This window comes from Bradyrhizobium diazoefficiens (genome assembly GCF_016616235.1).
Classification (GTDB): Bacteria; Pseudomonadota; Alphaproteobacteria; order Rhizobiales; family Xanthobacteraceae; genus Bradyrhizobium; species Bradyrhizobium diazoefficiens_H.
This window is the reverse complement of record NZ_CP067100.1, coordinates 229832-340646: the sequence shown is the minus strand read 5'-3', so window position 1 is coordinate 340646 and position 110815 is coordinate 229832. Positions and strand designations below refer to the sequence as shown.

111 protein-coding genes, 1 tRNA gene and 1 pseudogene (2 of these 113 cut by a window edge) are annotated in these 110815 nt (G+C 64.6%); 60 read left to right on the top strand and 53 right to left on the bottom strand.

What is annotated here, in order from left to right; genetic code table 11:
• Positions 1 to 782: the 5' portion of a ubiquinone biosynthesis hydroxylase gene (locus JJB99_RS01560; protein ID WP_200497073.1), read on the bottom strand. Its footprint begins 439 nt before the window's first position; 782 of the gene's 1221 nt are visible here — the first part of the coding sequence; its start codon is at positions 780 to 782; its stop codon lies beyond the left edge, outside the window.
• A 151-nt stretch (positions 783 to 933) separates the two neighbouring features.
• Between JJB99_RS01560 and tesB the strand changes: the two genes are divergently transcribed.
• Positions 934 to 1797: an acyl-CoA thioesterase II gene (gene tesB, locus JJB99_RS01555; RefSeq protein ID WP_200497072.1), complete on the top strand. Its 864-nt coding sequence runs from the start codon at positions 934 to 936 to the stop codon at positions 1795 to 1797.
• Between the two features lie 40 nt (positions 1798 to 1837).
• Here tesB and JJB99_RS01550 read toward each other — a convergent pair whose 3' ends face one another.
• Positions 1838 to 2737 (bottom strand): DUF4339 domain-containing protein, encoded by a 900-nt coding sequence (locus JJB99_RS01550; RefSeq protein WP_200497071.1) that lies wholly within the window; start codon positions 2735 to 2737, stop codon positions 1838 to 1840.
• Positions 2738 to 2972: 235 nt separating this feature from the next.
• Between JJB99_RS01550 and JJB99_RS01545 the strand changes: the two genes are divergently transcribed.
• The 12 genes from JJB99_RS01545 (at position 2973) to xth (ending at position 14896) form a co-directional block, all read left to right on the top strand.
• The gene (locus JJB99_RS01545; RefSeq protein ID WP_027535359.1) at positions 2973 to 3311 is read left to right on the top strand and encodes a P-II family nitrogen regulator; all 339 of its coding nucleotides are present in this window, start codon (positions 2973 to 2975) and stop codon (positions 3309 to 3311) included.
• Between the two features lie 131 nt (positions 3312 to 3442).
• Positions 3443 to 4744 carry an ammonium transporter gene (locus JJB99_RS01540; protein WP_200497070.1) on the top strand — a complete coding sequence of 434 codons (1302 nt, stop codon included), beginning with the start codon at positions 3443 to 3445 and terminating at the stop codon, positions 4742 to 4744.
• 42 nt (positions 4745 to 4786) lie between these two features.
• Positions 4787 to 5101 carry an ArsR/SmtB family transcription factor gene (locus JJB99_RS01535; RefSeq protein ID WP_200497069.1) on the top strand — a complete coding sequence of 105 codons (315 nt, stop codon included), beginning with the start codon at positions 4787 to 4789 and terminating at the stop codon, positions 5099 to 5101.
• A gap of 29 nt (positions 5102 to 5130) precedes the next feature.
• A complete protein-coding gene (locus JJB99_RS01530) occupies positions 5131 to 5487 on the top strand; it encodes an SRPBCC family protein (RefSeq protein WP_200497068.1) in 357 nt (118 codons plus the stop codon).
• 40 nt (positions 5488 to 5527) lie between these two features.
• Positions 5528 to 6130, top strand: coding sequence for an ATP-dependent Clp protease proteolytic subunit (locus JJB99_RS01525; protein WP_200497067.1), 603 nt, complete (start codon positions 5528 to 5530; stop codon positions 6128 to 6130).
• Positions 6131 to 6499: 369 nt separating this feature from the next.
• Positions 6500 to 6838 (top strand): P-II family nitrogen regulator, encoded by a 339-nt coding sequence (locus JJB99_RS01520; RefSeq protein ID WP_164938363.1) that lies wholly within the window; start codon positions 6500 to 6502, stop codon positions 6836 to 6838.
• 37 nt (positions 6839 to 6875) lie between these two features.
• Positions 6876 to 8324, top strand: coding sequence for an ammonium transporter (locus JJB99_RS01515; RefSeq protein WP_200497066.1), 1449 nt, complete (start codon positions 6876 to 6878; stop codon positions 8322 to 8324).
• A 201-nt stretch (positions 8325 to 8525) separates the two neighbouring features.
• On the top strand, positions 8526 to 8930 hold the full coding sequence (locus JJB99_RS01510; protein ID WP_200497065.1) for a GFA family protein: 405 nt from the start codon (positions 8526 to 8528) through the stop codon (positions 8928 to 8930).
• 338 nt (positions 8931 to 9268) lie between these two features.
• The gene (locus JJB99_RS01505; protein ID WP_200497064.1) at positions 9269 to 10483 is read left to right on the top strand and encodes an aminotransferase class I/II-fold pyridoxal phosphate-dependent enzyme; all 1215 of its coding nucleotides are present in this window, start codon (positions 9269 to 9271) and stop codon (positions 10481 to 10483) included.
• Positions 10484 to 10492: 9 nt separating this feature from the next.
• On the top strand, positions 10493 to 12967 hold the full coding sequence (locus JJB99_RS01500; protein WP_200497063.1) for a DNA translocase FtsK: 2475 nt from the start codon (positions 10493 to 10495) through the stop codon (positions 12965 to 12967).
• Between the two features lie 152 nt (positions 12968 to 13119).
• A complete protein-coding gene (locus JJB99_RS01495) occupies positions 13120 to 13875 on the top strand; it encodes an outer membrane lipoprotein carrier protein LolA (RefSeq protein ID WP_200500010.1) in 756 nt (251 codons plus the stop codon).
• 205 nt (positions 13876 to 14080) lie between these two features.
• Positions 14081 to 14896, top strand: coding sequence for an exodeoxyribonuclease III (gene xth / locus JJB99_RS01490; RefSeq protein WP_200497062.1), 816 nt, complete (start codon positions 14081 to 14083; stop codon positions 14894 to 14896).
• A 127-nt stretch (positions 14897 to 15023) separates the two neighbouring features.
• Here xth and JJB99_RS01485 read toward each other — a convergent pair whose 3' ends face one another.
• Positions 15024 to 15467: a Crp/Fnr family transcriptional regulator gene (locus JJB99_RS01485; protein ID WP_200497061.1), complete on the bottom strand. Its 444-nt coding sequence runs from the start codon at positions 15465 to 15467 to the stop codon at positions 15024 to 15026.
• 58 nt (positions 15468 to 15525) lie between these two features.
• Positions 15526 to 16212 (bottom strand): response regulator transcription factor, encoded by a 687-nt coding sequence (locus JJB99_RS01480; protein ID WP_008142830.1) that lies wholly within the window; start codon positions 16210 to 16212, stop codon positions 15526 to 15528.
• A gap of 202 nt (positions 16213 to 16414) precedes the next feature.
• Between JJB99_RS01480 and JJB99_RS01475 the strand changes: the two genes are divergently transcribed.
• A complete protein-coding gene (locus tag JJB99_RS01475) occupies positions 16415 to 16984 on the top strand; it encodes a L,D-transpeptidase family protein (protein WP_200497060.1) in 570 nt (189 codons plus the stop codon).
• A 154-nt stretch (positions 16985 to 17138) separates the two neighbouring features.
• Here JJB99_RS01475 and JJB99_RS01470 read toward each other — a convergent pair whose 3' ends face one another.
• Complete coding sequence (locus JJB99_RS01470) at positions 17139 to 17828, bottom strand: YggS family pyridoxal phosphate-dependent enzyme (RefSeq protein WP_200497059.1); 690 nt, start codon at positions 17826 to 17828, stop codon at positions 17139 to 17141.
• 107 nt (positions 17829 to 17935) lie between these two features.
• On the opposite strand from JJB99_RS01470, the gene JJB99_RS01465 reads away from it, so the two are divergent.
• Entirely contained in the window at positions 17936 to 19633 is a 1698-nt protein-coding gene (locus JJB99_RS01465; protein ID WP_200497058.1) for a sensor domain-containing diguanylate cyclase, read from the top strand.
• A 13-nt stretch (positions 19634 to 19646) separates the two neighbouring features.
• Here the strand turns inward: JJB99_RS01465 and JJB99_RS01460 are convergent, their stop codons facing one another.
• Positions 19647 to 20627: a GGDEF domain-containing protein gene (locus JJB99_RS01460; protein WP_200500009.1), complete on the bottom strand. Its 981-nt coding sequence runs from the start codon at positions 20625 to 20627 to the stop codon at positions 19647 to 19649.
• A 276-nt stretch (positions 20628 to 20903) separates the two neighbouring features.
• On the opposite strand from JJB99_RS01460, the gene leuS reads away from it, so the two are divergent.
• From leuS to holA, 3 genes are read left to right on the top strand one after another with little or no spacing between them, the layout of a single operon-like run.
• Positions 20904 to 23540: a leucine--tRNA ligase gene (gene leuS / locus JJB99_RS01455; RefSeq protein ID WP_200497057.1), complete on the top strand. Its 2637-nt coding sequence runs from the start codon at positions 20904 to 20906 to the stop codon at positions 23538 to 23540.
• Positions 23527 to 24078 (top strand): LPS assembly lipoprotein LptE, encoded by a 552-nt coding sequence (locus JJB99_RS01450; protein WP_200497056.1) that lies wholly within the window; start codon positions 23527 to 23529, stop codon positions 24076 to 24078. Before leuS ends, JJB99_RS01450 begins: the two co-directional genes overlap by 14 nt.
• A 5-nt stretch (positions 24079 to 24083) precedes the next feature.
• Complete coding sequence (gene holA, locus JJB99_RS01445; RefSeq protein ID WP_200497055.1) at positions 24084 to 25112, top strand: DNA polymerase III subunit delta; 1029 nt, start codon at positions 24084 to 24086, stop codon at positions 25110 to 25112.
• 119 nt (positions 25113 to 25231) lie between these two features.
• On the opposite strand, the gene JJB99_RS01440 is transcribed toward holA, so the two are convergent.
• The 7 genes from JJB99_RS01440 to hemJ all read right to left on the bottom strand — a co-directional run bounded on the left by JJB99_RS01440 (position 25232) and on the right by hemJ (position 33778).
• The gene (locus JJB99_RS01440) at positions 25232 to 26119 is read right to left on the bottom strand and encodes a ParB/RepB/Spo0J family partition protein (RefSeq protein ID WP_200497054.1); all 888 of its coding nucleotides are present in this window, start codon (positions 26117 to 26119) and stop codon (positions 25232 to 25234) included.
• A gap of 135 nt (positions 26120 to 26254) precedes the next feature.
• Positions 26255 to 27121 (bottom strand): ParA family protein, encoded by an 867-nt coding sequence (locus JJB99_RS01435; protein WP_200497053.1) that lies wholly within the window; start codon positions 27119 to 27121, stop codon positions 26255 to 26257.
• 29 nt (positions 27122 to 27150) lie between these two features.
• Entirely contained in the window at positions 27151 to 27783 is a 633-nt protein-coding gene (gene rsmG / locus JJB99_RS01430) for a 16S rRNA (guanine(527)-N(7))-methyltransferase RsmG (RefSeq protein ID WP_200500008.1), read from the bottom strand.
• 150 nt (positions 27784 to 27933) lie between these two features.
• Complete coding sequence (gene mnmG, locus JJB99_RS01425; protein WP_200497052.1) at positions 27934 to 29814, bottom strand: tRNA uridine-5-carboxymethylaminomethyl(34) synthesis enzyme MnmG; 1881 nt, start codon at positions 29812 to 29814, stop codon at positions 27934 to 27936.
• A gap of 346 nt (positions 29815 to 30160) precedes the next feature.
• Positions 30161 to 31516 carry a tRNA uridine-5-carboxymethylaminomethyl(34) synthesis GTPase MnmE gene (gene mnmE / locus JJB99_RS01420; protein ID WP_200497051.1) on the bottom strand — a complete coding sequence of 452 codons (1356 nt, stop codon included), beginning with the start codon at positions 31514 to 31516 and terminating at the stop codon, positions 30161 to 30163.
• Positions 31517 to 31829: 313 nt separating this feature from the next.
• Positions 31830 to 33095 carry a transcription termination factor Rho gene (gene rho, locus JJB99_RS01415; RefSeq protein ID WP_200497050.1) on the bottom strand — a complete coding sequence of 422 codons (1266 nt, stop codon included), beginning with the start codon at positions 33093 to 33095 and terminating at the stop codon, positions 31830 to 31832.
• A gap of 248 nt (positions 33096 to 33343) precedes the next feature.
• Positions 33344 to 33778 carry a protoporphyrinogen oxidase HemJ gene (gene hemJ, locus JJB99_RS01410; RefSeq protein ID WP_200497049.1) on the bottom strand — a complete coding sequence of 145 codons (435 nt, stop codon included), beginning with the start codon at positions 33776 to 33778 and terminating at the stop codon, positions 33344 to 33346.
• A 460-nt stretch (positions 33779 to 34238) separates the two neighbouring features.
• Here hemJ and JJB99_RS01405 point away from each other — a divergent pair, with 460 nt between their 5' ends.
• From JJB99_RS01405 to dnaQ, 4 genes are read left to right on the top strand one after another with little or no spacing between them, the layout of a single operon-like run.
• The gene (locus JJB99_RS01405; RefSeq protein WP_200497048.1) at positions 34239 to 35078 is read left to right on the top strand and encodes a pyruvate, water dikinase regulatory protein; all 840 of its coding nucleotides are present in this window, start codon (positions 34239 to 34241) and stop codon (positions 35076 to 35078) included.
• Positions 35079 to 35085: 7 nt separating this feature from the next.
• Positions 35086 to 35694 carry a Maf family nucleotide pyrophosphatase gene (locus JJB99_RS01400; RefSeq protein WP_200497047.1) on the top strand — a complete coding sequence of 203 codons (609 nt, stop codon included), beginning with the start codon at positions 35086 to 35088 and terminating at the stop codon, positions 35692 to 35694.
• 35 nt (positions 35695 to 35729) lie between these two features.
• Positions 35730 to 36329, top strand: coding sequence for a dephospho-CoA kinase (gene coaE, locus JJB99_RS01395; RefSeq protein WP_200497046.1), 600 nt, complete (start codon positions 35730 to 35732; stop codon positions 36327 to 36329).
• Between the two features lie 40 nt (positions 36330 to 36369).
• A complete protein-coding gene (gene dnaQ / locus JJB99_RS01390; protein WP_200497045.1) occupies positions 36370 to 37086 on the top strand; it encodes a DNA polymerase III subunit epsilon in 717 nt (238 codons plus the stop codon).
• A 10-nt stretch (positions 37087 to 37096) separates the two neighbouring features.
• Here dnaQ and secB read toward each other — a convergent pair whose 3' ends face one another.
• Entirely contained in the window at positions 37097 to 37585 is a 489-nt protein-coding gene (secB, locus tag JJB99_RS01385) for a protein-export chaperone SecB (RefSeq protein WP_200497044.1), read from the bottom strand.
• Positions 37586 to 38004: 419 nt separating this feature from the next.
• Between secB and JJB99_RS01380 the strand changes: the two genes are divergently transcribed.
• Genes JJB99_RS01380 through JJB99_RS01370 form a run of 3 tightly spaced genes read left to right on the top strand, consistent with a single transcriptional unit; the run spans position 38005 to position 40800 of the window.
• Positions 38005 to 38700: a Tim44/TimA family putative adaptor protein gene (locus JJB99_RS01380; protein WP_200497043.1), complete on the top strand. Its 696-nt coding sequence runs from the start codon at positions 38005 to 38007 to the stop codon at positions 38698 to 38700.
• Positions 38678 to 40213, top strand: coding sequence for a murein transglycosylase A (gene mltA / locus JJB99_RS01375; protein ID WP_200497042.1), 1536 nt, complete (start codon positions 38678 to 38680; stop codon positions 40211 to 40213). The genes JJB99_RS01380 and mltA overlap by 23 nt, the downstream gene beginning before the upstream one ends.
• Complete coding sequence (locus JJB99_RS01370) at positions 40210 to 40800, top strand: Smr/MutS family protein (RefSeq protein ID WP_200497041.1); 591 nt, start codon at positions 40210 to 40212, stop codon at positions 40798 to 40800. The genes mltA and JJB99_RS01370 overlap by 4 nt, the downstream gene beginning before the upstream one ends.
• Positions 40801 to 40959: 159 nt before the next feature.
• Here JJB99_RS01370 and JJB99_RS01365 read toward each other — a convergent pair whose 3' ends face one another.
• From JJB99_RS01365 to hslV, 4 genes are all read right to left on the bottom strand, one after another.
• Positions 40960 to 42084, bottom strand: a complete 1125-nt coding sequence (locus JJB99_RS01365; RefSeq protein WP_200497040.1) for a hypothetical protein — start codon at positions 42082 to 42084, stop codon at positions 40960 to 40962.
• 91 nt (positions 42085 to 42175) lie between these two features.
• On the bottom strand, positions 42176 to 43480 hold the full coding sequence (gene hslU / locus JJB99_RS01360) for an ATP-dependent protease ATPase subunit HslU (RefSeq protein ID WP_200497039.1): 1305 nt from the start codon (positions 43478 to 43480) through the stop codon (positions 42176 to 42178).
• Between the two features lie 49 nt (positions 43481 to 43529).
• A complete protein-coding gene (locus JJB99_RS01355; RefSeq protein ID WP_200497038.1) occupies positions 43530 to 44144 on the bottom strand; it encodes a DUF2585 domain-containing protein in 615 nt (204 codons plus the stop codon).
• Between the two features lie 89 nt (positions 44145 to 44233).
• On the bottom strand, positions 44234 to 44794 hold the full coding sequence (gene hslV / locus JJB99_RS01350) for an ATP-dependent protease subunit HslV (protein ID WP_027561674.1): 561 nt from the start codon (positions 44792 to 44794) through the stop codon (positions 44234 to 44236).
• Positions 44795 to 44982: 188 nt separating this feature from the next.
• Here hslV and hisB point away from each other — a divergent pair, with 188 nt between their 5' ends.
• From hisB to coaA, 7 genes are all read left to right on the top strand, one after another.
• Positions 44983 to 45576, top strand: coding sequence for an imidazoleglycerol-phosphate dehydratase HisB (gene hisB / locus JJB99_RS01345; protein ID WP_200497037.1), 594 nt, complete (start codon positions 44983 to 44985; stop codon positions 45574 to 45576).
• A gap of 57 nt (positions 45577 to 45633) precedes the next feature.
• Positions 45634 to 46164 carry a DUF2628 domain-containing protein gene (locus JJB99_RS01340; RefSeq protein WP_200497036.1) on the top strand — a complete coding sequence of 177 codons (531 nt, stop codon included), beginning with the start codon at positions 45634 to 45636 and terminating at the stop codon, positions 46162 to 46164.
• Positions 46161 to 46811 carry an imidazole glycerol phosphate synthase subunit HisH gene (gene hisH, locus JJB99_RS01335; protein WP_200497035.1) on the top strand — a complete coding sequence of 217 codons (651 nt, stop codon included), beginning with the start codon at positions 46161 to 46163 and terminating at the stop codon, positions 46809 to 46811. The genes JJB99_RS01340 and hisH overlap by 4 nt, the downstream gene beginning before the upstream one ends.
• A gap of 172 nt (positions 46812 to 46983) precedes the next feature.
• Positions 46984 to 47727, top strand: coding sequence for a 1-(5-phosphoribosyl)-5-[(5-phosphoribosylamino)methylideneamino]imidazole-4-carboxamide isomerase (gene hisA, locus JJB99_RS01330; RefSeq protein ID WP_200497034.1), 744 nt, complete (start codon positions 46984 to 46986; stop codon positions 47725 to 47727).
• A 3-nt stretch (positions 47728 to 47730) separates the two neighbouring features.
• Positions 47731 to 48504: an imidazole glycerol phosphate synthase subunit HisF gene (hisF, locus tag JJB99_RS01325; protein ID WP_200497033.1), complete on the top strand. Its 774-nt coding sequence runs from the start codon at positions 47731 to 47733 to the stop codon at positions 48502 to 48504.
• Between the two features lie 76 nt (positions 48505 to 48580).
• Positions 48581 to 48907, top strand: a complete 327-nt coding sequence (locus tag JJB99_RS01320) for a phosphoribosyl-ATP diphosphatase (RefSeq protein ID WP_200497032.1) — start codon at positions 48581 to 48583, stop codon at positions 48905 to 48907.
• Positions 48908 to 48928: 21 nt separating this feature from the next.
• Complete coding sequence (gene coaA, locus JJB99_RS01315) at positions 48929 to 49885, top strand: type I pantothenate kinase (protein ID WP_200497031.1); 957 nt, start codon at positions 48929 to 48931, stop codon at positions 49883 to 49885.
• Positions 49886 to 49900: 15 nt separating this feature from the next.
• Here the strand turns inward: coaA and JJB99_RS01310 are convergent, their stop codons facing one another.
• A complete protein-coding gene (locus JJB99_RS01310) occupies positions 49901 to 50131 on the bottom strand; it encodes a hypothetical protein (protein ID WP_200497030.1) in 231 nt (76 codons plus the stop codon).
• 269 nt (positions 50132 to 50400) lie between these two features.
• Here JJB99_RS01310 and JJB99_RS01305 point away from each other — a divergent pair, with 269 nt between their 5' ends.
• Positions 50401 to 50598 carry a hypothetical protein gene (locus tag JJB99_RS01305; RefSeq protein ID WP_200497029.1) on the top strand — a complete coding sequence of 66 codons (198 nt, stop codon included), beginning with the start codon at positions 50401 to 50403 and terminating at the stop codon, positions 50596 to 50598.
• Here JJB99_RS01305 and JJB99_RS01300 read toward each other — a convergent pair.
• From JJB99_RS01300 to JJB99_RS01290, 3 genes are all read right to left on the bottom strand, one after another.
• On the bottom strand, positions 50578 to 52797 hold the full coding sequence (locus JJB99_RS01300) for a hybrid sensor histidine kinase/response regulator (protein WP_200497028.1): 2220 nt from the start codon (positions 52795 to 52797) through the stop codon (positions 50578 to 50580). The genes JJB99_RS01305 and JJB99_RS01300 overlap by 21 nt on opposite strands.
• A 116-nt stretch (positions 52798 to 52913) precedes the next feature.
• Complete coding sequence (locus JJB99_RS01295; protein WP_200497027.1) at positions 52914 to 53381, bottom strand: hypothetical protein; 468 nt, start codon at positions 53379 to 53381, stop codon at positions 52914 to 52916.
• Between the two features lie 111 nt (positions 53382 to 53492).
• Positions 53493 to 55031 (bottom strand): YifB family Mg chelatase-like AAA ATPase, encoded by a 1539-nt coding sequence (locus JJB99_RS01290; protein WP_200497026.1) that lies wholly within the window; start codon positions 55029 to 55031, stop codon positions 53493 to 53495.
• 229 nt (positions 55032 to 55260) lie between these two features.
• On the opposite strand from JJB99_RS01290, the gene JJB99_RS01285 reads away from it, so the two are divergent.
• The gene (locus JJB99_RS01285; RefSeq protein ID WP_011083489.1) at positions 55261 to 55506 is read left to right on the top strand and encodes a PilZ domain-containing protein; all 246 of its coding nucleotides are present in this window, start codon (positions 55261 to 55263) and stop codon (positions 55504 to 55506) included.
• An 80-nt stretch (positions 55507 to 55586) separates the two neighbouring features.
• Positions 55587 to 56360, top strand: a complete 774-nt coding sequence (locus tag JJB99_RS01280) for a tetratricopeptide repeat protein (protein ID WP_200497025.1) — start codon at positions 55587 to 55589, stop codon at positions 56358 to 56360.
• A gap of 21 nt (positions 56361 to 56381) precedes the next feature.
• Here JJB99_RS01280 and JJB99_RS01275 read toward each other — a convergent pair whose 3' ends face one another.
• The 7 genes from JJB99_RS01275 to rsmI all read right to left on the bottom strand — a co-directional run bounded on the left by JJB99_RS01275 (position 56382) and on the right by rsmI (position 63523).
• Positions 56382 to 57671 (bottom strand): AAA family ATPase, encoded by a 1290-nt coding sequence (locus JJB99_RS01275; RefSeq protein ID WP_200497024.1) that lies wholly within the window; start codon positions 57669 to 57671, stop codon positions 56382 to 56384.
• Complete coding sequence (locus JJB99_RS01270; RefSeq protein WP_200497023.1) at positions 57668 to 58402, bottom strand: CpaD family pilus assembly protein; 735 nt, start codon at positions 58400 to 58402, stop codon at positions 57668 to 57670. The genes JJB99_RS01275 and JJB99_RS01270 overlap by 4 nt, the downstream gene beginning before the upstream one ends.
• Before the next feature lie 52 nt (positions 58403 to 58454).
• Complete coding sequence (locus JJB99_RS01265) at positions 58455 to 59972, bottom strand: type II and III secretion system protein family protein (protein WP_200497022.1); 1518 nt, start codon at positions 59970 to 59972, stop codon at positions 58455 to 58457.
• A gap of 13 nt (positions 59973 to 59985) precedes the next feature.
• The gene (gene cpaB / locus JJB99_RS01260) at positions 59986 to 60798 is read right to left on the bottom strand and encodes a Flp pilus assembly protein CpaB (protein WP_200497021.1); all 813 of its coding nucleotides are present in this window, start codon (positions 60796 to 60798) and stop codon (positions 59986 to 59988) included.
• Between the two features lie 434 nt (positions 60799 to 61232).
• Positions 61233 to 62177 (bottom strand): glutathione synthase, encoded by a 945-nt coding sequence (gshB, locus tag JJB99_RS01255; protein WP_200497020.1) that lies wholly within the window; start codon positions 62175 to 62177, stop codon positions 61233 to 61235.
• 10 nt (positions 62178 to 62187) lie between these two features.
• On the bottom strand, positions 62188 to 62586 hold the full coding sequence (locus JJB99_RS01250) for a YraN family protein (protein ID WP_200497019.1): 399 nt from the start codon (positions 62584 to 62586) through the stop codon (positions 62188 to 62190).
• Positions 62573 to 63523: a 16S rRNA (cytidine(1402)-2'-O)-methyltransferase gene (gene rsmI / locus JJB99_RS01245; protein ID WP_200497018.1), complete on the bottom strand. Its 951-nt coding sequence runs from the start codon at positions 63521 to 63523 to the stop codon at positions 62573 to 62575. The genes JJB99_RS01250 and rsmI overlap by 14 nt, the downstream gene beginning before the upstream one ends.
• Positions 63524 to 63862: 339 nt before the next feature.
• Here rsmI and JJB99_RS01240 point away from each other — a divergent pair, with 339 nt between their 5' ends.
• Positions 63863 to 65083, top strand: coding sequence for a penicillin-binding protein activator (locus JJB99_RS01240; RefSeq protein WP_200497017.1), 1221 nt, complete (start codon positions 63863 to 63865; stop codon positions 65081 to 65083).
• A 154-nt stretch (positions 65084 to 65237) separates the two neighbouring features.
• Here the strand turns inward: JJB99_RS01240 and hemW are convergent, their stop codons facing one another.
• The 3 genes from hemW to rph all read right to left on the bottom strand — a co-directional run bounded on the left by hemW (position 65238) and on the right by rph (position 67798).
• Positions 65238 to 66359 (bottom strand): radical SAM family heme chaperone HemW, encoded by a 1122-nt coding sequence (hemW, locus tag JJB99_RS01235; protein ID WP_246775359.1) that lies wholly within the window; start codon positions 66357 to 66359, stop codon positions 65238 to 65240.
• 79 nt (positions 66360 to 66438) lie between these two features.
• Positions 66439 to 67074, bottom strand: coding sequence for an RdgB/HAM1 family non-canonical purine NTP pyrophosphatase (rdgB, locus tag JJB99_RS01230; protein ID WP_200497015.1), 636 nt, complete (start codon positions 67072 to 67074; stop codon positions 66439 to 66441).
• Positions 67075 to 67084: 10 nt separating this feature from the next.
• Positions 67085 to 67798, bottom strand: coding sequence for a ribonuclease PH (gene rph / locus JJB99_RS01225; RefSeq protein ID WP_200497014.1), 714 nt, complete (start codon positions 67796 to 67798; stop codon positions 67085 to 67087).
• A 168-nt stretch (positions 67799 to 67966) separates the two neighbouring features.
• On the opposite strand from rph, the gene hrcA reads away from it, so the two are divergent.
• Positions 67967 to 69055 (top strand): heat-inducible transcriptional repressor HrcA, encoded by a 1089-nt coding sequence (hrcA, locus tag JJB99_RS01220; protein ID WP_200497013.1) that lies wholly within the window; start codon positions 67967 to 67969, stop codon positions 69053 to 69055.
• Between the two features lie 96 nt (positions 69056 to 69151).
• Positions 69152 to 69769 (top strand): nucleotide exchange factor GrpE, encoded by a 618-nt coding sequence (gene grpE / locus JJB99_RS01215; RefSeq protein ID WP_200497012.1) that lies wholly within the window; start codon positions 69152 to 69154, stop codon positions 69767 to 69769.
• 136 nt (positions 69770 to 69905) lie between these two features.
• Here grpE and pncA read toward each other — a convergent pair whose 3' ends face one another.
• Positions 69906 to 70628, bottom strand: coding sequence for a bifunctional nicotinamidase/pyrazinamidase (pncA, locus tag JJB99_RS01210; RefSeq protein ID WP_200497011.1), 723 nt, complete (start codon positions 70626 to 70628; stop codon positions 69906 to 69908).
• Between the two features lie 296 nt (positions 70629 to 70924).
• Positions 70925 to 71866: a hypothetical protein gene (locus JJB99_RS01205; RefSeq protein ID WP_200497010.1), complete on the bottom strand. Its 942-nt coding sequence runs from the start codon at positions 71864 to 71866 to the stop codon at positions 70925 to 70927.
• A 396-nt stretch (positions 71867 to 72262) separates the two neighbouring features.
• Here JJB99_RS01205 and dnaK point away from each other — a divergent pair, with 396 nt between their 5' ends.
• The 8 genes from dnaK to JJB99_RS01165 all read left to right on the top strand — a co-directional run bounded on the left by dnaK (position 72263) and on the right by JJB99_RS01165 (position 79612).
• Complete coding sequence (dnaK, locus tag JJB99_RS01200) at positions 72263 to 74164, top strand: molecular chaperone DnaK (protein WP_008539807.1); 1902 nt, start codon at positions 72263 to 72265, stop codon at positions 74162 to 74164.
• A 245-nt stretch (positions 74165 to 74409) separates the two neighbouring features.
• Positions 74410 to 75537, top strand: coding sequence for a molecular chaperone DnaJ (gene dnaJ, locus JJB99_RS01195; RefSeq protein ID WP_200497009.1), 1128 nt, complete (start codon positions 74410 to 74412; stop codon positions 75535 to 75537).
• Positions 75538 to 75625: 88 nt separating this feature from the next.
• Entirely contained in the window at positions 75626 to 76225 is a 600-nt protein-coding gene (locus JJB99_RS01190) for a class I SAM-dependent methyltransferase (RefSeq protein WP_200497008.1), read from the top strand.
• Between the two features lie 57 nt (positions 76226 to 76282).
• On the top strand, positions 76283 to 76861 hold the full coding sequence (locus JJB99_RS01185) for an NADPH-dependent FMN reductase (protein WP_200497007.1): 579 nt from the start codon (positions 76283 to 76285) through the stop codon (positions 76859 to 76861).
• A 6-nt stretch (positions 76862 to 76867) separates the two neighbouring features.
• The gene (gene pyrF / locus JJB99_RS01180; protein WP_200497006.1) at positions 76868 to 77578 is read left to right on the top strand and encodes an orotidine-5'-phosphate decarboxylase; all 711 of its coding nucleotides are present in this window, start codon (positions 76868 to 76870) and stop codon (positions 77576 to 77578) included.
• Positions 77579 to 77604: 26 nt separating this feature from the next.
• Positions 77605 to 77916 carry a DUF1330 domain-containing protein gene (locus JJB99_RS01175; RefSeq protein WP_200497005.1) on the top strand — a complete coding sequence of 104 codons (312 nt, stop codon included), beginning with the start codon at positions 77605 to 77607 and terminating at the stop codon, positions 77914 to 77916.
• Positions 77917 to 78153: 237 nt separating this feature from the next.
• Entirely contained in the window at positions 78154 to 78969 is an 816-nt protein-coding gene (dapB, locus tag JJB99_RS01170; RefSeq protein WP_200497004.1) for a 4-hydroxy-tetrahydrodipicolinate reductase, read from the top strand.
• Between the two features lie 19 nt (positions 78970 to 78988).
• Positions 78989 to 79612, top strand: a complete 624-nt coding sequence (locus JJB99_RS01165) for a 2,3-bisphosphoglycerate-dependent phosphoglycerate mutase (protein WP_200497003.1) — start codon at positions 78989 to 78991, stop codon at positions 79610 to 79612.
• Positions 79613 to 79824: 212 nt separating this feature from the next.
• Here the strand turns inward: JJB99_RS01165 and JJB99_RS01160 are convergent, their stop codons facing one another.
• Both JJB99_RS01160 and JJB99_RS01155 read right to left on the bottom strand, forming a co-directional pair.
• Positions 79825 to 80721 carry a methylated-DNA--[protein]-cysteine S-methyltransferase gene (locus tag JJB99_RS01160; protein WP_200497002.1) on the bottom strand — a complete coding sequence of 299 codons (897 nt, stop codon included), beginning with the start codon at positions 80719 to 80721 and terminating at the stop codon, positions 79825 to 79827.
• Between the two features lie 55 nt (positions 80722 to 80776).
• Positions 80777 to 81295, bottom strand: coding sequence for a DUF2244 domain-containing protein (locus JJB99_RS01155; protein ID WP_200497001.1), 519 nt, complete (start codon positions 81293 to 81295; stop codon positions 80777 to 80779).
• Positions 81296 to 81317: 22 nt separating this feature from the next.
• Between JJB99_RS01155 and nth the strand changes: the two genes are divergently transcribed.
• The gene (gene nth, locus JJB99_RS01150) at positions 81318 to 82088 is read left to right on the top strand and encodes an endonuclease III (RefSeq protein ID WP_200497000.1); all 771 of its coding nucleotides are present in this window, start codon (positions 81318 to 81320) and stop codon (positions 82086 to 82088) included.
• Between the two features lie 21 nt (positions 82089 to 82109).
• Here nth and JJB99_RS01145 read toward each other — a convergent pair whose 3' ends face one another.
• The 3 genes from JJB99_RS01145 to JJB99_RS01135 form a co-directional block, all read right to left on the bottom strand.
• Positions 82110 to 82850, bottom strand: a complete 741-nt coding sequence (locus JJB99_RS01145) for a sulfate transporter family protein (RefSeq protein ID WP_200496999.1) — start codon at positions 82848 to 82850, stop codon at positions 82110 to 82112.
• A 228-nt stretch (positions 82851 to 83078) separates the two neighbouring features.
• Positions 83079 to 83531 (bottom strand): nickel-responsive transcriptional regulator NikR, encoded by a 453-nt coding sequence (nikR, locus tag JJB99_RS01140; RefSeq protein ID WP_200496998.1) that lies wholly within the window; start codon positions 83529 to 83531, stop codon positions 83079 to 83081.
• 178 nt (positions 83532 to 83709) lie between these two features.
• The gene (locus JJB99_RS01135; protein WP_200496997.1) at positions 83710 to 86166 is read right to left on the bottom strand and encodes a heavy metal translocating P-type ATPase; all 2457 of its coding nucleotides are present in this window, start codon (positions 86164 to 86166) and stop codon (positions 83710 to 83712) included.
• A gap of 50 nt (positions 86167 to 86216) precedes the next feature.
• Here JJB99_RS01135 and JJB99_RS01130 point away from each other — a divergent pair, with 50 nt between their 5' ends.
• Positions 86217 to 86492 (top strand): metal-sensitive transcriptional regulator, encoded by a 276-nt coding sequence (locus tag JJB99_RS01130; protein WP_200496996.1) that lies wholly within the window; start codon positions 86217 to 86219, stop codon positions 86490 to 86492.
• A gap of 229 nt (positions 86493 to 86721) precedes the next feature.
• On the opposite strand, the gene JJB99_RS01125 is transcribed toward JJB99_RS01130, so the two are convergent.
• The gene (locus JJB99_RS01125; protein ID WP_200496995.1) at positions 86722 to 87693 is read right to left on the bottom strand and encodes a YiiX/YebB-like N1pC/P60 family cysteine hydrolase; all 972 of its coding nucleotides are present in this window, start codon (positions 87691 to 87693) and stop codon (positions 86722 to 86724) included.
• Positions 87694 to 87884: 191 nt separating this feature from the next.
• On the opposite strand from JJB99_RS01125, the gene JJB99_RS01120 reads away from it, so the two are divergent.
• Positions 87885 to 89276, top strand: a complete 1392-nt coding sequence (locus tag JJB99_RS01120; protein ID WP_200496994.1) for a flavin monoamine oxidase family protein — start codon at positions 87885 to 87887, stop codon at positions 89274 to 89276.
• Here the strand turns inward: JJB99_RS01120 and JJB99_RS01115 are convergent.
• The 4 genes from JJB99_RS01115 to pheS all read right to left on the bottom strand — a co-directional run bounded on the left by JJB99_RS01115 (position 89273) and on the right by pheS (position 94209).
• The gene (locus tag JJB99_RS01115; protein WP_200496993.1) at positions 89273 to 90043 is read right to left on the bottom strand and encodes a sulfite exporter TauE/SafE family protein; all 771 of its coding nucleotides are present in this window, start codon (positions 90041 to 90043) and stop codon (positions 89273 to 89275) included. The genes JJB99_RS01120 and JJB99_RS01115 overlap by 4 nt on opposite strands.
• A 19-nt stretch (positions 90044 to 90062) precedes the next feature.
• Complete coding sequence (gene pheT / locus JJB99_RS01110; protein ID WP_200496992.1) at positions 90063 to 92471, bottom strand: phenylalanine--tRNA ligase subunit beta; 2409 nt, start codon at positions 92469 to 92471, stop codon at positions 90063 to 90065.
• Positions 92468 to 92914, bottom strand: coding sequence for an endonuclease domain-containing protein (locus tag JJB99_RS01105; RefSeq protein WP_200496991.1), 447 nt, complete (start codon positions 92912 to 92914; stop codon positions 92468 to 92470). Before JJB99_RS01105 ends, pheT begins: the two co-directional genes overlap by 4 nt.
• 212 nt (positions 92915 to 93126) lie before the next feature.
• Positions 93127 to 94209 carry a phenylalanine--tRNA ligase subunit alpha gene (gene pheS / locus JJB99_RS01100; protein WP_200496990.1) on the bottom strand — a complete coding sequence of 361 codons (1083 nt, stop codon included), beginning with the start codon at positions 94207 to 94209 and terminating at the stop codon, positions 93127 to 93129.
• 133 nt (positions 94210 to 94342) lie between these two features.
• Between pheS and JJB99_RS01095 the strand changes: the two genes are divergently transcribed.
• A complete protein-coding gene (locus JJB99_RS01095) occupies positions 94343 to 94750 on the top strand; it encodes a hypothetical protein (protein ID WP_200496989.1) in 408 nt (135 codons plus the stop codon).
• Between the two features lie 29 nt (positions 94751 to 94779).
• On the opposite strand, the gene rplT is transcribed toward JJB99_RS01095, so the two are convergent.
• The 3 genes from rplT to infC all read right to left on the bottom strand — a co-directional run bounded on the left by rplT (position 94780) and on the right by infC (position 96290).
• Entirely contained in the window at positions 94780 to 95139 is a 360-nt protein-coding gene (rplT, locus tag JJB99_RS01090; protein WP_195801407.1) for a 50S ribosomal protein L20, read from the bottom strand.
• A gap of 80 nt (positions 95140 to 95219) precedes the next feature.
• Positions 95220 to 95420: a 50S ribosomal protein L35 gene (gene rpmI, locus JJB99_RS01085; RefSeq protein ID WP_008539890.1), complete on the bottom strand. Its 201-nt coding sequence runs from the start codon at positions 95418 to 95420 to the stop codon at positions 95220 to 95222.
• A gap of 330 nt (positions 95421 to 95750) precedes the next feature.
• Complete coding sequence (infC, locus tag JJB99_RS01080; RefSeq protein WP_085969949.1) at positions 95751 to 96290, bottom strand: translation initiation factor IF-3; 540 nt, start codon at positions 96288 to 96290, stop codon at positions 95751 to 95753.
• 52 nt (positions 96291 to 96342) lie between these two features.
• Between infC and JJB99_RS01075 the strand changes: the two genes are divergently transcribed.
• The 3 genes from JJB99_RS01075 (at position 96343) to JJB99_RS01065 (ending at position 97976) form a co-directional block, all read left to right on the top strand.
• Positions 96343 to 96510: a hypothetical protein gene (locus JJB99_RS01075; protein WP_200496988.1), complete on the top strand. Its 168-nt coding sequence runs from the start codon at positions 96343 to 96345 to the stop codon at positions 96508 to 96510.
• Between the two features lie 27 nt (positions 96511 to 96537).
• Positions 96538 to 97362, top strand: coding sequence for an alpha/beta hydrolase (locus JJB99_RS01070; protein WP_200496987.1), 825 nt, complete (start codon positions 96538 to 96540; stop codon positions 97360 to 97362).
• A 146-nt stretch (positions 97363 to 97508) separates the two neighbouring features.
• Positions 97509 to 97976: a nuclear transport factor 2 family protein gene (locus JJB99_RS01065; protein ID WP_200496986.1), complete on the top strand. Its 468-nt coding sequence runs from the start codon at positions 97509 to 97511 to the stop codon at positions 97974 to 97976.
• Positions 97977 to 98107: 131 nt separating this feature from the next.
• Here the strand turns inward: JJB99_RS01065 and JJB99_RS01060 are convergent, their stop codons facing one another.
• From JJB99_RS01060 to JJB99_RS01050, 3 genes are all read right to left on the bottom strand, one after another.
• Positions 98108 to 98905: an acyl-CoA thioesterase domain-containing protein gene (locus tag JJB99_RS01060; protein ID WP_200496985.1), complete on the bottom strand. Its 798-nt coding sequence runs from the start codon at positions 98903 to 98905 to the stop codon at positions 98108 to 98110.
• 250 nt (positions 98906 to 99155) lie between these two features.
• Entirely contained in the window at positions 99156 to 100334 is a 1179-nt protein-coding gene (gene queG, locus JJB99_RS01055; protein ID WP_200496984.1) for a tRNA epoxyqueuosine(34) reductase QueG, read from the bottom strand.
• Positions 100283 to 100975 carry a glutathione S-transferase family protein gene (locus tag JJB99_RS01050; protein WP_200496983.1) on the bottom strand — a complete coding sequence of 231 codons (693 nt, stop codon included), beginning with the start codon at positions 100973 to 100975 and terminating at the stop codon, positions 100283 to 100285. The genes queG and JJB99_RS01050 overlap by 52 nt, the downstream gene beginning before the upstream one ends.
• Positions 100976 to 101144: 169 nt before the next feature.
• Between JJB99_RS01050 and JJB99_RS01045 the strand changes: the two genes are divergently transcribed.
• From JJB99_RS01045 to JJB99_RS01035, 3 genes are all read left to right on the top strand, one after another.
• Complete coding sequence (locus JJB99_RS01045; RefSeq protein ID WP_200496982.1) at positions 101145 to 101951, top strand: undecaprenyl-diphosphate phosphatase; 807 nt, start codon at positions 101145 to 101147, stop codon at positions 101949 to 101951.
• Positions 101952 to 102100: 149 nt separating this feature from the next.
• Positions 102101 to 103426: an FAD-binding oxidoreductase gene (locus JJB99_RS01040; protein WP_200496981.1), complete on the top strand. Its 1326-nt coding sequence runs from the start codon at positions 102101 to 102103 to the stop codon at positions 103424 to 103426.
• A 3-nt stretch (positions 103427 to 103429) separates the two neighbouring features.
• On the top strand, positions 103430 to 104170 hold the full coding sequence (locus JJB99_RS01035) for an SDR family oxidoreductase (protein ID WP_200496980.1): 741 nt from the start codon (positions 103430 to 103432) through the stop codon (positions 104168 to 104170).
• A 171-nt stretch (positions 104171 to 104341) separates the two neighbouring features.
• Here JJB99_RS01035 and JJB99_RS01030 read toward each other — a convergent pair whose 3' ends face one another.
• Complete coding sequence (locus tag JJB99_RS01030; RefSeq protein WP_200495226.1) at positions 104342 to 105547, bottom strand: IS4 family transposase; 1206 nt, start codon at positions 105545 to 105547, stop codon at positions 104342 to 104344.
• Between the two features lie 178 nt (positions 105548 to 105725).
• Positions 105726 to 106691, bottom strand: a complete 966-nt coding sequence (locus tag JJB99_RS01025; RefSeq protein WP_200496979.1) for a complex I NDUFA9 subunit family protein — start codon at positions 106689 to 106691, stop codon at positions 105726 to 105728.
• A 150-nt stretch (positions 106692 to 106841) separates the two neighbouring features.
• Here JJB99_RS01025 and JJB99_RS01020 point away from each other — a divergent pair.
• Positions 106842 to 106928: transfer RNA gene (locus JJB99_RS01020), tRNA-Leu, on the top strand.
• 164 nt (positions 106929 to 107092) lie between these two features.
• On the top strand, positions 107093 to 108616 hold the full coding sequence (locus JJB99_RS01015) for a tyrosine-type recombinase/integrase (RefSeq protein WP_246775119.1): 1524 nt from the start codon (positions 107093 to 107095) through the stop codon (positions 108614 to 108616).
• Between the two features lie 202 nt (positions 108617 to 108818).
• Here JJB99_RS01015 and JJB99_RS36870 read toward each other — a convergent pair.
• Positions 108819 to 108965, bottom strand: a pseudogene (locus JJB99_RS36870) (Arm DNA-binding domain-containing protein); the annotation flags it as partial.
• 435 nt (positions 108966 to 109400) lie between these two features.
• Here JJB99_RS36870 and JJB99_RS01010 point away from each other — a divergent pair.
• Together JJB99_RS01010 and JJB99_RS01005 are read left to right on the top strand one after the other, a co-directional pair.
• Positions 109401 to 110168, top strand: coding sequence for an aminotransferase (locus JJB99_RS01010; RefSeq protein ID WP_246775118.1), 768 nt, complete (start codon positions 109401 to 109403; stop codon positions 110166 to 110168).
• On the top strand, positions 110168 to 110815 hold the start of the coding sequence (locus tag JJB99_RS01005) for a DEAD/DEAH box helicase (RefSeq protein ID WP_246775117.1). The gene runs 2976 nt beyond the window's last position; only the first 648 of its 3624 coding nucleotides appear in the window; it begins with the start codon at positions 110168 to 110170; the stop codon falls past the right edge of the window. The genes JJB99_RS01010 and JJB99_RS01005 overlap by 1 nt, the downstream gene beginning before the upstream one ends.

Here is a 110815-nt window from a genome sequence, read left to right as displayed (position 1 = left end):
ACCTCGCCGAGATGCAGGCCGAAGCGCTGCTCGAGCTCGGCGTGAAACTCGCCCTCGCTCAGCGCAACGATGCGCGCGGCCTCAGCCCGGCGCTCGGTCCACACCAGCGAGGACCGCTTGCCGGATAGCGGCAGGATCGCGAACGGGCCTGCGGGCAGAAAGTGCTCTTCGGCGCGGCCCTCGTGATCGCGCTCGTGGCCGACGGTGACGACGATGCCGGACTGGTCGTACTCCCAACCATGGGTGACGATGCCGGCGCGCTCGCGCAGCTTCGACTTCGCACCATCGGCGGCGACAAGAAGGCTGGCCGCGACGGCGCTGCCGTCGCCGAGTGTCACCTCGATGCCTTCGGGACGCGCATCGTAAGAGGATACAACGGTCGCGCGGAGATCGATGCCCTCGGCCTCGGCCCGCACCACCAGCGCATCGATCAGGCGGCGGTTCTCGATCATATGCGCGAACGGCTCGCCCGGCGCGACATCGCCGGCAAAGTTCAGGAACACCGGACGGGTGGCGTCCTCCAGCTTCGAATCGGTCACGACCATGTCGAGGATCGGCTGGGCCTCGCCCCTGACGTCGTCCCAGGCGCCGATCGCCTCGAACAGGCGGCGGCAGGCGGCCACGATCGCGGTCGCGCGCGGATCGCGGCTCGGCCGCGTGCCGAGCGCGGGGTCGGCGACGATGACGGGAATCTCGGGCCCGAGCCCCTGGCGTAGCGCCAGAGCCAGCGCCAGGCCCGCAAACGCGCCGCCGCCGATGACAATGCTACCCTGTACCGACATACCAAGCTTCCCGGCCAATTCCTGGTCTTGCTAGCAGACTTGAGCTGGGCGAAACAGTGCGGTGAAACAAGGGCGGAACGGCCCGAATGTGTCATTCCGGGGCGCGCGTCAGCGCAACGCCCCGGAATGACGCGACATTTGAAAGCACCATATGTCCAAAAGCCTGATCGACCTGATCTCGATCCTCGACCTCGAACAGCTCGAGGTGAATCTGTTCCGCGGCAACAGCCCGAAGACGAGCTGGCAGCGGGTGTTCGGCGGCCAGGTGATCGGGCAGGCCATGGTCGCGGCCTGCCGCACGGTCGAGGACCGGCTGCCGCATTCGCTGCACTGCTATTTCATCCTGCCCGGCGATCCGCAGATCCCGATCATCTATCAGGTCGAGCGCCTGCGCGACGGCAAGAGCTATTCGACGCGGCGCGTCACCGCGATCCAGCACGGCAACGCGATCTTCTCGATCATGGTGTCGTTCCACGCCGACGAGGAGACCGCATTCGATCACCAGGACAAGATGCCCGACGTGCCGCCGCCGGAAAAACTCACAGCGGAGGAGGTGGCGAAGCAGCCGATGTTCCGCGAGATGCCGGAGTTCATCCGCCGCTACTATGAATCCGATCGTCCGATCGAGCTGCGGCCGGTCGAGCTCGGCCGCTATTTCGGCCAGAAGATCGACGACGGCCGCATCCACGTCTGGATCAGGACCGCGGCGAAGCTGCCGGACGATCCGGCGCTGCACATGTGTGCGCTGGCCTATGCCTCGGACTTTTCGCTGCTCGATGCGATCATGGCACGCTATGGCCGCACGCTGTTCGACAAGCGCATGATGCCGGCGAGCCTCGACCATGCGATGTGGTTTCACCGCCCGTTTCGCGCCGACGAATGGCTGCTCTACGCCCAGGATTCGCCGAGCGCGCAATCAGGCCGCGGCCTGACCCGCGGCTCGATCTTCAAGCCCGACGGCACGCTGGTGGCCTCGGTCGCGCAGGAAGGCTCGGTGCGCGAGCGCCGGAGCTGATCGCTCCAGGCGCGCTGAAGCGCGCCTGGAGCTTTTCAGATCACGCTCCGAGCGCGCCGCGGGGCGCGAGCTCGGTCTGCGATGCGAACCAGTTCATGATCCAGCGATACACCCATGGGATCGGGATGATGAGGCAGAACAGGATCGCTGCCACGATTCCGCGCCAGAGAATCTCGAGACCGCTGCCCTTGAACACGATCTCGCGGCGCGTGCCTTCGATATTGCGGCAGAACCAGCGCATCTGGGCTGCGGCGACCCAGGCCCAGCCGATGATGGTGATCATGGAGATCGCGAACAGCAGGTTCCAGCCGATATAGGCCCAGACCGAGCCGCTGAAGCTGAGGCCGAGCGGCTGCCCGTTGGAGGCAAGGTTCGCGACCATCCATTTGATCAGGAGCCAGTAGAGCACGATCTGCACGATGAACAGCAGATTGCTGAGCAGCTGGCTGCCGATGAAGCCGATCACGATCGCAAACGCGATGAAGCCGAAAAACCACGGCACCAATGTCATCGCATTGCCGGTGAAGCTGAGATTGGGTCGGCCGGGGACCTTGACGCAGGGTACGATCCAGTTCGTGTACCAGACGAACAGCCACGGCACCGGAATGACGAAGCAAGAGCCGATCACCAACACGAGCGTGCGCCAGGTGAACTCGAGGATGCCGAAATCAACCGCCAGCGATCCTCCGCCGGCGCCACCAGCGTAGCCGCTGCTGGCATAACCACCACCACCCATCGGAGGACCGCTCGCCGGCATCATCGGCGGTGCACCGCCGCCGATCAGGCCGGGGATTTCGGCGGCCTTCTGCCAGCCGGCCATGCCTTCGGACCACACCAGCGTATCGGCGCGCACGACGCCCTGGGCGATGAGCTCGCGGAATTGCCCCTCCGGAAACGGCCCCTGCTGCTTGCCCTCGGATGCGTAGAACCAAGTCGCCATGACGCGTCCCCCAAAATACTTATGTACCGCTCGGCAGGCGCGGGTTCACCGTATCCATGCCAAAATTGCATTGTGACGGATGAACGGCTGCCCTGTACAGAGGCGGCCATTCACATGGCCAAGCGTTTTTCCGCTTCAATCTGCAACTTTTTTATGCCATTTGCCCGGAAAGATGCCAGATTGACGCAGCGCCGGGGACATACGGCGCGGCGCATCCCGGGAAACAGGCCTGACCATGAAACTCGTCGTCGCGATCATCAAACCCTTCAAGCTCGATGAGGTCCGTCAGGCCCTGACGGCGATCGGCGTCCACGGCATGACTGTCACCGAGGTGAAGGGTTACGGCCGCCAGAAGGGCCACACCGAGATCTATCGCGGCGCCGAATATGTCGTGAACTTCCTGCCGAAGCTGCGGATCGAGATCGCGGTCGCCTCCGACATCGCCGACAAGGCGGTTGGCGTGATTACGGCGTCGGCGCGTACGGGTCAGATCGGCGACGGCAAGATTTTCGTCACGCCGATCGACCACGCGCTGCGCATCCGCACCGGCGAAACCGACAGCGACGCGCTCTAGATTTTGTTTTCGACGCGTTTTCTTCACGCGAACCGGTATCCACTTCGCTTGAAAACGCTCTGATCTTCTTCGATCGCACCGGCAACGACGCCACGCGTGCGACGCCATTACTGTGCCCGGGGGAAAATGACATGGCGGGATTGTTGCGCCGCGCAGCTGCTATGGCTGCGCCGATCGGATGTGTGTCCGTGATGGCTTCGCCGGCGCGCGCCGCGGCTTCCGAAATCAACACCGCCGACACCGCCTGGATGATCGTCGCCACCGCGCTGGTGCTGATGATGACGATCCCGGGACTGGCGCTGTTCTACTCCGGCATGGTGCGCAAGAAGAACGTGCTTGCGACTATGGCGCAGAGCCTCGCCGCGGTGACGCTGATCTCCATTCTCTGGGTCGCGTTCGGCTATTCGCTGTGCTTCGTCGGCGATGGCCCGTGGATCGGCTCGCTCGACCGCTGGTTCCTCGCCGGCATGACCATGGACAGCGTCAATCCGGCGGCGAAGACGATCCCGGAATCGCTGTTCATGCTGTACCAGATGACGTTCGCCATCATCACGGTGGCGCTGGTCGCCGGCTCGGTCGCAGACCGGATGCGGTTCTCCGCTTATCTCTTGTTCTCCGTCGCCTGGTTTATCTTCGTCTACATTCCGCTGGCGCATTGGGTCTGGGGCGGCGGCTTCCTCAACAGCATGGGGGTGATGGATTTCGCCGGCGGCCTCGTGGTGCATCTGTCGGCCGGCACCGCCGGTCTCGTCGCCGCCAAGGTGATGGGACGCCGTCACGGCTACGGTAGCGAAAATCTCTCGCCGTTCGATCTGTCGCTCGCGGTGATGGGCACCGGGCTGCTGTGGGTCGGCTGGTTCGGCTTCAACGGCGGCTCGGCGGGCGCGGCCAATTCGCGCGCGGTGATGGCGATCATCGCGACCCATCTGGCCGCCTGCTCCGGCGCACTGACCTGGGGCGCGATCGAATGGTCGACGCGGCGCAAGCCCTCGGTGCTCGGCATGATCTCCGGCGCGGTCGCAGGGCTCGGCACCATCACACCGGCCTCCGGCTTCGTCGCGCCGTGGCACGGCATCGTCATCGGCATCGTTGCCGGCGCGGTCTGCTACTGGGCCTGTACCTGGCTGAAGCATCGCTTCGACTATGACGATTCACTCGACGTGTTCGGCGTCCACGGCATCGGCGGCCTGACCGGCACGCTGCTCGCCGGCGTGTTCGCGACCAGCGCGATCGGCGGCACCGCCGGCCTGCTCGAAGGTCATCCGCAGCAGCTTCTGATCCAGTTCTACGGCGTCGCCGTCACCTTCGTCTGGTCGGCCGGCGTGAGTTTTGTGCTGCTCAAGCTGGTCGGCCTGTTCGTGCCCTTGCGGGTGTCGCGCGAGCAGGAGCTGGAGGGCCTCGATATCACCCAGCACGGCGAGGCGCTTCAGTAATCGGGGCTTGCGCAACACATAAGCACGTGCTTATGTGTCGTCATGATCGAAGCCGACATCTTCAAGGCGCTGGCCGACCCGACCCGCCGCAAGGTCTTTGAGAAACTCGCTGGCGGCAGCCTGAATGCCAGCGCCTTGCGCGACGGATTGGAGATCAGCCAGCCGGCGATGTCGCAGCATCTTTCGGTGCTGCGCGCGGCAGGGCTCGTGCGCGAACAGCGGCAGGGCCGCTTTGTGAATTACGAAGTCGATCCGGACGGAATCGCCGCCATCGGGACATGGCTCGCGCGCTACCGTGCCTATTGGCCGAAGCGCATGGCAGCACTCGCCGACCTCTTGAAGGACATGGACCAATAAAGGACCTGGATCAATAAGGACCTGGATCAATGAGCGACGCCATGAAGCCTGATCGCCCCGATGCAAAGCTGGTGCTCGAATTCGATTTCGATGCACCGCCGCCAAAAGTCTGGCGTGCCGTGACCATCCCTGAATTGCGTCAGCGCTGGTTGCCCGATTGCGACCTGGCAGGCGCCGAGCCGGAATCGTCGATCCCGGGCGAAGAGGTCCGCTACCATATCCGCGATTCCGAACCGCCGTTTCGCGAGAGCCACGTTATCTTCCGGATCGAGCCGAACGAGGACGGCGGCACGCGCTTCCGCATCATCCAGCAGGCCTGCGACGTCAGCGTAAAACTGCCGCAGCCGGCCAATACCAATTGCTGCCTGATGCGCGCAGCGGCCTAGCAAAAAAGAATTTGTCATCTACAGAAATGGGAGGTCGCCGATGCGCGACATGCTTCAGCTCGTCCCTATGGTCGTCGAACAATCCGCGCGCGGCGAACGATCCTTCGACATCTATTCGAGGCTGCTGCGCGAACGCATCATCTTCCTGAACGGCGAGGTCAACGACGCCCTGTCCGGGCTGGTCTGCGCGCAGCTGCTGTTCCTCGAAGCCGAGAATCCCCACAAACCGATCAACCTCTACATCAACTCCTATGGCGGCGTGGTCACCAGCGGATTTGCGATGTACGACACAATGCAGTTCATCAAGGCGCCGGTTCATACGCTGTGCATGGGCACCGCGCGCTCGATGGGTTCGTTCCTGCTGATGGCCGGCGAGCCCGGTCACCGCGCCGCTTTGCCCAATGCAAGCCTTCACGTGCATCAGCCGCTCGGCGGCTTCCAGGGCCAGGCCTCCGACATCCTGATCCACGCCAACGAGATGCAGGAGACCAAACGACGCATCATCCGGCTCTACGCGCAACATTGCCGGCGCTCCGAGGCGGAGGTGGAACGAACCCTGGACCGCGACCACTTCATGACCGCGCAGCAAGGCGTCGAATGGGGACTGATCGACCGGGTGTTTGCCGCGCGCGACGCGGCCTGACGGTCTCGGTCGGCGCGCGTATCCCACGGGCGCGAATCCGGGCTCGAAGCGCGCGAGCGCGTCGCTCCGTAGTTCGATACCTCTCGGTTGCCCGGCGTGTGGGCATCAATTGTGTCGACAGCCTGTCATGCCTGCTTTTTCATCAGCCCTGATCATGGATTGAGCGCGACGTATTAGCACACTCCGGCACAACACCCGTCAAAGGCGAAAACCCCCGTTTTCATAATCCGTTAGGCAACGCGCCCGATCTGGCACGGCATTTGATTCTAGGGGTCGAGGCTGTGCCCGCGTAGTGAACTTCTCCCTCGTGGCGAACCAGTCGAGACACGCCCGGCCATGTCCGGACCGGGCCAAGCGGGGATAGGACCCATGAAAATTGTTATGGCGATCATCAAGCCATTCAAGCTGGAAGAAGTCCGCGACGCCCTGACCGCCATCGGCGTTCACGGTCTCACGGTGACGGAAGTCAAGGGATATGGCCGCCAGAAAGGCCACACGGAAATCTACCGCGGCGCCGAATATGCCGTGAGCTTCCTGCCCAAGATCAAGATCGAGGTCGCGATCGCCTCCGAGCAGGTCGACAAGACCATCGATGCCATCACGTCCGCGGCGAAAACCGGACAGATCGGCGACGGCAAGATCTTCGTCATCAACCTCGACCATGCGGTTCGCATCCGCACCGGCGAGGCCGATGCCGCGGCCCTCTGATTTCGCGCTCAACATTTACCAATCAGGAGTGAATATAATGACGTTCAAGCGTCCCTATGGCGCGGGATTGGCGGCTCTCGCAGTCGGCCTGTTCGCTGCGACCGCAGCCTATGCCGAGCCGACGATCAACAAGGGAGACAACGCCTGGATGCTGACATCGACAGTGCTCGTGCTGTTGATGACCATCCCCGGCCTCGCGCTGTTCTATGGCGGCCTCGTCCGTTCCAAGAACATGCTCTCGGTCCTGATGCAGGTATTCTACACCGTCTGCGTCGTTACCGTGATCTGGGCCGTGTACGGCTACAGCCTCGCCTTCACCGGCGGCTCCGACTTCATCGGCGGCTTCTCCAAGGCCTTCATGATGGGCGTCACCACCGATTCGAAGGCCGCGACCTTCTCGGTCGACGCCAACATCTCGGAGCTCATCTATATGTGCTTCCAGATGACCTTCGCGGCGATCACGCCCGCCCTCATCGTCGGCGCCTTTGCCGAGCGCATGAAGTTCGCGGCGATCGCCCTGTTCATCCCGCTCTGGGTCACGCTGATCTACTTCCCGATCGCGCACATGGTCTGGTACTGGCCCGGCCCGGACGCGATCCAGGATGCGGCCAAGGCGCTCGCCGCTGCGGCTGATGGAGCAGCAAAGACCGCGGCCCAGGCCAAGCTCGACGAGATCAACGCCGACGCCGGCTGGATCTTCAAGGCGGGCGCGATCGACTTCGCAGGCGGCACCGTGGTGCACATCAACGCCGGCATCGCAGGCCTCGTCGGCGCTCTCCTGATCGGCAAGCGCGTCGGTTACGGCAAGGAGTTGATGGCCCCGCACTCGCTGACCATGTCGATGATCGGCGCCTCGCTGCTCTGGGTCGGCTGGTTCGGCTTCAACGCCGGCTCCAACCTCGAAGCCAACGGCGGCGCTGCGCTTGCCATGACCAACTCCTTCGTCGCCACCGCAGCCGCTGCGCTGTCGTGGATGTTCGCGGAGTGGATCATCAAGGGTCACCCGTCGGTGCTCGGCGTCATCTCCGGCGCCGTCGCGGGCCTCGTGGCCGTGACGCCTGCCGCCGGCTTCGCCGGCGTGATGGGCGCGATCGTCCTCGGCCTCGTGGTCGGCGTGGTCTGCCTGTTCTTCTGCACCGTCGTGAAGAACGCGCTCGGCTACGATGACTCGCTCGACGTGTTCGGCGTGCACTGCATCGGCGGCATCGTCGGCGCCCTCGGCACCGGCATCCTGGTGAATCCTGCTCTCGGCGGCGCCGGGATCATGGACTACACCGCGATCCCGCCGAAGGTGGCCGATTACGACTTCGCGGTCCAGATGCTCGCCCAGCTCAAGGCCGTCGGCACCACGCTGGTGTGGTCGGGTGTCGGTTCGGCGATCCTCTACAAGGTCGTTGATGTGATCGTTGGCCTGCGCGCCAACGTCGAGAGCGAGCGTGAAGGCTTGGACATCACCGACCACACCGAGCGCGCCTACAACATGTAAGTCTTCTCCCGGGCGCGGTCTCATCCAGGGACCGCGTCCACACCTACGGTTTGGGCACATACCCGGCAATGCCCCGACCGTTGAGGGGCTCCAGCGCAAGCTGGAGCCCCTTTCTTTTTGATCGGCGCAGAGAAGAAAAGGATTGCCATTCGGCACCACCGGCGCAGAAATACCGGCCACAACAACAATCGGGAGGTCGTCATGCGTTTGGAAGGCGGATGCTATTGCGGCGAGGTGCGCTACGTGGCCGAGGGCGACCCGATGATGCAGGCGCAATGTCATTGCCGCGAGTGCCAGTACATCTCGGGCGGCGCGCCCAACACCTTCATCGCGATGCCGGCGGCCGGCTTCAGCTACATCACCGGACAGCCCAAGCAGTTCACGCGCAAGGACCTCGAACGCGCCGTGACGCGCGAATTCTGCGCCGAATGCGGCACGCATCTGGTGACCAAGGTCCCGGGCTTGCCGGCGGCGGTGGTTAAGGTCGGCACGCTGGATGAACCCAAGCAGTTCCAGCCGCAGATGGCGATCTTCACCTGCGACAAGCAGGAGTTTCATACGATTCCCGCCGGCATGAAGACATTCGAGAAGCTGCCGGGGCATTGAAGGACGAAGCGAGCCAGGAAGACGGTGCTCTCCCGCTCGCGGCGGAGGGCCGGGGTGCATCCGCGGGCGAGAACCCCCAACAGGAGAGAACCCTCACCCGACGCGCGGGACGACGCTTCGCATCGCCCGGACCCGTCGACCTCTCCCGCTTGCAAGCGGGAGAGGTGCCGAACCCACCATGCATCCCGCTGCTATCCGGCCTCATTATTCCCGCTCTGGACGGGCCGGCCGGCCGATGGTTAATCGCGTCTTAACCTCGCCCTATCTATGGTGAACTGAACCGCTTTCCCGCCGGCGTCTCGACGCGTCCGGCAGTTCCAAGAGTGCTGGCGCCCAGAATGGCCATGACCGCTTCATCCCGCGCGCCGCAGAGCGGTGGAAGCTCCGATAACGAACGCTCGCCCTTCGTCCGGCTGAACGAGCTGCTGGCGCCGCATCAACCCGGCAAGCCCTTGATTTCACTCGCGGTCGGCGAACCGCAGCATCCCGTGCCTGATTTCGTCGGCCCGGTGCTGGCCAGGCACATCGCCGATTTCGGCCGTTACCCCGCCAACAAGGGCACCGACCCGTTCCGCAAAGCAGCGGGCGCCTGGCTGTCGTCGCGTTTCAAGCTGCCGCGGCCGCTCGACCCCGAGACCGAGATTCTCGTCCTCAATGGCAGCCGCGAGGGCCTGTTCCTCGCCGCGATCGCAGCGGCGCGCTATGTCGGCCCGAAGCCCGGCAAGCCCGCCATCCTGATGCCGAACCCGTTCTATCCGGTCTATGGTGCCGGTGCCGGCGCGGCAGCCTGCGAGCCGGTCTATCTGCCGACCACCATCGAAAACGGTTTCCTGCCCGATCTCGATGCCATCGACGAGGCGACGCTGGCGCGCACCGTGGCATTCTATCTGGCTTCGCCCGCCAATCCGCAGGGCTCGGTCGCCTCGCGGGATTATTTCACGCGCCTGAAGCAGCTCGCCGACCGCTATGGCTTCGTGATCCTCAGCGACGAATGCTACTCCGAGATCTACACCCGCGAGGCCCCGGGCAGCGCGCTTGAATGTGCCGGCCCCGACTTCACCCGCGTGGTTGCATTCCAGTCGCTGTCGAAGCGCTCCAACCTGCCGGGCCTGCGCGTCGGCTTCGCCGCCGGTGACAAGAAATTCATCGGCATGTTCCTGGAGCTGCGCAACATCGCGGCGCCGCAGGTGCCGGTACCGCTCCAGCACGTCGCGACCGTTGCCTATGGCGACGAGGCGCATGTCGAGGAGAACCGCAGGCTCTATCGGATCAAGTTCGATCTCGCCGACCAGATCATCGGCAATCGCTACGGCTATCGCCGGCCCGATGCCGGCTTCTGCGTCTGGCTCAATACGTCGGAGGTCGGCGACGACGTCTCCGTCACTCTCAAGCTGTTCAAGGACGCCGGCGTGCGCGTGGTGCCCGGCTCCTATCTGGCGCGGCGTCAGCCTGACGGCTTTAATCCCGGTGCCGGCTACATTCGCCTGGCGCTGGTACAGGATAGTGAGACCACGGCGCAGGCGCTGCACCGGCTGGTCGAAACTCTGGGTTAGGCGGGGCCCATGAGCATGTCGGCAATCGAGCGTGTCATTCCACTGGTCGGCCATCTGCCGCCGTCGATCCGCGAGGGTCTGGCGCGGCGCATGCGCGAGCTCACCGGCCTCGGCATGGTCGCGCTGGCGGGCGTGGCCTCGGCCGCGCTGATGACCTGGTCGGTGCAGGACCCCAGCCTCAGCCACGCGACCTCGCGGCCGATCCGCAACATTCTCGGCTATGCCGGCGCGATCGGCGCCGACCTTGCGATGCAGATCCTCGGGCTCGGCGCCATCATGCTGGTCCTGACCGTCGCGGTCTGGGGCTGGCGCATGATGACGCATCGGCCGTTCGACCGCGAAGCGCTGCGGCTCGGCTGCTGGATTCTCTGCACCGTGATCGCGGCGGGCTTTGTCAGTTGCTGGCCGCATGGCGGCGCCTGGCCGCTACCGACCGGACTCGGCGGCGTGGTCGGCGATGCCCTGGTGCGCGCACCCGCGGTGATTTTCGGGCCGGCGGGCATAATCTATCGCCTGGTGCTCGGCACGATCCTGTTCGTGGCGATGGCGGCAACGTTCCTGATCGCCTGCGGTCTCGGCGCACGCGAGCATGACGACGAGCTCGCCGAGATCGAGGATGACGACAAGCCGCTCGACGAGGACGAGGACGGCGACCGCGGCTCGGTGTCGCTGGGCTGGCTGTTTCACGCGCTGATGAGCACCAAGGCTCGCTTGATGTGGCTGTGTGGTGCCGCTTACCGCGCGCTGGTCTCGAGCGGACCGAAGACCAAGGCCGCCAGCTTCAGCCGCCAGGAGCCGAATCTCGGCGGCGGCCGCGCCGCACCGTCGATCTCGCCGCAGGCCGAAGACGAAGATTACGGGGACGATCACGAAGAAGAGGTCGACGAGGAGGAGGAAGAGGAGCCGGTCGCGCGCGCTCCGCGCAAGAAGGCCGCGCCAAAAGCCGCCTCCAGGAAATCCTCCGACAAGTTCGAGCTTCCGTCCGTCTCTGTGCTGGCCGCGCCCAAGGCCGGTGATCGCCAGCCGCTCAGCAAAGCCGAGCTGGAAGCCAATTCGCGCTCGCTCGAAGGCGTGCTGCAGGATTTCGGCGTGCGCGGCGAGATCGTGAAGGCCAATCCGGGCCCCGTCGTCACGCTTTACGAGCTGGAGCCGGCGCCCGGCATCAAGTCATCCCGCGTGATCGGGCTTGCCGACGACATCGCCCGCTCGATGAGCGCTTTGTCGGCGCGCGTCGCCGTCGTGCCCGGCCGCAACGCGATCGGCATCGAGCTGCCGAACGCGCACCGCGAAAAGGTCTATCTGCGCGAGCTGTTGATCGCAAAGGAAGCGACCGACACGGTTGCGAAGCTGCCGCTGTGCCTCGGCAAGACCATCGGTGGCGACCCCGTCATCATCGATCTCGCGCGCACGCCGCACATGCTGATCGCCGGCACCACCGGCTCGGGCAAGTCGGTCGCGATCAACACCATGATCCTCAGCCTGGTCTACCGGCTGCGCCCCGACCAGTGCCGGCTGATCATGGTCGATCCGAAGATGCTCGAACTGTCCGTTTATGACGGCATCCCGCATCTGCTCACGCCCGTCGTGACCGATCCGAAGAAGGCGGTGGTCGCGCTGAAATGGGCCGTGCGCGAGATGGAAGAGCGCTACAAGAACATGGCCAAGCTCGGTGTGCGCAACATCGACGGCTACAACACGCGCCTGCTCGAATTGAAGGCCAAGGGCGAAGAGCCGACGCGCACGGTGCATACCGGCTTCGACAAGGAGACCGGCAAGGCGATCTACGAGGAAGAGAAGCTCTCGCTCGATCCGCTGCCCTACATCGTCATCATCGTCGACGAAATGGCCGACCTGATGATGGTCGCCGGCAAGGACATCGAAGGCGCGGTGCAGCGCCTCGCACAGATGGCGCGCGCCGCCGGTCTGCATGTAATCCTGGCGACGCAGCGACCGTCGGTGGACGTCATCACCGGCACCATCAAGGCGAACTTCCCGACCCGCATCGCCTTCCAGGTGACGTCGAAGATCGACAGCCGCACCATTCTGGGCGAGATGGGCGCCGAGCAGCTGCTCGGCCAGGGCGACATGCTCTACATGGCGGGCGGCGGCCGCATCAGCCGCGTGCACGGACCGTTCGCGTCCGACGAGGAAGTCGAGAAGGTCGTGCGCCACCTCAAGACCCAGGGCCAGCCCGAATATCTCGAAGCTGTTACCGCTGAAGAGCCGGCCGAGGACGAGGACGGCGCGGTGTTCGACGCCACCGGCATGGGCGGGGATGGCGGCGGCGATCTCTTCCAGCAGGCCGTTGCGATCGTCAAACGCGACCGCAAGGCCTCGACCAGCTACATCCAGCGGCGCCTGCAGATCGGCTACAACCGTGCTGCATCGCTGATGGAGCGCATGGAACTGGAAGGCATCGTCGGACCCGCCAACCACGCCGGCAAGCGCGAGATTCTGGTCGAGGAAGAAGACAGCCATATGTGAGGCGGACCGCCTCCAAACGAAATTTCACGCAGAATCGATATCTGCTTTTGCCCGAAATCACGCTAAAAGGCGCCCAGCCACCTTAGGACGACGCGTTGATCAGACATCCGGACATTCGATTCGCTGCCACCATCGCCGCGCGAAGCGTGCGCATGGCCGGCGTGCTTCTCGTCACCGCCGCGCTGGTGACCAGCGCATCGCTCGCGCAGAACGTCCCCGTGCCGAAGCCCGCGCCGAAGGGCCGCGATGGCGCTGCGGCCGGCGGCGGGCCCGCGGTCACCGGCACGACCCAGACGCCGCCGAATCCGGTGATCCCCGATCCGCGGCGCAACGTGCCGAGCAGCATCTTCCAGACCTTCGATGACAAGCAGAAGGCGCAGGCGGCCAAGGTCAGCGCGTATCTGTCGTCGCTGCAGACGCTGGTCGGAAATTTCGTCCAGGTCGGTCCCGACGGCAGCAAGACGCAGGGCGATTTCTACATCCAGAAGCCCGGCAAGGTGCGCTTCGAATATGACGCGCCGAGCCCGATCGACATCATCGCCGACGGATCCTCCCTGGTGGTGCGCGATCGTAAGCTCGCAACCCAGGACGTCTATCCGTTGTCGCAGACGCCGCTGCGTTTCCTCCTGTCGGACCGCATTGACCTGATGAAGGACACCAATGTCGTCAACGTCACGGCCGACGACGTCTTCGTCAGCGTCACCATCGAGGAAAAGCAGGCGCTGGTCGGCACCAGCCGTTTGCTGCTGATGTTCGGCGCCAAGGACGGCCAGCTCAAGCAGTGGACCGTGACCGATCCGCAGGGCTACGACACCACGATCGCGGTCTACAATCTGGACTCGAACAAGAAGCTCGATCCCAGCATGTTCAAGATCGACTTCACCAATTACGGCCCGGCGCCGGGTTGAACGCTTCCGTGTCCCGGACAAGCGTAGCGAAGCGGAGCGCAGCGCCGGGACCCAGAGCGCCGCGAAGTGGGCCCCGGTTCAGCAGCGCATCACTGACGTGCTGCGCTGCGCCCGGGCACGAGAGAATGATGCGGCTGAAAAGACAGTGGGCACGGCGCGTTGCGCCTTTGCCCAGCCTACGGGAGCTTGCTAAGACGCATCTCCCATGCGTCTTTCCCTGACAACCTGGAACATCAATTCGGTGCGGCTGCGCATCGACCTGGTCGCGAAGTTTCTCAAGAGCGCGCGGCCGGACGTGCTGTGCCTGCAGGAGACCAAGTGCATCGACGACGCCTTTCCGCTGAAGCGCTTCAAACGGCTCGGCTATGAGCACGTCGCACTGAACGGGCAGAAGGGCTATCACGGCGTCGCCATCGTCTCGAAGATCCCGTTCGAATCGAAGGACATCCGCACCTTCTGCGACAAGGTGGATTCGCGCCATATCTCGGTGTCGTTCGGCGAGAAGGCGGGCATCGCAAAGCCGCTGGTGCTGCATAATTTCTACGTGCCCGCCGGCGGCGATATTCCCGATCCCGCGCTGAACGAGAAGTTCGATCACAAGCTGCGCTTCCTCGACGAGATGACGGCGTGCGAACCGCTGCATCCGCGCGGCGAAGATCGCCACATCCTGGTCGGCGATCTCAACGTCGCCCCGCACGAGAACGACGTGTGGTCGCACAAGCAGCTGCTCAAGGTGGTTTCGCACACGCCGGTCGAAACCGACAAGCTGAAGGCGGCGCTCGCGGCCGGCGAGTGGGTGGACGTCGCGCGCGAGCGCATTCCGATGTCGGAAAAGGTCTACACGTGGTGGAGCTACCGTTCCGCCGACTGGACCGTCGGCGACCGCGGCCGCCGGCTCGACCATATCTGGGTCTCGCGCGCGCTGAAGGATGCGGTCAGTGACTTCAAGATTCTGCGCGACGCGCGGAGCTGGGAGCGGCCGTCGGACCATGTGCCGGTGACCGTGACGCTGGACATGTAGCGCCGCCTGTCATTCCGGGGCGCGCGCAGCGCGAGCCCGGAATCCATCAAGCGGCAGAGTTGGTGGATCAATGGATTCCGGGCTCGCGACTTCGTCGCGCCCCGGAATGACGGTCGGAGAAACCGACCTACGACGTCAGCTTCGCACCCGCCATCAATATATCGCTGGCAATCTGACTCGAACGCACCGCGAATTCATCGCGCAGGCGCACTGCCGCAGCCGGATCGCTTTCGAGCACGCGCTGGAACAGGCTGCGCGCGACGCGAATGACGGAGGCGTGCTCCAGCGCGATTGCGCTGGACGGCCGCTTCATCGGCACCACCAGCGCGAGCTCGCCGATTAGCGCGCCGGGACCGGCGATCATCTCGGCGCCGGCGCCGTCCTCGACCCGGAAGGCGCCGCGCTGGACCACGTAGCCGGCATCGGCATCGTCGCCGAGATTGAACAGGACGTCACCGCGGACGAAGTCGCGCTGCTCGGAGCCGATCGCCAGCATGCGCAACGAGGCGTCTCCCAACAGGCGCAATGTCGGGACACGCTCGAGAAGCGCTACGTCGTCGTCGATTGACATTCAGGTCCGAGGCTCAAAGGCACGCGATCTCAAACGATTCGCGCACCCCCAAAGCGTATCACGGCACCAGCTTGTAGCCACCGGCTTCCGTCACCAGGATCTCCGGGTTGGCGGCGTCCTTCTCGATCTTCTGGCGCAGGCGGTAGATGTGGGTTTCCAGCGTGTGGGTGGTGACGCCGGAATTGTAGCCCCAGACCTCCTGGAGCAGGGTCTCGCGCGAGACCGGCATCTGGCCGGCGCGGTAGAGGAAGCGCAGGATGGCGGTTTCCTTCTCCGTCAGCCGCACCTTGCGCGCATTGGCTGCGGTCAGCATCTTCGAGCCCGGGCGGAAGGAGTAGGGGCCGACCGAGAACACCGCGTCCTCGCTGGCCTCGTGCTGGCGGAGCTGGGCGCGGATGCGGGCCAGCAGCACGGCGAACCGGAAGGGCTTTGCGACATAGTCGTTGGCGCCGGATTCCAGCCCCAAAATCGTGTCGGAGTCGGTGTCGTGCCCGGTCAGCATGATGATCGGGGCCTTGAAGCCGCCCTTGCGCAGCGAGCGGACCACCTCGCGACCATCGGTGTCGGGCAGGCCGACATCCATCAGGACCAGATCGGGGGAATTGGCCTTTGCGGCGCTCGCGCCCTTGGCGCCGGTGTCGACGGCGGAGGCTTCGAATTCTTCGTGCAGCGATAATTGCTCCACCAACGTATCGCGCAGATCGGTATCGTCATCCACGATCAGGATCTTGCGGGCATTGGCCATGGGGGGTCATCCTTTTGGAGTCCGGCTCGGCGCGCATGCATGCCGCGCCCAGCCGCGAGGGGAAGTTAGGGGTCGCCGTTATTATTGTTGTTCGTGTTGAAGTAGTGGGCTGTTACCGATTCACAAGCCAGAAGCACTCTAACCCACAATAGCAGGGCGATTTGATGAATGTCCTGTAATGAATTCGACATTGCACGTTCACATGAAAAATAAAGCTGCTTCAGTAAGTTACGCCCGAAAACGGAGCTCCGATCCGGTTTCAGCGATCCGCGTCAAGGCTGCCGCCGGGAATCCGCGCCGGGGCTGGCTGACCGCCGGCACGCTGACGATTCCGGTGGCGCTGGGGCGGGGCGGCATCCTCGCCAACAAGCGCGAGGGCGACGGCGGCACGCCGCGGGGCAGTTTTCGTCCCAGGCAATTATGGTGGCGGGGCGACCGGCACCGCCGTCCCAAGACCTTTCTGCCGGTACGGGCCATCCGCGACACCGACGCCTGGTGCGAGGACCCTACAGACCGCCACTACAATCAGGCGATCCGGCGCGGGCCGGGCGAGGGCGGTGACCGGCTCAAGCGGCAGGACCATCTCTATGACTTCATCATCGAGATCGACCACAATACAAGACCGCGGATCGCCGGCCGCGGCAGCGCCGTCTTCCTGCATCTGGCCCGCGACAATTTTGGGCCGACCGCAGGCTGCGTCTCGATGACCAGAGCGGCGATGCTGCAATTGCTGCGGCGGCTGGGACCGAAAACAAAAATCATCATCGGGTGAGGACAGCTGGGGTTTGTGTCGGCAGCCTCAGCCGTCATTGCGAGCGCAGCGAAGCAATCCAGAGTCCCTCTGCGGAAAGCTTCCGGATTGCTTCGCTGCGCTCGCAATGAGAAATGTGAGAGGGTTAGCGGGGCACGGCTGTCGCCAACGTCTGCTACCGGTGCCCGAAGATCGCGCTCCCGACGCGCACGTGGGTGGCACCGAGCATGATGGCTGTGGCAAAATCCGCGCTCATGCCCATCGAGAGGTTTTTCAAGCCATTGCGCGCGGCGATCTTTGCGGTCAGCGCGAAGTGCGCCGCGGGCGGCTCGTCGACCGGCGGGATGCACATCAGCCCGGAGATCGTCAGCCCGTAGCTGTCGCGGCAGCTTGCGAGGAAGGCGTCGGCCTCGCCGGGCGCAACGCCGGCCTTCTGCGGCTCCTCGCCGGTGTTGATCTGGACGAATAGCTGCGGGTGCTTGTTCTGGGATTCGATTTCCTTGGCTAACGCTTGGCAAATGCTCGGGCGGTCAACCGAATGGATGGCGTCGAACAACGCGACCGCCTCTTTCGCCTTGTTGGATTGCAGCGGCCCGATCAGATGCAGCGCGATGTCGGGGTAGACGGACATTAACGCCGGCCACTTGCCTTTGGCCTCCTGCACGCGATTTTCACCGAATACGCGCTGCCCGGCATCGATAACCGGCGTAATTGCATCCGCGGCAAACGTCTTCGACACCGCGACCAGCGTCACCGAGGCGCGATCGCGCTGCGCATCCTTGCAGGCGCGCGCGATTTCGGCCTCGACCGCAGCGAGCCCGTTTGGTGAATGGCCGGTTACCGGCGCTGCGTTGTGTTCTGTCATGACGTCGATTGACCGTAGGCGTGACGGAGGTAAGTCCAATTTTACCGAGTTCAAGAAAGAGTTTTTGAACCCTTCGCTTTACTTTGCCCGCCGGGTGGGCAGCGAAGATGGCAAACGTCAATTTCAACCGCAAACGAGCTAAACTCAAGCAGGTTCTCGGAATCCGGGCGCGGCTCGCCTTGCTCGCGGTGATTCTGGTGACGCCCTTGATGTTCGAGCGCATCCGCTCGCTCGAAGACACGCGAGCGAAGCAGATTGCGCAGGCCGCCACCGAGTTCACCACCATTGCGAGGCACAGCGCCGATGCGCAGCGCGAGGTGATCTCCTCGGTCGAGACCATCCTGAAATCGGAAGCCTTCATCCGCGCCTCCGCCGGCGGCATCGGCAAGAGCTGCGACGTGCTGCGCGCGAGCCTGCCGTCGAACCTGCCCTGGATCCGCACGCTGCTGATCGCCGGTCAGGACGGCCGCATCCAGTGCGCCACCAACAACATGTATGTCGGCCTCGACCTCGGCGACCGCCCTTACTTCCGGCAGGCGCAGGAAACCGGCCGCTTCGTGCTGAGCGACTTCATCCTGTCGCGGCCGGTGCCGACGCCGACCGTGATGGCGGTCTATCCGGTCTCCGCCTTCAGCGGCGTCGCTGACGCCGTCGTGCTCGCCACCGTCAATCTCGACTGGATGTCGAAGGTCATGAGCAATCTCGGCGGCCGCGCCGGCATCACCGCCGTGCTGGTCGACAGCGCCGGCACTGTGCTGGCCGCGCCCGCCGACCAGCACAGCGTGATCGGCCGTCCGCTCGACAACATGCCGCTGATGTCGGCGATCGCCGACAAGGCACTGCGCTCGGACCAGGACGAAGGCTCGCTGTCCTTTCTCGCGGCCGATGGTTCCCGCCGCGCGGTCAGCTACAGCCGCATCGCCGGCACCAATGCCCGCCTGATCGCCAGCATCGACGAGGACAAGGTGTCGGCGGCGGTCAGCCGCGACATCCGCACTGCTTATCTCCAGCTCGCCTTCGTCGTCGTGTTCGTCCTGCTCGGTGCGCTGATCGCCGCCGAGAAGCTGGTGATCAAGCCGATCGAGATGCTGGCCGACATGGCCAAGCGCCTCGGCGAAGGCGATCTGTCGGCGCGCGCGGCGCGCAACCGGCTGCCGGCCGAGTTCGTGCCGCTGGCCCGCGCCTTCAACGCGATGGCCGCGCAGCTCAGCCAGCGCGAGCGCGAGCTGATCGCGAGCAACGACCGCCTGACCGTGATGGCCTCGATCGACATGCTGTCGGGCCTCGCCAACCGCCGCGGCTTCCAGAGCCGGCTCGATTTCGAATGGATGCGCGCGCAGCAATATGGCAGCGACCTCGCGCTGCTGATGATCGACGTCGACCACTTCAAGCTGTTCAACGACACCTACGGCCATCTCGAAGGCGATTCCTGCCTGACCAGGCTCGGCGAGTCGCTGTCAGGCATCGCCGCCGACACGATGGGCTTTGCCGCGCGCTATGGCGGCGAGGAATTCTGTCTGTTGCTGCCGAACACCGACGTGGCTCGCGCCGTCGGAATCGGCGAGCAGGTGCGCGCGGCCGTGCTCAAGCTGTGTCTGCCGCACATCACCTCCGCCCACATGATCGTTACGGTCTCGATCGGCGTTGCCGCGACTAAGCCGAATGAGAGCCTGCGCCCCGGCGATCTCATCGAAGCCGCCGACGCCGCGCTGTACGCCGCAAAGCACCGCGGCCGCAACACCGTCGCCGAGCACGGCATCCTCCCGATCGACAGTCGCACGGCGCACATGATGATGGCGGGTTAGCGCGAATGGCGCTTTAGACCGCAGCGATCTCGCGATCGAGCTCGCTTTCGGCGACCACGCGATTGCGACCACTTCGTTTGGCAAGATAGAGCGCCCGGTCGCAACGTTCGACCAGATCGTTCATGGCTTCCCCGGGCTGAAACTGCGACGCTCCGATCGAGACCGTGATGGACGGAAGAATCTCGCCGGTTGACCGACGGGTGATCTGACACTCGGCAATAGAGCAGCGGATGCGTTCGGCAATTGCCGTCGCCACGGCGAGGTCGGCACCGGGCAGCACGGCGATCAATTCCTCGCCGCCGTAGCGGGCCGGCAGATCGATCTCGCGGACCTTGTCGCGCAGCACCTGCGCCATCAACCGGAGCACCTGGTCGCCGACACCATGACCGAACGTGTCGTTGAATGACTTGAAGTGATCGATGTCGAGCATCAGCAGGCTGAGCGGCTCGCCTTGCTCCATGGCCGCGATCTGCGCCTTGCGGAAGAACTCGTCCAGCGCGCGGCGATTGGGCAGGCCGGTGAGCGTGTCGGTCCTGGCGCGTTCCTCGGACTTGCTCAGCGTTTCCCGGATCGAATCGAGCTCCTGCGTCCTCTCGGCGAAGCCGGCTTCGAGCTTCGCGGCGCGGCTGGCGGCCTTGGCGAGTTCGCTCATCAATTGCTGGATGAGCAGCTTTGGATCGGAGCCGGCCTGGCCCTGATCAGCGACATGGTGGATCGCCCGCATCTGGGCATGATTGTCGGCAATAGCCGTTGCCAGGAAGACCTGGGCGGCGTCCATGACCGCGTGCAGCTGCTGGGAGGCAAGGGCCGCCGCCGAGCCGTCCGGCGCGGCCACATAGGTCGAAAACAGGTCCCGATTGATGGTCGCGTCGAACTTGCGTTTGTTGCCGATCAGAATATCGATGGCGCGCTGCAAATCGCTTGGAACTCCCATCGAATAGGCGAACCAGACGCTGAAATTGTCCGGCGTGGCGGGCACGTGTTCGGCCGCCATGCAGCGCAAGGCCTTCTGCGCGACGGACGCTGCGTAGTCATAGTCGAGCTCGTCGAAGGGGCTGGCGATCATGAGGAAAGATCCCGGTCTCAGGCCCCGATAGCTTGGCAGCCCCCGCCTTAATCAGTTCTTGAAGTCAGGCCTGCCCCGTATTGAACCGGGGGCTTTGAAGCGAGCGGGATTCTGGCTTTGCGGCAACCCATTGACCCCTTGAGGACTTCTATGGCCTAGTCCGCCCTCTTCAGGCGGCCCGAACTCACGAAAACCGACGATTCCATGACCTCCGAACGCTACAACGCCCGCGACGCCGAACCGCGCTGGCAACGCCAATGGGACGACCAGGCGATCTTCGTCTCCAAAAACGACGATTCGCGGCCGAAATACTATGTGCTGGAGATGTTCCCCTACCCGTCCGGGCGCATCCATATCGGCCATGTCCGCAATTACACGCTCGGCGACGTGCTGGCCCGCTTCATGCGTGCCAAGGGCTTCAACGTACTGCACCCGATGGGCTGGGACGCCTTCGGCCTGCCGGCCGAGAACGCCGCCATCGAGCGCAAGGTCGCGCCCAAGGCCTGGACCTACGACAACATCGCATCGATGAAAAAGCAGCTCCGCTCGATCGGGCTGTCGCTGGACTGGTCGAGGGAGATCGCGACCTGCGATCCCTCCTATTACAAGCACCAGCAGAAGATGTTTCTGGACTTTTTGCGCGCGGGCCTCGCCGAGCGCGAGAAGCGCAAGGTGAACTGGGACCCCGTCGACATGACCGTGCTCGCCAACGAGCAGGTGATCGACGGCCGCGGCTGGCGTTCCGGCGCTGTGGTCGAACAGCGCGAGATGAACCAGTGGGTCTTCAAGATCACGAAGTACTCGCAGGAGCTTTTGGACGCGCTGGATACGCTCGACCGCTGGCCCGACAAGGTCCGGCTGATGCAGCGCAACTGGATCGGCCGCTCCGAGGGCCTGCTGATCCGCTTCGCACTGGATCAAGCGACGACGCCGGCCGGCGAAACCGAGCTGAAGGTCTTCACGACCCGTCCCGACACGCTGTTCGGCGCCAAGTTCATGGCGATCGCAGCGGATCATCCGCTGGCGCAGGCAGCCGCCGCGAAGAACCCCGAGCTTGCGGAGTTCATCGCCGGGATCAAGAAGATCGGCACCGCGCAGGAGATCATCGACACCGCGGAGAAGCAGGGCTTTGACACCGGCATCCGCGCGGTGCACCCGTTCGATCCGAGCTGGAAGCTGCCGGTCTATGTCGCGAACTTCGTGCTGATGGAATACGGCACCGGCGCCATCTTCGGCTGCCCCGCGCACGACCAGCGCGACCTCGACTTCGTCAACAAGTACCATCTCGGCAACACGCCAGTGGTGTGCCCGGAAGGCCAGGATCCGAAGACATTCGTGATCACCGACACCGCCTATGACGGCGACGGCCGCATGATCAATTCGCGCTTTCTCGACGGCATGACGATCGATCAGGCCAAGGAAGAGGTGGCAAAGCGTCTCGAGAACGAGCTGCGCGGCAACGCGCCCGTCGGCGAGCGCCAGGTGAATTTCCGCCTGCGCGACTGGGGCATTTCGCGGCAACGCTATTGGGGCTGCCCGATCCCGGTGATCCATTGCCCGAAATGCGATGTCGTGCCGGTGCCGGATGCCGACCTGCCGGTGAAGCTGCCCGATGATGCGACCTTCGACAAACCGGGCAACGCGCTGGATCATCATCCGACCTGGAAGCACGTCACCTGCCCGCGATGCGGCGGCAAGGCGCTGCGCGAGACCGATACCATGGACACCTTCGTGGATTCGTCCTGGTACTTTGCGCGCTTCACCGATCCCTGGAACGAGAACGCGCCGACGACGCCTGGGGTCGCCAACCGGATGCTGCCGGTCGACCAGTATATCGGCGGCGTCGAGCACGCGATCCTGCATCTGCTCTACAGCCGCTTTTTCACCCGCGCGATGAAGGCGACCGGGCACATTGCGCTGGACGAGCCGTTCGCCGGCATGTTCACGCAGGGCATGGTGGTGCATGAGACCTATCAAAAAGCCGACGGCACCTATGTGCAGCCGGCCGAGGTCAAAATCGAGGTCGGCGGCAATGGCCGCCGCGCTGTTCTGATGGCGACTGGCGAAGACATCACGATCGGCCCGATCGAGAAGATGTCGAAGTCGAAGAAGAACACGGTCGATCCCGACGACATCATCGAAACCTATGGCGCCGACGTCGCCCGCTGGTTCATGCTGTCGGACTCCCCGCCCGACCGCGACGTGATCTGGAGCGACGAGCGCGTCCAGGGTGCCTCGCGCTTCGTGCAGCGGCTGTGGCGGCTGGTGAACGATTCCGTCGAACTTGGCAGGGCCGCGCCGGCGGCCCGGCCGGCCTCGTTCGGGGCGGACGCAACCGCCCTGCGCAAGGCCGCCCATAGCGCACTGGACAAGGTCACCACCGGGATCGAGCGGCTGCACTTCAACGTCTGCCTCGCCCATATCCGCGAATTCGCCAACGCGTTCTCGGAGGTGCTGCAGCGCGCCGGCCGGCCCGCGTCTGACCTTGCTCCAGATTTGGCTTGGGCGATCCGGGAGGCGAGCCAAATCCTGGTCCAGCTGTTCTCCCCGATGATGCCGCACCTCGCAGAGGAGTGCTGGCAGGTGCTGGGTCATTCCGGGCTGGTTTCGGAGGCCAATTGGCCGCAAATCGAACGCGATTTGCTGGTTGAAGACACCGTGACCCTGGTGGTCCAGGTCAACGGCAAGAAGCGGGGTGAGGTCACAGTTGCAACAGCGGCCCAGAATCCGGAAATCGAGGCTGCCGTTTTGGCCCTTGATGCGGTAAAACTGGCCCTGGACGGCAAGCCCGTCCGCAAGGTGATCATCGTCCCCAAGAGGATCGTGAATGTTGTCGGCTAGGATCCGCATCGCAGCGCGCTTGCTGGCAGTCGCCGCACTGGCGGCGCTGACGGCTGGCTGCTTCCAGCCGATGTATGCCGAGCGTGGCGACGGCACCCCCGGTCTGCGCGAGAAGCTGATGGGGATCGAACTGCCGCCGATCGCCAAGGCGAATGCCTCCCGCGAGGCCCGCGTCGGCGTCGAGGTCCGCAATGCCCTCGCCTTCAAGCTGTACGGCAGCGCCACGGGCATGCCGCCGACCCACCGCCTGGACATCCGGTTCAACAGCAGCAAATCGTCGCTTCTGGTCGATGCCAACACCGGCCTGCCGACCAGCGAGAACTACGGCATCGACTGCCAGTACAATCTGATCGAGGTCGCGACCGGCAAGTCTGTGATGACCGGCACGACGTTCTCCCGCGTGTCGTTCGACATGCCCGGCTCCTATCAGCGCTTCGCCCGCAACCGCGCGGTGCGCGATGCCGAGGACCGCGCTGCCAACGAGATCGCCGAGAACATCGCGACCCGGCTCGCCGCGTTCTTCACCGCGGGCACCTGACGTTCTTGGTCGCGCTGCGCGGAAAAGACATCGACGCCTTCCTCGCCCGTCCCGATGCGGGCCGGCCAATCATCCTGCTCTATGGTCCCGACGCCGGCCTCGTGCGCGAGCGCGCCGATGCGCTGATCGCCTCCGCCGTCGACGATCCCAACGATCCCTTCTCGCTGGTCAGGCTCGACGGCGACGAGCTCTCCGCCGAGCCGTCGCGCCTCGTCGACGAAGCCATGACGGTGCCGCTATTCGGCGGCCGTCGCGCGATCCGCATCCGTGCCGGCTCGCGCAGCTTCGCCAGCGGCGTCGACACGCTGGCGGAGATGAGCGTGAAGGATTGCCGCATCGTGATCGAGGCCGGCGAGCTGCGCCCGGAATCGCCGCTGCGCAAGGCCTGCGAGAAGGCCAAGACGGCCGTGGCGATCGGTTGCTATCCCGACACCGAGCGCGATCTCGCCAAGCTGATGGAGGATGAGCTCCGCATCGCAAACTTGCGCATCGCGCAGGATGCCCGCGCCGCGCTGATGTCCTTCCTCGGCGGCGACCGTCAGGCCTCGCGCAACGAGCTGCGCAAGCTGACGCTCTATGCCCATGGCAAGGGCGAGATCACGCTGGACGACGTGATGTCCGTGGTCGCCGACGCGTCCGAGCTGAAGCTCGATCCGATCGTCGACGGCGCCTTCGCCGGCCGGCCCGATATCGTCGAGACCGAGTTCGCAAAAGCCATGATCGCCGGCACCTATCCCGGCGTGATCATCTCCGCCGCGCAGCGCCAGGCCGCGTGGCTGCACAAATCGGCACTCGCGATCGCCGACGGCCAGCCGGCCTCAGCCGTGCTCGACGGCGGCTTCCCGCGGCTGCATTTTTCGCGCAAGCCTATGGTCGAAACGGCGCTACGCAATTTCAGCGTGGCGCGGCTTGCAGCCGTGATCGAGCAGCTCGCCACGGCTGCGCTCGACACCCGCAAGCAGTCCGCGTTGGCTGCCTCCATCGCCCAGCGCACGCTGATGGCAATCGCCGCGAATGCGAAGCGGCGGGGATAGTCTCCCGCTCTCACCGCGTCATTGCGAGGAGCCCTTGCGACGAAGCAATGACGGCGCTGGAGCAGAGTCGCATCAAACACGCGGCCGTCGTCCTGGCGAAACAGGACGACATCGATGATCTACAGCGCGCCCTTGGCCAGCCGCTTCATCACCTCGTCGAGCTGGTCGAGGTTGCGGTAGCTGATCTGGACCGAGCCGCCGGGGTCGCGGTGATTGACGGTGACCTTGAGGCCGAGCGCATCGCTGACGCGCTTTTCCAGATCGATCGTGTCGGGGTCCTTGTCCTTGCCGGCGGTGGCGCGCGCCTTCTGCGGCTTGCGCTCCGGCACGCCCTCTTCATGCGCGAGCGCCTCGGCCTGGCGGACGTTGAGGCCTTCCTCGACGATGCGCCTGGCGGATGCGAGCGGATCGGGCACGCCGATCAGCGCGCGGGCGTGGCCGGCGGTCAGATCGCCGCTCGTGATCAGGGCCTGCACCTCGGCCGGCAACTTCGTCAGCCGCATCATATTGGCGATGTGGCTGCGGCTCTTGCCGACGACCTTTGCGATGTCGTCCTGGCTACGTTTGAACTCGTTGGCAAGCGCGTGGTAGCCGAGCGCCTCCTCCATCGGGTTGAGATCTTCGCGCTGCACGTTCTCGACGATCGCGAACTCCAGCGCGTCGCTGTCGCTGATGTCGACCGGCACGATCGGCACCTCGTGCAGGCCGGCCATCTGCGAGGCGCGCCAGCGCCGCTCGCCGGCGATGATCTCGTAGCGATCCTGCGCGCCTTTCACGGGACGCACCACGATCGGCTGGATCACGCCATGCTGCTTGATGGAGTCGCTGAGCTCCCTCAGCTCCGTGTCCGAAAAGGCGCGGCGCGGGTTGCGCGGATTGGGCTTGATGAATTCGATCGGCACCTTGCGCTGCGCGCGCGGACGATCGACATGCTGAGCCTCGCCGCCGACGTCACCGATCAGACTCGCAAGACCCCGGCCCAGTCGCGAACGCGCTTCGTCGGCCATCGCCAGCTCCCTTGGATTCACGGTGCAACACTCCAGAACTGAATTGTCGTAGGGTGGGCAAAGCGAAGCGTGCCCACCAGTTGTGTAGAAGATGGTGGGTACGGCGAAGATGCCTTTGCCCACCCGACTGCCGCGTCAATGCGCGACGCGCAGCTCGCGCTCGCGCTGGATCACTTCGGTGGCGAGCCGCAGATAAGCTTCGCTGCCGACGCATTTGAGATCGTAGACCAGCACCGGCTTGCCGTAGGACGGCGCTTCCGAGATGCGAACGTTGCGCGGGATCATGGTCTTGTAGACCTTCTCGCCCATGAACTGGCGGACGTCGGCGACGACCTGGTTCGACAGGTTGTTGCGCGAGTCGAACATGGTCAGCACGATGCCGTGGATCGACAGGTTCGGGTTGAGCGTCGAGCGCACCTGCTCCACCGTCTGCAACAATTGCGACAGACCTTCGAGCGCGAAGAACTCGCATTGCAGCGGCACCAGGATCGCGTCGGACGCGGCCATGGCGTTCACCGTCAGTAAATTGAGCGAGGGCGGGCAGTCGATCAGCACATAGGTGTAATCGGCGTCGGGCGAGACGTTGTTGTTGAGCGCGCCGATCGCATCGCGCAGCTTGAAGGCGCGGCCGGGCGTGGTGCCGAGCTCGAGCTCGAGGCCGGAGAGGTCCATGGTCGAGGGTGCGATGTGCAGCCGCGGCACCGCCGTCGAGACCACCGCTTCACGCAGAGGCGCTTCACCGATCAGGACGTCATAGGTCGAGCAGCTTCGGTTGCGGCGATCGATGCCGAGACCGGTCGAGGCGTTGCCCTGCGGGTCGAGATCGACGATCAGGACGCGCTCGCCAATCGCCGCGAGCGCCGTGCCGAGATTGATCGCCGTGGTTGTCTTTCCCACGCCGCCCTTCTGATTCGCCAGCGCCAGGATGCGCGGGTGGCCCTGCGGGACCTCGCTGGTCGGTTCTTGGGTCTTCTCCTGCTGCGGCTCGTCAATCACGGTCATCGAAATTCCCCAATCGCCCCCTGAACGCCTCACCCACGCCGTTCAACTGAAGTCAGCTCCACGATCCAACCATCCCCCGTCCGGCTTTGGTGGAGCTGCGGCTGAATATTCCAATATTTAGCGGCTTCGGTCAATTCGACCTCTACATCTTGTCCCTTGAGAAATAACGCCTTTGCGCCCTGGCGCATCAGCGGCTCCGCAAAGCCGATGAGTTGATGTAGCGGAGCCAGCGCACGCGCGGTCACGCAATCGACGGGGCCGGTGATTCTATCCACATTATCCCCGATCTCGGCGAGATGTACGACCCCCGGAGATGTGGTGACGCGAATCGCTTCGCGCAAAAACGCGGCCTTCTTGGCGATTCGCTCGACGAGATGGACATTGGCGCCCGGCGTTCCTGCCATCGCACAGGCCAGGACCACACCCGGAAAGCCGCCGCCGCTGCCCAGATCAGCCCAGCGTTTTGCGATTGGTGCGAGACCGACGAGCTGAAGCGAGTCGGCAATGTGCCGGGTCCAGAGGTTTGGCAGGGTCGATGGCGCGACCAGATTGGTTTTGGCCTGCCACTCTCGAAGCAGCGCGATGTAGCGATCGAGGCGCTCCTCGGTTTGACGTGAAACAGGAGCGAGCTTGAGCGCCTGACGCTTGTCGGCGGCGATCATGGAATCGAGCGCCTGATCGTTCGCGCGGGCTTTGTCGATCTTCGGTCTGTGAGATGCCGGCTCGACCTTGCGACCGGCGCCCTCACCTGCTCCGGCTCGTCGCGTTAACGGTTTATCCCCGCCCGGTCCGCGCTGTTTCACGTGAAACGCCTATGCGATTGCTTTGGACGTCTTCCGCGCCTCGCGGCGAAGGTAGGCGGCGAGGATGCCGAGTGCCGCCGGTGTCATGCCATCGATCCGGCCAGCCTGGCCGACCGTAAACGGCCGTGCCTTTTCCAACTTGGCCCGGACCTCGTTGGAGAGACCGGGGACTTGGCTGTAGTCGATCTCCGACAGAACCATTCCTTCGTCGCGCCGGAAGGCTTCGACGTCAGCGCTCTGGCGCTCCAGATAGACGTCGTACTTGGCGTCGATCTCAAGATGGGTGGCGATGACGGGATCGATGGCAGATAGCTCCGGCCAGATCGCGCGGACCTGGCTCCAGCCGATCTCCGGATAGGCCATCAGCTCGAAGGCCGAACGGCGCTGGCCATCCCGGTTCAGGGACAGCCCGTGCTTGATCGCCTCGTTCGGGGTGATGGTCAGGGACTTCGAAAGCGTTCGGGCGGCGTTGAGGGCGTCCATCTTGGTTCGATGATGCTGCGTCCGGGCAGCGCCGACAGAGCCCAGAGCGATCCCCTTCTCGGTCAGGCGCTGATCGGCATTGTCGGCCCGCAGCGTCAGCCGGTACTCCGCGCGCGAGGTGAACATCCGATAGGGCTCGCTGATCCCGCGGGTGACGAGGTCGTCGATCATGACGCCGAGATAGCCGTCCGCGCGGTCGAACACCGTCAGCGCGGTGCCGCTGGCAGAGAGTGCCGCGTTAAGACCAGCCACTATGCCCTGTCCGGCGGCTTCCTCGTATCCGGTGGTGCCGTTGATCTGTCCGGCCAGAAACAGGCCACGCAGCCGCTTGGTCTGCAGGGTCGGATCGAGCTCGCGCGGATCGACGTGATCGTATTCGATGGCATAGCCCGGGCGGACCATCCTGACCCGCTCCAGACCGGGGATGCTGGCGAGGATCGCGAGTTGAACCTCCTCCGGCAGCGAGGTCGAGATCCCGTTGGGATAGACCGTGCTGTCATCGAGCCCTTCCGGCTCCAGGAAGATCTGGTGGCCGTCACGATCGCCGAAGCGGACGATCTTGTCCTCGATCGAGGGGCAATAGCGCGGTCCGGAGCTCTTGATCTGGCCGGAGTACATCGGGGAGCGATGCACATTGGCCCGGATCACCTCATGGGTCGCGGATGTGGTCCGGGTGATGCCGCACTGGATCTGCGCCGTCGTGATCCGCTCGGTCATTACCGAGAACGGCTCTGGAGGCTCGTCCCCGGGCTGCATTTCAACCGCAGACCAGTCGATCGTGGTGCCGTCCAGACGCGGCGGCGTACCGGTCTTGAGCCGTCCAAGGGTGAAGCCGGCACGCTCAAAGGAGGCGGAAAGACCCATCGCGGGAGCTTCTCCGACACGGCCGGCAGGCCAGTTCTTCTCACCGAGGTGGATCAGACCGCGCAGAAAGGTGCCGGTGGTGACGACGACGGCTCCTGCCCGAAGCTCCCGGCCATCCGCCAAGCGCAGCCCAATGACCCGTCCTTCGACCACAATCAGTTCATCAGCTTCGCCTTCGATGACGGAAAGACCCTCGGTCTCCTGGATCGCGGCCTGCATCGCAGCGGCGTAGAGCTTCCGGTCAGCCTGAGCCCGAGGCCCGCGCACTGCAGGACCCTTGCGGCGATTCAGAACGCGAAACTGGATGCCGCCGGCATCGGCGACGCGGCCCATCAGACCATCGAGCGCATCAACCTCGCGAACCAGATGGCCCTTGCCGAGACCACCGATGGCGGGGTTGCAGGACATCGCACCGACCGTTGCGAAACGATGCGTCACCAGGGCGGTCGCCGCGCCCATTCGGGCGGACGCAGCCGCGGCCTCACAGCCGGCATGGCCGCCGCCAATCACGATGACGTCGAAGCTCTCTCGCTCTGTTCGCATGCGCGGACTTCTAACTCAGAGGCAGAGAACCCGGAAGTAGAAACTGGGTGAGACGGGTTGTTTCACGTGAAACAGGGCAGGACCGGATCGATTTCGTGAAAACAACCCCATGCACAGTAGAAGCTGTCTTGTTCCCGTTCGTGTTTCACGTGAAACAAATGGGCCAAACCCTTCCTTCTTGTGAAGGCACTTGGACCGATTCCCTGACTCGTCGCCGAGGAACTGCAGCACCGGCGTGCGCGATCGTGGTCCAACTGGTCGCACTATTGTTTCACGTGAAACAAAGAGATCCTTCGTGCGAGCGCAAGTCATGGAACACGCCTGGTTCTAGAATGAAGAACCAGGCCTACTTTCCGATGCAGAACTTCTGGAAAATAGCCCCGAGGACGTCCTCGACATCGACCCGGCCCAGCAGCCGGCCCAAGGCATAGGCCGCAGCGCGCAGCTCTTCGGCGGCGAGCTCCTCGCCCTCTTCTACAAGTTCGAGACTTCGGCGCAAGCTGTCCGATGCCCGGCTCAACAGATCTCGTTGCCGGGCCCGGGTCACCACAGCGCCCTCGCTCGATCCGAAGAACTCGGAGGCGAATTTCACGAGCGCATCGATCAGCGCCGGGATGCCATCGCCTCGACGTGCCGAGATCGCGAACTCGCCGGTCGGGCCGGAGCTCCCGGCCTCGCCCAGATCGATTTTGTTGCGCACGATCCAAACCGACCCGGCGGGTCGATCGCCGCCCCCGGATTTCCGAAGCGGCCGCATCGCCTCCGGATCGACGGCCTGCTCAGCCTCGACCAGCCACAGCACGAGATCGGCGTCCTCGGCTCGCGCCCGCGCCCGGCGCACACCCTCCTGCTCGACGGGATCGTTGGTCTCGCGGATGCCGGCGGTGTCGATGACCGTGACCGGATAGCCGTCCAGATCGAGCTGCACCTCGATCACGTCGCGCGTGGTGCCGGCATGCGGCGATACGATCGCGACCTCGCGGCGTGCGAGCTGATTGATCAGCGTGGACTTGCCGACATTCGGCTCGCCTGCGATTGCAACCACCAAGCCCTCACGCAGGCGTTCAGAATGTCCCTGTGCAGCAACGACCTTTGCAATTTCATCGTGCAGGGCCTTGATCGCTTTCACTGCCGGCGCCCTCAATTCCGCGGGCACATCGCCTTCATCGGAAAAATCGATGCCGGCCTCGATCAGCGCCGAGGCCTCGATGATGCGTTCGCGCCAGTCTCGGGCGCGGTCGCCGAGCAGGCCCTGTAGCTGGCGGAGCGCCTGGCGGCGCTGGCGGTCCGTGTCGGCATGGATGAGGTCGTCGAGGCCTTCGGCTTCGGTGAGGTCGAGCTTGCCGTTCTCTAGAGCTCGCCGCGTGAACTCGCCGGGCTCGGCTGCCCGCGTATTCGGAATTGACGAAATAGCGGCAAGAAGTGCCGACAGCACCGCACGGCCGCCATGGATGTGAAATTCGGCGATATCCTCCCCGGTCGCGCTGCCCGGCCCCGGAAACCAGAGCACCACTGCATCGTCGATCGGCTGTCCTGCGCCGTCACAGAGCAACCGCCGGCCGGCCTGCCTTGGCGCCGGCAGCTTGCCCGCGAGCGTGGTCAGCGCCAAGCCGGCCTGCGGACCCGAGACCCGCACCACGGCAATCGCGCTCGGCGGACGGCCGGACGACAGCGCAAAGATGGTTTGGTCTCGCGAATGCATGGCCTATTTGTCCGGCTCACCGGAAAAAGGCAAATGGCCCGTTCTTTGCGATGCCGCGCCCACTTTTGCTGCGCTCCCGCCCGCAGCAATGTCCATATTGCGACGCAACATAGACTGCAGCATTTTGCTGCAACATTGTCCCGGTGCGGAACCAGCCAGTCGCCGGGGGTCAGGGATAGCACAAATATATCAATGGCTTCCAACAGATCCGGATTTCGTCCAGCTGCTCGCCATGCTGCACTTTTCCCGCAGCAAAGCTGCACAAACAAAAGGGCGCCCGGAGGCGCCCTCTGATCTCTTGCTGCACCCAGGTTCAGGTGTTCATGGAGTCGAAGAACTCCGAATTGCTCTTGGTCGAGCGCAGCTTGTCGAGCAGGAAGTCGATCGCGTCCATCGTCCCCATCGGGTTGAGGATACGGCGGAGCACGTACATCTTCTTGAGCACCTGCGTATCCGTGATGAGCTCCTCCTTGCGGGTGCCGGAGCGGGAGATGTCGATCGCCGGGAAGGTGCGCTTGTCCGAGACCTTGCGGTCCAGGATCAGTTCCGAGTTACCGGTGCCCTTGAACTCTTCGAAGATGACTTCGTCCATGCGGCTGCCGGTATCGACCAGCGCGGTCGCGATGATGGTCAGCGAGCCGCCCTCCTCGATGTTGCGGGCGGCACCGAAGAAGCGTTTCGGGCGCTGCAGCGCGTTGGCGTCGACACCGCCGGTCAGCACCTTGCCGGATGACGGCACCACGGTGTTGTAGGCGCGCCCCAGGCGCGTGATCGAATCGAGCAGGATCACGACGTCGCGGCCGTGCTCGACCAAGCGCTTGGCCTTCTCGATCACCATCTCGGCGACCTGGACGTGGCGCACCGCCGGCTCGTCGAAGGTCGAGGACACCACCTCGCCCTTCACCGAGCGCTGCATGTCCGTGACTTCTTCCGGACGCTCGTCGATCAAGAGCACGATCAGATAGCATTCGGGATGATTGTGCGTGATCGAATGCGCGATGTTCTGCATCAGCACGGTTTTACCGGTGCGCGGCGGCGCCACGATCAGTGCGCGCTGGCCCTTGCCGATCGGCGCGACGATATCGATCACCCGTGCAGACAAGTCTTTGCGCGTCGGGTCGTCGATTTCCATACGGAAGCGCTGATTCGGAAACAGCGGCGTGAGGTTGTCGAAATTGACCTTGTGCTTGGCCTTTTCCGGGTCTTCGAAATTGAGCGTATTGACCTTCAGCAGCGCGAAATAGCGCTCGCCCTCTTTCGGGCTGCGAATGTGGCCTTCGATGGTGTCGCCGGTGCGCAAGCCGAAACGGCGGATCTGCGAGGGCGAAACGTAGATGTCGTCAGGGCCCGGCAGATAATTCGCGTCGGGCGAGCGGAGAAAGCCGAAGCCGTCGGAGAGAACCTCGACAACGCCTTCGCCGACGATATCGGTCTCAGCGAGCGAAAGCTGCTTGAGGATGGCGAACAGCAGTTCCTGCTTGCGCATGGTGCTGGCGTTCTCGACCCCGTTCTCTTCCGCGAACGAGACAAGCTCGGCCGGCGTCTTCGACTTGAGGTCCTGGAGTTTAATTTCCCGCATTGGGGTGGTCCTGTGGGGTAACCTTAGGGAGGGGTGCGAGGAGGCTCTGAAATGCGGACGCGAGAAGGTAAGGTCCGCAGGTCTGGCAAGGTTAAGTGCCGGTGAGGCTTCAAACCTGATGCGGTGTCCGGCTTCTGGAAAGCTCGGACACAACCACATCCGCCTGCGTTGGGTGGGATATTGCCAATATAGAAAATCGCTCTCTGCTACGCAAGACGAAGTGCTGAGCTAAACGTCGCCCCGGCCGCCTAGAACGGCTTCACGATCACCATGATGACGATCAAAATCATCAGGACGGTCGGCACCTCATTGATAATCCGATAGAATTTCTGGCTGCGCGGGCGCTTATCGGCGGCGAAATCCTTCACCCAGCGCGAAAAAAAGCCGTGGACCGCGGACATCGCCAGAACCAGTGCCAGTTTTACGTGCAGCCAACCGAAGGTGAACCAATGGCCGGACCAGGCGAGATAGAGCCCGGCGAGCCAGGTCATGCCCATCGCCGGATTGATGATCGCCTTGAGCAGCCGGCGCTCCATGACCTTGAACGTTTCCGACTGCTTCGAGCCGACCTCGGCCTCGCAGTGATAGACGAACAGCCTCGGCAAATAGAGCATGCCCGCCATCCAGGCGATGACAGCGATCACGTGCAGCGCCTTGATCCAGAGATAGACGTCTTCGAACATGTTCTGCGCCCGGATGTCTGCCCAGCTTTGGGAACGCTGGGGATAGTAAGAACCCGTTAAGGTCTCACCCTGCACACATATCCGTCCGGTGCGCCTTCCTCAAATCTAGAATCTTAGATTCTTAAAGGTTTGAGTCTGAGTGACCGTGGATTGGACTCATGCAATGCAGTCCGCCACTTCACGCGCGCTTGTTCACATCCTTCAACATATCCCCGCCAGCCCATGCCGGCTGCGATAAGTCCGTCAGCTTCAAGGGCTTGCAGGTTTCTATCGGCAGCTTATCAAGGCGGTTGTCCGCGCAATCCCGTTTGCCCCTCGGCACGGCGCCGGACTTGTTCTGATGGGCACTGGTGTGAAGAAAATCGGCACTTGTCCCGTCCCTGGTGTCGCACATCCCTTTCCGAGGGGTTAAGGTCCACAGAAATCCACAAACCACACCGTCCTCATACAAAGAGTTTTTGTGCCGACCTCGAACAATTATTTCCATCTGCACCTCGTGTCCGACTCCACCGGCGAGACGCTGATCACCGTCGCGCGCGCCGTTGCCGCGCAGTACGCCAATGTGACCCCGGTCGAGCATGTCTATCCGTTGGTGCGCAGCCAGAAGCAGCTCGATCGCGTGCTCGACGAGATCGAGGAAGCGCCGGGCATCGTGCTGTTCACTTTGCTGGAGAAGGATCTGGTCTCCAGGCTCGAGGACAAGTGCAAGGCGATCAATGTTCCGAGCCTGTCGATCATCGGCCCGGTGATGCAGCTGTTCGAGGCCTATCTTGGCGCTGCGACCACGGGCCGCGTCGGCGCCCAGCACGTCCTTAATGCGGAATATTTCAAGCGCATCGACGCACTGAACTACACGATGATCCATGACGACGGCCAGCATGTCGAAGGGCTCGAGGAGGCCGACGTGGTGCTGGTCGGCGTGTCCCGCACATCGAAGACGCCGACGTCGATTTATCTCGCCAATCGCGGCATCCGCACCGCCAACGTGCCGTTGGTTCCCGGCATTCCGGTGCCGGCGCAACTGGAAACGCTGACGCGGCCGCTGGTGGTGAGCCTGCATGCCACGCCGGAACGCCTGATCCAGATCCGCCAGAACCGTCTGCTCTCGATGGGCGCCGATTCCGGCAGCGACACCTACACCGACAGGCAGTCGGTCACCGAGGAGGTCGCGTTTGCGCGCAAGCTGAGCGCCAAGCATGATTGGCCGCTGCTGGACGTCACGCGGCGCTCGATCGAGGAAACCGCCGCGGCGATCATGAAGCTCTACAGCGATCGCCAGCGCAACCGGCCGTCGGAATAGTTTCGCGATGGGTCTGTGGCTCGGCAAGACTGCGTTGATCCTGGCCTCGCAAAGCAGTGCGAGAAAGATGCTGCTGGCCAATGCCGGGCTTGAATTCAAGGCGGTCACGGCCGACATCGACGAGCGCGGCGTTCAGGCTGCGTCCAAGCTGTCGAACCCGCGCGAGATCGGCCTGCTGCTGGCGCGTGAGAAGGCGAAGGCGGTTTCACTCAATCATGCCGGAAGCTATGTGATCGGCGCCGACCAGACGCTGGCGCTCGGGAATCGTCTCTTCAACAAGCCCGCCGGCCACACTGAGGCGCTGGCGCAGCTGCGTGATCTCGCCGGCAACAGCCATGAGCTGAATTCCGCTGTCGCCGTGGCACGTGATGGCAAGATCGTTTTCGAGGACGTCTCGGTGGCCCGCATGACCATGCGGAAAATGACGGAGGCTGAGCTTTCGGCCTATCTCGACGCTGCCGGCGAGGCCGTCACGACCAGCGTCGGTGCCTACCAGCTCGAAGGTCTCGGCATTCACCTGTTCGAGCGCATCGAGGGCGACCATTTCACCATTCTCGGCCTGCCACTACTGCCGCTGCTTGCGTTCCTGAGGAACGAGCATCTAATTGCAGTGTAGACAATCAATATGGCTTGCAAGTTGGCTTGGCGCTGATGCGGATCCTTGGACTGACCGGCTCGATCGGGATGGGCAAATCCACCACCGCGAAACTGTTCGCGGAGGCCGGCGTGCCCGTCTACGACGCCGATGCCGCGGTCCATCAGCTCTATGAAGGCGAGGCCGCTCCGGCGATCGAGGCCGCCTTCCCCGGCACCACCGTGAACGGCAAGGTCGATCGGTCGAAGCTGTCGACACGCGTGGTGCACGATTCCGCCGCGATCAAGCAACTCGAGCAGATCGTTCACCCGATGCTCGGCGCCTCCCGGCAAAAATTCTTCGCCGACGCGGAAGCGGCCGGGGCGCCGGTCGTGGTGTTGGACATCCCGCTGCTGTTCGAGACCGGCGGCGAAAAGCGCGTCGACGCCGTCGTCGTGGTCTCGACATCGCCGGAACTTCAGCGTGAGCGGGTGCTGGCGCGGGGCACGATGGACGAGGCCAAGCTCGACGCCATCATCGCCAAGCAGACGCCGGACGCCGAGAAACGCAAGCGCGCCGATTTCGTGGTGGATACCTCGCACGGACTTGAACCGGTGCGCGCGCAAATCGCGCACATCCTGGCCGAGGTCGTTAAGATGCCGCAGCGGCGAGCCTGATTCGCCGACTTACAAGGCTTCTTGCACGGCGCCCTCAATCATGCGTGAAATCGTTCTCGACACCGAAACCACCGGCCTCGATCCGCTCCGCGGCGATCGCCTGGTCGAAATCGGCTGCGTCGAGATCTTCAACCGCATGCCGACCGGACAGACGTATCACGTCTACATCAACCCCGAGCGGGACATGCCAGCGGAAGCCTTCGCGGTGCATGGGCTGTCGGCCGAATTTCTCTCGACCAAGCCGCTGTTCCACGAGGTCGCCGACGCGTTTCTGGAATTCATCGGCGATGCGCCGCTGGTGATCCACAACGCCTCGTTCGACATCAGCTTCATCAATGCCGAGCTCGACCGCATCAAGCGCGCCGCGATCCCGCGCGAGCGGCTGGTCGACACGCTGCTGCTGGCGCGGCGCAAGCATCCCGGCGTGTCGAACCGGCTCGACGATCTCTGCTCGCGCTATGCGATCGACAACTCGCACCGCACCAAGCACGGCGCGCTGCTCGATGCCGAACTGCTGGCCGAAGTCTATGTCGATCTGGTCGGCGCGCGGCAGTCGCAGCTGTTGCTGGCTTCGGAAGGCGAAGCGATTAGAGTCAGCGCGACTGGCGATGCACCGCGGCGGCAGCGGCTGGTGCCGCTTGCGCCGCGGATTTCGGAGGCCGAGCGCGAGGCCCACAAGGCCTTTATCGCAACGCTCGGCGACAAGGCGATCTGGAACGAGTACCTCGCCGCTCCACCAGCCATTGCGGCCGGCTAGGCTCGCAGGGTTAAGCCTGGCCGGGCTGAGCGCCCTGGGCGGCCATTTGCCGCTCCATGTTCTGGCGGTAGAGGCCGACGAAGTCGACCGGATCCAGCATCAGCGGCGGGAACCCGCCGTCGCGCACCGCGGTCGCGATGATCTCGCGGGCGAACGGGAACAGCAGCCGCGGGCATTCGATCATGACCAGCGGATGCAGGTTCTCCTGCGGCACGTTGACGATGCGGAACACGCCGGCATAGGCGAGCTCGAACGAGAACATCACCTTGCCGGCGGTCTCGGCCTTGCCCTCGACCGACAGCGTCACCTCGTACTCGTGTTCGCTGAGGTTGTTGGCGCTGACGTTGATCTGGATGTTGATCTGCGGCTGCTGGCCCTGGGACTGGAGCGAGCCAGGGGCGTTCGGATTTTCGAACGAGAGGTCCTTGGTATATTGCGCCAGCACGTTGAGCTGGGGAGCCTGGGCCGCCTCGGGAGGGGTGCCGTTACCGTTGGTCATGAAAGTCTCTCCTTACCCGATTGGGGCTGAATTTCGCGGCGGTTGGCTAACATAGGGCCGCCTCGTTCCACAAGGACGAACGGTCCCGGATGGGGCATCCGGCCCGCGCCCACAACTGTGACGTTCGACCCGGCCTTCCGGCGAAATTGCGCCTTAAACGATTGAAGACGCGCGATTTCCGGGCACGATCGGGTTTCCCCTTAAGCATAAAACGCGCTACACTCTCCGCTGTGCCAAAAGGCGCCATTGGCCGGGCAAGATTTCGTGCCTACATCCCACGGACCTGACGCGGACCCAAAATGGTGATGTGGACTTGCCGTTCCCATATGGAACGGTCTACTGGCCGGATCGATTTTCCCGGCGACGGTCCTTCGGGACGCTCCTTCTAGTTCTAGCGAAGACCAGAAAGCGAATACGACGTGGACATCTACACCATCATCTTCCTGGCGCTGGCGGTCTTTATCTTTCTGAGGCTGCGCAGCGTGCTGGGGCAGCGCACGGGCAACGAGCGGCCGCCGTTCGACCGCAACGCGCTCCAGGGCGCCCAGGACAAGAACGTCGTGACCATGCCGGGCAAGGTGATCGACCAGGCGCCACTGGCGCCGGCGGCCGAGCCGGCCCCGCCTTCTGATCGCTGGAAGGGCCTGACTGAACCGGGCACCGCGCTGGCCCAGGGTCTCGATGCCATCGCCGAGAGGGATTCCACCTTCGACCCGCGCCATTTCATCTCGGGTGCCCGCGGCGCCTATGAGATGATCGTGCTGGCCTTTGCCAATGGCGATCGCCGCGCCCTGCGCGACCTCTTGTCGTCGGAGGTCTATGAGAGCTTCGATGCCGCGATCAAGGAGCGCGAGAAGAACGAGCAGAAGACCGAGACGCGCTTCGTCTCGATCGACAAGGCCGAGCTCGTCGGCGCCGAGTTGCGCGACCGTACCGCCCAGCTCACCGTGCGCTTCGTCTCGCAGATGATCTCGGCGACCCGCGACAAGACCGGCACCATCGTCGACGGCAGCGCCGACACGGTCGCCGACATCACCGACATCTGGACTTTCGCCCGCGACATCACCTCTCGCGATCCGAACTGGAAGCTGGTTGGCACCGGAAGCGCGAATTAAGACCTTTCTGAAGACCAGCGCGACGGCGCTTTGCGCAGGTGTCGTCGTGCTGTCGTCGTTTTCGCTCGGCGCCGAGGCGGCGCGGCGCCACTATCGCAGCCATCACCATCATCTCCCGCAAATGGCCGCCACTCCTGCGCGGGCCTTGCCCTATCCCCAGCTTCCGCTGCCGTTCGAGATTCCCGGTGCGCAATATCTGCCGTTGACGTGGGCCGACGTGAAGGGCTGGAGCGACGACGATCATCTCGCCGCCTACAGGACGTTCCGCGCCAGTTGCCGGTCGATCAATGCGCAGGCGGGCGCGCCTGAGCCGAAGGCGCTCGGCGGCTCGCTGAGCGAGCCGTGCAAGGTCGCCAAATCGCTCGAGCTCAGCGATGACGCGAAGGCAAAGGCGTTCTTCGAGCAGAATTTCGCGCCGCTGCGCATCTCGCGCCTGGGCGAGCCCGACGGTTTCGTTACCGGCTATTACGAGCCGGTGCTGGAGGGATCGCGCACGCAGACCGACGTCTACAACGTGCCGGTCTATCGCCGTCCGTCGAACCTGTTCGTGCGCGGCTACAAGCAGGATTCGGTCAGCCTGCCCAACAAGGGCCCGGTGTACCGCAAGATCGGCCGCCGCAAGCTCGTGCCCTATTACGACCGCGGAGAGATCGAGGACGGCAAGATTGCCGGCCGCGGACTGGAGATCGCCTGGCTGAAGGATCCGACCGATCTGTTGTTCGCCCAGATCCAGGGTTCGGCGCGGATCAAGTTCGATGACGGCGGCACGGTCCGGCTCAACTACGATGCCTATAACGGCTATCCCTACACCGCCGTCGGTCGCATCCTGATCGAGCGCGGCATCATTCCGAAGGAAGAGATGTCGATGCAGAAGATCAGGGAGTGGATGGCGCAGAACCCTGACGGCGCCAGGGAGCTGCGGCGCCAGAACCGCTCCTACATCTTCTTCCGCGAGGTCAATCTCTCCGACAAGGACGAGGCGGTCGGCGCGCAAGGCATCCCGCTGACGGCCGGCCGCTCGATCGCGGTCGACAAGTCGCTGCATGTCTACGGCACGCCGTTCTTCATCGAGGGCGAGCTGCCGATCGAGTCCGAACGCGCGAAAACGCCATTCCACCGGCTGATGATCGCGCAGGACACCGGCTCGGCCATCATCGGTCCCGCGCGCGCCGATCTCTATTTTGGCGCCGGCCAGGAGGCGGGTCGGGTTTCGGGGCGGCTCCGCCATCCCATACATTTTGTCATGTTGGTGCCGAAGGGCCTCGATCCCGCGGCCCGTGCCGCGCGGCTGCCGGTGCCGGATCCCAGGCCCTCGGAGAAGATCGCAAAACTGTTTCCCCAAACCGGGCCCGCGAAAGATGCGGCCACGGTGGCGCCTGCTACGGCCACGGCGGCAAGCAAGAGCGAGACGGTCGCCGCGGCCGGCCCGGTCCCGCTGCCGGTGCCACGTCCCGCGAGCGAGCCCGCTTCCGAGCCGCGGCGGCCAGTGAAAAATCGTTCCCGGCAGCAATGAAGCGATCGTCCCGTCCGCCCGTGCTGGAGCCTCGCCCCTCGCCGCGCCGCCGCGCGCTGAGCGAGGAGGAGCGCGAGCTGTGGGACCTCGTCGCCAAGCAGGTCAAGCCGTTGCGGAAGCGTCGCGCAGCAAAGCCGCTGACGGCGCCGCATGCCGAGCCCTCGCCCGCAGCGCAGGTGACGCGACCTGTGCCATCACCGCGCCCGATGGCTGCTGCGTCCGCGCCTCGCGTGACAAAACCAGCGATGCCGCCGCTGGCGCCGCTCGGCAAGCGCGAGCGCGCAAAACTGTCGCGCGGCCGCAGCGAGATCGAGGCGCGGCTCGATCTGCACGGCATGACCCAGATGCGCGCCCATCGCGCGCTGAGCGTCTTCCTGCACCGCGCCCATCAGGATGGCCTGACCTTCGTGCTCGTCATCACCGGCAAGGGACGGAGCGGCGGCGAAAGCGGCGTGCTGCGCCGCCAGGTGCCGGAATGGCTGAGCCTGCCGGAATTCCGCGCCTTCGTGGTCGGCTTCGAGGAAGCCGCGATCGGCCACGGCGGCGAGGGCGCACTGTATGTACGGATCAGGCGGGCGAGGGGATAGCGATTCTACACCTCTCCCGCTTGCGGGAGAGGTCGCGCCGAAGGCGGGGGTGAGGGCTCTCTCCACATCGGGAGTGTCCCATTGTGGAGACACCCTCTCCCCAGCCCTCCCCCGCAAGCGGGGGAGGGAGCGCACCTGCGATGCGGCCCGAGCAAAGGTTTAGAACGGCCGCACGATTCCGACGCGCGGTATCAGCGTGAGGACCAGGCCGAAGATGTTGGTCCTCTTATCCTCCGCCGGAATCGGCGGGACCTCGCGGGAGGCCGGCAGCACCTTCACCGCGTGCAGGATCAGGAAGATGCAGACCGCCCAGTTCGACATCCAGCGCGAATAGTCGAACACCATCGCGAACATGATGAGATAGGCGAGGCTGATGCCGATCAGCGCAGCAACGATGAGCCGCCGGTGCATCTCGTTCGCGAGTGCCGCGATCAGGTTCGCAAAATAGCGCCACAGCGGCGTGTGCAGCCAGAGCAGCAGCGCGAACACGGGCAGCCCGAGGATGTTGTGCGGCAGCCATGCCCGGGTGTCGGAAACTTCCTTCGAGAGCGGCTGATACCAGATGTAGCTGAACTGCAGCAGGCTGGTGCGGGATGGATCGGCCATCCGGCTCTTCAGATACGCGACAAAATCAGCTTCCGGGATCGGCACCGTTCCCAGGAATTGCGCGGCGAAGAACAGCGCGCTCACGCACAGCAGCGCCACGAGGCCGAACGCGACATTCGTTCTGGTGACGCCGTGGGCGAGATAGTGCCTGATCACGACGATGGTGATGATGGTCGGCACATACATCAACAAATGGATGTGGTGGATCAGCACCAGGATGATGGAGAACAGTGCGGCCGCTGCGACGAACAGCAGCGAGCTCGCCGGCATCAGCAGCAGCATGAGCGCGAACACGCAGCCATAGATGTCGAAATGGCCGAGCGTGTGCATGAAGTTCTTCAGGAAATACGGCGAGCCCGCGATCAGGACGAACAGCGGCAGCGTCTTCTCAGAGAAGCCAAACGTCCTCTGAAACAGCCTTAGGAACAGCATCAATGTCACCAGCCACGCCGCGCCCGAGATCGCGAACACCAGCCATACCGGCACCTTGTCCGTGAACAGTGCGACGATCGCCCCGATCAGCGCGCGCTTGATGAAGCCGAAATGGTAGTCGACCAGGAGGTGGATATAGGGGACGTAAGGCGGCAGCAGGATCTTGTGAATGAAGACGCCGGCGACGACCGCCGCGTTGATCGCGAGCAGGACGCGCCAGGGGTTTTGGAGAACAGGTTTCAACAAGGACCGTCGCGGCTGGTGGGTCCCGGCCTACGTTGCGCATTGCGCACCAGGCCGGGGATGACGACGGCATCAATAGCGCGGCGGCCCGGAATTACAAAATGAACCGGCTCAAATCCGCATTCTTCGCGAGGTCGCCGACGTGCTTCTGCACGAACTCGGCATCGACCTTGACTGTCTCGCCACTGCGGTCGGGAGCAGTGAAGGAGATCTCGTCCAGCACCCGCTCCATCACCGTCTGCAGCCTGCGCGCGCCGATGTTCTCGACGGTGGAATTGACGGCCACCGCGATGTCGGCGAGCGCGTCGACGGCGCTGTCGGAGATGTCGAGCGTGACGCCCTCGGTCTGCATCAGGGCGACATATTGCTTGATCAGCGAGGCCTCGGGCTCGGTCAGGATGCGGCGCATGTCGTCGCGGGTCAGCGCCTGCAGTTCGACACGGATCGGCAGGCGGCCCTGCAATTCCGGCAGCAGGTCGGACGGCTTTGCGACATGGAAAGCACCGGAGGCGATGAACAGGATGTGGTCGGTCTTGACGGCGCCATGCTTGGTCGAGACCGTGGTGCCCTCGATCAACGGCAAGAGGTCGCGCTGCACGCCCTCGCGCGAGACGTCGCCGCCGACGCGGCCGTCACGGGCGCAGATCTTGTCGATCTCGTCCAGGAACACGATGCCGTTGTTCTCGACCGCGCTGATCGCCTCCAGCGTCAGCTGATCGGTGTCCAGCAGCTTGTCGGATTCCTCGTTGACGAGGATCTCGTGCGAACCCTCCACCGTCAGCCGCCGCGTCTTGGGCCGGCCGCCGAGCTTGCCGAAGATGTCGCCGATCGAGATCGCGCCCATCTGCGCGCCCGGCATGCCCGGAATCTCGAACATCGGCATGCCGCCGCCGGACGACTGCGTCTCGATCTCGATCTCCTTGTCGTTGAGCTCGCCGGCGCGCAGCTTCTTGCGGAACGATTCCCGCGTCGCCGAGCTGGAATTGGCGCCGACCAGCGCGTCGAGCACGCGCTCCTCGGCGGCGAGCTGCGCGCGCGCCTGCACGTCCTTGCGCTTCTTTTCGCGGACCTGGGCGATCGCGACCTCGACGAGGTCGCGGATGATCTGCTCGACGTCGCGGCCGACATAGCCGACCTCGGTGAATTTTGTCGCTTCCACCTTCAGGAACGGTGCGTTGGCAAGTTTCGCCAATCGCCGCGCGATCTCGGTCTTGCCGACGCCGGTGGGGCCGATCATCAGGATGTTCTTGGGCAGCACCTCTTCGCGCAACGAGCCTTGGAGCTGCTGCCGCCGCCAGCGGTTGCGCAGCGCGATCGAGACGGCGCGCTTGGCGTCGCCCTGGCCGACGATGAAACGATCGAGTTCGGAAACGATTTCGCGGGGGGAGAAGTCTGTCATGTCTGTTTAGCTAGGGCGGGAGGCGGCCAAGGACAAGCCGCATTTTACATCAGATGAGGGGCGGGCCCGACTGCCATTGTTTCACGGCCTCGATCGGGTGGATCAGCATCAGGATATTGAGCGTCAGATTGTCGCGAATGTGGAGCGCCAGCATGATCTCGAAGGCGAGCCCGAACAGGATGGTCGCGGACACCGGCAGCACACGCGCGGTGAGGAACCCGAGCATCATGAACAGCGTGTCGGAGATCGAATTGACGATGCTGTCGCCATAATAATCCAGCGAGATCGTGCCGGCGCGGTAGCGCTCGATGATGACAGGCGAGTTCTCGACGATCTCCCAGGCGCCCTCGACCAGCATCGCGATGATCAGCCGTGCCGGCCAGGAGAGCGGCACGAACGGCACGCGTGCGAACAGCAGCCAGGTCAAACCATAGAACAGGAAGCCGTGCAGGACGTGCGAGAAGCTGTACCAGTCGGCGATGTGCTGCGAGTTCTCCGAGCTGTTCACGACGCCATGCCAGAGCTTGACATAGCCGCAGGTGCAGATCGGCACGCGTCCCATCGCAAACAGGATCGAGGCCTGCAGCGCCAGCAACAGCGCGATGGCGACCCAATAGGTCGCGGGGCTCGCGCCGTTGATCGTCTTGGCGGGCGCGAGCGTCATGTCCGAACGGCGGTGCGCTTCCTCTCCCGCTTGCAAGCGGGAGAGGTTGGACTGAGCCCGGCGCTACGCTGTTCATTCACAGGTGGCCCCTAACCGGTCGCCAGGCTCTCGATGGTCAAATTGCGGTTGGTGTAGACGCAGATGTCCGCGGCGATGTCGAGGGAGCGGCGGACGATGGTCTCGGCGTCCTTGTCGGTGTCGATCAGGGCCCGGGCGGCCGCCAGGGCATAGTTGCCGCCGGAGCCGATCGCCATCACCCCGGCCTCGGGCTCGAGCACGTCGCCGGTGCCGGTCAGCACCAGGGACACATCCTTGTCGGCCACGATCATCATGGCCTCCAGCCGGCGCAGATAGCGGTCGGTGCGCCAGTCCTTGGCGAGCTCCACCGCGGCCCGGGTCAGCTGCCCCGGATATTGCTCGAGTTTGGATTCCAATCGCTCAAAGAGCGTGAAGGCGTCCGCCGTGGCGCCGGCAAAGCCGCCGATCACGTCGCCCTTGCCGAGCTTGCGGACCTTCTTGGCGTTGGACTTGATCACGGTCTGGCCGATCGAGACCTGGCCGTCGCCGCCGACCACCACCTTGCCGCCCTTGCGGACCGTCAAAATGGTGGTGCCGTGCCAGCCCGGCGAGCTGTTCTGGGAGTCCTGCATGAAATACCTCACTGTCCGGCCTGATTTAGGCGGTCCGGCACGGCGCCACAACGGGCCGTTCCGGCCTCAATTCGCTCACCATAGGCGGAAGTAGAGGCCCGGCCAGCCGTTCCCGCAGTAGCGAAGGCGTCATTTGGCTGTTAAGAGACTGGCGTTTTCGGCCCGAACCAGAGTGAAAGCTCGCTTCAATGCGCACCGCGACGATCAAGCGCAAGACCAAGGAAACCGACATCGAGGTCACCGTGAACCTCGATGGATCAGGCGTCGCCAATATCGCGACCGGCATCGGCTTTTTCGACCATATGCTCGATCTGCTCGCCCGCCATTCCCGCATCGACCTCACGGTCAAGGCGGTCGGCGACCTGCACATTGATCATCATCATACCACCGAAGACACCGGCATCGCGCTCGGCCAAGCGGTCAGGCAGGCGCTCGGCAACATGGCGGGCATCACCCGCTATGCCGGCGTGCACATGCCCATGGACGAGACGCTGTCGCGCGTGGTCATCGACATTTCGGGCCGGCCGTTCCTGGTGTTCAAGGCCGACTTCCCCCGCGACAAGATCGGCGAGTTCGACACCGAGCTGGTGCGCGAGTGGTTCCAGGCCTTTGCCATGAATGCCGGCGTGACTCTCCACGTCGAGACCCTATATGGCGATAACAGCCACCATATCGCCGAGTCCTGCTTCAAGGGCCTGGCGCGGGCGCTGCGCACCGCGGTCGCGATCGATCCGAAGGCGGCGGGGGAAATCCCGTCCACCAAGGGCTCGCTCGGCGGCTGATGTCTCGGCCGGCGGCACGCGCCGCCGATTCCTGAATTCAGAGAACGGGGCATCACCATGCCTGTCTACACAGTTCATGCTCCCTCCCCTGCCGGAGCCGATCTGCGCGCGACCGACAAGTTCGTGTTCGTGCGCGACGGCTTTCATTTCTGGGCGATGGTGTTCGGCCCGCTCTGGCTGCTCTGGCACCGGCTGTGGCTGGCGCTGATCGGCTGGGTGATTTTCGTGGCCGCGTTCAATGCCGGGCTGTCGAGCCTCGGCATCGGTCGCAGCTCGATCTTCTTCGCCGATCTCATCGTCGCGCTCTTGATGGGCTTTGAAGCTTCCAGCCTGCGCCGCTGGACGCTTTCACGCGGCAGCTGGCGTCAGCTCGACGTCGTTGTTGCCGATGACGAAGACACCGCCGAGCACCGCTTCTTCGAGCGCTGGAGCAAGTCACAGCGCGGCATCGCTGGCGATCAATGGGCCGTCGATCGCGGCGGCCCGCCGCCGACCCGCAGCCTGCCGGGCCAGCAATTCTCGAACCCGCCACCGCTTCCGGCCGGCGGTATCATTGGTTTGTTTCCAGAACCGGGAGGGTCAAGATGAGCGTCGCCATCATCGATTACGGTTCCGGTAATCTGCATTCCGCCGCCAAAGCCTTCGAGCGCGCCGCGCGCAGCCTGGAGAACCCGCAAAAGGTTTTCGTTACCAGCGATCCCGATCAGGCCTACGAGGCTGACCGCCTGGTGCTGCCGGGCGTCGGCGCCTTCGCCGATTGCCGGCGCGGGCTCGATGCCGTCAACGGCATGGTCGAGGCGATCACCGAGGCGGTGCGGGTCAAGGCGCGGCCGTTCTTCGGCATCTGCGTCGGCATGCAGCTGATGGCGAGCCGCGGCAAGGAGCATGTCATCACCGAAGGGCTGAACTGGATCGGTGGCGACGTCGAAAAAATCACGCCGCGCGACGAGAGCCTGAAGATCCCGCATATGGGCTGGAACACGCTCGAGGTGCTGCAAGAGCATCCGGTGCTGAACAAGCTGCCGCTCGGCCCCAAGGGCCAGCATGCCTATTTCGTGCACTCCTATCACCTCAACGCCGCCAACGAGGCGGACGTGCTTGCGCGCGCCGACTACGGCGGGCCCGTCACCGCGATCGTCGCCAGGGACACCGCGGTCGGCACCCAATTCCACCCCGAGAAGAGCCAGCGTTTTGGGCTGGCCCTGATCTCGAACTTTTTGCGATGGAAACCGTGATGGTCGCGTCGTTCTCTCTCGTTACCTCCCCCCTTGTGGGGGAGGTCGAATGCGAAGCATTCGGGAGGGGGGTAGCCGCAACGGCGGTGCCTGTGGCTTACCTCTCTCCCCAACCCTCCCCCACAAGGGGGGAGGGAGCGCACCGTGTGTGCGGAAAAATCCTGGCTCAATCATGATTCTCTTTCCCGCCATTGATCTCAAGAACGGCCAGTGCGTGCGCCTCGAGCAGGGCGACATGGCGCGCGCGACCGTGTTCAACCTCAATCCCGCCGCGCAGGCGCAGAGCTTTGCCGAGCAGGGTTTTGAGTATCTCCACGTCGTCGATCTCGATGGCGCCTTCGCCGGCAAGCCGGTGAATGCTGCGGCCGTCGAGGCGATGCTGAAGACGATCAGGATTCCGGTGCAGCTCGGCGGCGGCATTCGCGATCTCAAGACCGTCGAAGCCTGGCTCGACAAGGGCATCACCCGCGTCATCATCGGCACCGCCGCCGTGCGCGATCCTGAGCTGGTGAAGGCGGCGGCGAAGAAATTCGCCGGCCGCGTCGCGGTCGGGCTCGATGCCCGCGACGGCAAGGTTGCGGTCGAAGGCTGGGCCGAGACTTCGCAGGTGACGGTGCTGGAAATCGCGCAGCGGTTCGAGGATGCCGGCGTCGCCGCCATCATCTTCACCGACATCGCGCGCGACGGCCTGCTCAAGGGCCTCAATCTCGATGCGACCATTGCGCTTGCGGAGGCGATCTCCATTCCGGTGATCGCCTCCGGCGGCCTCGCCTCGATCGAGGATGTGAAAGCCATGCTGACGCCGCGCGCCAGAAAGCTCGCCGGAGCGATTGCCGGCCGTGCGCTTTACGATGGCCGGCTCGATCCCGCTGCGGCCCTCGCCCTGATCCGCAACACACGCGCGCCTGGGAGCTGACAGATGTTCAAGGTGCGCGTGATCCCCTGCCTCGACGTCAAGGACGGCCGCGTCGTCAAGGGCGTCAATTTCGTCGATCTGCGCGATGCCGGCGATCCCGTCGAAGCGGCGATTGCCTATGACGCCGCCGGCGCCGACGAGCTGACCTTCCTCGACATCACTGCGACCCACGAGAACCGCGGCATCATGCTGGACGTGGTCCGGCGCACCGCCGAGGCCTGCTTCATGCCGGTCACCGTCGGCGGCGGCGTGCGTGAGGTGGGCGACATCAAGACGCTGCTGCGCGCCGGCGCCGACAAGGTTTCGATCAACAGCGCCGCGGTGTCGCGCCGCGAGTTCGTCAAGGAAGCCGCCGAGAAATTCGGCGAGCAGTGCGTCGTGGTCGCGATCGACGCCAAGCGGGTCAAGCGCCCGGGCGACGACCGCTGGGAGATCTTCACCCATGGCGGCCGCAATTCCACCGGCATCGACGCCATCGAATATGCCCAGGAGGTGGTCGCGCTCGGGGCCGGCGAAATCCTGCTGACCTCGATGGACCGTGACGGCACCAGGCAGGGTTTTGACATCTCGCTGACCCGGGCGATCGCCGACAGCGTTCCCGTTCCCGTGATCGCCTCGGGCGGCGTCGGCAATCTCGACCACCTCGTCGACGGCATCCGCGACGGCCACGCCACCGCGGTGCTGGCCGCCTCGATCTTCCACTTCGGGGAATTCACCATCCGCGAGGCCAAGGAGCACATGGCGCGGCGCGGGCTGCCCATGCGCCTGGATGCCTGACGACTCCCGTTCATAAAAGTGCTACACGAGCCGGTGGGACCGGCTCGTTCAGCCGGACGCCTTTTGAGTGTTCTGTATGCCGCGTTTCACCATCCACGATCTCGCCGAGACCATCGACGCCCGCGCGGCTTCGGGTGGGGAGGCCTCCTATACCCGCAAGCTCCTCGACAAGGGCGCCGAGCATTGCGCCAAGAAGTTCGGTGAGGAAGCAGTCGAAACCGTAATCGCAGCAGTCGAAAACGACCGCGCTCATCTGATCGCTGAAAGCGCCGACCTGCTCTATCACTTCCTTGTGCTGCTCAAGTCCCGCGGCGTAAAACTGGAAGACGTCGAAGCGGCGCTGGACAAGCGTACGAATATGTCAGGGTTGGAAGAAAAGGCGTCGCGCAAGAGCGGCAACTAGCCAAGGTGGAGATGTCGCGTCATGGATATCCGCGCACCCGAGCAGCAGTATAATCCCTACCGCGTCTATACGCGCGAGGAATGGGCGCGGCTGCGTGACGATACGCCGATGACGCTGGAGCCGGGCGAGTTCGACCGGCTGCGCTCCCTGCACGACCGCCTCGACTTGCAGGAGGTCGAGGACATTTACCTGCCGCTGTCGCGCCTGCTCTCGATCTATGTCGATGCGATGCAGCGGCTGTATTACGCCGAGCGCCAGTTCCTCAACATCCGCGACCGCAAGGTGCCCTATATCATCGGCGTCGCCGGCTCGGTCGCGGTCGGGAAATCAACCACGGCCCGCGTGCTCCAGGCGCTGCTGGCGCGCTGGTCGCCGCGGCCGAAGGTCGAGCTGATCACCACCGACGGATTCCTCTATCCCAACGCGGTGCTCGACCGGCAGGGCATCATGCAGAAGAAGGGCTTTCCTGAAAGCTACGATCTGCCGCTGCTGCTGAGCTTCCTTTCCGACATCAAGTCCGGCCGCCGCCATGTGCGTGCGCCGGTCTATTCGCATCTGACCTACGACATCGTGCCGAACCAGTGGGCCGAGATCGACCAGCCCGACATCCTGATCGTCGAGGGCGTCAACGTGCTGCAAACCGGCAAGCTGCCGCGCGACGGCAAGGCGGTGCCTGTCGTCTCCGACTTCTTCGATTTCTCTGTCTATATCGACGCCGACGAGGCGGCGCTGCGGCAATGGTACATCAAGCGCTTCCTGGCGCTGCGCGACACCGCGTTCACCAATCCCAAATCCTACTTCAACCGCTATGCGCTGCTGTCGGACGAGGAAGCCACTGCCACCGCGATCGCGATCTGGGAGCGCACCAACCTCGCCAATCTCGAGGACAACATCCTGCCGACCCGCCCCCGCGCCACGCTGATCCTGAAGAAGGGCGCGGACCACACGGTGGAGAGCGTGGCGCTGCGAAGGCTGTAAGTTTATCGTATCTTGCTATTTGAGCTCTAGCACGCCCTCTTTCTTTTTGGCTTGTACAGTCTCGCTAAGCAAACCAACCACAGCCGCTTCGTTCGTCACGTATGTTGCAACTGTATATTTCACAATCGGTTCGGGGCCGTCCTCTATCCAAGGCTTAAACGTTCCTTCATCGGTCTTTCGTTTGCGGTCTCGTGCAAATAGATCGCGATATCGAAATGGAGAGATGCCGATGAAGGGCTCAAACACCACCCTTTTATCGGATTGAGTACGTCCTACGATGATTGCATCGCTGTGGAGCTGCTGAGCATATAGTCGTACTTCTTCAGAGCTTCGGCGAACAAGGTGTGAACCCTCTTTGTGTCCACTCCGACCGGTGCACAGAAGCCAAAGAAAATTTCGGGAAAGGGAACCGAAGGAAGCACGCTGTTTTATCCCCATAATTTGTTCGCATTTTGTTCGACAATTCAAAATTGTATGATACAATCCACCCGAATCACCAGCGGGAGTTGTGTCTCATGAATTCGCTCGACCCAAGCTGGCTAAGTATTGAATTAGAGGCAATCCAAAAGGAGCAAGAACGCTGGGACCAAGCGTTGAAGAGTTCTTATGCGGTAGCCGTTGCGCGAGTTCTTAGATATCAAGGCCGGACAGCTGAGAAGTCTAACATCGACGAGTTCGCCGAATCTGCGATTCTACACCGCCAGGTGCCGTGACGCCGCCAGCGCTTCCTCCAGCTTCTCCCGATCGAGCGGCTTGATCAGGAACCCGTTCATGCCGGCCTCGAAACAGGCGTAGCGGTCTTCCACCAGCGTGTTGGCAGTCAGCGCGAGGATCGGCGTGTGCTGGCCGCCGGTGGCGGCCTCATGGGCGCGGATGCGTTTGGTTGCCTCGATGCCGTCGAGCTGCGGCATCTGGATGTCCATCAGCACGAGATCATAGGGCGTGCCGGCCGATGCCGCCGCCAGCCAGGATTCCAGCGCGGCCTCGCCATGGACGGCGATGACGGCGCGATGGCCGAGCTTGGTCAGCAGCGAGCGCATCAAAAGCGCGTTGATCTCATTGTCCTCGGCGACGAGGATCGAAAGGCCTTTTGCGGGTGGAGCGCCGATGGCGGCTTCCGCCGGCGGCTCCGGCGCGAGCTCGGGCGAGGCAACCTCCGGCGTCAGCGCGAGCCGCGCGGCGAGCGAAGCTGCGCGCAGCGGCTTGACCAGGAAGCCGGTGAAGGCGGTCGAAATCGTCTCGTGGCGCGAGCTCGATGTCAGCAGCACCAGCCGCTGTGCGGCATGTGCGCGCGCGAGCTCGGCGAGGCGGTCGGCAATGGCAGCACCGATCGCACGATCGACCAGCACTGCGTGCCAGGATCGCTCGGGCAGCAGCGCCTCCGCGACCGATGGGTCGGAGGTCATGCAGGTCTGGCCGCCCCAGCGTTCCAGGCGGCGTGCGATCAGCGAGGCCTCGATACCGTCGGCAATCAGCAGGATCGACTTGCCGGTGAGGTCGGGGCTCGGAAATGCGGTTTGTCCCGCGCCGCCTTGCGATGCCGAAAGCGGGACCGCGACCTCGAAGGTGGCGCCCTTGCCCGGCTCGCTTTCCAGCGTGATGCGTCCGCCCATGCGCTTGACGATGCGCTCGCTGATGGCGAGGCCAAGCCCGGTGCCGCCATAGGTGCGGGCGACGCGCTCGTCGGCCTGCTCGAACTCGCGGAAGATGCGCTGCTGTGCGTCCGGGGCGATGCCGATGCCGGTGTCGCGGACCAGAAAACTGATCTCGTTCGGCCAGATGCCGGGCTCGACGATCAGCGCCACGCCGCCGCTCGCTGTGAACTTGATGGCGTTGCCGGCGAGGTTGAGCAGCACCTGGCGCAGCCGCGCGGCATCGCCGACGACTTCCAGCGGCAGCCGTTCGTCGACATAGGCGGCGATCTCGAGCTGCTTTGCCTGCGCGCGCGGCGCCAGCAGCTCCGTGATCTCCTCGATCAGGGTGGAGAGCGCGAAGGGCCGCTGCTCGAGATCGAGCTTGCCAGCCTCGATCTTGGAATAGTCGAGCAGCTCCTCGATCAGCGCCATCAGCGCTTCGCCGGAGGTTTTCACCGCCCTGGCATAGGTTGCTTGTTCGGGCGTCAGACGGGTGTCGAGCAACAGGCCGCCCATGCCGATGATGCCGTTCAGAGGTGTGCGGATCTCGTGCGAGGCCATCGCGAGGAAGCGCGATTTGGCGCGGTTGGCCGCGTCGGCCTGGTCGCGGGCGTCGGCCAGCGCGCGTTCGGTTTCGGTGCGGTCGGTGACGTCGCGTCCGACGCTCTGCAATTCGGCAGGCTGGCCGGCGTCGAGCCGGACATAGCCCTCGCGCCAGGCGATCCAGCGCGCGCCAAGCGGCGTTGCGATCTTTTGGTCGTGGACACGCGTGCCGCTGCTCTCGCGGGCGCTGTCGCCCTGCTCCAGCACGTCGAAATCGAAACGGGTGCCAACCAGTGCGCCGCGCGGCTGCCCTGCGAGCGCGCAATAGGCGTCATTGGCGAAGGTGATGCGTCGCTGGGTGTCGCGCAGCACGATGAGGTCGCCTTGCGACTCAATGAGACTGCGGGCGCGTTCTTCCGCTTCCTTCAGCTCCCAATTGCGGTCGATCAGCGCCTCGTTGTGCGCGGCGAGCTTGCGCATCCGCTTGTTGACGAAGCGCAAGCGCATGCTCAGCGTGGCAAGGCCGAGGCAGGCGAGCGCAAACAGGAAGCTCGCGCCAATCGCAAAGGCATTGGGATCGTAGCCGGAATTCTCGGCCCGGCTGCCGGTGACGAAACCATAGGCGCCGCCGAAGGTCGCCGAGAAGATCATGAAGGAGCGGATCGCGAACGCGATGCGGGGATGGTTGCGCCTGAAGCGGCGCATGCGCACCTTGATTCGGAACGTCCGACCCATCACCACCGACCCTTACCAGCAACCCCACCGCTGCGAGCGACGATGTCGCGCCGACCTTGCGAACAGTTTGAGGCTTCGGTTCTGCCTCCGAACAGGGTTGACGAGACGTTAATTGATCAAAGCGAGGCGGCCTGGAGATGGCGATGGCCGCCGCGGGCGCCGACGATCAACGCCGCCGCCTCGCGCTGCGAAAACGTCCGCGAGCGCACAAAAATGCGGTAATCCGCCGGTCCGTCGGTGGAGAGATAGATCACCGGACCGCCATCGAGCGGCTGCGCGGCAATCGAGACGAGGCGGCTCGACGACGTGGCCTGGCAGGACTCCGGCTCGGACCCAAGGCCATCGTCGACGACCGCGAAGTCCGCAGCGTCCGCATCGTCGGTGATCTGGACCCGCACCGTCGCCTTCTGGGGATCCTCGGTGAAGGCAACGTGCACGCCGGCGGTCCAGAACAGGGAGGTCAGCTCGACCGACGTTTCGCCGAGGGTGATGCAGGGATGCGAGACCGATCCGATCTCGTTGCGGGCGAAGACCGCTGCCGCCAACAGGGGAACGACCGACGCCAGGATCTTGAAACGCAACATGACAACTCTACTCGCCAGGCCCGAGTGAACTGGTCTCGGGAACTCATTGGGCCTTATGGTTTGCAGAGCGCAAAGGAAACTCGTTACCGCCGGGTTGATGCGCGAAAATGATCACGCCAGCTGCCGCACATCCTCCGCGAGTGCGCGGTAGGACAAAGCTTCGGCGAGATGCAGCCGGCCGATCTTGTCCGCGCCGTCGAGGTCGGCGAGGGTGCGCGCCACCCGCAGCACGCGGTGATAGCCGCGCGCCGACAACCGCATGGTCTCGGCGGCGTCGCGCAGCAGTTTCTGGCCCTGCGCATCGGGCTTTGCGACGTCTTCCAGCACGGAGGCCGGTGCCTCGGCATTGGTGCGGACGTTTGGCAGCCCTGCGGCCTGGTAGCGCGCAAGCTGGATGTCGCGCGCCGCCGCGACGCGCGCGGCGACCTCGGCGGAGCCTTCCGCCGGCGGGGGCAGAATGAGATCGGCTGCGGTCACCGCGGGTACCTCGATGCGCAGATCGATGCGATCCATCAGCGGGCCGGAGATGCGCGCCTGATAGTCGCCGGTGCAGCGGTCGATGCGACCGCGCTTGCAGGCATAGCCGGGCTCGAACGCATTGCCGCAGCGGCACGGATTCATCGCCGCGACCAGCATGAAGCGGGCCGGATAAGTCACGCGGTGATTGGCGCGGGAGACCGCGACCTCGCCGTTCTCCAGCGGCTGGCGCAGCGAATCCAAGACGCGCGGATCGAACTCCGGCAATTCGTCGAGGAACAGCACGCCCTGATGCGCCAGCGAGATCTCGCCGGGCTTGGCCCGCATGCCGCCGCCGGTGAGGGCGGCCATGCTGGCGGAATGATGCGGCGAGCGGAACGGCCGCCGGGCCGTCAGCGCACCACCTTCGATCTCGCCGGCGACGGACGCGATCATGGAGACTTCGAGCAATTCGCCCGGCGACAGCGGCGGCAGGATCGAGGGCAGGCGTGCCGCCAGCATCGACTTGCCGGCGCCGGGCGCGCCGATCATGAGCAGGTGATGGCCGCCGGCGGCCGCGATCTCCAGCGCACGCTTGGCGCTCTCCTGGCCCTTGATGTCGCGCAGGTCGAGCGTGGAGGCGGCGGCCTCGTGCACTTTCGGCAACGGCCGCGACAGCACCTGCGTGCCCTTGAAATGGTTGGCGATCTGGATCAGCGAGTGAGCTGCGATGATCTGGATATCCGGGCTCGCCCAGGCCGCCTCGGAGCCGCAGGATGCCGGGCAGATCAAGCCTTCCTCGCGCATATTGGCGCCGATTGCGGCCGGCAACACGCCGGCCACCGGCGCGATCGAGCCGTCGAGGCCGAGCTCGCCGAGCACGGTAAAACCCGTCAGCGCGTCGGGCGGTATAGCGCCGATCGCCGCCATCAGCCCAAGCGCGATCGGCAGATCGTAATGGCTGCCCTCCTTCGGGAGGTCGGCGGGCGCGAGATTGACGATGATCCGCCGCGCCGGCAGCGCCAGCCCCGAGGCAATCAGCGCCGAGCGGACCCGCTCGCGCGCCTCCGACACCGCCTTGTCCGGCAGCCCGACGATGGCGAAGGCCGGCAGGCCCGGCGCGACCTGCACCTGCACGTCGACCGCGCGGGCCTCGATCCCCTCAAAGGCGACGGTAGAAACCCGCTGAACCATGCCCGAACCAGCCCTGCCCTCTCGCACAATCGAGGGTAGCAGAGCCCACCGTGCTTCGCAAGAACATTACAGGAACATTTCTGACGGCGCGGCAAAGTCTTAACAGACTGTAGATGCGGCCCAGACACTACGCCTCGAATGCGAACGGCTGCGCTCAGCACATTCCAACGAATGTCCGCTACTCCTAGGGCTGCGGGATGGGCCGTGGTCTAACGGGTGAACAAATCAAATGCTTGCAAATCGCCGCAGAAGCGAACGTCGGGTGTGCAGCCGCCTGGCCAAGATTCATTTCGGAGCGGGCTCGCTGCCCAGGGACTGCACGATCACGGATATCTCGGATGGCGGCGTGAAGGTCGTGGCGGAATTTTTGGAAGTGCCGCCGCAATTTACCATCATTTTCGCGCCGGACTATTCCCGCCAATGCCGCCTGCGCTGGCGCATCGGCTGCGAATTCGGCGCCGAATTCACCGACTAGGGTCCAAAGGACCGCGTCCTTAACCGGACTTTAGCGTTAATGGGCAAAGCATCTCTGATCAGTCGCCGAGTGATCAGAGTATGTCCAAGCGTTCGTCCGTTGCCTCTCCCCCGGCGCGATATCTGTTGTCCGCGTTTCTGGTCCTTGCCCTCGGCGGCTGTCAGACCACCAGCCTCGAGGACGTGACCGGCGCGCTTGGCGTCAAATCGGACGCCCCCGTCAGGGCCGGCAGCAGGCCGGACATGGACGCGCTGCGCGAGCGCTATCGCGCCAAGCCGAGCGATCCCAACATCGCCCTCGAATACGGCAAGGCGCTGCGCGAGACCGGCCAGCGCGCCCAGGCGGTCGCGGTGATGGAGCAGGCGGTGCTGGCCCATCCCAGCAACAAGGCGCTGCTCGCCGGCTATGGCCGCGCGCTTGCCGACAGCGGCAATTTCCAGCAGGCGTTCGACGTGCTGAGCCGCGCGCATACGCCCGAAGATCCCGACTGGCGCATCCTGTCGGCGCAGGGCGCCGCGCTCGACCAGCTCGGCCGCAACGAAGAGGCGCAGCAATATTATGCCGCCGCGCTGAAGATCGTGCCCGACGAGCCGACCGTGCTGTCCAATCTCGGCCTGTCCTATATGCTGCAAAACAATCTGCCGAAGGCCGAACAGGTGCTCGGCCGCGCTTATCAGCGCAATCAGAGCGATGCGCGGGTCCGTGCCAATCTTGCGCTCGTGCTGGGATTGCAGGGCCGCGAGGCCGAGGCTGAAATCCTCGTGAAGGCAGACCTGCCGCCGGATCAGGCCGCGGCCAAGGTCGCGGCGCTGCGGCAGCTGCTGGCGAAGAAGCAGCTGCGGGCGGACAAATAATCCACCGCGGCCGTTGTCAGCTTACGACGCCTTGCGATGCGGTGCGGAGCTGCGGCCCGACCTGCCCTTCAGCTTCTTCAGCAGCGGTCCGAGCAGCGAGCGCTTCGGCTTCTTCACCTCGCCGCGGCCCGCGAGGCGGTTGGCCATGGTCTGGAACAGCTCGGTGGTGCGGTGGCTCTTCGAGACCTCCGCGATCATCTGGCCGTTATTGGCTGCGGTCGAGAACAGCTTTGAGTCGAACGGGATCACCGCGAGCGGCTGGCTTTCCATCGTCTTGGCGAACGACTTGACGTCGATCTCGGCGCGCTTGTGCATGCCGACCTGATTGATGCAGTAGAGCGGCGGCCGGTCGTTCGGCCGTGCCGCCTTGAGCACGGTGAGCATGTTCTTGGTGTTGCGCAGATTGGCAAGATCGGGCTCGGCCACGATCACGATGTCGTCGGCATTGACCAGCGCGCGCCGCGTCCAGCCCGACCATTGGTGGGGAACGTCGAGCACGATGCAGGGCGTGGTCATGCGCAGCGTGTCGAACACCGCATCAAAGGCTTCGGCGCCGAAATCGTAGACGCGGTCAAGCGTGGCAGGGGCCGCGAGGAGGCTGAGGCGGTCGGTGCATTTCGAGAGCAGGCGCTCCATCAGCGCCGTGTCGGGACGGTCCTGCGACAGCACCGCGTTGGCGATGCCCTGCGCCGGATCCTGGTTGTAGTCGAGGCCTGCGGTGCCAAAGGCGAGGTCCAGATCGATCACGACGGAATCGAGCGCGAGGTCGCGGGCGATGGTCCAGGCCAGATTGTGCGCGACCGTGGATGCGCCGACGCCGCCCTTGGCGCCGACCACCGCGACGACGCGGCCGGTGATGATGGCTTCGGACGCCGAGAACAGGCTGCAGATCGAGCGGACGACGTCGAGCGTCTCGACCGGCCCGACCACGTAGTCGTTGACGCCGCGGCGGACCAGCTCGCGATAGGGCGCGGTGTCGTTGGGGTTGCCGATCACGACCACGCGGGTGCCGGGATCGCAGACGCCGGCGAGGTCGTCGAGGCCTTCGAGAATGTCGCGCGTGCCGTCGGATTCGATCACGATGACATTCGGCGTCGGCATCGAGTCATAGACCTCGATGGCCGCGGCGAGGCCGCCGCTCTTGGCGGTGAGATGCGCCTTGGCGAGCCGGCGGTCCTGCCCGGCGGCGGTCACCGCCTTGAGCGTCTGCTCGGTCTCGCAGAAGGCCTGCACGGAGATGCGAGGAACCGGCGCAATGTGTTCGTCGGGGTGCTGCGGATCGTCCGCCTCTTCGTCGTGGATGCCCGTCATTTGCCTGTGTCGCTCAGTTTGGCCTTGTCGGCCTCGGGATAGAGGGTCGTGGTCGTCGAGCCCTTGCGGTAGCGCTCGAAGGCGATGTCGCGGCGTGCGGTATAGGCCGGCGTCTCCGCGCGCGGCTGCTCGAGGTCGGCGGGATTATCGATCATTGCCGCGAGGTTGCGCTGGCTGGCGCAGCCCAGATTGAAGTAGGGCTGGTTTTCATTGTAGCCGGGGTCGAGGATGTTCGGACCGACGTCTTCCGGCCACAGCCCGCAGGGACCGGCGACAGCCGTGATCTTCGAATAGCTCAAACGGATGGTCGGCAGCAGGCCGGGATCCTCGGGGCGATAGCGATGCTGGACGATGGCGCGCGACGGCACGCCGCCGGATGTGAGCACGGAGCGAATGTCCTGATAGGTCGCCGCGGCCGCACGCGAATTGGCGGTGTCGACGGGCACGTCGACCACGACGGAGCCGGTGCCTTCGCGCACCCAGTCCCGCGCGATGCCGGCAACGTCGGCGCGCTGCGCGGCCGAGAGGCCGCCTCTGGCGCTGCCGACGAAGATCACGATCGACTTCTTGCCTTCCTGCACCGCGATCGGATGGCGCTGGCGGTAGTCGGTCGGCACTGTCTGGGTGACGATCTCGCCGGTGGTGTTGCAGGCGCCGAGCATGACGGAGAGCCCCGTCAGTGCCAGCGCGATACGCAGGTTGCGACATCGATCGGCTGTCGTCTTCGTCATCGCCTTGTCCCCTCTTGCCCCGTGTCCCGCCCCGGTCCCCAAACCGTTCGTCTCAGTCGATGATGAAGCCGAAATCGCCGCGCACGCCGTCGATCGGATCGACATGGCGGGCGATGCCATAGAGGCGGTTCATCCGGCCGAGCAGCGCCGTCTGCGCGTCCGAGGCCGGCGCAAAACCGTCATCGGGCCGCGACAATTCCTTCTGGGCGACGGCGCGCACCACATAGGGCGTCACGATCACCATCAGCTCGGTCTCGTTGTTGACGAAGTCCTGGCTACGGAACAGCGCGCCGAGGATCGGCACCTGGTCGACACCGGGCAGGCCGTTGATCGCCTGCTTGGTCTGCTGCTGGATCAGGCCGGCCATCGCCATCGAGCCGCCCGAGGGGATTTCCAGCGTCGTCTCGGCGCGCCGGGTTTGGATCGAGGGAATCGTGATCGAGTTGCTTGTGGTCGAGGACAGTTGCTGCGTCAGGGTGATGGCGCTCTGATTCGACAGCTCCGACACCTCGGTCATCACACGCAGGCTGATGCGGCCTTCGCTGAGCACGACCGGCGTGAAGTTCAAGGAGATGCCGAACTTCTTGTAGGTGATCTGGGTGGTACAGACGTGGGTGACCGGATCGCAGGAATAGCCCGCGGGAATTGGGAATTCGCCGCCCGCGATGAAGGTCGCAGATTCGCCCGAGATCGCGGTCAGGCTCGGTTCGGCCAAAGTGCGCATGACGCCGGCGCTTTCCATCGCGCGCATGGTGGCGCTGACGGTGGCGACGCCCTTGGCGAGACCGGCCACGCCGAGCCCGTTGCTCCCGACGATCGGCCCGCCAGAGACCGAGAACGGGTTCGAGTTGTTGAAATTCACCACCGCCGTGCCGGCATTGAGGCTGGCGCTGAGATCGACGCCGAGCTGCTTGACGATGTCGCGCCTGACCTCGCCGACGACGACCTTGAGCATCACCTGGTCACGGCCGCGCACGACGATGTTGTTGACGACCTTTTCGCTGCCGCCGACCAGCTTTGCGGCGACGTCGCCGGCCTGCTGAGCCTCCACCGGGCTCGACACCGAGCCGGTGAGCATCACGCTGTCGCCGATGCCTTCGATCTGCACGCCGGGCAGCGACTGGCGCAGCGCCGTGCGCATGCCGTTGAGGTCGCGCTTCACCGCGATGTCGTAGGAGGCGACCTGCTGGCCGTCGGCGGTGAAGAACACGACATTGGTCTGGCCGACCTGACCGCCGATGATATAGGCGCGCTGCGCCGAGCGGATCACCGCGTTGGCGATCTTGGGATCGGCCACCAGCACGTCCTTGACCTCGCGCGGCAGGTCGATGACGACCGACTTGCCGACGCCGAGCGACAGCGAGCGGGTTCGGGCCGGCGCGATGGTCGCAACCGGCGATACACCGAGATCCGGCGCCTGCAGCGGTGCCTGGTCGCCGACCGGCGCATCCGCAGCGGTAACCAAATCGGGGGCTGCGACCAGCCCCAGGATCAGCATTGCCCCTGCCCAGAACGAGCGCGCGCGCTTCCCCCGAATGCGCAGGCCCGTCCGATCTTCCCCGTCCTTCATGCTGTCCCCATCATCACTTCTGTGACGTCAATTGCCGCGCCTGCACCCCGTAGCGGATCACGTTCACGCCGCCGGGACGCTTGACCGCTTCCTCGGGCGTGCCGTCGACCGCGTTGGCGTCGACGATGCTGCGCAGCGCGAGTGTCAGCGTGCCGCCCTGACGCGCGGCCGAGAGCGTGGCGACCTGGTCGGGCCTGAGCTCGAGCGTGACGGTCTTGCCGATGACGGCGTTCTGGCCGTCCTTCTCTTTCGGCGCCTGGTCGATCGCGAGCACGCGGATATTGGTCAGGATGACCTCGGACAGGATGAGGTCGTTGCCGCCGGTCGGGCCGTTGGGGCCGTCAGGGTTCTTCAGGCGGCGGGTCAGCACGATGTCGACGCGGTCGTTCGGCAGGATGAAGCCGCCGGCGCCGGTCTCGGCGGAAATCTCGGTGGAGACGGCGCGCGTGCCCGACGGCAGGATCGCGGCCATGAAGCCGGAGCCCTCGGCCTTGACCAGCTTCTGCTCGCGGATCGGCTCGCCCTGCATCAAGGGGACGCGCGCAATCGAGCCGGCGAGCTGGGTCTGGGCCTCGGGCCTGTTGTCGCGGCGGATGAAGGCGCCGCTCGCGGTCGCCGCCGGCCAGGTCTGCCATAGCAGGTCCTCGGGCTTCACGGCCTGTCCGAGCTGGATGTCGGCCTTGGCGACCAGAACTTCGATCGTCGGCAGCTTTTCGGCGACGGGGAGAACCGGCGCGGGCTTGTTGTCATAACCGCTCGCCAGATACGCAGCGACGCCGCCGGCGCCCAGCGCGATGACGAGAACGACAATCCGTGCGGTATTCATACGCTTCTACTCTTACGCGGGGGCACTCGAACCGCACCTGGCGGGTTCCCCGTGTCGATGAGTAGGGAGTAAAAGTATAAGGGGTGTTGCGAGGCCGAATGTGATCGCCGGTCACGCTGCTGGTTTTGGGCAGATGGTGAACGCCGCGTTATCTGGTCGACCAGCGGCCCCCGTAGTTTCACGCGGGGGGCCTGTGGGTTCGCATGACGCGCCGGGGCCGTCATGGTGAATGGGTGGTTAGTGGCGTGTGACGTCGTCTGCGGGCGAAGCGTTGGTTGCTCCTCGTCCTGAGGAGCTTGCGCAGCAAGCGTCTCGAAGAATGAAGGGCCGGCCGGTGGCCTCGCCCTTCGAGACGTCGCGCACGCGCGGCTCCTCAGGAGGATCGAAGCTCGCAGCGCAGTATTTCAATTCATGTCCGGGCTACACGCCGGCGGCTACTTCGTCCGCTTCTGCTCGATCACGTCCCAGATTTTCGCCGCGACATCCGGGCCGCCGAGATGCGCGATGGCACGGATGCCGGTGGGCGAGGTCACGTTGATCTCGGTGAGATTGCCGTTGATGACGTCGATGCCGACGAACAGCAGGCCGCGCTCGCGCAGCGCCGGCCCGAGGGTCTCGCAAATCTCGCGCTCGCGCGCCGTGAGCTCGGTCTCCTTGGCCGCGCCGCCGCGGACCATGTTGGAGCGGAGATCGTCGGTGGCCGGCACGCGGTTGACCGCGCCGGCGAACTCGCCGTTGACCAGGATGATGCGTTTGTCGCCGTGCTTCACCTCGGGGATGAACTGCTGGATCACCCAGGGTTCTTTGAAGGTGACCGCAAACATGTCGAACAGCGAGCCGAAATTCATGTCCTGCGGCATCACGCGGAACACTGCGGCGCCACCATGCCCATGCAGCGGCTTCATCACGACGGCGCCGTGCTTGTCGCGGAACGCGTTGATCTCATCCAAGTCGCGCGAGATCAGCGTCGGTGGCATCAGCTGCGGAAAGTTCATCACGAACAGCTTTTCCGGCGCGTTGCGCACGGAGGCGGGATCGTTGACGACCAGCGTCTTCGGATGGATGCGCTCGAGCAGATGCGTCGAGGTGATGTAGGCGAGATCGAACGGCGGATCCTGGCGCAGCAGCACGACGTCAAAACCATTCAGCGCCTGGCGCCTGGGCTCGCCGAGGGTGAAATGGTTGCCGGGCTCGTCGCGCACCGTCAGCAGCTGGACCGGAGCGACGATCTCGTCACCAACCATCGAGAGCTTGTCGGGGGTGTAATAGGACAGGCCGTGGCCGCGCTTCTGCGCCTCCAGGAGCAGCGCAAAGGTGGAATCGCCCTTGATGTTGATGCGGGCGATGGGGTCCATCTGGACGGCGACGTTGAGTTTCATGGTCTGCCTTTCAGGTCGAGGCGTCGAATGCCGCCAACACATGGCGCGGAAGTGAGCGCGGCGCAATCAGCATGGCGTCGAATCGCAATTCGAATTCGGCATGCTCGGGATGCGCCACGAGCCAGCCTTGCGCGGCGTTGATGATGCGTTGCTGCTGGCGCGGCGTCACCGCATAGGCGGCGTCATCGAGGCTGGCGCGGGCCTTGACCTCGACGAAGGCGATGAGATTGCGGCGGCGGGCGACGAGATCGATCTCGCCATACGCCGTGCGGTAGCGCTTTGCCAGGATGCGGTAGCCCTTGGCCATGAGATAGGCGGCGGCGCGGCTTTCGGCGGAGATGCCGGTGCGGAACGCGGCGACGCGCTCGGGCGAGGCGACCCTCGGTTCCGGCCCTTCAGTCTTCGCCATCGCCGCTCCGCAAATCTTTCGCGAGCTCGAGCGCGCGGGCATAGACCTCGCGGCGCGGCCGGCCCGAGAGCGCGACGGCGTGGGCGACGGCATCCTTGACGCTGTGCGCGGCAAGCTGCTCGCGCAGGAGATCGTCCAGCGCATGCGATGTCAGAACTTCGGCGTCGGCCGGTGGCGGAGCGATCACCAGCACGAATTCACCGCGCGTCTCCAGTCCCTCAGCATCGCGCGCCAACTCGGTCAGCTTCGCGCGGGAAATCTCCTCATGCAGCTTGGTCAGCTCGCGGCAGATCGCAGCCTCGCGCGGTCCCATGATCTCGGCGAGCTCGGCCAGCGTGTCCTGCACGCGGTTGCCGGATTCGAACATCACCAGCGTTGCATCGATGCGCGCGAGTTCGGCAAGGCGCGATTTTCGCGCGGCTGATTTGGCCGGCAAGAAACCCTCGAAGAAGAAACGGTCTGTCGGCAGCGCCGCCACCGACAGCGCAGCCAGCACCGAGGACGGGCCGGGCAGCGCATAGACCGCATGGCCGGCGGCGCAGACCTCGCGCACCAGCTTGTAGCCGGGATCGGAGATCAGCGGCGTGCCGGCATCCGACACCAGCGCGACCGAGCCGCCCGCCGCAAGCGCCTCCAGGATCTTTGGGCGCGCGGCTTCGGCGTTGTGCTCGTGATATTGCTTGAGCTGCGCGGAAATATCGTAGCGCTCGGTCAGGCGACGCGTGATGCGCGTGTCCTCGCAAGCGATGACATCGACGCCGGCAAGGGTCTGAAGTGCGCGCAGCGTGATGTCGCCGAGATTGCCGATTGGGGTCGCGACCAGATGAAGGCCCGGCGCCGCTTTTGGCGCGGTGAGGCGGTGGGCGTCGATGGAGAAACCGCGCGGGGCGGCGTCTGTGCCTTCAGGCGTATTTATCGGGGCCGGCTTTGCGCGCATAATGAGACGAACTTAGGCATGATCTCCGGGGCTGGGAACCGGTCCTCCAAAAAAGATCGTGTCTGGGCAAAGGGAGAGGAAGGACTGGAATGTGATCCATCAGGCATCACATTCCAGAGGGAACGGAGTGTCAGTGCCATATTCGCGGCGGAAACGCCGCCTTGATGCTGGGGGACGGACGGTAAACAGCCAGCCGGGATTTGAGGTGCGGCGCGTTAAGCGCTCATTATCCTTTTGTTTTGGTTAACTATTTGCCGACAATATGCCTGAATCCGCGGCTTCTGTCGCGGCAACGAATGTGTGACCGGCTGGCGATCGCCGGTCAGAAGAGAAGCTGCGATGCTGGGCCCGCGTGATCCGAAGTCTCCCGTTGAGGAGCCCCCGATATCCGGGGCAACCCGGCGGGGTGCGCTCGGCCTGTTGCTCGGCGCGCCCCTGCTGTCGGCCTGCGCCGGCGTGCAGCAGAGCCTCAGCCACTTCTCCAGCTCGCCGCCGCCGGCCCAGCCGGCCGGCCCGCCGCAGCAGGCCACCACCGCCGGCACCGGCGGGGTCAAGGTGGCCGTGATCCTGCCGCTCTCGGCCGCCGGCAATGCCGGCCTTGCCGCTCAGTCGATGCGCAATGCCGCCGAGATGGCGCTGGCCGAGTTCCAGAACCCCAACATCCAGCTCCTGATCAAGGACGACAATGGCAGCCCGCAAGGCGCGCAGGCCGGCGCGCAGCAGGCGGTCGAGGAAGGCGCCGAGATTATTTTAGGCCCGCTGTTCGCCCAATCGGTGCCCGCCGTGGCGCAGGTCGCGCGCACGCGCGGCATTTCGGTGATCGCGTTCTCGACCGACTCCAGCATCGCCGGCCGCGGCGTCTATCTCTTGAGCTTCCTTCCGGAGTCCGACGTCAACCGCATCATCGAATATTCCGCCAGCATCGGAAAACGCTCCGTCGCCGTGCTCGTGCCCGACAATGCCTATGGCAATGTCGTCGAGGCCGCGGTGAAGGCGGCGGTGCCGCGGCGCGGCGGGCGCGTCGTCGCGTTCGAGAAATACGGCGCCGATCGCGCCACACCGGCGCGCACCGTGGCGCAGCAGCTCGGCAGCGCGGATGCGCTGTTCATTGCCGATGACGGCGATGCTGTTGTCGCGGTCGCGGATGCGATGACCGCGGCGGGCGCGAATTTGCGCAACATCCAGCTGCTTGGCACCGGCCTGTGGGACAATCCGCGTGTCTATGCCAGCTCGGCGCTGCAAGGCGGCCTCTATGCCGCGCCAGACCCGGCCGGCTTCCGCGCCTTCTCCGGCCGCTATCGCACCAAATACGGCGCCGAGCCGGTGCGCACCGCCACGCTCGCCTATGACGCCGTCGCCCTCGTCGCCGCGCTCGCGCGCACGCAAGGCACCACGCGCTTTTCATCCGACGTGCTCACCAACCCTTCCGGCTTCGCCGGCATCGACGGCCTGTTCCGCTTCCGCGCCGACGGCACCAATGAACGCGGACTTGCGGTGATGAAGGTGACGACCGGCGGCGGCGTTGCGGTCGCGGGCTCGCCGAAGAGTTTTGGGGCGTGATGGTTCACCTCTGCCGCTTGCAAGCGGGAGAGGTCGGCGCGCAGCGCCGGGTGAGGGTTCTTTCCTCTTGGAGATTGCCCCTTTGCAGAGACACCCTCTCCCCAACCCTCTCCCGCAAGCGGGCGAGGGCGCGCACCTCCGATGTCGTTGAGACTTACGCCGCGAGATCCGCGACCACCGCGTCGAGCACCGGGAATCCGCTGCTGGTCACGCGCAGCCGGCCCGTCGCATCCACCGTGATCGCGCCTTCCTCGCGCAAGAGCGCGATGCGCTTGAGATCGAGCGGGCGGCCGGCGAGAATTTTGTAGCGATCGGGATCGATGCCCTCGGCGAGGCGCAATCCCATCAGCAAAAATTCGTCGGCGCGTTCTTCGCTGTTGAGGAGATCGTCGGTGACGACGCCGTGGCCGTCGGTCTCGACGCGCAGCAGCCAGGCCTCGGGACGCTTCTCGGTGGCGGTGGCGTGCCTGATGCCGTCGATGTCGAGGCGACCATGGGCGCCGGGGCCGATGCCGGCATATTCCTCGCCGCGCCAATAGACCAGATTGTGCCGGCACTCGGCGCCGCGCCGCGCGTGATTTGAAATCTCGTAGGCGGGCAGGCCGAGCCTGTCGCAAGTCTCCTGCGTCACGTCGTAGAGCGCGCGCGCCACGGCTTCGTCCGGCGTCTTCAACTTGCCGGCCTGGTGCAGGCCGAAGAACGGCGTGCCTTCCTCGATGGTCAATTGATAGAGCGACAGATGCTCGGCCGCTTCGTCGATGGCGAGACGCAGCTCGTCGGCCCACATCGCCGGCGTCTGATCGGGGCGGGCGTAAATCAAGTCGAACGAATAACGCTCGAACGAGCGGCGCGCGATGGCGACGGCATCGAGCGCCTCACGCGCGCTGTGCATGCGGCCGAGCGCCTTCAGCGAGGCATCGTCGAGTGCCTGCACGCCGAGCGAAACACGGTTGACGCCGGCGGCGCGATAGCCGGCAAAGCGCGTCGCCTCGACGCTGGTCGGGTTGGCCTCCAGCGTGACCTCGACGTCGCCAGCGACGGTCCAATGCTTGCCGATGGCGTCGAGCACGGCGCCGACGGTGGCGGGCTGCATCAGCGACGGCGTGCCGCCGCCGAGAAAGATCGAGGTGACCTCGCGGCCGGGCGCGCGCTGCGCGGTCGTCTCGATCTCGCGGGCGAAGGCGGAAGCAAAGCGTGCCTCGTCGATCGCGGCGTGCCGGACATGGCTGTTGAAGTCGCAATAGGGGCACTTGGAGAGGCAGAACGGCCAGTGCACGTAGACGCCGAAGGCCTCAGATTCCTGTTTTGACGCGTTTTCCTTGCGCGAACCGGTATCGACTTCGCTCGAAAACGCTCTAGCGCGGCTCAAGGCAGATCTCCGCCAGTTTCACGAAGGCGCGGGCGCGATGCGACAGGCCAAGGCCCAGCGGCGGCAGACCGTGCTTCTCGATGCTTTCCATCTCGCCGAAGGTGCGGCTGTGACCGTCGGGCAGGAACATCGGATCATAGCCGAATCCAGCATTCCCGCGCGGCGGCCACACCAGCGTACCGTCGACGCGCGCCTCGACCTCTTCGAGATGATCGTCGGGCCAGGCGACGCAGAGCGCGGAAACGAAATGCGCCTTGCGTTTGTCCGGCGTGGTGGCGCCGCGCTCCTGCAGCAGGCGCTCGATCTGCGCCATCGCAGCAGTGAAATCTTTCGTCGGGCCGGCCCAGCGCGCGCTGTAGATGCCGGGCGCGCCGTCCAACGCATCGACGACGATGCCGGAATCATCTGCGAAGGACGGCAGCTTGGTCGCCTGCGCCGCCGCGATCGCCTTGATCGCGGCGTTGCTGCGGAAATCATTGCCGGTCTCTTCGGGCTCGGGTAGGCCGAGCTCACCGGCCGACACCGCCTCGATGCCGTAAGGCGCCAAAAGCTCCTTCATCTCGGCGAGCTTGCCGGGATTGTGGGTGGCGATGACGAGCTTTCCGGTGATTCGGCGGTGCATGGCTTATTGACTACGCGACGGCCAGTTTCTGCAAGTCCACGAGGCGCGCGATGCCTTTTTGCGCCAGGGCGATCAACGCAAGGAACTCGTCCTGTGTGAACGGCTCGCGTTCCGCGGTGCCCTGCACCTCGATGATGCGGCCGTCGCCGGTCATGACGAAATTGGCGTCGGTCTCGGCTTCCGAATCCTCGGCATAGTCGAGGTCGAGCACCGGCGTGCCGTTGTAGATGCCACAGGAGATCGCGGCGACGTTGTCGCGCAGCACGTTGGCCTTGATCATGTTGCGCGCCTTCATCCAGTTGATGCAGTCGGCGAGCGCGACGAAGGCGCCGGTGATCGAAGCGGTGCGCGTGCCGCCGTCGGCCTGCAGCACGTCGCAATCGACCGTGATCTGGCGCTCGCCGAGCGCTTCGAGATCGACGATGGTGCGAAGCGAGCGGCCGATCAGGCGCTGGATCTCGACGGTGCGGCCGCTTTGTTTTCCGGCGGAAGCCTCGCGGCGAGTGCGTTCGGAGGTCGCGCGCGGCAGCATGCCGTATTCGGCGGTGACCCAGCCGCGGCCCTGGCCCTTCAGCCATGGCGGCAGGCGGTCTTCCAGCGTGGCGGTAACAAGCACATGGGTGTCGCCGAATTTCACCAGGCAGGAGCCTTCCGCATATTTGACCACGCCGCGCTCCAGCGTCACGGGGCGCAATTCGTCGGGCGCACGGCGGCTTGGCCGCATGGGAAATCCTCCAAAACTCGCAGGTGTAGCGCTGTTCGCGGTGCTTGTAGGTGGGGTGAGGGTGGGCGGCAAGGATTTTTCACCCCTGATTTCGAGCGTGCAAACGCGACGCTTGTCAGAAGCGCCCGGGATGGACAAATTATGAGTATCTGAGAGGAGTTACCGTCTGTGGCCCATCACGATCCGATCCATCTGATCGCACCGCGCGCAGGCCTCGCCCAGCTCAACGAGCGTTCCCGCGATATCTTTCGTCAAATTGTCGAAAGCTATCTGGCGACCGGCGAGCCGGTCGGCTCGCGCAACATTTCGCGGCTGATCGCGATGCCGCTGTCGCCGGCCTCGGTCCGCAACGTGATGGCCGATCTGGAACAGCTCGGCCTGATCTATGCTCCGCACACCTCCGCCGGCCGGCTGCCGACGGAACTCGGCCTGCGTTTCTTTGTCGATGCCCTGATGCAGGTCGGGGATCTCACCGAGGCCGAACGGCAGTCGATCCAGAGCCAGCTTCCCTCCGTCGGCCAGGCGCAGTCGGTCGAGGCGGCGCTGGACCAGGCCTTGACGCGGCTGTCGGGCCTCACCCGCGCCGCGGCCGTGGTGTTGACGCCGAAATCCAATGCCCGGCTGAAACACATCGAATTCGTCCGCCTGGAACCGGAGAAGGCGCTGGTGATCCTGGTCGGCGAGGACGGCCAGGTCGAAAACCGCGTGTTGTCCCTGCCCCCCGGAGTTCCCTCGTCGGCGATCACCGAGGCCGGCAATTTCCTCAATGCGCGCATCCGCGGCCGGACGCTGGCCGAAGCGCGGCTCGAGCTCGAGACCGCGCTTGCGGAGGCCCGCGCCGAGCTCGATCAGCTGACGCAGAAGGTGATCTCGGCGGGTATTGCGAGCTGGTCCGGCGGCGAGAACGAGGACCGCCAGCTGATCGTGCGCGGCCATGCCAATCTGCTCGAGGATCTGCACGCGCTGGAGGATCTGGAGCGGGTCCGTCTGCTATTCGACGATCTCGAGACCAAGCGCGGCGTGATCGACCTGCTCGGCCGGGCCGAGACCGCCGAGGGCGTGCGCATCTTCATCGGCAGTGAGAACAAATTGTTCTCCTTGTCGGGCTCCTCCACGATCATCTCGCCCTATCGGGACGCGGCCGGCCACATCGTCGGCGTTTTGGGCGTAATCGGGCCGACGCGGCTGAATTATGCCCGCGTGATCCCGACCGTGGACTATGCCGCCCGCATCGTCAGCCGCCTTTTGGGAGGCTGACCGGCATTTGCGCCGATCACGGGCGCTTGATTTTCGCACGCTTAGGCACGATATCCGGGCCAACAATCCCTGCAAACGAGTTCGAGATTAGAGCCGATGACCGATCGAGACCGGCAACCCGAAGACACGACCGCGCCGACCGGCGAGCCCGTGGTGTCAAAGCCCTACATCATGCCCGACGATCCCGAGCCCGGCTCGGTCGAGACACTGCAGAAGGAAGCCGCTGAGGCGCGTGACCGCATGCTGCGGACGCTGGCCGAGATGGAGAATTTGCGCAAGCGCACGACCAAGGAGGTCGCCGACGCCCGCCTCTACGGCATCACCGGCTTTGCCCGCGACGTGCTCGACATCGCCGACAATCTCCAGCGCGCGCTCGATGCCGTTCCGGCCGAGGCCCGTGCCGCGGCCGATCCCGGCCTGATCTCGCTGATCGAGGGCGTCGAGCTCACCGAGCGTTCGCTGCTCAACGCGCTGGAAAAGCACGGCGTGAAGAAGTTCGATCCGCTGGGCCAGAAATTCGACCCGAACTTTCAGCAGGCGATGTTCGAAGTGCCCGATGCGTCGGTGCCTGCGGGCACCGTGGTGCAGGTCATGCAGGCCGGTTACACCATCGGCGAGCGCGTGCTGCGCCCGGCTCTGGTTGGGGTCGCCAAGGGCGGCGCGAAGGCTGCGCCGGCCGCGAACAACAACGAGTCGAGCGGCGCGCCGAACTGATTCACCCTCATGATGAGGAAGCGCGTGAGCGCCGTCTCGAACCATGCGGGCCCGGCTGCAGCGGGCCTTCATCCTTCGAGACGCGTGCGAAGAAGCGCGCTCCTCGGGATGAGGGTCCGATAGTAGTTCACGCCGCCTACGCGCTCACCGCGATATCGCCCGACTGAATCCGCTTCACGCCGGCCTTGGCCATGTCGGCCCAGGCCTTTGCCAGCGAGCCCTGATTGTCGATGCCGCGGCAGGCGTCCTCCACGACATAGACTTCAAAGCCCGCTTTGCGCGCGTCGAGCGCGGTCCAGGCGACGCAGAAATCAGTCGCAAGCCCGGCGACAAAGACGCGCTTGATCTTCCGCCCCTTCAGGTAGCCGGCAAGTCCGGTCGAGGTCTTGCCGTCGGCTTCGAGGAAGGCCGAGTAGCTGTCGACGTCCTTGTGAAAGCCCTTGCGGATGATGAGCTCGGCATGGGGAATCGCGAGGTCCTTCGACAGCCCGGCGCCATCGGTGCCCTGCACGCAATGGTCCGGCCACAGCACCTGCTTGCCGTAGGGAAGGTCTATGGTCTCGAACGGCTTCTTGCCCGCGTGGACCGACGCAAACGAGATGTGGCCGGGCGTGTGCCAGTCCTGTGTCATCACCACATTCGCAAAGCCTTTCGCGATCCTGTTGATGACGGGCACCACCTGCTCGCCCTCCTTCACCGCGAGGCTGCCGCCCGGCAGGAAGCAGTTTTGCACGTCGATCACGAGCAGCGCGGAGGCGTCGTCCGGCTTGATCGAGGCGGCGGCGAAGAGTGCAGTCGGAGCGAGGGTTGCAACCGCCGTCGTCCCCAGCATGGTCAAGACTTGTCGCCGATCCAGCATCGTTCGTCTCCCCTTGTGATGATCCAACGGGAGCGAAGCCTAGTTCCGCGCGCGAGCGAACTGAAGCCCGAAAATGCAGCCGGCTTTGGTGAGCGGTTGGGCTCTTGGCCCCAACATCACCGTCGTCCCGGACAAGCGCGCCCTCAGGGCGCGCGCCGATCCGGGACCCATACCCCCAGGGAGATGTTCGGCGAAGAGTCTTCGTGGGTACTGCGACCGACTGCAACGGCGAGATCACGCGGTATGGATCCCCGCCTTCGCGGGGATGACACCGAGTGTGTTGTGCCCGCCTTCGCCTACCCCTTCGGCTGAATCCCGTCGCGGACGGCGCGGAAGCGGGTGAAGGCGGCCGGCCACTGGTCGCGCGGGGCGCTGGCGATGATGCGCAGCGAGGTGCCGCCGCTCGAGAAACGGATCCACTGCACCACGGTCACCGGGGTCTTGTCCTTGCCGCTGACGCCGTCGATCCGGGTCTCAAAACCCTGCTGGCCGTTGATGCGGATCGGCTCGGACATGGTGAGGCGGGACTCGCGCACGCCAGGGATCTGGAGCGCGGCCTCCTGGGCGAAGCGGGCGCGGTCGTCGGCGGCTTGTGGGGTGGCACCGATCAGCCCGAGGATCATGAACGGCTTCGACTCGTAGCCGGTGCTCTCGTCGCCGTCGGCGAGGATGATGCTGGCGCCCGGCGCCAGCGTGCGGATGTCCTTGAAGTCGGCGAGGTCGGTGATCTTGAACGGCATCAGCGCGATCTGCTCTTCGGCCGAGACCTGCCTGCGGGTGGTGGCGCTGGCAAACATCTGCCGCACCGCCTCGTCGGTGTAGATCTTGGTCGCATTCTCCGGAATCTGCACCGCGACATAGCCGGAGAAGCCGGCGCCCGGCACGATCATCGAATAGCGCTTCACCGGGGTGTCGCCGGCCTTGCCGGTTTCGGTGGTGAAATAGGCAAGGCCTGCGGGGGTCTCGATCTTGTCCTGCTTGACGCCATTGGTGCCGGCCGGATTGGCATTGAAGGCGCTGACAACCTCGCCATAGGCCGCCGGTGGCAGCTCGGTGATCAGCACCTTGACGCTGCCATCCTCGCTCTCGAAGCCCGGAAAGGTTTTTGCCGTGCTTAAGCCCACCAGCGGCACCATGCCGAGACGAAGTCCGGGCGGGTAAACGGCATCGGCAGCAACGGCCGGGAGCGCGGCGGCAATGAGGAGGGCGAGCGCAGCGAGGGGGCGGATCAGCTTCATGGGCACTCTGATTGGTTCACATTGAGGCCGTTCGATGGTCGGCGACCGGGCCGCTTTGTCGCGCGAAGCAGCCTGGATGGCGGCTGTCCGGCTGGTCCGCCTTTTAGCGGGTTTGCCTCGCCGGCAACAGGGCGCGCCGGATCACGGGGCGGTAGCGGGCTGATGCCTGAACCTGTTAATAATTCCTCACCCGCAAGGGCGGTCCAGCCCGGACATGATCTTCCAAAACCCGATGTTTTCACGGCCGAAACTTAGCTTCGGTCCTTGCGGGCCCCTCCCCCCCTCCTATATGACCCCCAACCATCGCAATATCGCGAATGTTTGATCTTAGGGGGTTTCGGTTCGGGTGCCTCTTGGGCCCAACCAACCTGCCGCAAAAAGAAGGATATCAGGACCATGGGAAAGGTCATTGGGATCGACCTCGGCACCACGAATTCGTGCGTCGCCGTGATGGATGGCAAGAACGCCAAAGTCATCGAGAATTCCGAAGGCATGCGCACGACGCCTTCGATCGTCGCCGTCACCGACGACGGTGAACGCCTCGTCGGCCAGCCGGCCAAGCGCCAGGCCGTCACCAATCCCGAGCGCACCTTCTTCGCAGTGAAGCGCCTGATCGGCCGCCGCTACGACGACCCGATGGTCGAGAAGGACAAGAAGCTCGTTCCGTACAAGATCGTGAAGGCTTCCAACGGCGACGCCTGGGTCGAGGCCGACGGCCAGACCTACTCGCCTTCGCAGGTCTCTGCCTTCATCCTGCAGAAGATGAAGGAGACCGCGGAAGCCCATCTCGGCCAGAAGGTCGACCAGGCCGTCATCACCGTTCCCGCCTACTTCAACGACGCCCAGCGTCAGGCCACCAAGGACGCCGGCAAGATCGCGGGCCTCGAAGTACTGCGCATCATCAACGAGCCGACCGCGGCCGCGCTGGCCTATGGCCTCGACAAGACCAAGGCCGGCACCATCGCCGTGTACGATCTCGGCGGCGGCACGTTCGATATCTCGATTCTCGAAATCGGCGACGGCGTGTTCGAGGTGAAGTCGACCAACGGCGACACCTTCCTCGGCGGCGAAGACTTCGACATGCGTCTCGTGGGTTATCTGGCCGATGAATTCCAGAAGGAGCAGGGCATCAACCTGCGCAACGACAAGCTCGCGTTGCAGCGCCTGAAGGAAGCCGCTGAAAAGGCCAAGATCGAGCTGTCGTCGACGACACAGACCGAGATCAACCTGCCCTTCATCACCGCGGACCAGACCGGTCCGAAGCATCTGACGATGAAGCTCACCCGTGCCAAGTTCGAGGCGCTGGTCGACGACCTCGTCCAGAAGACGGTCGAGCCCTGCCGCAAGGCGCTGAAGGATGCCGGCGTCACCGCCGGTGAGATCGGCGAAGTGGTTCTGGTCGGCGGCATGTCGCGCATGCCGAAGGTCCAGGAAGTCGTGAAGCAGCTGTTCGGCAAGGAGCCGCACAAGGGCGTCAACCCGGACGAAGTCGTGGCGATCGGTGCCGCGATCCAGGCCGGCGTGCTCCAGGGCGACGTCAAGGACGTGCTGCTGCTCGACGTGACCCCGCTGTCGCTGGGCATCGAGACGCTGGGCGGCGTGTTCACCCGCATCATCGACCGCAACACCACGATCCCGACCAAGAAGAGCCAGGTGTTCTCGACCGCCGAGGACAACCAGAACGCGGTCACCATCCGTGTCTTCCAGGGCGAGCGTGAGATGGCGGCCGACAACAAGATGCTCGGTCAGTTCGACCTGATGGGCATTCCGCCGGCCCCGCGCGGCATGCCGCAGATCGAGGTGACGTTCGACATCGACGCCAACGGCATCGTCAACGTCTCGGCCAAGGACAAGGCCACGGGCAAGGAGCAGCAGATCCGCATCCAGGCCTCCGGCGGTCTGTCGGAAGCCGACATCGAGAAGATGGTCAAGGACGCCGAGGCCAATGCCGAGGCGGACAAGAAGCGCCGCGAGGCCGTCACCGCCAAGAACGAGGCGGATGGTCTGGTGCATTCGACCGAGAAGGCGCTTGCCGAGCACGGTTCGAAGGTCGCCGAGAGCGAGCGCCGTGCCATCGAGGATGCCGTCAGCGACCTCAAGGAAGCGCTGAAGGGCGACGATGCCGAGGCGATCAAGGCCAAGACTCAGACGCTGGCCCAGGCTTCGATGAAGCTCGGCGAGGCCATGTACAAGCAGCAGGCCGAGGCCGACGCCAAGAAGGATGCGGCCAAGGACGACGTCGTCGACGCGGAGTTCACCGAGGTCGACGACGACAAGAACAACAAGAAGTCCGCCTGAACCCCGAGAGGGTGATGATGCGGACGGTTTGGACCCCACACGCGCTAACGGCCTCCCCCTTCGCGGGGGAGGCTTCCGTGTCGAGGTCGCCGGCGCAGGCTCCCGTTACGATCGATCAATTTCCAGCCGTTATTCTCAGCGCTGCCAGGCTGCTCTCTGCCGCGAGGCGGAAGGGCGCTTATATCATTGCGTGGCAGCGCTGTTTCGCTCCAACTTGAATCGCGATTGGATAGACCGAGCTCAACATGTCCACGTCCACCAAGCGCTGCTACTACGAGACCCTGGAAGTCGACCGCGATGCCGACGAATCCAAGCTGAAATCGTCGTTCCGCAAGCTGGCGATGAAATTCCACCCGGACCGCAATCCCGGGGACGACACCAGCGAAGTCAGATTCAAGGAAATCAACGAGGCCTACGAGGTCCTGAAGGACAAGGACAAGCGCGCCGCCTATGACCGCTACGGCCATGCCGCCTTCGAGCAGGGTGGCGGCGGTGCTGGTTTCGGCGCGGGCTTCGCATCCTCCTTCTCGGATATTTTCGAGGATCTGTTCGGCATGGCTGGACAGCGCGGCCGCGGCGGCCGCGAGCGCGGGGCCGACCTGCGCTACAACATGGAGATCACGCTCGAGGACGCCTTCGGCGGCAAGACCGCGCAGATCGAAATCCCGGTCTCGGTCACCTGCGAGGCCTGCTCGGGCATCGGCGCCAAGGCCGGCACCAAGCCGAAGACCTGCTCGACCTGCGGCGGCGCTGGCCGTGTGCGGCAGTCGCAGGGCTTCTTCACGCTGGAGCGGACCTGCCCCGGCTGTCAGGGCCGCGGCCAGATGATCGAGGACGCCTGTCCGTCCTGCGCGGGCCAGGGCCGTGTCACCCGCGAGCGCACGCTCTCGGTCAACATTCCCGCCGGTGTCGAGGACGGCACCAGGATCAGGCTTGCCGGCGAAGGTGAAGCCGGCGTCCGCGGCGGTCCGCCCGGCGACCTCTACATCTTCCTGTCGCTGGCCCAGCACCAGCTGTTCCAGCGCGACGGCGCCGATCTGCATTGCCGGGTGCCGATCTCGATGGTGACGGCCGCTCTTGGCGGTGAATTCGAGGTGCCGACGATCGACAAGGGCAAGACCAAGGTGAAGGTGCCGGCCGGAACCCAGTCCGGCCGCCGATTCCGCATTGCATCAAAAGGCATGCCGGTGCTGCGCTCGCGCCAGATGGGCGACATGTACGTCCAGGTCGCGGTCGAGACCCCGCAGAACCTCACCAAGAAGCAGCAGGAATTGCTGGCCGAGTTCGAGAAGCTGTCCTCCGGCAATACCCAGCCGGAGTCGGTCGGCTTCTTCGCCAAGGTCAAGGATCTCTTCAGTAATCGGGCGAACTGACTCGTCTTGACCGTGCCGCCTTCGGCCTATACCTGTTTATGACCATTTTCTGACACGCCGCGGTCACGCGGTCCCGTCCGGTCCAGACATGCCATTGCCATCGTCCGCGCGTGCGTTGAAGAAGCCTCGTCTCGACGACGAGGTGCGCTTTCTCAGATCGTGGATCGAAAAGCCGCTGCACATGGGCGCAGTGATGCCGTCGGGCAAGCTGCTGGCCCGGACCATGGCGCATTACGTCGATATCGACTCGGACGCCCCCGTGGTCGAGCTCGGGCCCGGCACCGGTGCCATCACCTCGGCCCTGGTCGAGCGCGGCGTCGACCAGAAGCGCCTCGTCCTCGTCGAATACAATCCCGGCTTCTGCGCGCTGCTGCGCGACCGCTACCCGCAAGCCAAGGTGGTGCAGGGCGATGCCTACCGCCTGCGCGACACGCTCTGGAATGTGCTGAGCGCGCCGGCGAGCGCGGTCGTCTCCGGCCTGCCGCTGGTGACGAAGCCGATGCTGACGCGGCTGCGGCTGATCCGCGACGCCTTCACGGCGCTCGCCCCCCGCGCGCCCTTCATCCAGTTCACCTATGCGGTGGTGCCGCCGATCCCGAAATCGCTGCCCGGCGTCTCCACAGAGGCCTCGGAACGGATCTGGATGAACCTTCCGCCGGCCCGCGTCTGGGTGTATCGCAAGGACTAATTCCGCCGGCATCTGCTTTTGCGCGGCGGACTCGTTTCGCCGAACGCATGGAAGCGGATGCCCGCACCCAAAATCCTGGTCATTCCCGGCTCGCTGCGCACCGGCTCGCACAATGCGAAGCTGGCCGCCGTCGCCGCCTATGAATTCGCCCAGGCCGGTGTCGACGTGACCCGCGTCTCACTCGCCGATTTTCCGCTGCCGATCTACGACGGCGATCTTCAGGCCAAGTCAGGCATTCCCAAGCATGCCATCAATCTCAGGCGGATGATCGGTGCGCACCATGGCGTCTTGTTCGTCACGCCCGAATACAACGCATCGGTGCCGCCGCTCCTGAAGAACGCGATCGACTGGGTCAGCCGCGTGCAGGAGCTGCATGAGGCGCGCGGCGACGTCTTCCGGGGCCGCGCCTTCGCGCTTGCCGGCGCATCGCAGAGCCGGCTCGGCGCGGCGCGTGCGCTCCAGGCGCTCCGCCTGATCCTGACCTCCTGCCACGCCAACGTGATTGCCAATCAGCTCACGCTCGCCTTTGCCGATCAGGCCTATGACGATATGGACAGGCTGAAGAACGAGGGCGATATCGCCGCGTTGAAGCAGCTGGTCGCGCAGTTGATCGACATTTCCCAACGCATGATGTGAGGTGACATGATTCCAGCCGAGATCGCCCCGAAAGACCGCCTGATCGTCGCGCTCGATCTGCCCAGCGTCGATGCCGCGGAGGCGATGATCGCTCGGCTCGGCGATAGCGTCAGCTTCTACAAGATCGGCTATCAGCTCGCCTATGCTGGCGGCCTGCCGCTGATCGGCAAACTCGCCGACAAGGGCAAGAAGGTGTTCGCCGATCTCAAGATGCACGACATCGGCAACACGGTCGCGCGTGGCACCGAGAGCGTCGCCAAGCTAGGCGCGACCTTCCTTACCGTGCACGCCTATCCACAGACCATGAAGGGCGCCGTCGAAGGCCGTGGCACAGCGAGCCTGAAGATCCTCGCCGTCACCGTGCTGACCTCCTACAACGAGGATGATTTGCACGCAGCCGGCTATCGGCTCGGCGTCGCCGAGCTGGTCGAAGCGCGTGCGCAACAGGCGCAGGCGCTCGGCGTCGACGGGCTGGTGTCCTCGCCCGAAGAGGTCGGTAGCCTGCGCAAGATCGTCGGCCACCAGATGCATCTCGTCACGCCCGGCATCCGTCCGGCGGGCTCGGCGACCGGCGACCAGAAGCGCATTATGACGCCCGGTCGCGCGATTGTCGCGGGCGCGGATTATCTCGTCGTCGGGCGGCCGGTGGTGGAAGCCACTGAGCCCAAGGCGGTCGCTGAAGCCATCCAGGCCGAGATCGCGCAGGCGCTCGGCTAACCGTCAAGCAACAAGGGAGAAGAACAATGGCAAAAGGCTACTGGATCGGGCGCGTCGATGTGAGCAGTGACGAGGGCTACAAGCCCTATGCCGTCGCCAACGGTCCGATCTTCAAGAAGTGGGGCGGCCGCTTCGTCGTCCGCGCCGGCAAGTTCACCACCGTCGAAGGCTCCAGCCGCACCCGCAACGTCGTGATCGAATTCCCGGACTATGAGACCGCGATCGCCTGCTACAACTCGCCGGAATACCAGGCCAATATCAAGGTGCGCCAGCCGCACTCCATCGCCGACCTCATCATCATCGAGGGCTACGACGGCCCGCAGCCGCAGGACGGCTGAGCTTCTTACCCTCCCCTGGAGCGGGAGGGTCGATCGCGCGCAGCGCGAGCGGGGTGGGGTGATCTCTCCACTCGGGCATTGTTCATCGTGGAGAGACTTTCACCCCACCCCGTCTCACATTCCGCTGCGCTCCATGTGAGCCGACCCCCTCCAGGGGAGGGTAAGCGCGCCCCGCGATCCCGCTCGGTTGCCGGAACTGCGTCCCCCCGCTACAACGGCGGCGAAGAGGATCACACCATGTCCGACATGCGCTTGATTGTTGCTGGAGCCGGCGGCCGGATGGGCCGGGCGCTGACGCGGGCGATTGCCGAGAGCAAGGGCGCGGTGCTGGCGGGCGCGCTGGAGGCGCCGGGCTCGGAGATGCTCGGCAAGGATGCCGGCGTGCTTGCGGGCCTGCCGGCCAACGGCATCAAGCTGTCGGCCGATCTCTGGGCGATGGCGAAGGATGCCGACGGCATCCTCGACTTCACCGTGCCGGCCGCGACCATCGCCAATGTCGCGATCGCCGCCGAGCGCGGCCTCGTCCATGTCATCGGCACCACCGGCCTGTCGGGCTCCGACAACGCCGTGATCAAGAGCGTCACCAACCGCGCCGTCGTGGTGCAGTCAGGCAATATGAGCCTCGGCGTCAATCTGCTCGCCGCGGTGGTCAAGCGCGTCGCCAAGGCGCTCGACGAGAGTTTCGACATCGAGATCGTCGAGACCCATCATCGGATGAAGATCGATGCGCCCTCCGGGACGGCGCTGATGCTGGGGCAGGCCGCAGCCAGCGGCCGCGGCGTCACGCTCGACGACCATTCCGAGCGCGGCCGTGACGGCATCACCGGCGCACGCAGGCCGGGCCATATCGGTTTTGCCTCCTTGCGCGGCGGCACCGTCGCCGGCGACCACAGCGTGACCTTCCTCGGCCCGTTCGAGCGCCTGACGCTGTCGCATCAGGCCGAGGACCGCATGCTGTTCGCCCATGGCGCGCTCAAGGCGGCGCTGTGGGCGCATGGCAAGAAACCGGGTCACTACTCCATGGCCGACGTGCTCGGCCTGTCCGACATCTGAACAACACGGAAAGCAGTTGATGAGCGAACGTCTCCTCGTGCTCGTGCGCCACGGCCAGAGCGAATGGAATCTGAAGAACCTGTTCACGGGCTGGAAGGACCCCGACCTGACCGAGCTCGGCGTGAAGGAAGCCTCTGAGGCCGGCCGCAAGCTGAAGGCGCAGGGCCTCGTGTTCGACGTCGCCTTCACCTCCATCTTGACGCGCGCGCAGCACACGCTTGACCTCATCCTCGGCGAACTCGGCCAGACAGGTCTGCCGACCTCGAAGAACCTTGCGCTGAACGAGCGCGACTATGGCGATCTCTCCGGCCTCAACAAGGACGACGCCCGCAAGAAATGGGGCGAGGAGCAGGTGCATGTCTGGCGGCGCTCCTACGACGTGCCGCCGCCCGGTGGCGAAAGCCTGAAGGACACGCTGGCGCGCGCACTGCCCTATTACGTGCAGGAGATTCTGCCCGGCGTGCTCAACGGCAAGCGCACGCTGGTCGCCGCCCACGGCAATTCGCTGCGCGCGCTGATCATGGTGCTGGAAAAGCTCTCGCCCGAAGGCATCTTGAAGCGCGAGCTTGCGACGGGCGTGCCGATCATCTACCGGCTCAATGCGGATTCGACCGTGGCCTCCAAGCTGGATCTGGCGGGCTGACTTTCTTCGCCTCTCCCCGCGTGCGGGGAGAGGCCGGATTGCATCGAAGATGCAATCCGGGTGAGGGGGACTCTCCGCGAGTCCGACTATCACCATCCCTGCGGAGGCTCCCACTCACCCCGACCCTCTCAGCGCGAGCGAAGCTCGTCGCGGCCCCGCATCCGCCTTCGCCAAAGGCTTCGGCGGACATGACCGGGGCGAGGGAGAAGAATTTACTGCATCCCCAGCCGCCCGGCTTCCCAGCCCAGCATCGCCTGCTTGCGGGTGATGCCCCAGTGGTAGCCGGTGAGCTTGCCGCTCTTACCGAGGGCGCGGTGGCAGGGCACGACGAAGGAGACCGGGTTCTTGCCGATTGCCGCGCCGACGGCGCGCGAGGCCTTCGGGCTGTCGATGTTGCAGGCGATATCCGAATAGGACACCGCGCGGCCCATCGGGATCTTCAATAGCGTCTCCCACACCCGCACCTCGAAATCGGTGCCGATCAGGACCACGCGCAGCGGCTGGTCGGGCCGCCACAGCTTGGTGTCGAAGATGCGCTGGGCGAGCGACGCGGTGCCTTCGTGATCTTCCACATAGGTCGCGTTCGGCCAGCGCCGCGTCATGTCGGCGAGCGCGACCTTTTCCTCACCGTGGTCGGCGAAGGCCAGGCCCGACAGGCCGCGATCGGTCGCGATCACGATCGCGGTGCCGAACGGCGAGGGATGGAAGCCGTAGCGCAAGATCAGGCCCGCGCCGCCGTTCTTCCATTCGCCCGGCGACATCGCCTCGTGGGTGACGAAGAGATCGTGCAGCCGGCCCGGCCCCGACAAACCGGAGTCGAGTGCCGCATCGAGGATGCTCGCCGAGTCCCGCAAGAGTCCCTTCGCATGGTCGAGGGTGAGCGCCTGCATGAAGGCCTTGGGCGTGATCGATGCCCAGCGCCGGAACAGATGGTGCAGCTCGTCCGGCGTGACGCCGGCCGCATCCGCCATCGCCTCGATGGTCGGCTGCGCGCGCCAGTTCTCCGAGATGAATGCGATCGCCCGGCGCACCGAATCGTAATCGCGTAGCGCGGCGTTCTGGGGGCCCGGCTTGGCCAGGCGCTGGTCATGTATGGCGAGTGTCATCATGCCCGCAAATGTAGGAGAGAGCCGGCGTCGAAACCACCCGATTTCCGAGGTGATATCAGGAGACGGGGTTGTAGGTCGGGCCGCGCTTGGCGGCGTTCAGCGCCTCGACCAAGCCTTTATAAAAACTGGCTTTTTCGTCAGGTCCGAGGAAGCGGGCGATCTGGATCTGATGGCCGCGCGAGATCAGATAGAGATGCTCGATGCCAAAATCCTCGTCGACCTCCATGTCGAGACGAACCCAGAGCGGATTGAAGGTCCATTCGGCGACCTGGCCGCGATGGCTGATGCGCCTCACGCGCAGTTCGGAGGCCGTCACGGTAATCTCCTCGCGCGCCCGGGCGGTGCGGAAATTGGCCTTGAAGGCCCACCAGACCACGAGCACGTCGAGGCCGAAAAAGCCGAGGACCGGCCAGGCGCCCTTCATCAGGAAGGCGAGGCCGGTGGCAAAACTGATGGCGCTCAGGAACAGCATCACCGAGAGGAAGCCGGTGCGGTTCAGGGAGCGATGCGGCGTCAGCAGTGCCGAGAATATCTGCACCTCGCTGTCGCGCTCAATTTCGTTGCCTGTGCTCATCGTCCCCCAGTATATCCCGATCATGGCGAAAATCACCCGCAAGCCGGCTCCGCGCAAAGCGCCGATGCCGAAGAAAAAGGCAAAGCGGGCCGTCGCGAAGCCCAAGGCCTCGCCTAAGAACAAGGCCCCCGCGAAGAAATCGCTCAGAGCCACCAGACCCTGGACGCCCGCCGAGATCCACGAGGTCTTCAGCCGTTTCCGCAAAGCCAATCCCGAGCCGAAGGGCGAACTCGAGCACGTCAATCCGTTCACGCTGCTGGTCGCGGTGGTGCTGTCGGCGCAGGCGACCGATGCCGGGGTCAACAAGGCGACGCGTGCGCTGTTCGAGGTCGCCGATACGCCGCAAAAGATGCTCGATCTCGGCGAGGAGCGCCTGCGCGACTACATCAAGACCATCGGCCTCTACCGGACCAAGGCGAAGAACGTGATTGCGCTGTCGGCAAAGATCCTCAGCGATTTCGGCGGCGAGGTGCCGCGCACCCGCGCGGAGATCGAGTCGCTACCCGGTGCCGGGCGCAAAACCGCCAATGTCGTGCTCAACATGGCTTTTGGCGAGCACACCATGGCGGTCGACACGCATGTCTTCCGCGTCGGCAACCGCACGGGACTTGCGCCCGGCAAGACGCCGCTCGAGGTCGAGCTCGGTCTTGAAAAGGTGATCCCGGCCGAGTTCATGCTGCATGCGCATCACTGGCTGATCCTGCACGGCCGCTATACCTGCCTCGCGCGCAAGCCGCGCTGCGAAGTGTGCCTGATCAACGATCTCTGCCGGTGGCCGGAGAAGACGGTCTGAGCAGGCCGCGCGCCGGCGGTCTCACCGCATCTGCCGCACCGGCTCGATCAGCTCGGGTCGCGGGCCGGACAGGCGCTTGTGCATGTGGACCATGAAGGCCATGGCGAAGATCGGTGTCGCGAGATTGACGACCGGGATCGAGACGAAGGCGGCGATGAAGAGGCCGGCGGTGAAGATGGTCGCGGCATTGGCGCGCCGCATCGCCTTGGCCTCCTCCGGCGAGCGGAAGCGCATTGCGGCGAGCTCGAAATATTCGCGGCCGAGCAGCCAGGCGGCGGCGAGGAAGAAGATCAGGAAACCCGCGCCGGCGAACAGCACCAGCGGCAGCGCGGCCAGATACACCAATATCGTCAGCAGCGCGGTCTTGATGCCTTCGAAGATCGCCTGGCTGAACGGCAGCGCCACGCCCGGACGCTCGGCGGGGTAATGCTCGCGCTCGACGATGTCGGCGACGTCGTCGACGAACAGGCTCGCCACCAGCGAGGTGATCGCCGGCATCAGGAACACGCCGCCGAAGACGACGCCGAGGCCGGCCGCGATCGAGACGATCCAGGCCAGCACCTCGAGCGAGGAATGCCAGCCCGGCCCGAGCAAGCCCTCCAGCCAGACCTCGCCATGGGCCGCAAACCAGCTCAGCAGCCGCTGCAGGCCGACCGCCAGCACGGTGATCAGCACCAGCGCAACCCCGATCGATCGCCACAGGATCGAGCGCATCGGCGGCGAGAACATTTGCGACAGCGCCTTTGCGGCGGCATCCAGCATGGGGGACCCTTTCAGGAAACGACCGGCGAGAGGTAGACACCCAATGCGGCTTCGGCAAGGGCGGGTGATCCGTCGCAGTGGGCTAGGCTCTCGTGTCCCGGACGCGGCGCGGCATGAAATGACGCGACGCAGAGCCGGGACCCATCTCGCCGCGCTCCTGGGCCCCGGCTCTGCAGCGCACCGCTGAAGAAGCGCTGCGCTGCGTCCGGGGCACGAGAGAGCTACGCATTACTCATGCCGATGGCCATGCCCGTGTTTGCGCGCCTTCACCGGCTTGCCGTCGCCCGTGGGGATCATCATCACGCGCCCGTAGCGGACGCCGCGCTCGGCGATGATGTGGTCGGCGAAATGCTTGACCTCGGCGGCGTCGCCGCGCAGCGCGGTCATCTCCATGCAATTGTCGTGGTCGAGATGGACGTGCAGCGTTGCCAGCGCGAGGTCGTGGTGGCCGTGGAATTCCTGCACCAGGCGTTTTGAGAGGTCGCGCGCGGCGTGGTCGTAGACATAGATGAGGCCGGCGACGCAGGGACCGGTCTGCGCGGTGTCTTCCGCGCTCTGTTGCAGCCCGGCGCGGGCGAGGTCGCGGATGATCTCGGAGCGGTTCTGGTAGCCGCGCGCCTCGGCCGCGGCGTCGATCTCCGCCAAGAGATCGTCCTCGATTGTGATGGTAATTCGCTGCATCAGAATGTTCCCTCGCGCGGCGCCTTTCTTACCTCGCCCCGCTTGCGGGGAGAGGTCGGAATTCAAACGTAGCTTGAATTCCGGGTGAGGGGGACTCTCCGCGAGTCCATTTCTCACCGTGATCGCGGAAGCAGCCCCTCACCCCGTAAGAACGGGGCGAGGGAGCGCACCGTCATCCTCACAGCCGCGTTGCGCGCAGCCGCAGCGCGTTCCCGACCACGCTGACCGAGGACAGCGCCATCGCCGCCGCAGCGATGATCGGCGACAGCAGCACGCCTAACGCGGGGTAGAGAATCCCTGCGGCGATCGGGATGCCGGCAGCGTTGTAGACGAAGGCAAAGAACAGGTTTTGCCGGATGTTGCTCATGGTCGCCTGCGACAATTTTCGCGCACGGACGATGCCGGTGAGATCGCCCTTGAGCAGGGTGACGCCGGCGCTCTCCATGGCGACATCGGTGCCGGTGCCCATGGCGATGCCGACTTCGGCCGCCGCCAGCGCCGGCGCGTCGTTGACGCCGTCCCCGGCCATCGCGACACTGCGGCCGGCCTTTTGCAGTTTTGTCACGACCGCGCTCTTCTGATCCGGCAGCACCTCGGCCTCGACCTCGGCGATGCCGAGCCGGCGCGCCACCGCCTCTGCCGTGGTGCGGTTGTCGCCGGTCAGCATGATCACCTTGATGCCTTCGGCCGCGAGCGCCTTCAGCGCTTCCGGCGTCGAGGCCTTGACCGGATCCGCGATCGCGAACAGGCCGGCGAGCTTGCCATTGACAGCCATGTTGATCACGGTCGCGCCATCCTGGCGCAGCCGCTCCGCCTCGGTATCGATCGCCCTGGTGTCGATGCCGATCGACGACAGATATCCTGCATTGCCGAGCACGATGGTCTTGCCGTCGACCTTGCCGGTCGCGCCTTTGCCCGTCGGCGAATCGAACTCTTCGACTTGGCCGAGACTGAGCTGCTTCTCCTTCGCAGCGCGCATGATGGCGTCGGCCAGCGGATGCTCGCTGGCGCGCTCGACGCTGGCCGCGAGCCGAAGAATGTCGTCCTCCACGAAGCCGGTCGCAGGCACGATCGCGACCACCTTGGGCTTGCCCTCGGTCAGCGTGCCGGTCTTGTCGACCACCAGCGTATCGATCTTCTCCATCCGCTCCAGCGCCTCGGCGTTCTTGATCAGCACCCCTGCCTGCGCACCGCGGCCGACACCGACCATGATCGACATCGGCGTCGCCAGACCCAGCGCACAGGGACAGGCGATGATCAGCACGCTGACGGCGGCAACGAGCCCGAACGCCAGCCGCGGCTCCGGTCCGAACCAGGCCCAGGCGCCGAAGGCGGCGATGGCGACGGCAATCACCGTCGGCACGAACCAGCCCGCGACCTGATCGGCCAGCCGCTGGATCGGCGCGCGCGAACGCTGCGCGTCCGCGACCATCTGCACGATCTGCGACAGCAGCGTTTCGCGCCCGACCTTGTCGGCGCGCATGATGAAGCTCCCCGACTGGTTGAGCGTGCCGGCGATGACCTTTGCGCCGGTCTCCTTGGTGACCGGCATGGACTCGCCGGTGACGAGCGACTCGTCGAGCGAGGAGCGGCCCTCGAGGATGATGCCGTCGACCGGCACCTTCTCGCCTGGGCGCACGCGCAAGGAATCGCCGGCGTGGAGCTGCTCAATCTCGACCTCGTGCTCGCTGCCATCGGCATCGACCCGGCGCGCCGTCTTCGGCGCAAGCTGGAGCAGCGCCTTGATCGCGCCTGAGGTCGCATCGCGCGCGCGCAGCTCCAGCACCTGGCCGAGCAGCACCAGCACGGTGATGACGGCGGCCGCTTCGAAATAGACTGCGACGGCACCCTCATGGCCGCGGAAGGTCGCAGGGAAAATTTGCGGCGCGATGGTGCCGATCAGGCTGTAGACATAGGCAACGCCCGTGCCCATCGCGATCAGCGTGAACATGTTGAGGTTGCGCGTCGCCAGCGACTGCCAGCCGCGCACCAGGAATGGCCAGCCGGCCCAGAACACCACGGGCGTGGTGAAGACGAGCTGGATCCAGTTCGACAGCACCGGGTCGATCCAGTTGTGTGGTCCCGCGAGATGGCCGCCCATCTCCAGCACCACGGCCGGCAGCGCCAGCGCCCCGCCGATCCAGAAACGCCGCGTCATGTCGGCGAGTTCAGGATTCGGGCCGGTCTCCAGGCTCGCGACCTCCGGCTCCAGCGCCATGCCGCAGATCGGGCAGCTGCCGGGTCCGACCTGGCGGACTTCCGGATGCATCGGGCAGGTGTAGATCGTGCCCTGGGGCATCTCGGGCTCGGGCGCTTTCTCCTTGGCAAGATATCTTGCGGGATCGGCGGCGAATTTGGTGCGACAGCTGACCGAACAGAAATGGAAGGTTTTGCCGCGATGCTCGAAGCGGTGTTTCGAGGTCGCGGGATCGACCGTCATGCCGCAAACGGGATCGAGCACCTTTGTCGCCGCTGCGCCATGGTCATGATGATGCTCGGCATGGCCGGCGTGATCGCCGTGTCCGCCGCAGCAGGAGGAGTCAGCGGGCTTGGCGGGCGGCGCGACTTTCGTGGAACAGCCGCATCCGGAATGCGTTTCCGCGTCGTGATGATGCTTGTGCTCGCCGTTGTTCATTGTCGCACTCCGGTCTTGTAATTCATACCCTAGGGGGGTATATAGACCTCATGCGCAAGGACATCAAGGCATCCGTCGGAAAACGTCTCGGCCGGATCGAGGGCCAGGTTCGCGGCCTCGCGAAAATGGTAGAGGAGGACCGCTACTGCATCGACATCGTGACGCAGATCTCGGCGGTGCGCGCGGCGCTCCGCCGGGTCGAGGAAGAGGTTTTGAAGGACCACGTCGCCCATTGCGTCGAGCACGCGATCGCGAGCGGCGACAAGGCGGATCAGCGCGAGAAGATCGCGGAGCTGATGGCGGTGATCGGACGGGCGGAGCGATAGGTCTCCACTGTCGTTCTTCGTCGCTGCGCTCCTCGCGATGACGACTGTTGAAGCGAGTTCGTGCCACACCCCAGCTGTCGTCCCTGCGAACGCAGGGACCCATAATCCCAGGGAGTGGTTTGGCGAAGATTGCTGTTCGATACCTTTTGCGCCCGCACGCGCTAGATCACGCGGTATGGGTCCCTGCTCCCGTGCGCTATTGCGCACTAGGCAGGGACGACAGCAGAGGCTACGCCGCGATCTCGCGCGCGCGACCTCGCCGCCGCGGGCGGTACATCGCAAGCTTCCTAAGCAGCGGGAAATGCTCTGTGGCTTGCCTCTCTGCTGGCGGCGTGCTCACTTCCTCAGCCGAAACTTCAGCCGGCGTCTCCTCGTCAATCGCTTCAGGAACGAGCGGCGGCGCACGGAGCGTTTCTGGAAACACACTGAATGTGCCCGCTACCTCCTCGAGCGGCTTCTGCTTGTCGGCCCAGTGCAGGGAGGTGTAGTCGAAGCCGTGCACGATGGTGGGTTTGACGACTTCGAAATAGGGCGAGATGTCGAAGTCGCGGGGCATGTAGAGCGAGGAATCGCGGATGTGCAGGATCTCGCGGCGCGCGGCGCGGCTGCCGGCCTTGGTGATCTTCGGCAAGATCGGATAGCGCACGGCGTCGAAGGCCTGGGCGATCAGCGCCGAGCAGATGATCTTGGTCGGATCGCCCGAGCCGATCGCGATCATGCGCCGCCGCCAGCGCTGCGGTATCGGTAGCGGGAACAGGAAGCGCATGAGGTCGACGATATTCTTGGTGTCGTAGCCGAAGCCGATGCGGTTGATCGCATAGCGGCAGACCGTGGTGCGGTCCTCATAGGACAGCCCGACCGGGCGGCAGACGCGGGTGTGATACGGGAAATATTTCGACAGCGGTGCGGAGGTGACACCCTCGCCGATATTGGCCTCGATCAGCACATGCGGCTCTCCGCCCGCCTCTTCGGCCCCCTCGATCGGACCGACATAGAGCGCGGCGTGCGACCAGGTCGACTGCGTCAGATATTTGATGATGCCGGAGATGCGGTTGTTACCCTCGACCAGCAGTACGTCGCCGGGCTCGATCACGCCGCGCAGGTGCTCGGGATCGCTGGGCGTGAACGGCTCATAGCCCGGCACCTCCTTCGAGAGGTACGCGGCAATCAGCTTGCCGACTGAGTCCAGGACCGTCCCCATTTCAAGCTCCCCCACGGTCTTTGCCGACCGTCTTTTTCCCTTCTCTATCATGGTCGAAACGTGTTGCAATTCGGTTCATCACTCTGTGAGATCAAGCACGATTGATTCACCGTGATGGTTGCCGTGCAACGCCAGATGCAGCAAGGTTCGCGGGCTGTTCCTGTCCGTCGCAAGTTCCCGGAAACCATGACATGACAATCACCCGCCGCGGTTTCCTTTCGGCATCGGCGGCCCTTGCCGCCATGCCCGTCCTGCGTGCAACCGCCGCGCCCTTGCCGCGCGACGCTGACATTGTCGTCATCGGGGCGGGCGTTGCCGGCATCGCTGCGGCGCGGCGCATCATGGCGACGGGCCGCAAGGTGGTGGTGGTGGAAGCGGCCTCGCAAATCGGCGGCCGCTGCATCACCGATACCACGACCTTCGACACGCCGTTCGACCGCGGCGCGCGCTGGATGCACAATCCCGAGACCAATCCGATGATCCGCCTCGCGCGCGGTGCCGGGCTGGACGTGGTGCAGGCGCCGGCGGGCCAGAAGATGCGCATCGGCCGCCGCAACGCGCGGGCTGGCGAGACCGAAGAATTCCTGGCGGCGCTGGTCCGCGCCAACCGCGCCATCGACGAAGCCGGGCGCGGCAAGCTCGATACGTCCTGCGCCTCCGTGCTGCCGAAGGATCTCGGCGACTGGGCCGGTGCCGCCGAGTTCATGCTGGGCGCGAGCTTTGCCGGTAAGGATTTGAAGGAGCTGTCGGCGATCGACAAGTCGCGCGCCCAGGACCGCAACGCCGCCATCGCCTGCCGTCAGGGGCTTGGCACACTGATCACCAGGCTCGGCGAGCAGGCGCCGGTGGCGCTGTCGACGCCGGCCAGCCGCATCGTCTGGAGCAATCGCGACGTCAGCGTCGAGACGCCAAGCGGCAAGATCGCCGCGCGCGCCGCCATCATCACGGTCTCGACCAATGTGCTGACCTCGGGCGCGATCAAGTTCGGGCCCGATCTTCCCAAGCGAGCGCTGGACGCGGCCTCGAAGCTCAGCCTTGGCAGCTACGATCACATCGTGCTGCAACTGCCGGGCAATCCGCTCGGGCTGACGCGCGACGACATACTGATCGAGCAGAGCAACTCGACCCGCACGGCTTTGATGTACGCCAATATCGGCGGATCCTCGCTGTGCTCGATCGACGTCGGCGGCGCGTTCGGCCGCGATCTCTCCGAGCAGGGCGAGAAGGCGATGGCTGCGTTCGCGAAGGAATGGATCACGAAACTGTTCGGCAGCGAGGCTGCTTCCGCCGTGCAGAAGACCAGCGCGACGCGCTGGAACGCCTCGCCCTATGTCATGGGCGCAATGTCGGCGGCCTCACCGGGCGGCCAGCTCTCGCGCAAGGTCCTGGCCGAGCCGATCGGCTGCATGTTCCTCGCCGGCGAAGCAACGCACGAGACGCTGTGGGGCACGGTCGACGGCGCCTGGGAAAGCGGCGAGCGCGCCGCGGATGCAGCCCTGCGCAGGATCGGCGCAATCAGGGACGAGCCGTTGGAGGTGCCGACGCAGTCCACGAAGCGGCGCCGCGCGCCGCGGCAGTACTAGCGCAAGATCCCGTCCAGCACCGGCAGTCCAGCGATCACCGCCATCGCGATCAGGGCGTAGCAGATTCCGCGAAACACCTTCTCGCTGGCGCGGCCGAACAGCGACGCGCCGGATGCGACGCCGAGCGCATAGGCCGGCCCAACGATCAGCGAGAGCGCCAGCGCTTCGCGGCTGATCAGCCCGGTGGTCGCATAGCTGACCATCGAGAAGAAATCCGAAGCGCCGAAGAACAGCACGATGTTGGCGCGCGCGACGATCGGCGCGATGGGGCGGCCGAGCCAATAGCCGACGATCGGCGGCCCGCCGGTCTGTGCGAGGCCGCTGCAGAAGCCGGAGAGGCCGCCGATGCCGACCGAGAGCCAGGTGTGGTCCTTGCCGCGATAGCGCCAGCCCGACAGCAGCAGAAGCAGCAGCGCCGCGACGAAGCAGGAGATGATCCACCGCGTGGTGACGGGTTCGAGCACGCTGAGGAAATAGGTGCCGACCGGGACACCGACCAGCGCGCCCAGCACGATCACCGCCGTGGCCTTGCGGTCCGCCTTCCGCCACGCATGGGGCAGCAGCGGCGCCGCCGCGACGAAATCGATCACGAGCAGCAAGGCAGCAACGAGCCGCGGCGCCGCGATGCTGCTCGCCAGCGGCATGAAGATCAATGCCGCGCCGAAGCCGGAGAAGCCGCGGGCGGTGCCCGAAACGAAAGCGACGGCGCAGAGCGCCATCGCAATGGTGAGGCTGACGTCCTTCGGGAGGAGGTCGGCGATACTCATGCCCTGCCATTCCAGAGCATCACGCCCTCAAGGTGCCGTCGGTCTTCTTCGTAACCTCCGCCACGATCTTCGCGGCGACGGCCTCGATCTCCTGGTCGGTCAGCGTCTTCTCGCGCGGCTGGAGCGTCACGGCGATGCCGATCGACTTCTTGCCGTCATCGATGCCCTTGCCTTCATAGACGTCGAAGACGTTGACGCCGGTGATCAGCTTTTTGTCCGCGCCTAGCGCGGCGCGGACGATGTCGCCCGCCTTCACGGAACGGTCGACGATGAACGCAAAATCGCGCGTAACAGGCTGGAACGCCGACAGCTCGATCAACGGTTTGGCGCGGGTCGGCTTCTTCTTCGCCTCGGGGATGCGGTCGAGGATCACCTCGAACACGACAAGCGGACCGTCGGCGCCGAGCGTCTCCAGCGCGCGCGGATGCACCTCGCCGAAGTAGCCGAGCACGTTCTGCGGACCGATCTGGATCGTGCCGGAGCGCCCCGGATGCAGCCAGGCCGGTCCGCCCGCGACAATCTGGAGCGCCTGCATCGGCGCGCCGGCAGCCGCCAGCACCGCCAGCGCATCGGCCTTGGCATCGAACACATCGGCTTGCGCCGAGCCCGTCCAGTGCCGGCCGAGGCCTTCCGAGGAGGCAAAGCCGCGGCGCACGCCGCTCGCCGCCATGAACTGGTCCTGCGGCCGATCGCCTTTGAAAACCTGGCCGACCTCGAACAACGCGACATCGCCAAAGCCGCGATCGGCATTCGCTTGTGCTGCCGAGATGAGCCCCGCAAGCAGGGTCGGGCGCATGTCGGAGAGGTCGGACGCGATCGGGTTGGCGACTTCGAGCTCGCGCTGGCCGCCGCCGAACAATTCTGCCGCAGCCTTGGTGATGAACGACCACGTCACGGCCTCGATGATGCCGCGGCTCGCCAGCGCGCGCCGCGCGCGGCGGGTGCGCAGCTGCAGCGGCGTCAGCACGGACTTGCGCGCGTCCTCACCGCGTTCGAACGGCGTCATCGGCACCTTGTCGACGCCGAAGATGCGGACGATCTCCTCGACGATGTCGGCCTTGCCGTGCACGTCGGAGCGCCACGACGGCACCGCGACCTTCACGACCGGGCCGGGGCCCGCCATCATGAAGCCGAGATGGGTCAGGATGCGCTTCATCTCGGCTTGCGGCACCTCGATGCCGGAGAGGCGCTTCACCTCCGTGACCGGGAAATCGATCACGCGGTCGTCGCCAAAAGCCTTGCCGACCACGACGGTCTCGGACGGCGCCCCGCCGCACATCTCCATCACGAGTTTTGTCGCGAGCTCAAGCCCGGGCACCATGAAGGCCGGATCGACGCCGCGCTCGAAGCGGTAGCGCGCATCGGAATTGATGCCGAGCTTGCGGCCGGTCTGGGCGATGTTGATTTCGTTCCACAGCGCGGACTCGATCAGCACGTCTGTGGTGGTCTCGTCGCAGCCCGAAGCTTCGCCGCCCATGATGCCGGCGAGCGATTCGACGCCGTGCTCATCGGCGATCACGCATATGGTGGGATCGAGATTGTAGGTGCGGCCGTCGAGTGCCAGCAGAGTCTCGCCGTCGCGGGCGCGGCGCACCACGAGATTGCCCTTGACCTTCCTGGCGTCGAACACGTGCAGCGGCCGCGCGCGGTCGTAGGTCATGAAGTTGGTGATGTCGACCAGCGCGTTGATCGGGCGCAGGCCGATCGCGGTCAGCCCCTTCTGCAGCCACTCCGGCGACGGCCCGTTCTTGACGCCGCGCACGAGGCGCAGCGCGAAACCCGGGCACAGCGTCGCGTCCTCGACCGCGACCTTCACGGGACAAGGGAATTCGCCCTTGATCGGCTTGATGGTGGGGTCTTTGAACTTGCCCATGTCGGCGGCGGCCAGATCGCGCGCGATGCCGTGCACGCCGGTGCAGTCCTGCCGGTTCGGCGTGAGGTTGATCTCGATGACGGGATCGCCGAGCGCGGCCCATTCGGCGTAACCCGCACCGATCGGCGCGTCCGCCGGCAATTCCATGATGCCGTCATGGTCGTTGGAGATCTGCAATTCCGCCGCCGAGCACAGCATGCCGCGGCTCTCGACGCCGCGGATGGTGCCGACGCCGAGCGTGATGTCCTTGCCCGGAATATAGGTGCCTGGGGGCGAGAACACGCTGACCAGCCCCGCGCGCGCATTCGGCGCACCGCACACGACCTGCACCGGCGCGCCGCCGTCGCCGGTGTCGACCATGCAGACGCGCAAGCGATCGGCATTCGGATGCTGCTCGGCCGAGATCACCTTGGCGATGGTAAAGGGCTTGAGCGCCTTCGCCTTGTCCTCGATGTTCTCGACCTCGAGCCCGATCATGGTGAGCTTCTCGGCGAGCTTGTCCAAGGGCTCGTCGGTGTCGAGATGATCTTTCAGCCAGGAGAGGGTGAATTTCATGGCTGCTTTTTCTCCAGGGAGGCGGTCTGCTCCCTCTCCCGCTTGCGGGGGAGGGCTGGGGTGGGGGCTCTCTCCGCGATGGCGGTCGCGATTGTTTCGAGAACGCCGCCACGATTGGACATGACATCGAGATTGCTGAAGCGGACCACCTTGAAGCCCTTCGATTCGATCGCGGCCGAGCGACGCGCATCGGCGCGCTCGCCTTCATCCGAGAAATGCTGGCCACCATCGAGTTCGATCACGAGCTTGGCTGCATGGCAGACGAAATCGGCAATGTAGTTTCCGATCGGCACCTGGCGGCGGAAAACCACACCGTTCAATCGACGGGCCCGCAGCTCCGACCAAAGGATTCGCTCTGCGTCGGTCGAATTGCGCTTGAGTGCGCGTGCGTTGGCGCGCAGCTTGGCCGGCACTTTCCAGTCCGGATGCTTGGGATCAACCATTGGCAGCCCCATTGCGGAGAAACCCTCTCCCCAACCCTCCCCCGCAAGCGGGGGAGGGAGTTCGACCTGTCGAGCGGCCAGGGGGTACGTATCCATGCGAACGCCAAGCGCACGCTCTATCCATTCCCTCCCCCGCTTGCGGGGGAGGGTCAGGGAGAGGGTTCTCTCCGCGAAGGGAACGGAGAGGGTCACCGCGTGGCCAATCCCCGCCATCACGCGCTCAGCCCTCCCGCCAGCGTCGGCACCTCGAGTGGCTTGAAGCCGTAATGGGACAGCCAACGGACGTCGCTGTCGAACAGCTGGCGCAAATCGGCGATGCCGTATTTCAGCATGGCGATGCGGTCGATGCCCATGCCCCAGGCAAAGCCCTGGTACTCGTCGGGATCGATGCCGCAGGCGCGCAGCACGTTCGGATGCACCATGCCGCAGCCGAGAATCTCCAGCCAGTCCTCGCCTTCGCCGAAGCGGATCTCGCCCTTGTCGCGGCGGCACTGGATGTCGACTTCGAGCGACGGCTCGGTGAACGGGAAGAACGACGGGCGGAAGCGCATGTTGATGTGGTCGACCTCGAAGAACGCCTTGCAGAACTCGTGCAGGATCCATTTGAGATGGCCGAGATGCGAATGCTTGTCGATGACGAGGCCTTCGACCTGGTGGAATTGCGGCGTGTGGGTCGCGTCCGAATCGATGCGGTAGGTGCGGCCCGGGCAGATCACGCGGATCGGCGGCTTCTGGCTCAGCATGGTGCGCACCTGCACCGGCGAGGTGTGGGTTCGCAGCAGCATGCGCGAGCCGTCCTCCTTCGGATGGAAGAAGAAGGTGTCGTGCATCTCGCGCGCCGGATGGCCTTCCGGAAAATTCAGTTTTGTGAAGTTGTAGTCGTCGGTCTCGATATCAGGGCCTTCGGCGACCGAGAATCCCATGTCGGCGAAGATCGTGGTCAGCTCGTCCCAGACCTGGCTCAGCGGATGGATGCGGCCGGCATCCGTCGGCGCATCGCGCAGCGGCAGGGTGACATCGACGGTCTCCGACGCGAGCCGGGCATCGAGCGCTGCGGACTTCAGCACGTCGCGCCTTGCGGCGAGCGCCTCGGTGACCTTGTCCTTGGCCTGGTTGATCGCGGCGCCCTGCGTCTTGCGCTCATCCGGCGACATCTTGCCGAGCGTGGCAAGCAGCGCGGAGATCGAACCCTTCTTGCCGAGGGCGGCGACGCGCACCGCTTCGAGCGCGGCTTCGTCGCCGGCGGCGGCGATCTGGTCGAGGATGGATGTTTCGAGCGTTGCGAGGTCGGACACGGTCGGATCCTTTCAAAAGGCTGCCGGTTGTGGCCGCAGCCGGGCCGGAACGTCAAGCCGGATAGCTGTCGTAAATGCAGGGCATTTGGCCTCTATAGGCATGGCTGGCACCAACCTGACGAAGGAGTGGGCGATGCGTCTACGATCTTGCCTGGCCGGACTGGCCTTGGCTCTCTGGGGAAGTGCGGCCTACGCTGAGGAATGCCCGGCCAAATCGACGTCGATGGAGGACATCGTCGCCGTCCTCAACGCGGCACCCGGCTGCGACCGTGCCATGAAGCTGTTCGAGGCCTGCGCCTATGGCGCCAGCGGCGACGTGCAATTCGGCGAAGCGGTCGAGAAGAAGTGCGAAGCCGATTTTGCCGGCCAATTGAAGCCGCCGCAAAAGCTCAGCTATCAGCGCGCGTTGGGAGCTTGCGACCGCAAGTACCGGAACAGGTCCGGCACCATGTATATCTCGGCGACAGCCTTCTGCCGGGCGAAGGTCGCCCAGCGCTACTCCCAGCGAGCACTGAAGGCTGCGGGCCCGAAGGCCCGCTAGCACAAGCCTCAGGCGGCGAGCGCAGCCTTTTAGGCAGCCAGAGCGGCCTTGGCCTTCTCGGCGATCGCCTGGAACGACGCGGGCTCGTTGATCGCGAGATCCGACAGCACCTTGCGGTCCACGGTGATTCCGGACTTGGCCATGCCGTCGATAAATCGGCTGTAGGTCAGGCCGAACGGACGGACGGCAGCGTTGATGCGCTGGATCCAGAGCGCGCGGAAGGTCCGCTTCTTGCGCTTGCGATCACGGAAGGCGTATTGCTGGGCCTTCTCCACGGCCGGCTTGGCGGCGCGGATGGTGTTCTTGCGGCGGCCGTAGAAGCCCTTGGCGGCCTTGTAGACTTTCTTGTGCTTGGCGTGGGCGGTCACACCGCGTTTGACGCGAGACATGACAAGATCCTTCAGAGATGACTTTGGTTATCGGATCGCCGCGGGATGCGCGGCACGGTTGGCAATGATCGTGGACGCGATCAGGCGTTCGGCAAGAAGTACTTCTTGACGTTGTCGCCGTCGGTCTTGAACAGCACGCGGGTGCCGCGGAGCTGACGGATCTGCTTCTTCGTCCGCTTGATCATGCCGTGACGCTTGCCGCGCTGGGCGTGCATCACTTTGCCGGTGGCAGTCACCTTGAAGCGCTTTTTGGCGCCCGATTTGGTCTTCAGCTTGGGCATTTGGCTCTCCTCATGGCCACAACAGAAATCCGCCCGTGAAGGCGGCTGGCCGTTCAAAATGCTCGTTAGAGCGTTGATTGTGCTCAGGTTTTTGCGAACGAGCGCAAAACCCGCACGAAACACCGCCACGGCAGCCCTTAATCAGCCGGGCGATGAAGGCTGGGCTTATGACAGAGGACAAGCTAATTGGCAACGATGAACCGGCGGGAACCTGCCCGCCGACAAGCGGCGGACAAGAGCGGAGGAGGTGAAAAACAAGGCGGCCCGCCGGATGTCCGGACGGGCCGTTGATTTCTCAATTCTAAATGTCTCAGCCCTGAATAGCCGGCGTCAGCGCGGCGCCAGCACCATGACAACCTGACGGCCTTCGAACCGCGCGTCCTGCTCGACCTTGGCGAGCTCGGCGACGTCGGTCTTGATCTTGTCCAAAAGCTTGGTGCCGATCTCCTGATGCGCCATTTCGCGGCCGCGATAGCGCAGTGTGATCTTGACCTTGTCGCCCTCTTCGAAGAATCGCTGCATCGCGCGCATCTTCACGTCGTAATCGTGATCGTCGATCATCGGGCGGAGCTTGATCTCCTTGATCTCGACGGTCTTCTGCCGTTTGCGGGCTTCCGCGGCCTTCTTCTGAGCGGAATACTTGTACTTCCCGTAGTCCATGATCTTGCAGACGGGAGGACTGACGTTCGGCGAAATCTCGACCAGATCCATGCCGGCTTCCTGGGCCATCTTGATGGCAAGGACCGTCTCGACCGTGCCCTTGTTGTCACCGGTCTGATCGATCAGCTGGATCTGCGCATTGCGGATATCATCATTGATGCGCGGCCCGTCTTTGCTGGCAGCGGGCGGAGCTTTATTAGGACGGCGAATGGGTGGTTCTCCAAAGTTGTGAAAGAGGCGGCTATCTTGAAGGAAGATGCGTTTGCCGGCAAGCAACTCGCTCGTGCGCGAGGCGAAAAAGCTTCAAATGCGAGGCATTTCGGCCACGCCTGCGGGCACGCTGATCGACATAGACACCTTGCTTCTGTTCCGCAAGCGTCCCAAAGGGACCGGCAACGGTTACGCGATCGTATGCGGGCCGAACCGCTGAAAACCGCACAGCCAGAGTAAACGTTCCATGACCAACGCAATTCCTGATGCCGTGCTCGACTTCATCGATGTGGGCGAGGGCCCGTCCGCGCGCAAAATTGCGGTGCGCAGCCGCCGCGGACAGGGACAAAGTCAGGGGCCTGGACTGGTCTGGCTCGGCGGCTTCAAATCGGACATGCAGGGCGGCAAGGCCCAGGCGCTGGATGCCTGGGCCGGGGAGCACGGCCGCGCCATGGTCCGGTTCGACTATTCCGGCCATGGCGAATCCAGTGGCGATTTCGCCGATGGAACTATCGGACGCTGGCTCGAGGACAGCGTGGCGGTGGTCGAACGGTTCTGCGAGGGACCGCAGGTGCTGATCGGCTCCTCCATGGGCGGCTGGATGGCGCTGCTACTCGCGCGCGAGATCAGGAAGCGGCAAGAACAACAGCAAGAACAACAGCAAGCCAAGGCGTCGCTGGCGGGCCTCGTGCTGATCGCGCCGGCGCCCGATTTCACCGAAGAGCTGATGTGGAAGAATTTTTCGCACGCGGTGAAGAAGGAGATCGAGACTAAAGGCTTCTGGCTGCGACCGTCAGACTATGGCGACGGCTCGCCCTACCCGATCACGCGAAACCTGATCGAGGAGGGGCGCAATCATCTCGTGCTCGGCAGCGCCATCGATCTCGGCTGTCCCGTCCGCATCCTGCAAGGCGCTAGGGATCCCGATGTGCCGTGGCAGCACGCCTTCGCGCTAACCCACCGCCTGCCGGCCGACGACGTCGTGCTGACTCTGATCCAGGACGGCGATCATCGCCTGTCGCGCCCGCAGGACATCGCGCGCATTCTTGCCGCGGTCGCGGAGATCGGGTGATTGTGTCTCTCAGCATCCGGTGTCGTCGCCCGACCTTGATTGGGCGACCCAGTCTTCCGGAGGCCCTCGTGCTTAGCTGAGAAGCCGCGGCGTACTGGATGCCCGTCAAGCCGGGGCATGACAGAAACGGGGAAGGAGAAATGCAGATGACCACAACTGCGATGCTGCGCGCCTTTTGCGATGCCGTCGAGCAGCGCAACGGCCGCGCCTTTGCTGAGCTCTTCACCGAGGACGGCATCTATCACGATGTCTTCTACGGCGCCTTCGAAGGCCGCGCGAAGATCGCCGTGATGATCGACGACTGGTTCTATCGCACGGCGACCGATTTCCGCTGGGACATGCACGATCCCGTCACGGACGGCAGCACGCTCTATGCGCGCTACACGTTCAGCTATCGCTCGACCTTGCCGGAAGCGAACGGCGCGCGGGCGATGTTCGAGGGCGTCGCGATCATGACGCTGCGCGACGGCAAGATCGCCCGTTATCACGAGGTCGCCAACACCGCGCCGGCGTTTGTCGATTTGAAATTTGCGCCTGAGCGCATTGTCAAGATCGTCGCCAAGCAGGGCGCGGAGCTGAAGGCCCGGCCGGAGATGAAGCGGCATTTGGCGTAGGTTCCTCCTCTTGTCATTCCGGGGCGCGCACAGCGCGAACCCGGAATCCATCGGGCCGCAACGACGGTGGAGAAATGGATTCCGGGCTCGCGCCAAGTGGCGCGCCCCGGAATGACGGGGAGAGTTAAACCTTACGGCGCCGCCGGCTTCGCCATCGGCTTGCGCTGCGCCAGCGCGGCCACTGTCGCGGTGCCGATCGCGCCCTTTTCGTCATAGAGCCAGCATTCGCCAATCGCGATGCCGTCCGTGGCCTGGTGGTTCACCACCTCGAAACCGATCCAGTTCGTCACCGGCAGCCGGTGCAGGTAGATCGTCACGTCGCTGTTGATGTAGCCGAGCCCCTTGTCGCCGGCATTGGCGAACGGGCTGGCGAAATCAGCGCCGGTGGCGACATGCACGAATGGCGTCATCGGCACGCCGGCGACGAGCTCGCGCACCTCGCTCATCCAGAGCCGGCGCGGACCGAGCGAGCCCATGTGGCCGACGATGGGCCGCGTCGCCCATTTGCCGTTCATGCCGAGCCGGGGATCGGTCGGTTTTGGAATGTCGGCTGGCTTCGGCACGTCCCAGTTCGGCGGCGACCACACGTTGCCTTCAGGATTCTGCGTCCGCCGCAGCAACTGGCACGAGGCGCGCGCCATGCTGACGCCGCCGGAGACAAACTCCGCCTCCACGACCCGAATGCGCAGACCGTCGCGCACAAGCCGCGTCGTCACCTCAATCGGCTTGTCGATGGTCGGCAGCCGGAACATGTCGACGGTGAGCCGCGCCGGCACGAATTCAGGCCCCGAATGGCGCTCCTCGATGGCGAAGCCGAGCAGGCCGACGATGACGCGACCGTGCAGCGATTTCGGATCCCACGGACCGTTGGCCACTTCCGTCGGATGGAATGTATCGCCCTCGCGGGTGAAGAAAGGCATGTTTGTCATGGCGCGCGAGATTGCGGGAATGCGCGAGGAAATCAAGTGTGGTGAGGCGCGCGCACCGTCGCCACAACAATGGTGTCATCGCCCGGCTTGCCGTCTTCGCTAAAGCTTCGCCGGCCGAGCACCCTTGTGGTCCGGCGTAGCCTTGGCGGAGCCGGGACCGGGCGATCCAGTACTCCGAGGCGGCGGTGATGGAGCCGAGAAGCCGCGGCGTACCGGATGCCCCGGTCAAGCCGGGGCATGACAGCGAGGATCAGGAAGCGGCTCGCCACTCCTCGCGTACGCCCTCGTCTTGCTCGGTGGCAATTGCGTTGGCCTTGAGCGCTTCAAACTCATCTGGCGACGCCAACTGGCTCAGCGCCCACACCGCAGCCCCACGGACCAGCGGACTCGCATCCTCCAGCAAGCGCCGAGCCTCTCCGGCCAGCGCCACCTCACCAGAGTTGCCGATTGCGATCAGGACGTTGCGCAAAAATCGATCGCGTCCGATGCGCTTCACCGGGGACTTCGTGAACAGCGTGCGGAACGCGGCGTCGTCCAGTCGTGACAGCTCGGCCAGGCCGGGCGCACGCAATTCGTCACGCGCGGCGAGCTTGGCTTCCCGTCCCTCCTGCGCAAATTTGTTCCAGGGGCACGCCGCGAGGCAATCGTCGCAGCCATAGATGCGATTGCCGAGGCTCCTGCGAAATTCGCGCGGGATCGGTCCCTTGTTCTCGATGGTCAGATACGAGATGCAGCGCCGCGCATCGAGCTTGTAGGGCGCGGGGAAGGCCGCGGTCGGGCAGATGTCGAGACACGCCCGGCACGAGCCGCAATGATCGATCTCGGCATCGTCGCGCGGCAGCTCCAGCGTGGTGTAGATCGCGCCGAGAAACAGCCAGGAGCCGAACTCGCGCGAGACCAGGTTGGTGTGCTTGCCCTGCCAGCCCAGATGCGCGGCCTGCGCCAGCGGCTTCTCCATCACAGCGGCGGTGTCGACGAACACCTTCACCTCCGACGGCACGGCGGCGACCAGCCAGCGCGCCAGCGCCTTCAGGCGCTTCTTAACGAGGTCGTGATAATCGTCGCCCTGCGCATAGACCGAGATCGCCGCGCGCGTGCGCTGCTTCAGGATCGCGAGCGGATCCTGGTCGGGCCCGTAATTGACGCCGAGCATGATCACGCTGCGCACGTCGGCCCACAGCCCGCGCGGATCGACCCGGCGCTCGGGGCTTGCGGCCAGCCAGTCCATGTCGCCATGGCCGCCTGATGCGATGAATTCGAGGAAGTATTTGCCGGCAGTTTCGATCGTGCCGGGCTCGGTCACGCCGATGCAGTCGAAGCCGAGCGCCTTTGCCTCAGCCGTCAACTTCGCCTTCAATTCAGACAGATCGGTAGCGCTCAGAAATCCAGGTCCACATAGGTCCGCGACGCCGGCACGCCTGCCAGCCATTCGCTCAGCAGCGGACGGAACGACGGGCGGGATTTCACCCGCGCGTACCACGCCTTTGCTGCGTCGTCCTCGCTCCATGGCACGTCGCCCAGATAGTCGATCGCCGAGAGATGCGCCGCGGCGGCGAGATCCGCGTAAGTGAGCCGGTCGCCGGCGAGGAAATTGCGCGTCTGCGCCAGCCAGCCGATATAGGCCAGATGATAGCGTACATTGGCCTTCGCCGCGCGCATCACGTCGGCCGAGGGTGCGCCGCCGCCATTGTCCTCGCTCATGAAGCGCTTGTAGATGCGCTCGGTGACGAGCGGATGCGAGACCTCCTCGAAGAACTTTTCGTTGAACCAGGCCATCAGCCGGCGCACCTCGACGCGCTCGGCAATCGTCTCCGGCATCAGGCGCTTGGGTCCCATCTCGGCGCCATAGGCCTCATCGACATATTCGGCGATGATGGCCGCGCCCGGGATCGGCGGCTGCTCGTCGTCCACCAGCACGGGCGTCGTGCCGGCGGCATTGAGCAGCAGAAATGCCTCGCGCCGTTCCCAGCTGCGCTCCTCGACCAGCTTCAGATCGAGCCCGTATTCGCCCGCGATCAGGCGGATGAAGCGCGAATGCGGACAGAACGGATGATGAAACAGCGTAAACATGAAGCCTTTGACTATGTGATGGTGCTTAAGAATCCATCAATGTTTGTGCGGCGCCACACTAGTCCGTCAAAACCGCGAGGCAAGGGTGTGGCGGCGCATTTTGCGATTGCAGCATTGTGGGGAATAGGCCAGAAGAGCCCCGCTTTTCCAGCGGAAATGGACCGTAAATATGTCAGACACAATACGGGCAGTGATCCTCGGCATCATCGAGGGTGTGACCGAGTTCCTTCCCGTGTCCTCGACCGGCCATTTGCTGCTTGCGGAGCGCTTCTTCGGCCTCGGCGAAGGCGCGTTCTGGGATTCGTTTACGGTTCTGATCCAGCTCGGCGCAATCCTCGCGATCGTCGGGCTGTACTTCAAAAAGCTCTGGGACGTTGCGATCGGCACGTTCACCGGCGATGTCTATGCGCGCCGCTTCGTGATCGGCGTGCTGGTGGCGTTCCTGCCGGCGGTGGTCGTCGGCCTCGTCGCCGGCAAATACATCAAGAGCGTGCTGTTCAATCCGTGGGTCGTGTGCTTCACGCTGATCGTTGGCGGCGCCATCCTGCTCTGGGTCGACAAGCTCGACCTCAAGCCGCGCGAGCATGACGCCACCAAGTTTCCGCTGCTGACGTATCTCTATATCGGCATTGCGCAGTGCGTCGCCATGATCCCGGGCGTGTCGCGCTCCGGCGCCAGCATCGTCGCCGCGATGTTCCTCGGCGCCGACAAGCGCGCGGCGGCGGAATTCTCGTTCTTCCTCGCCATCCCCACCATGATCGGCGCGTTCGCCTACGATTTTTACAAGAACCGTTCCGAGATGACGATGGACCATATGGGCATCGTCGCGATCGGCTTCGTGGTGTCGTTCGTCACCGCGATCATCGTGGTGAAGACGTTCCTGGAATACGTCACCCGCCACGGCTTCGTGGTGTTCGCCTGGTGGCGCGTTATCATCGGCACGCTCGGCCTGATCGCGCTGGCGCTGGGACATTAACCTTTAGAAGCGCGTTGAGCCCCGTAGCCCGGATTGCGCTGCGCTCCATCCAGGCTACGCTGCTACCGCGCCTTCAACGCAAAATAAGCTTTTGATCGGTAGGCAGTTTCCGGAGCGGGGCCGTGCGCACCCGGCACAGGAGCTGAACCATGACTCTCGTCAGCGGCTGGGGGCGTTTTCCGGTCGTCGATAGCGACGTGCTGCGCCCGCGCTCGTTCGCGGCAGTGGACGAAGCTGTGATGGCCGGCTCGGTGGCGCGGGGCAACGGCCGCGCCTATGGCGATGCCGCGATCGGTGCTGTCAGGACGATCGGGATGACCGGGTTCGACCGGGTCAGGTCGTTCGATGCCGCGACCGCGCGCGTCCGTCTCGAAGCCGGCGTGCTGCTGTCGGACCTGATCGACACTTTTGGCCCGCGCGGTTTCCTGCCCTTCGTCGTGCCCGGCACGCGTTTCGTCTCGGTCGGCGGCGCGATTGCCGCCGACGTGCACGGCAAGAACCATCATTGCGAGGGCGGTTTTGGCCGCTATGTCGACAGCATCCTGCTGCGCACCGGACAGGGCGAGGTCATCGAGGCCTCGCGCGAGCAGAACTCCGATGCCTTCTTCGCGACCATCGGCGGCATGGGCCTCACCGGTATCATTCTCGAAGCGACATTGCGGCTGCGCCGGGCCGAAACGGGGTGGATCCGCGAACGCGTGATCTGCGCATCCGATCTCGACGCCGCGATGCGCGCGCTTGATGCTGGCGACTCTGCGACTTATTCGGTGGCGTGGATCGATTGCGCCGCGCGCGGGCGCGATCTCGGCCGCTCGCTGATCTATCTCGGCGAGCACGCGCGCCGCGACGAGCTGGCGGACGGCGCCGCTGCATTTCCGGTCGGCAAGAATCCCGGGCTCGGCGTGCCCTTCGACTTTCCGTCAATGACACTGAACCGTTATAGCATCCGCGCTTTCAACGAGCTCTACTACCGCATGGGCGCGCGGCGCGCCGGCGGCAGCCATGTGGTCTCGCTCTATCCCTACTTCTTTCCGCTCGACGCGATCGCCGAGTGGAATCGCATCTATGGCAGGCGCGGCTTCCTCCAGCATCAATGCGTGATCCCGGAAGCCAGCGCGCGCGCCGTGCTCGCTGACATCCTCGACCGCGTTGCGCGTCGCGGCGATGCCTCCTTCCTCGCGGTGCTCAAAAAACTCGGCCAGGGCGACGGTATCCTGTCGTTCCCGCTGCCCGGCTACACGCTGGCGCTGGATTTCCCGGTGAAGGGCGACATCTTGAATTTTCTCGACGAGATCGACCGCCTCGTCGTGGGGGCCGGCGGCCGGCTCTACCTGGCGAAAGACGCGCGCCAGGCGCGCGCGACGTTCGAGGCCGGCTATCCCGCCCTGTCGCGCTTCAACGCGATCCGCAAATCGCTCGATCCCGCCTGCAACATCCGCTCCAAACTTTCACAACGCCTGTTCGATGAGGTGTAAGCCGTGACGTCACGCAAGATCGCACTTGTGCTCGGTGGCTCCTCCGATATCGGCCGCGCCGCGGCGCGCGCCTTTGCCAGGGCTGGATACGATGTCGGCCTTGCAGGCCGCGACGTCACTGCGCTGGAGCCCGACGCCGCTGATCTGCGCGCGCGCTACAATGTCGAGGTCGGCCTCTATAAGTTCGACGTGCTCGACACCGCTTCGTTCGATGGTTTTGTGAGTGGCCTTCCCGTCTTGCCCGATGTCATCATCTCGATCGTCGGCCTGCTCGGCGTGCAGCAGAATGCCGAGAGCGATCTCGCGCACGCGACCACGATCATGCGCTCGAACTACGAGGGGCCGTCGCTGATCCTCGGCCTGTTCGCCGAAAAGTTTCTGGCGCGCGGCACCGGCACCATCGTCGGCGTGTCCTCCGTCGCCGGCGATCGCGGCCGCGCCTCGAACTATGTCTACGGCTCGGCGAAAGCCGGCTTCTCCGCCTTCCTCTCGGGCCTGCGCGCCCGCGCCAGCCGCGGCGGCGTGCACGTCGTCACAGTGAAGCCTGGGTTCGTTCGCACCAAAATGACGGAAGGCATGAAGCTGATCGGCCCGCTCACGGTGGAAGCGCCTGTCGTCGGCGATGCCATCCTCAACGCCGTCGAGAACAAGACCGACGTCGTCTACGTCAGCGGCAAATGGCGCCTCGTGATGCTGATCATGAAGGCGCTGCCCGAGGCGGTGTTCAAGAAATTGAAGTTTTGATGTTTGAAGAATGGCGCTGTCGCCCCGCCCTTGGTGCGCCCCCTCGCCCCATTCTTACGGGGAGAGGGTTGGGGTCATGGGCGCTAGGTTATGCGTTTGTGTAGATAGTCGCATTGTTTTCTGCGCCGGCGTGGCGGTTCGCAGAAGTGCCGGCGGGCTCGGGTGAAGAGATTACAGAAAGCCTGCCAGAGAAGTGGTCCACGAATGGCGGCACGAACGGTCGCCAGGGCGATCTTCATGAGGCGCCAACGCGATGGGCTTGCTTGTGGTGGTTCCGAACTCAGAGGGGAAAGAGTCCGGGACTTGCCCGGCGATCTGTTCAGCGATGATGGCGACGATCAGTCTGGCGTAGATCCACGCCCGCGCAAGTTCAGGCTTCTTGGCTGGCAGCATGTCGAGCCCGGCTAAGCTCTTGAACCGCTTGAATGCCAGCTCGATCTGCCAGCGGAAGCGATAGAGGGCGAGGACATCGGCCGGTGGGAAGGTGGCGACTGGCAGCGAGGTAAGGAGAAGAATGTACTTCGCCGCCTCGAGACTGCGTGGATCGGGTTGCTTGCCGCGCTTCTTGGCATCCTTGAGCAGGCGCTTTCGCTCGGTTTCGGCCTGCTCCGGCGGCTTGCGTCGCACGACGAGGCGCAGGATCAGCGGCTCCGGCGGTGGAGTCTTTGTCTGGCCCTCGTGGACGCGAACTTGCAGCTCGCTTTCCTGTTCCGACTGAGCCGCGAGAGCGGCAAACAGATCAAAGGGCTCGCCATTGGCCTGCAACAGGCGCAACGAGTTCCAGCCAGTCCGCACGATGAAGTCTGCACCGGCTTCGATCACCGGCCGCAGATCGCGCGGCCTCGCATAATAGCGGTCGCCCAGCACGATATCGCCGTGTGCGTAGGTGAGGCGCTGAAGATTCTCCGCGCCATGCACGTCGGTTAGCTCAAGCTGATCAACCTGACCCGTTGCCAGATCGTAGCCGACGTGCAGCCGCCACGTCGTACGGTCAGCTCCCGGTTCGCAGATCGAGGTTCCGTCGAGTGCACGCAGGCGATACCCAACCCAGCTCCCCGCCGTCATTTTGGCCTGTTCGGCGATCAGCGCAGCCACAATGTCACCAAGCCAGGGCGCGGCTTTACACAGCCGATCGAGCAGTGATGGATCGGACAAACGGACGATGCCGCCGGCTTCCGCCCACACACACGTCTCACGCAGCGACATGCCCAAGCCGCCATAGGCAAGCGCCAACCGCAACAGCGTCTCGGCGTTCTTAATCTCCCGCGCCCGGGTAAAGGCTCCGCGTAACCGCGCCGTGGCTTCCAGGTCGAAGCCTCCCGGAAGTCGCGCACTCACCTCCGGCCAATGATCCAGAATCTCAGGACGAATCTTCATCCCAAGTTTGAATCATATCGAGATTCTTCGTGTCCAGAGCTAAACCTAGCGCCTATGAGGGTTGGGGTGAGGGGCCTCTCTCCACACGAGAGGTCGCCGAGAGACTTGTGCCCCCTCACCCGGATCGCAAGGGCGATCCGACCTCTCCCCGCAGGCGGGGAGAGGTTAAAAAGAAAACTCACACGCCCATGCGCTGGAACTGGCCCTGCGGGCGAAAGCGCCAGAGATATTGCGGGGCAATCGCTTCCAGCGAATCGGCCGTGATGCCGAGGCCTTCCAGCGTCAGCCCGGCGGCCTTGGCCGCATCCGACACGACGTTGTCGCGCTCGAGCAGCGTGACCTGGTCCGGCGTCAGCTTGAACGCGCCCGGCGCGAATTGCAGGAAGTTGGCCTGGAAACGGGCAAGGCCGAACGGCAGCGGCACGAGCATGCGCTCGCGGTCGGTGATCTCAAGGATGGCCTCGATGATCTCGCGCATCGTCAGCACTTCCGGACCGCCGAGCTCGTAGGTCGCCCCCGCCTTGGCCTTGCCGTCGACCGCATCGGCGATCGCGGTGGCGACGTCGCCGACATAGACCGGCTGCATCCGCGTGCTCCCGCCGATCAGCGGCAGCACCGGCGAGATCCGGGCCAGCGCCGCAAAGCGGTTGGTGAACTGGTCCTCGGGGCCGAACATCACGGACGGGCGGAAGATCGTCGCCGACGGCACCGCCGCCAAGACGGCGGCTTCGCCGGCCGCCTTGGCTCTGGCATAGCGCGAGGGCGATTGCGCGTCGGCGCCGATCGCCGAGACATGGATCAGGCTCGCACCCACCGCTGCGGCCGCCTTGGCGACGGTCTCGGCGCCCTTGGCCTGGACCGCGTCGAAGGTCTGGGCGCCACTCTCAGCCAGCACCCCCACGAGATTGATCGCGACATGCGAATCGCGCAGCGCCGCCTCGACCGAGGCCGGATAGCGCAGATTGGCCTGGACGGCGTGGACCTGCCCGAGCTTGCCGGAGGGCTGGAGGTATCCGGCCAGTTCCGGCCGCCGTACCGCAACACGGACCCGGTAATCCCGCTTGCACAGGGCGCGGACGACATTCCGGCCCAAAAACCCCGATCCGCCGAAAACCGTGACCAGCGTGTCCAGATTCGATGCCATGGGAGCCATTCCTGCAGGAAGAGTGCGTGTTATCAGGCTTGTATCGGGCCGGTTTGCGATGCGCAATCGGCAAGCCGAACCACGGCTCAAGCATGAATTGACAACCGCGTCACTGAACCGTAGTAACCGCCCCCGTGCCCCAAACGGCATGCCCAGGTGGTGGAATTGGTAGACGCGCTGGCTTCAGGTGCCAGTGGCTTAACGGCCGTGAAGGTTCGAGTCCTTTCCTGGGCACCATCGCTCTTCTAAGAGCGTGAAATCCAAAGCAAATTAGCAGATTCAACGGCTTACCCGCTCCTCAATGGTACAGAAGGGTGGTACAATTGCCGTTAGCTATGTCGCGTCCGTGGAAGCATCCCAAAACTGGAATCTATCAGCTCCGAAAGGCTGTTCCTGACGATTTGCGTAAGATCGTCGGCAAGCGCGAGGAGAAAGTAAGCCTTCAAACCCGCGATCCAGGCGAGGCGAAACAGCGCTTCGCGAAGGCGCTTGCCGAGCTCGAGGCTCGGTGGGCCAACCTACGCGCAGGGCCAAAACTGCTGACTGAACGTGAGGCGCATCAACTTGCCCTCGTCGCCTACGATCAGTGGCTGCAGATGTACAGGGATAACCCAAGCCAACAGACCGGTTGGGATGTCGTGGCCGGAGATCGGCTGTTTGGCCCCCCACAGACAAGGGAGCTGAGACTTGCTGCGTCTCAACGGGTGTTGGATGGCGCCCCGGAATTGCCGGAGGACAAGATTTTCCGGATGGAACAGACGTGTTTGGATGCTGCTGACGGCTATCTGACGGCCAACGGGATCTTTATCAATTTTGAGAACCGCCGAACCATGGCCCGCGCACTCGGCGCCGCCATGCAGCGTGCCAGCGTACTTTTGGCAAAACTGGCAAGAGGCGAAGGCGAATTCTCGTCCGTTTCTCGACAGATCCAACTCCCGCGAGGAGACGCTATGGCAGAACGAGGAAAGGTCGCCTTGGAGTCTGGCGCCTCTAACGGGTCGCTGTCGGCATTGGTCGAGGATTGGTGGAAGGAGGCGAAGGCCGCCGGTCGCAAACAGAGTACCTATGAGAGCTATCAGAAGACGACGATGAAGCTCGTGGCCTTCCTGAAGCATGACGAGGCGGGCCGCGTAACGCCGGAGGACATAGTCCGCTTCAAGGATCACCGGCTGCGGGGCGGCGCGAGTGCGAAGACCGTGAAGGACAGTGACCTAGCCGGCCTAAAGACGGTGTTTGGCTGGGCAGTCATGAACCGCCGCATGCACTCCAACCCTGCCGAAGGACTTACCATCAAGGTCGGCAAATCGCGCAAACTTAGGTCAAAGGGATTTTACGACCGAGAAGCAACCGCCATTCTCAAGCACGCCCGGAATTCTGCTGCTGGGAGGGCTGCTCCGAAGCTGGCGTTGGCCAAGCGGTGGGTGCCGTGGTTGTGTGCGTTCACGGGAGCGCGGGTAGGCGAGATGCTTCAGCTTCGCAAAGAGGACGTTCGCCGTGAAGGCAAAGATTGGGTCGTGCACGTGACGCCCGAGGCGGGCCCCGTGAAGACTGACGAAGCCAGAGATGTGGTGCTGCATCGGCAAATCATCGAAGAAGGTTTTCCAGAGTTTTATGAGAGGTCCTCAAGAGGCTATCTATTCATTGACCCCAAAGCTGGAGATCTTGGCGTTCGCAAGGCGGTGAAGACAGCGCGGAATAAGGTCAACGCCTTCGTGCGCGAGGTTCTGAAGGACCCGAACGTTGATCCGAGCCATGGCTGGCGCCATCGTTTTAAGACTATCGGCATTGAGCAAGAGGTGGCCATGCGGGTGCTCGATGCCATACAGGGGCACGCACCGCGCAATGCTTCTGAGGATTACGGGGACGTAACCATTGCTGCGAAGGCGAAGGCCGTCGACCGGTTCCCAAACATTGACGTTTGTTGAAGGCTACGGCATTCCTCCGACGGCGTGAGCACGGTCCGTCGGCGTTGTGGACCGTCGCACGCCTTGTGGGCGGCGATGTACGTCTCGGCACACTTCGGAAAGGTGGTGGCCTCAGCCGTTTCGATTGTTTTGGCCTGTTGCTCTTGTGGCGCTCCTCCAGCGGATCGAGACCTTTGAGCCGCATGACACGGCAGACCTCCGCCTTCTCGCGTGCTTCCGCAAGCGAGAAGGTATGAAACGAGCCAAGCCCCATATCCCGCAGCCTGCCGCCGGTGCGATACCGGAAGATCCAGCTCTTGGAGTTGCTGACGCGGCCTTTCAGGTAGAGCCCAAGCCCGTCGGCATACATCCCCGGCTTGAGATTCTGTTTGATCTTGACGGCGGTGAGCACCTGTATGCGCGCGCCATTCCGAATCTTCGGCGTCGTGTCCAAGCCCATATGGAGGGCTTTGGTTCAGTCGACGGGCGGCCATGTTTCGGGGCGAGGGTTGGAGATAATGCGCAACCTCACGGTGATGATCGAAATTCACAATCAATGTGGTGGTGTACTCTGGCGTCGATAGCGCTATCGCGATAGCTAGGTGTGGGGGAATTGACGATGCATACTTGCGCGCCGCCTAGTTCTGCGATGGATGCGTGGTTAACGGTCTATCCGGGAACCAACGGTAGTTATGGCCACCTTCTTCTTGAGGAGAGCGGGAGCCGTGATGACTCGCTCGTGGGAGCGCTCCGTCCATATTTCGAGTCCGCGCATCTGGACGCACGGGAGTATTTTCACGAGCAAATGGGCATCGAGTTGCATCCTGATGCGGATGCTTCTGTAGCTCACGCGACCTATCCAGGATGTCTCGATAGCACGACGCGTCGTGGATTGTTCGGTGAAGTAATGGCTGGGCTTGTCACCGAGCATTATCAATCGAAGTACGTCGGAGAACATCCCTGGTACATCCCAGTCTACTTGTTTCGTTTCCACGAGGACGTCGAACAGTATCTTTTTGCCTTCGCCAGAGATGCTAGGCGCCTGCGCGCCACCTACGGCCGGCGGGGTTCTGACTTCCTGGCGTTGGTGTTGGACTCAGATGGTGCGGTGACCAGATTCATCGCGGGCGAGGCAAAGTGGCGTGCTGCGCTGCGGAAATCGGCCGTCGACAAGTTGATGCTCGATCTAATCGACTGCCCGGATACCGGCGATAAAATACCGAGTGGCAAAGGCATATGGGCTCAGCTCAACACCGATATGGGCGTGCCGCACGGACTGCGTCAGCTCCAGCGAATCCTGCGCGATCGCGAGCCCGACGCCTTCTCGGCGACGATCCTGTCGCTTGACAAGATTCTCACCGCTCAGAATCCGGTGGTGGTGCCGCGTACCAATCTTGTCGTGATAGTTGGCAATGACGTTCCGTCGCGTGGCGGCGAGGGACATAGCCTGATACCATGGAAAAAGTGTCCTGAAGATTATAAGGCGCCGCACGATCTGCAGATCGTCGAGGTCATCCTCAATGATGGCGAACATCTCATCGATGCTGTCTACGACAGCCTCTGGGCGCGATAATGCCAGAGTTCGATCTCGAACGGCTAGAGGTCGCCAATAATCTGCGCATCGGTCTCGCGCTTGAGAATGAGCTAACCGTCCCGCAAGCGCGTGCCTTGGTCCGCTGTCTCCAGACCAGCTGGGACCTGCCAGCTCTCGGGTGGCGTGACCGGGAATCATCGACGCTGATCTCGGACGCTCGGCGGCTGCTCCATGCCGCAGAGATATTCTATGACATCGAGGGCGCGACCTCGGCTGGGGCGATCGATTGCTATCGGCGCGCGGGCGAAATTTTCGAATGGCTGACGCGGGCCTCAGACGATATCCGGCGGAGCACCCCAGTGGAGTTGCTCGCAGCTGCGGCCTTCCAGCTCGGCGGGTTACCTGCGATGGCGGATGCTCTCGTATCCCTCGCCGATCTGGACGACCCGGGAAGCGCCCTCTACGGAAGCTTCCTGCGTGCCAACTTCGATGCCGTCCTGGCGCATTGTGTCGTGTTCTGGCGCGATCACCCAGAATATCTGCAGCGCGAGGGGTCGGCCAGCATCCTCCGGGAGGAAGGTTCTGGCCGCATCGGCTGGTACTTTACAGTTGAACTTGTTCGAACGCTCGGCCTGTGCGCCGACTGTCTGCGGCGGGGCGACGATGCCAGGCTAACCCAAGCATTG

What these genes read in the sequence shown, in the direction of transcription:
- xth (WP_200497062.1), top strand. Translation starts at nt 14,081, where the DNA reads ATGCGTCTTTCCCTGACAACCTGGAACATCAATTCGGTGCGGCTGCGC.
- JJB99_RS01480 (WP_008142830.1), bottom strand. Translation starts at nt 16,212, where the DNA reads ATGGCCAATGCCCGCAAGATCCTGATCGTGGATGACGATACCGATCTG.
- hisA (WP_200497034.1), top strand. Translation starts at nt 46,984, where the DNA reads ATGATTCTCTTTCCCGCCATTGATCTCAAGAACGGCCAGTGCGTGCGC.
- JJB99_RS01505 (WP_200497064.1), top strand. Translation starts at nt 9,269, where the DNA reads ATGGCCATGACCGCTTCATCCCGCGCGCCGCAGAGCGGTGGAAGCTCC.
- pheT (WP_200496992.1), bottom strand. Translation starts at nt 92,471, where the DNA reads ATGAAATTCACCCTCTCCTGGCTGAAAGATCATCTCGACACCGACGAG.
- hisH (WP_200497035.1), top strand. Translation starts at nt 46,161, where the DNA reads ATGAGCGTCGCCATCATCGATTACGGTTCCGGTAATCTGCATTCCGCC.
- JJB99_RS01435 (WP_200497053.1), bottom strand. Translation starts at nt 27,121, where the DNA reads ATGACCGTGATTGACGAGCCGCAGCAGGAGAAGACCCAAGAACCGACC.
- JJB99_RS01270 (WP_200497023.1), bottom strand. Translation starts at nt 58,402, where the DNA reads ATGACGAAGACGACAGCCGATCGATGTCGCAACCTGCGTATCGCGCTG.
- JJB99_RS01340 (WP_200497036.1), top strand. Translation starts at nt 45,634, where the DNA reads ATGCCTGTCTACACAGTTCATGCTCCCTCCCCTGCCGGAGCCGATCTG.
- JJB99_RS01165 (WP_200497003.1), top strand. Translation starts at nt 78,989, where the DNA reads ATGAGCGAACGTCTCCTCGTGCTCGTGCGCCACGGCCAGAGCGAATGG.
- JJB99_RS01025 (WP_200496979.1), bottom strand. Translation starts at nt 106,691, where the DNA reads ATGGCATCGAATCTGGACACGCTGGTCACGGTTTTCGGCGGATCGGGG.
- hslV (WP_027561674.1), bottom strand. Translation starts at nt 44,794, where the DNA reads ATGCAGGACTCCCAGAACAGCTCGCCGGGCTGGCACGGCACCACCATT.
- JJB99_RS01550 (WP_200497071.1), bottom strand. Translation starts at nt 2,737, where the DNA reads ATGGCGACTTGGTTCTACGCATCCGAGGGCAAGCAGCAGGGGCCGTTT.
- JJB99_RS01240 (WP_200497017.1), top strand. Translation starts at nt 63,863, where the DNA reads ATGCTGGGCCCGCGTGATCCGAAGTCTCCCGTTGAGGAGCCCCCGATA.
- JJB99_RS01030 (WP_200495226.1), bottom strand. Translation starts at nt 105,547, where the DNA reads ATGAAGATTCGTCCTGAGATTCTGGATCATTGGCCGGAGGTGAGTGCG.
- JJB99_RS01145 (WP_200496999.1), bottom strand. Translation starts at nt 82,850, where the DNA reads ATGCTGGATGCCGCCGCAAAGGCGCTGTCGCAAATGTTCTCGCCGCCG.
- rph (WP_200497014.1), bottom strand. Translation starts at nt 67,798, where the DNA reads ATGCGGCCAAGCCGCCGTGCGCCCGACGAATTGCGCCCCGTGACGCTG.
- JJB99_RS01450 (WP_200497056.1), top strand. Translation starts at nt 23,527, where the DNA reads ATGTTGTCGGCTAGGATCCGCATCGCAGCGCGCTTGCTGGCAGTCGCC.
- JJB99_RS01010 (WP_246775118.1), top strand. Translation starts at nt 109,401, where the DNA reads ATGGGCATCGAGTTGCATCCTGATGCGGATGCTTCTGTAGCTCACGCG.
- dapB (WP_200497004.1), top strand. Translation starts at nt 78,154, where the DNA reads ATGTCCGACATGCGCTTGATTGTTGCTGGAGCCGGCGGCCGGATGGGC.
- JJB99_RS01545 (WP_027535359.1), top strand. Translation starts at nt 2,973, where the DNA reads ATGAAACTCGTCGTCGCGATCATCAAACCCTTCAAGCTCGATGAGGTC.
- hisB (WP_200497037.1), top strand. Translation starts at nt 44,983, where the DNA reads ATGCGCACCGCGACGATCAAGCGCAAGACCAAGGAAACCGACATCGAG.
- mnmG (WP_200497052.1), bottom strand. Translation starts at nt 29,814, where the DNA reads ATGCGAACAGAGCGAGAGAGCTTCGACGTCATCGTGATTGGCGGCGGC.
- JJB99_RS01190 (WP_200497008.1), top strand. Translation starts at nt 75,626, where the DNA reads ATGCCATTGCCATCGTCCGCGCGTGCGTTGAAGAAGCCTCGTCTCGAC.
- JJB99_RS01540 (WP_200497070.1), top strand. Translation starts at nt 3,443, where the DNA reads ATGGCGGGATTGTTGCGCCGCGCAGCTGCTATGGCTGCGCCGATCGGA.
- queG (WP_200496984.1), bottom strand. Translation starts at nt 100,334, where the DNA reads ATGGCTGGCAGGCGTGCCGGCGTCGCGGACCTATGTGGACCTGGATTT.
- JJB99_RS01495 (WP_200500010.1), top strand. Translation starts at nt 13,120, where the DNA reads ATGGCCGGCGTGCTTCTCGTCACCGCCGCGCTGGTGACCAGCGCATCG.
- coaA (WP_200497031.1), top strand. Translation starts at nt 48,929, where the DNA reads ATGGATATCCGCGCACCCGAGCAGCAGTATAATCCCTACCGCGTCTAT.
- nikR (WP_200496998.1), bottom strand. Translation starts at nt 83,531, where the DNA reads ATGCAGCGAATTACCATCACAATCGAGGACGATCTCTTGGCGGAGATC.
- JJB99_RS01060 (WP_200496985.1), bottom strand. Translation starts at nt 98,905, where the DNA reads ATGACAAACATGCCTTTCTTCACCCGCGAGGGCGATACATTCCATCCG.
- hisF (WP_200497033.1), top strand. Translation starts at nt 47,731, where the DNA reads ATGTTCAAGGTGCGCGTGATCCCCTGCCTCGACGTCAAGGACGGCCGC.
- pyrF (WP_200497006.1), top strand. Translation starts at nt 76,868, where the DNA reads ATGATTCCAGCCGAGATCGCCCCGAAAGACCGCCTGATCGTCGCGCTC.
- JJB99_RS01305 (WP_200497029.1), top strand. Translation starts at nt 50,401, where the DNA reads ATGAATTCGCTCGACCCAAGCTGGCTAAGTATTGAATTAGAGGCAATC.
- JJB99_RS01535 (WP_200497069.1), top strand. Translation starts at nt 4,787, where the DNA reads ATGATCGAAGCCGACATCTTCAAGGCGCTGGCCGACCCGACCCGCCGC.
- JJB99_RS01160 (WP_200497002.1), bottom strand. Translation starts at nt 80,721, where the DNA reads ATGATGACACTCGCCATACATGACCAGCGCCTGGCCAAGCCGGGCCCC.
- dnaJ (WP_200497009.1), top strand. Translation starts at nt 74,410, where the DNA reads ATGTCCACGTCCACCAAGCGCTGCTACTACGAGACCCTGGAAGTCGAC.
- JJB99_RS01155 (WP_200497001.1), bottom strand. Translation starts at nt 81,295, where the DNA reads ATGAGCACAGGCAACGAAATTGAGCGCGACAGCGAGGTGCAGATATTC.
- JJB99_RS01050 (WP_200496983.1), bottom strand. Translation starts at nt 100,975, where the DNA reads ATGTTTACGCTGTTTCATCATCCGTTCTGTCCGCATTCGCGCTTCATC.
- JJB99_RS01280 (WP_200497025.1), top strand. Translation starts at nt 55,587, where the DNA reads ATGTCCAAGCGTTCGTCCGTTGCCTCTCCCCCGGCGCGATATCTGTTG.
- JJB99_RS01525 (WP_200497067.1), top strand. Translation starts at nt 5,528, where the DNA reads ATGCGCGACATGCTTCAGCTCGTCCCTATGGTCGTCGAACAATCCGCG.
- cpaB (WP_200497021.1), bottom strand. Translation starts at nt 60,798, where the DNA reads ATGAATACCGCACGGATTGTCGTTCTCGTCATCGCGCTGGGCGCCGGC.
- dnaQ (WP_200497045.1), top strand. Translation starts at nt 36,370, where the DNA reads ATGCGTGAAATCGTTCTCGACACCGAAACCACCGGCCTCGATCCGCTC.
- JJB99_RS01355 (WP_200497038.1), bottom strand. Translation starts at nt 44,144, where the DNA reads ATGACGCTCGCGCCCGCCAAGACGATCAACGGCGCGAGCCCCGCGACC.
- gshB (WP_200497020.1), bottom strand. Translation starts at nt 62,177, where the DNA reads ATGAAACTCAACGTCGCCGTCCAGATGGACCCCATCGCCCGCATCAAC.
- JJB99_RS01115 (WP_200496993.1), bottom strand. Translation starts at nt 90,043, where the DNA reads ATGAGTATCGCCGACCTCCTCCCGAAGGACGTCAGCCTCACCATTGCG.
- JJB99_RS01135 (WP_200496997.1), bottom strand. Translation starts at nt 86,166, where the DNA reads ATGAACAACGGCGAGCACAAGCATCATCACGACGCGGAAACGCATTCC.
- rsmI (WP_200497018.1), bottom strand. Translation starts at nt 63,523, where the DNA reads ATGCGCGCAAAGCCGGCCCCGATAAATACGCCTGAAGGCACAGACGCC.
- JJB99_RS01130 (WP_200496996.1), top strand. Translation starts at nt 86,217, where the DNA reads ATGCGCAAGGACATCAAGGCATCCGTCGGAAAACGTCTCGGCCGGATC.
- JJB99_RS01040 (WP_200496981.1), top strand. Translation starts at nt 102,101, where the DNA reads ATGACTCTCGTCAGCGGCTGGGGGCGTTTTCCGGTCGTCGATAGCGAC.
- hemJ (WP_200497049.1), bottom strand. Translation starts at nt 33,778, where the DNA reads ATGTTCGAAGACGTCTATCTCTGGATCAAGGCGCTGCACGTGATCGCT.
- secB (WP_200497044.1), bottom strand. Translation starts at nt 37,585, where the DNA reads ATGACCAACGGTAACGGCACCCCTCCCGAGGCGGCCCAGGCTCCCCAG.
- JJB99_RS01250 (WP_200497019.1), bottom strand. Translation starts at nt 62,586, where the DNA reads ATGGCGAAGACTGAAGGGCCGGAACCGAGGGTCGCCTCGCCCGAGCGC.
- JJB99_RS01460 (WP_200500009.1), bottom strand. Translation starts at nt 20,627, where the DNA reads ATGGCGGCCGAACACGTGCCCGCCACGCCGGACAATTTCAGCGTCTGG.
- tesB (WP_200497072.1), top strand. Translation starts at nt 934, where the DNA reads ATGTCCAAAAGCCTGATCGACCTGATCTCGATCCTCGACCTCGAACAG.
- JJB99_RS01285 (WP_011083489.1), top strand. Translation starts at nt 55,261, where the DNA reads ATGCTTGCAAATCGCCGCAGAAGCGAACGTCGGGTGTGCAGCCGCCTG.
- rplT (WP_195801407.1), bottom strand. Translation starts at nt 95,139, where the DNA reads ATGTCTCGCGTCAAACGCGGTGTGACCGCCCACGCCAAGCACAAGAAA.
- JJB99_RS01265 (WP_200497022.1), bottom strand. Translation starts at nt 59,972, where the DNA reads ATGAAGGACGGGGAAGATCGGACGGGCCTGCGCATTCGGGGGAAGCGC.
- JJB99_RS01440 (WP_200497054.1), bottom strand. Translation starts at nt 26,119, where the DNA reads ATGGCCGACGAAGCGCGTTCGCGACTGGGCCGGGGTCTTGCGAGTCTG.
- rdgB (WP_200497015.1), bottom strand. Translation starts at nt 67,074, where the DNA reads ATGCACCGCCGAATCACCGGAAAGCTCGTCATCGCCACCCACAATCCC.
- JJB99_RS01520 (WP_164938363.1), top strand. Translation starts at nt 6,500, where the DNA reads ATGAAAATTGTTATGGCGATCATCAAGCCATTCAAGCTGGAAGAAGTC.
- JJB99_RS01470 (WP_200497059.1), bottom strand. Translation starts at nt 17,828, where the DNA reads ATGACAGAACACAACGCAGCGCCGGTAACCGGCCATTCACCAAACGGG.
- hslU (WP_200497039.1), bottom strand. Translation starts at nt 43,480, where the DNA reads ATGACAGACTTCTCCCCCCGCGAAATCGTTTCCGAACTCGATCGTTTC.
- pncA (WP_200497011.1), bottom strand. Translation starts at nt 70,628, where the DNA reads ATGCTGGATCGGCGACAAGTCTTGACCATGCTGGGGACGACGGCGGTT.
- JJB99_RS01065 (WP_200496986.1), top strand. Translation starts at nt 97,509, where the DNA reads ATGACCACAACTGCGATGCTGCGCGCCTTTTGCGATGCCGTCGAGCAG.
- grpE (WP_200497012.1), top strand. Translation starts at nt 69,152, where the DNA reads ATGACCGATCGAGACCGGCAACCCGAAGACACGACCGCGCCGACCGGC.
- JJB99_RS01045 (WP_200496982.1), top strand. Translation starts at nt 101,145, where the DNA reads ATGTCAGACACAATACGGGCAGTGATCCTCGGCATCATCGAGGGTGTG.
- dnaK (WP_008539807.1), top strand. Translation starts at nt 72,263, where the DNA reads ATGGGAAAGGTCATTGGGATCGACCTCGGCACCACGAATTCGTGCGTC.
- JJB99_RS01510 (WP_200497065.1), top strand. Translation starts at nt 8,526, where the DNA reads ATGCGTTTGGAAGGCGGATGCTATTGCGGCGAGGTGCGCTACGTGGCC.
- JJB99_RS01095 (WP_200496989.1), top strand. Translation starts at nt 94,343, where the DNA reads ATGCGTCTACGATCTTGCCTGGCCGGACTGGCCTTGGCTCTCTGGGGA.
- JJB99_RS01290 (WP_200497026.1), bottom strand. Translation starts at nt 55,031, where the DNA reads ATGGTTCAGCGGGTTTCTACCGTCGCCTTTGAGGGGATCGAGGCCCGC.
- JJB99_RS01205 (WP_200497010.1), bottom strand. Translation starts at nt 71,866, where the DNA reads ATGAAGCTGATCCGCCCCCTCGCTGCGCTCGCCCTCCTCATTGCCGCC.
- JJB99_RS01475 (WP_200497060.1), top strand. Translation starts at nt 16,415, where the DNA reads ATGAAAAATAAAGCTGCTTCAGTAAGTTACGCCCGAAAACGGAGCTCC.
- JJB99_RS01120 (WP_200496994.1), top strand. Translation starts at nt 87,885, where the DNA reads ATGACAATCACCCGCCGCGGTTTCCTTTCGGCATCGGCGGCCCTTGCC.
- leuS (WP_200497057.1), top strand. Translation starts at nt 20,904, where the DNA reads ATGACCTCCGAACGCTACAACGCCCGCGACGCCGAACCGCGCTGGCAA.
- JJB99_RS01320 (WP_200497032.1), top strand. Translation starts at nt 48,581, where the DNA reads ATGCCGCGTTTCACCATCCACGATCTCGCCGAGACCATCGACGCCCGC.
- JJB99_RS01530 (WP_200497068.1), top strand. Translation starts at nt 5,131, where the DNA reads ATGAGCGACGCCATGAAGCCTGATCGCCCCGATGCAAAGCTGGTGCTC.
- JJB99_RS01295 (WP_200497027.1), bottom strand. Translation starts at nt 53,381, where the DNA reads ATGTTGCGTTTCAAGATCCTGGCGTCGGTCGTTCCCCTGTTGGCGGCA.
- JJB99_RS01105 (WP_200496991.1), bottom strand. Translation starts at nt 92,914, where the DNA reads ATGGTTGATCCCAAGCATCCGGACTGGAAAGTGCCGGCCAAGCTGCGC.
- JJB99_RS01175 (WP_200497005.1), top strand. Translation starts at nt 77,605, where the DNA reads ATGGCAAAAGGCTACTGGATCGGGCGCGTCGATGTGAGCAGTGACGAG.
- JJB99_RS01485 (WP_200497061.1), bottom strand. Translation starts at nt 15,467, where the DNA reads ATGTCAATCGACGACGACGTAGCGCTTCTCGAGCGTGTCCCGACATTG.
- JJB99_RS01125 (WP_200496995.1), bottom strand. Translation starts at nt 87,693, where the DNA reads ATGGGGACGGTCCTGGACTCAGTCGGCAAGCTGATTGCCGCGTACCTC.
- JJB99_RS01370 (WP_200497041.1), top strand. Translation starts at nt 40,210, where the DNA reads ATGAAGCGATCGTCCCGTCCGCCCGTGCTGGAGCCTCGCCCCTCGCCG.
- mnmE (WP_200497051.1), bottom strand. Translation starts at nt 31,516, where the DNA reads ATGCATTCGCGAGACCAAACCATCTTTGCGCTGTCGTCCGGCCGTCCG.
- JJB99_RS01275 (WP_200497024.1), bottom strand. Translation starts at nt 57,671, where the DNA reads ATGACGGGCATCCACGACGAAGAGGCGGACGATCCGCAGCACCCCGAC.
- JJB99_RS01185 (WP_200497007.1), top strand. Translation starts at nt 76,283, where the DNA reads ATGCCCGCACCCAAAATCCTGGTCATTCCCGGCTCGCTGCGCACCGGC.
- JJB99_RS01465 (WP_200497058.1), top strand. Translation starts at nt 17,936, where the DNA reads ATGGCAAACGTCAATTTCAACCGCAAACGAGCTAAACTCAAGCAGGTT.
- coaE (WP_200497046.1), top strand. Translation starts at nt 35,730, where the DNA reads ATGCGGATCCTTGGACTGACCGGCTCGATCGGGATGGGCAAATCCACC.
- rsmG (WP_200500008.1), bottom strand. Translation starts at nt 27,783, where the DNA reads ATGATCGCCGCCGACAAGCGTCAGGCGCTCAAGCTCGCTCCTGTTTCA.
- nth (WP_200497000.1), top strand. Translation starts at nt 81,318, where the DNA reads ATGGCGAAAATCACCCGCAAGCCGGCTCCGCGCAAAGCGCCGATGCCG.
- rpmI (WP_008539890.1), bottom strand. Translation starts at nt 95,420, where the DNA reads ATGCCCAAGCTGAAGACCAAATCGGGCGCCAAAAAGCGCTTCAAGGTG.
- rho (WP_200497050.1), bottom strand. Translation starts at nt 33,095, where the DNA reads ATGCGGGAAATTAAACTCCAGGACCTCAAGTCGAAGACGCCGGCCGAG.
- JJB99_RS01500 (WP_200497063.1), top strand. Translation starts at nt 10,493, where the DNA reads ATGAGCATGTCGGCAATCGAGCGTGTCATTCCACTGGTCGGCCATCTG.
- JJB99_RS01515 (WP_200497066.1), top strand. Translation starts at nt 6,876, where the DNA reads ATGACGTTCAAGCGTCCCTATGGCGCGGGATTGGCGGCTCTCGCAGTC.
- JJB99_RS01070 (WP_200496987.1), top strand. Translation starts at nt 96,538, where the DNA reads ATGACCAACGCAATTCCTGATGCCGTGCTCGACTTCATCGATGTGGGC.
- JJB99_RS01400 (WP_200497047.1), top strand. Translation starts at nt 35,086, where the DNA reads ATGGGTCTGTGGCTCGGCAAGACTGCGTTGATCCTGGCCTCGCAAAGC.
- JJB99_RS01300 (WP_200497028.1), bottom strand. Translation starts at nt 52,797, where the DNA reads ATGGGTCGGACGTTCCGAATCAAGGTGCGCATGCGCCGCTTCAGGCGC.